This is a genomic window from Streptomyces sp. NPDC045021 (assembly GCF_056432645.1).
Window position 1 is genome coordinate 283963 of record NZ_JBWKIQ010000009.1, and the last position, 104471, is coordinate 388433.

Here is a 104471-nt window from a genome sequence, read left to right on the forward strand (position 1 = left end):
CCCCGGAGCGGCGCACAGGATGCGGGGACTGGTCACGAGGTCACCTGCCGGTGGTCTGGGAGGTCTGGGAGCCGCGGGGGGTCTGCGGGGACGCGCCGCCGGACGGCTTCGTGGTGGGGGTGCTGCCGGCGGTGGGTGCACCGGTCTGCGGCGGGCTGGGCGGTGTGCTGGGCGGCGCCTGGGTGCGGGCGGGCGGCGCGGCCTCGGCCTCGGTGGGGTCGCCGCGTACGATGCCGTCCGGATTCAGGAAGGCGGGATTGCCGCCGGGCACCATGCCCAGCTCGCGGGCGCGGCGGTCGAGCGCGTCGGGCGCCTTGTACCGGTCCACGTCCTGCTGGAGCGCCTGCTCCTCGTCGGTGTAGGTGTCGGTGTCCTTCTGCAGCCGGTTCAGCTCGAAGGAGTCCTGGTTGACGGCGCCGTTCAGCAGCAGCAGCGAGATGAGGCCGCCGGCCAGCAGCGCCACCACCAGCAGGACGAAGGGCGCGCGGGCCGCCGTGGCCGACCGGGCCGCCCTCACAGCGCCTCCTCGCGGATCCGTTCCGCGGCGCGCAGCCGGGCCGGGGCGGCGCGCCGGTTCTCCGCGATCTCCTGCTCGGTCGGCAGCTCCGCGCCGCGGGTGAGCAGCTTCAGCCGGGGCTGGTACTGCTCGGGCACCACGGGCAGGCCGGGCGGGGCGGTGTTGGCCGCGCCGGCCGCGAACGCCTGCTTGACGATGCGGTCCTCCAGCGACTGGTACGACAGCACGGCGATCCGGCCGCCGACGGCGAGGGCGCCGAGCGCGGCGGGGATCGCGGCCTCCACGGCGGCGAGCTCGGCGTTGACCTCGATGCGCAGCGCCTGGAAGGTGCGCTTGGCGGGGTTGCCGCCGGTGCGCTTGGCCGCCTGCGGCAGCACCTCGCGGATGAGCTCGACCAGCCGCGCGCTGTTGGTGAACGGTTCCTTCACCCGCTGCTTGACGACCGCGTCGACGATCTTGCGGGCGAACTTCTCCTCGCCGTAGTTGCGCAGGATCCGCACCAGGTCGCCCGGCGGGTAGGTGTTGAGCACCTCGGCGGCGCTGATGCCCGTCGTCTGGTCCATCCGCATGTCGAGCGGGGCGTCCTGCGCGTAGGCGAAGCCGCGCTCCGCCTCGTCCAGCTGCATGGACGACACGCCGAGGTCGAACAGCACGCCCTGGACCTTGGGGATGCCGAGCCGGGCGACGACGTCCGACAGCTCGTCGTAGACCGCGTGCACCAGCGTGACCCGGTCGCCGAACGGCGCCAGACGCTCGGCGGAGAGCTTGAGCGCGGCGGGGTCGCGGTCGATGGCGACCAGCCGGACCGCCGGGAACGTGGTCAGCAGCGCCTCGCTGTGGCCGCCGAGTCCCAGCGTCGCGTCCACGACCACGGCGCCCGGCTCGGCCAGCGCGGGGGCGAGCAGGTCCAGGCAGCGGCGCAGCATCACGGGGACGTGCTTCGCGGGGGTGGACTCGGTGGTGGCGGGGTCCGCGGGGGCGCCATGGGGCTCGGACTGCGGGGTGGGGACGGCGCTCATGGGGCCCTTCTCGGTTCTTCGACTTCTTCGACTGCTTCGACATATGGCCTGGTCCCCGCCCGCTCGGGAGGGAAGTGGTCCTCTGGCGCCGGGGAAGTAGTGCCAGTGGAGCCGGAGAGCGGGAGGAGGCCGAGCCATACGTACACCGTGGTGACGCTGCGAGTAGGGGCCGGGGTCACAGTAATCCGGTCGGAACCTCCTCCGACAGGGCCGAAAAGGTGTCTTCCTGCGCCGCCAGGTAGCGGTCCCAGGCCTGGGCGGACCACACCTCGACCCGGGTGTTGGCGCCGATGACCGCACAGTCGCGGTCCAGGCCGGCGTACTCCCGCAGCGGCTGCGGGACGGTGATCCGGCCCTGCTTGTCGGGCACCTCGTCGGTGGCTCCGGCGAACAGCACCCGCATGTAGTCCCTTGCGGGCTTGGACGTCAGGGGCGCCCGGCGCAGTTCCTCGGTGACGGCCTGGAATCCGCGCAGCGGCCAGACGTACAGGCAGCGCTCCTGCCCCTTGGTGATCACCAGGCCCTGCGCGAGCTGCTCCCTGAACTTCGCGGGCAGGACGAGGCGGCTCTTGTCGTCGAGGCGCGGCGCGTACGTTCCGAGGAACATCCACACCTCCCGCAGCCGGGCCCGCCGGGACCCTGTCAGAAACCGGACGGGATCCCCGTCGGGAAACAGGGACCCCTGTCACGTGGGCCCCTGCCCCCTACCTGCGGCGGAAACCCCATTTCGCGCCACTTTACTCCACTAAGCCCCACGGTCAACGCAACCAACAGTCCGCGCGCCTCACTCCCAGGAGTGAGGGATGTGAGGCCTGTGGGTTACCTCACACAGCGGTAAATTGACCGGCTTTTTCCTGCCTCTACAGCAGGTGGGACCGGCCCGCGCCCTCTAACGTCAGTCACATGTCGATATCCGCAGCGCAGCCATCCGGACCCGGCTCCCCGTCCGACTCCGAACCCGACTCCGTCATCGACCGGCTCGTCGAGGCCAATGCGCGCTACGCCGTCGCGTTCCACGACCCCGGCATGGATGCCCGGCCGGTCCTGGGCGTCGCCGTCGTCGCGTGCATGGACGCCCGCATCGACCTGCACGCCGCACTCGGCCTCGATCTCGGCGACTGCCACACCATCCGCAACGCGGGCGGTGTCGTCACCGACGACACCATCCGCTCGCTGACCATCAGCCAGCGGGCTCTGGGCACCCGCTCAATCGTTCTCATCCACCACACCAACTGCGGTCTGGAGAGCATCACCGAGGACTTCAGGACCGAGCTGGAGCACGAGGTCGGCCAGCGGCCGACCTGGTCCGTCGAGGCGTTCACCGACATCGACCAGGACGTACGCCAGTCGATGGCGCGGGTGCGTACGTCCCCGTTCCTGGCCTACACGGACGATGTACGCGGGTTTGTCTTCGACGTCCACACCGGTCTGATGCGGGAAATCACGGTCAAGTAACAGCAGGCGAGTGACGCGGGGCGCTGTTCAAGGGAACAATGCAACGTGCGGCACCCCCTCGCCCGTCTCGGCGCGCGGCGGACCGCATTCGGGGAGGGGCCGGTCCGTGGTTGGCCGCGCCCCAATGAACAGGCCGAGGAGAACCGGGTGACGACCTATGACGCGCGAGCCAGCCTCAGCGATCTGACCACGACCGCGGAGCGGGTGCGCCGGTCGGTGGAGAACGTGATCGAGGGCAAGCCCGAGGTCGTACGGCTTTCGCTGACCGTGATGCTGGCAGAGGGGCACCTCCTGATCGAGGACGTGCCGGGGGTCGGGAAGACGATGCTGGCCAAGGCGCTCGCCCGGTCCATCGACTGCTCGGTGCGGCGTATCCAGTTCACGCCCGACCTGCTGCCCTCCGACATCACCGGAGTGAGCGTCTTCGACCAGCAGCGGCGGGACTTCGAGTTCAAGCCGGGGGCGATCTTCGCGCAGATCGTGGTGGGGGACGAGATCAACCGGGCCTCGCCGAAGACCCAGTCGGCGCTGCTGGAGTCGATGGAGGAGCGGCAGGTCACCGTCGACGGCACGACGTACGAGCTGCCCAACCCGTTCATGGTCATCGCCACCCAGAACCCGGTGGAGATGGAGGGCACCTATCCGCTTCCCGAGGCGCAGCGCGACCGCTTCATGGCGCGGGTGTCGATCGGCTACCCGAGCCCGGAGGCCGAGCTGCAGATGCTCGACGTGCACGGCGGTACGCCGCCGCTGGACGATCTGCAGCCGGTGGCGCACGCCCACGAGATCGTGAAGCTGATCGAAGCGGTGCGGACGGTGCATGTGTCGGACCCGGTGCGGCGGTACGCCGTGGCCCTTGTCGGTGCCACCCGCCACCACCCCGACCTGCGGCTCGGCGCCTCGCCGCGCGCGACGCTGCACCTGGTGCGGGCGGCCCGTGCCTCGGCGGCGCTGGACGGACGGGACTTCGTCCTGCCGGACGACGTCCAGACGCTCGCCCCGGCGGTGCTGGCCCACCGGCTGCTGCCGACCGCGCAGGCGCAGCTGAACCGGCGGACGCCCGAGCAGGTCGTCGCGGAGATCCTGCAGCGCACCCCGGTCCCGGACCCCTCCGCTTCCGCGGCCGCGGCCTCGGCCGCACAGCAATGGCGTCAGGCGCAGAGCGCCCAGCCGCCCGGCGTCCGGGGCTTGTGATGTCCACCGACCCGCAGGCCGCGGGAGGTTTCCGTACGGCGCTGTCGGGGCTCACCACGCGCGGACGGTCCTTCTTCGCGGCGGGGGTCGCGGCTGCCATCTGCGCTTATGTGCTGGGGCAGCCGGACCTGCTGCGGGTCGGACTGCTGCTGGCGGTGCTGCCGCTGGTCTGCGTCGGGGTGCTGTACCGCACCCGCTACCGCGTATCGGGCAGCCGGCGGCTCGCGCCGTCGCGGGTGCCCGCGATGTCCGAGGCACGGGTGCACCTGCGGGTGGACAACGTCTCGCGCATCCCCACCGGGCTGCTGATGCTGCAGGACCGGGTGCCGTACGTGCTCGGGCCGCGGCCGCGCTTCGTACTGGACCGGGTGGAGCCGGGCGGCCACCGCGAGGTGTCCTACCGGGTCCGTTCCGACCTGCGCGGGCGCTATCCGCTGGGGCCTTTGCAGCTGCGGCTGACGGACCCCTTCGGCATGTGCGAGCTGACCCGGTCGTTCAGCGCGTACGACACCCTGACCGTGGTGCCCCGGGTGGAGCCGCTGCCCGCGGTCCGGCTCGCCGGCGAGGCGTCCGGCTACGGCGACAGCCGCACCCGCTCACTGTCGCTGGCCGGCGAGGACGACGCCATCCCGCGCGGCTACCGGCACGGCGACGACCTGCGGCGGGTGCACTGGCGCTCCACCGCGAAGTACGGCGAGCTGATGGTGCGCCGCGAGGAGCAGCCGCACAAGGCGCGCTGCACCGTGCTGGTGGACACCCGGCGGCTCGCCTTCTACGGCGCCGGTCCCGACTCCGCTTTCGAATGGGCGGTGTCGGGGGCGGCCTCGGTCTCGACGCACATGCTGGAGCGCGGCTACTCGGTGCGGCTGCTGACCGACACCGGCAGCAGCGTGCCGGGTCCCGAGGGCGGCTTCGGCGGAGACTCCTCCGACACCGCCGGGGTGCTGCTCGACACCCTCGCGGTGGTCGAGCACTCCGACGGCGGCGGGTTCTCCCGGGCCCTGGACGTCCTGCGGGTCGGCAGCGAGGGCCTGCTGGTGGCCTTCCTCGGCGATCTGGACGAGGAGCAGGCGGCGATCGTCGGACGGATGCGGCAGCGGGCCGGCGGCGCGGTGGCGTTCGTCCTGGACAGCTCCGCGTGGGCGTCCCGCGACGCCGTGGACCCGTACCCCGACGCGCCGCCGGCCGGCTCCGGCCAGGACGCCGGCTCCCCCGCCGGTTCGGCCGCGAACGGCGACGACGGGCCGGGGACAGCGACGGAGATCGGTGTGCGACGGGCCGTGCGGATGCTGCGCGAGGCCGGCTGGACGGTACTGCCGGTGCCGCCGGGCGAGGGACTGCCCTCGCTGTGGCAGCTTGCGGACCGGTACCGCTCGCGCGAAGAGGCGGGAGCGAGCTCATGAGCGGACGCGCACGGCTGACGGTCTGCGCCGCGGCGGCGTCGATCATGGCGGCCTGCTCGCTGCTGCCGCTGGCCACCCCGACCGGCTGGATCCTGCAGGCGGCCTTCCTGGTCACGCTCCAGTCCTGCGTCGGCGCGCTGGCCCGGCGGGTGCCGCTGGCCCGGCCGCTGACGGTGCTGGCGCAGGCGCTGGTCACCCTGCTGATACTGACCATGATGTTCGTCTCGAAGCAGGCGGTGGGCGGCATCCTGCCCGGCCCCAAGGCGTTCGTGGCGCTCGGCGATCGGCTCGGCGACGGCCTGCGGGACGTCAGCCAGTTCGCCATCCCCGCCCCGGTGACCCCGGGCATCCGACTGCTGCTGGTCGCCGGCGTGCTGGTGATCGCGCTGGCCGTGGACGCGCTGGCGGTGACGTACGGCAGCGCCGCCCCTGCCGGGCTGCCGCTGCTCGCGCTGTACTCCGTCGCGTCCGGTCTCGCGGGCAGCGGCAGCCGCTGGCTGTGGTTCCTGATCGCGGCGGCCGGCTATCTGCTGCTGCTGCTCGCCGAGGGCCGGGACCGGCTGTCGCGCTGGGGCCGGGTCTTCGGCGGCGGCCCGCCGTCCACCGGCTGGGCGGGCGCCTCCGGTACCCGCTCCGAGGGAACGGTCGTGGCACCGGTCCGCACCGGCCGCCGGATCGGGGCGATGGCCCTGGGCATCGCGCTGATCGCACCCGCCGTGCTGCCCTCGCTGGGCAGCGGGCTGCTCGACCCGGCGGGCAACGGGACGGGCCCCGGCTTCGGTGGTGGCAACACCTCGTCGGTCAACCCGGTGGTGGCGCTGCAGGACAGCCTCAACCAGCCGGACAACCGCGAGGTCCTGACGTATCGCACCAACGCGGCCGGCACGTCGGACATGTATCTGCGGATCGTCGCGCTCGACAAGTTCGACGGGACGCAGTGGCGCTCCTCGGAGCGCCCGCTGACCGGGATCCCCGACGTGTTCCCGGTGCCGGCCGGGCTGGGCCCGGAGGTGAAGGCCACCGAGGTCACCACTTCGGTCGCCGCCGACGAGAACTACGCGCAGAGCTGGCTGCCGCTCCCCTACCCCGCCGAAAAGCTGCAGGTCAACGGTCACTGGCGGTTCGACAAGGAGGGGCGCACGGTCGTCGGCGACCGCAAGCAGACCACCAAGGGCGTGAAGTACCGGGTCACGAGCCTGCTGGTGCAGCCGACGGCGGCGCAGCTGTCCTCGGCCCCCGACCCGGCCGCCGCGTTCAAGGAGGAGTACACCCAGGTCCCGGACACCCTGCCGGACGTGGTCAGGAAGACCGCGCTGGAGGTGACCCGCGGCTCGGCGAACCCGTACGAGCAGGCCGTGGCGCTGCAGAAGTACTTCCACTCCGGGGACTTCCGGTACAGCACGAAGGTCCGGTCGGGCACCGGCGTCGAGGCGATCTCCAACTTCCTCCGGGACAAGCAGGGGTTCTGCGTCCACTACGCCTTCACCATGGCGGCGATGGCCCGCACGCTGCACATCCCGGCCCGCGTCGCGGTCGGCTTCGCGCCGGGCAACGGGCCGCGGTCCGACGGCACCGTCTCGGTGGGACTCCAGGACGCCCACGCCTGGCCCGAGCTGTACTTCGAGGGCGTCGGCTGGACCCGCTTCGAGCCCACGCCGTCCCGCGGCACCGCCCCGAGCTACACGGTGGACCAGGCGCCGACCCCCGGCGGCGGCCCGGTCGTCCCGGAGCCCGGCAGGAGCACGGCGCCGAGCCCCGGCGCCTCGGCCTCGGCCAGCTGCTCGGTCAAGGACCAGCAGATGGGCAACTGCACCCCGCTCGGCCAGGACACGGGCAGCGGACCGACCGACACCGGGATCAGCGTGGGCCGGCTGGCCGGCATCGCCCTGCTGGCGCTGTTGGTGATCGGCGTGCCCCTGCTGCCGCTGCTGTGGCGCCGCCGCGAACGGTCCCGGCGGCTCGGCGGCGGCCAGGGTCCGGCGGAGGGCGCCAGGACGCTCGCCGCCTGGCGGGAGCTGGTCGACACCGCGTGGGACTACGGGATCCTGCCCGACGACTCCGAGACACCGCGCCGGGCCACCGCCCGGCTGGTGCGGGACGGCGGGCTCGACGAGGCGGCGGCGCGGGCCGCCGGCCAGGTCGCGGCCGCCGTGGAGCAGGTGCTGTACTCGCCCCGGCCACGGCCGGCGGCCGGGCTGGCGGCGGATGTGCGCCAGGTGCGCGACGGACTGCACCGGACGGCCGGGCGGCGCGGGCGGCTGCGGGCGGTGCTTCTGCCACGTTCGGCCGCACGGGTGATGTGGCGGCTGTCGGAGCAGTGGTCGGTCGCGACGCGGCGCTGGTCCGCGGTCGTGCGGCGGGCCGCCGACGCGGTCCGGCGACCTTCGCGCCAGGCGTCCTAGGGAGCCCTGGGGGTCCAAGGCGTCCAAGGGCGTCACTGTGTCCTCCTGGACGCCCAAGGTGCGCCTGGGGGCGTTCTGGGCGTTTCTGGGCGTTGTGGGTCGGACATGACGGCGCCGGACATGACGAGGGGCGCGGAACCGATCTCCGGTTCCGCGCCCCTCGTCGTACGTCTAAATCTGTTGAGAACCCTCTGCCTGGGCGGCCGCTAGCTTTCCTGCCCGTCCCTGCGGCGCTGCCAGCGTTCCTCGATCCGGTCCATGACCTTGCCCCTGCGACGGGGGTGGCCTCGGCCGGCGGCTGCGGCGGGCGGCTGCTCACCGGGTTTGCCGGCCTTTCGCCAGCCCGTGACCGCGAGTACGGCACAGGCGAGCATGACGAGGAAGCCGACCACACTGATCCAGGGCTGCTGCTTGATCATTCCAGCCATCAGCAGCGCGATACCCACCAGGAAGCCCGCTACCGCTTGGTAGACGCGCCGCCGGGTATAGGTGCGCAGCCCGCTTCCCTCAAGCGCCGACGCGAACTTGGGATCTTCGGCGTACAGCGCTCGCTCCATCTGCTCGAGCATGCGCTGCTCGTGCTCCGAGAGCGGCACGGAGTCCTCCTACTCGTCGGTCGCGGGGGCGACCGGTCCGACCCTTATTCAAGGATAGGCAGGGATTCGCCCCCGTGAAACCCGCCCCACTACGCCAATCCGACGGGGGCTTCATTCCCCGTCCGCCGTTACGTCATGCCAGCATACGGTCCTGAACGGCCGACCGGGCGGCCTGTGACCGACTACTCCTGGTGCGGTGGCCGGTGGTCCGGTCAGCCGCGGTCGGCGAGTACGTGCAGTTGAGTGGCGATCGAGTGGAAGGCGGGCTGCTCCGCGGCGGCCAGCTCCAGCTTGAGCAGCGCCTCCAGCGCGCCCGGCTCGGTGTCGACCAGCACGCCCGGGACCAGGTCGGCGAAGACCCGTACGCCGTGCACGGCGCCGACCCGCAGGCCGGCGTCGGAGACGAGGCGGGTGAGCTGCTCGGCGGTGAAGCGGCGCGGGAGCGAGTCCCCCACGCCCCATCGGCCGTCCGGGTCGCCCAGGGCGTGCTGGGCCTCGGCGAAGTGCCCGGCGATGGCGCGGGCCAGCACGGCGCCGCCGCGGCCGGCGGCCAGCAGGCTCAGGGCCCCGGCCGGGCGGAGCGCGCCGACGGCGTTGCGCACGCCCTCGGCGGGGTCGTCGACGTACTCCAGGACGCCGTGGCACAGCACGATGTCGTAGCTGCCGGGCTCGACGACATCGAGCAGGCCGTGGGTGTCGCCCTGGACGCCGCGGACCCGGTCGGTCACCCCGGCCTCCGCGGCCCGGCGCTCGAGCGCGAACAGCGCGTCCGGGCTGGGGTCGACGACGGTGACCCGGTGGCCGAGGCGCGCCACGGGCACCGCGAAGTTCCCGGTGCCGCCCCCGGTGTCGAGCACGTCCAGCGCCTCGCCCGCGTCGCGGCCCCCGGCCTTGGCCTGCCGGTCGAGTGCGTCGCGCAGGACCTCCCAGACCACGGCGGTACGGAGGGACGCTCGGGGGCGGATCGGATCCACCACTCCTTCACGGGACATGGCGGGCGGCTCCTCGCGGATGACTGGCTTGAACGAGCGGCTCCACTCTAGGCCCTCCTGCCGATCACGACCGGTCCTCCCCCAGCCTCCGGCCGGGAGGTGCTCCCAAGCCTCCGGCCGGGAGGTGCTCCCAAGCCTCCGGCCGGGAGGTGCTGCAAAGCTCCGGTCGGGAGGTGGCCCCAAGCCTCCGGCCGGGAGGTGGCCCCAAGCCTCCGGCCGGGAGGTGCTGCAAAGCTCCGGTCGGGAGGTGGCCCCAGGCCGTTCCGGCATCCCGCGGCGCTCACCGCGGTGCCGCCTTTGCGGACAGGCGCCTGACGGCCGGTCAATTGGCCTTCTGCTGGGGCAGAGCGGGTGGCAGGTCGGCGCGCAGTTCGGCCGGCAGGGTGGGCTGGAGCACCAGCATCCGTTCCACCAGGCGCAGGAACATCGCGGCGGCGCGCAGCAGATCGTCCGCGTCCCGCCAGGTGGCGGCGCCTTCTATGCCGGCTTCGGCGCGCGCCCTGCGGTGGGCGCCGTACTCGAACATGGCGCTCCATTCGCTGAGCTCCGGAGCGACTTCGGGCAGCACCTCCCAGGCGCTGCGTATCCGCTGCCGCCGTCTGGGGCCCGGCTCGGGACGGCCCCGCACGGCCAGCACGGCGGCGGCGGTGCGCAGTGCGGCGAGATGGGCGGTGGCGTAGCGCTCGTTGGGGGTTTCCAGGACGGCCGCCTCGTCGAGTCCGAGGTGGGCCTGGGTGAGCAGGTCGAGGGCGGCGGGCGGAGCCGCCGCACGGCGCAGCACGGGATGGATGTCGCTTACGTGAGCAGCCATGACGAGCCTCCTGTCTTCGTACGACACATAGTGGGGCACACCACTGACAATCGGCCCTGACCTGCGGAAATGCCATAGCACAGGTGTTCCCCCACCCCCGCGGCGGGTTCACTCCCGCGATGCTGCATAATTCGTTTTTGTACTGACTGGTCAGTTCAAAGAGGAGAGTGACTCGTGATCACCGCGGAGGGGTACGGGCTGCGAGGTCCGCGTGGCCGGGTGTTCGGGGAGGTGTCGTTCGGCGCGCCCGCCGGAACGCTGATCGCGGTCGAGGGCCCGTCGGGCACCGGCCGCACCTGCCTGCTGCTGGCGCTCACCGGGCGCATGAAGGCCACCGAGGGACAGGCGGAGGTCTTCGGGCACCGGCTGCCCAAGCGCATGTCCGCCGTGCGGCGGATCAGCGCCCTCGGTCCCGTCGACGGGATCTCCGCCCTCGAACCGGCCCTCACCGTCGCCGAGCACCTGCGCGAAAGGGTGCTGCTGCAACGCAGGTTCGCCTCCCGCGCCGCACGCGACCGCGCCGATGTGGCGGCGGCTCTGAAGGCCGCGGGACTCGACCTGGACTCGCTGGTCAAGGGTGAGCGGACGGCCGTACGCGATCTGGAACGGCTGGAGGCGCTGCGGCTGGGCGTGGCCCTCGCACTGCTGCCGCGACCGCAGGTGCTCGGGATCGACGACGTCGACCACAAGCTCGGCGACGCCGACCGCGAACTCGCCTGGTCGATGCTGCGCTCCGTGGCCGACGCGGGCACCACCGTCCTCGGCGTCTGCACCAGGGCGCCCGAGGACGCGCTCGTCGTCGCCACCGGCACCGCCCGCCCCACGGCGCCCGCCGACCCCGCCACCCGGCCGACCACGGATCCGACCACCGACCCGACCCCCGACGCGACCGAGGAGGAAGCAGCCGATGCGCACACCGAAGCTCGCCGCGCTTGAGCTGAAGAAGTTCGGCCGGGGCCGGCTGCCGAGGGCGGCCATGGCCGCGCTCCTGCTGCTGCCGCTGCTCTACGGCGCCCTGTACCTGTGGTCCTTCTGGGATCCGTACGGGCGGCTCGACAAGATCCCCGTCGCGCTGGTGAACGCCGACCGCGGTGCGACCGCCGGCGGCAAGAAGATCGCGGCGGGCGACGATCTCGCCGCCAAGCTGCACGACACGGCCACCTTCGACTGGCAGGAGACGGACTCCGCCGACGCCGCCAAGGGCCTGGAGAACGGCTCGTACTACCTGACGCTCACCATCCCCGCCGATTTCAGCGAGCGGATCGCGTCCAGCTCCGGCGCCCACCCGGAGACCGGCGCCCTGCAGGTGCGCACCAACGACTCCAACAACTACATCGTCGGGCAGCTCTCCCGCAGCGTGTTCTCGCAGGTCAGAGCCGCCACCTCGGCCGGCGCCTCGCGCGGCTTCTACGACCGGATCTTCGTGTCGTTCGCCGATCTGCACGACCGGACGCAGCAGGCGGCCCAGGGCGCCTCCGACGTGGCCGGCGGCGCGGGCAGCGCCGAGCAGGGCTCCAAGGAGCTCGGCACCGGTATCCGCAAGGCCGAGCAGGGCGCGGGCCGGCTCGCCGCGGGCCTGAAGGACGCCAAGAAGGGCAGCGGTGACCTGGCCACCGGCCTCGACACGCTCGACTCCGGCGCGGGCCAGGTCGCGTCCGGCACCCAGCGGCTCGTCGACGCGGTGAACGGGGCCTCCGACAAGATCGCGTTCGTGAAGGCCCACACCCGGGAGATCGGTGAGGTCTCCCGGCTGGTCGCCGACGGCTCCCAGGCGATCAAGGACCATCTGGACGCGATCGCCGTGCTGGCGCCGGACGCCGCCAAGGCGTCCAGGACCGCCGCCGATCTCGTGCGGCAGCAGTACACCGAGCAGTGCGCCGGCACCCCCGCGACCGGCGACTGCGTCGCCCTGAAGGGGGCCGCCGACAAGGCGGCCGAGGCCGCGGCGCTGGCCGAGCGGCTCAACACCCAGATCAGCGGCCCCGCGTCGTTCGACCAACTGGCCACCGATCTGGGCACACTGCACGGCTACGCCCAGGAACTGGCCACCGCCGCACCGCACCTGTCCTCCGACATCAACGCCGCCGTGAAGGACCTCAACCGGCTCAACACCGGGGCCCACCAGGTCGCCTCCGGCGCCCACACCGCGGCCGGCGGCGCCCACACCCTCGACAAGGGCGTCGGCACCCTCTCCAACGGCGCCGACACCCTCAGCGGCGGCATGTACCAGCTGGCCACCGGCAGCAACCGGCTCACCACCGGTCTGACGCAGCTCTCCACCGGCAGCGGACAGCTCGCCACCGGCCTGCACGAGGGCGTCGACAAGATCCCGGACTACGACGCCGAGGAGCGCGACGCGCGCACCGCGGTGATGGCCGACCCCGTACAGCTCGCCTCGCACTCCCTGCACCAGGCGTCCAGCTACGGGGAGGGGCTCGCCCCGTACTTCATCCCGCTCTCCCTGTGGGTCGGCGCGATGGTCGGCTACATGCTCTTCCAGCCGATGAACCGCCGGGCGCTCGCCGCCGGGGCCGCGTCCTGGCGGATAGCGCTGGCCGGCTGGCTGCCGGTGGCCGCGGTCGGGGTGGCGCAGGTGCTGGCACTGATGTCGGTGCTGCACTGGGTGGTCGGGCTGCAGATGGCCCGCGCCGCCGGCACGATCGGCTTCCTGCTGCTGGCCGCGGCCTGTTTCGCCGCCATCATCCAGTTCCTGGGCGCCCGGTTCGGCCCGGCGGGACGGGTGCTCACCCTGGCCATGCTGATGCTGCAGCTGACCTCGGCGGGAGGCACCTACCCGGTGCAGACCAGCCCCGGCTTCTTCGGCGCCATCCACCCGTTCCTGCCCATGAGTTACGTCGTCGAGGGGCTCCGTCACCTGATCACCGGCGGCGGGCTCTGGCCGGTCTGGCGGGCCTGTCTGGTGCTCCTGGCCTTCACCGTCGGCGCGCTGGCGCTCACCACCCTGACCGCCCGCCGCAAGCAGGTGTGGACCGTGGACCGGCTCCACCCGGAGCTGACCCTGTGAGACGGGGCCGCCCCGGGCAGGGACAATCGACGCCATGACCACCGCACGTCGTCAGGCCACGCGGCAGAAGCTCTACGAGGCCGCCGTCACACTCATCGCCGAGCAGGGCTTCTCCGCCACCACGGTGGAGGAGATCGCCGAGCGGGCCGGCGTCGCCAAGGGCACCGTCTACTACAACTTCGCCAGCAAGAACGAGCTGTTCGAGCAGCTGCTGCGGCACGGCGTCGGGCTGCTCACCGTCTCGCTGCGGGACGCCGCGGACGAGGTGGCCGCGCGCGGCGGCACCCGGGTCGACGCGCTGGACGCGCAGATCCGGGCCGGGCTGGCGTTCATCGCCCGCTACCCGTCCTTCACCCAGCTGTACGTCGCCGAGTTGTGGCGGACCAACCGCGCCTGGCAGGACACGCTGATGATGGTCCGCCAGGAGGCGGTCGCGGTGGTGGAGAAGGTGCTGCGCGAGGCGGTGGACAACGGGGAGCTCAGCGACGAGATCGACGTACCGCTCACCGCGTCCGCGCTCTTCGGGATGGTGCTGGTCGCCGCCCTGGACTGGCAGGCGTTCCAGTCGCACCGCAGCATCGACGACGTGCACTCCGCCCTGTCCCGGCTGTTGCAGGGCCGGGTCAGCGGCGACTCGCGGCGGACATGAGAGTGCGCTGTTCTGGCATGCCCCGATCCCCCGTCGGACCGTGCCAGAACAGCGCTACCCGTACACCCCCGTTACGGCCGGGCCGCCCCTGCTCCGCCGCCCCGTGTCGGCGGTACCGGCGCCGCGCCCGTCCGTGTCCCCACCTTCTCCCGAACGGGGGCCGCGGCCCATCCGCGCTCCTACTCAAGTCTTCGTCTAGGTACTAGTACTCATAACTGCGTGGATTCGCCCACTCCACCGATGGACGGTTCGCTACGATCCGGATCATGTCGGTGCTTCCACTCGTGTTCACCAGCGGCTGGGCGAGCGGTATCAACGCCTACGCCGTGGTGTTCCTGCTCGGCCTCATGGGGGCGACCGGGGTCACCGACGAGGTACCCGCGTCGCTGGAGCGGCCCGACGTACTGATCGTGGCCGGGGTGCTGTTCCTGTGCGAGGCCGTCGCCGACAAGATCCCGTTGGTGGACTCCACGTGGGACGTGGTGCACACCGTCATCCGCCCGATCGCCGGCGCGGTGGTCGCGGCGCTGCTCGCCGGGCAGAACGGTTCGCTGCCGGAGCTGGCCGCCGCCGCGGTGGGCGGCTCGACGGCGCTCGCCAGCCACCTCGTCAAGGCCGGTACGCGGATAGCGGTCAACACCTCGCCGGAGCCGGCCAGCAACATCGTCCTCAGTCTCGCCGAGGACCTCGGTGTCTCCGCGATCATCGTCTTCGCGCTCTTCCACCCCCCTCGCGGCCGCGATCATCGCGGGCACGATACTGGTGCTCGGCATCATCACGGTCGTCTTCCTGTTCTCCCGGATCCGCCGCTTCCTGCGCCGCCGGAAGGCCCGGCGCCAGGAGAAGCGGCTGGCCGCGCCGACCTGACGCGACCTGGCCGGCGGCGCTGTCGGTACGGCCCGATACAGTCCCTGACATGGCACAAATCGCGGTGATCGGCGCTGGTATGGGGGCAATGGCGACGGCCGCCCGGCTGGCCGTCGGCGGCCATCGGGTGGCGGTCTACGAGCGCTCGGCGACCTACGGCGGGGGCGTCGGAAGGTTCGCCAGAGACGGCTTCACCTTCGACACCGGCCCCGGCCTGCTGCAACTGCCCGCCGTCTACCGCGATCTGTTCGTCAAGACCGGCAAGGAACCGCTGGAGAGCCGCGTCGTCCTGACGCAGGTCGACCCGGCGAGCCGCCACCTCTTCCCGGACGGCACGGACGTGTCGCTGCCGAACGCCACCCGCGCGGGCGTCATCGGCGCGCTGGACGGCGCGTTCGGCGCGGGCGCCGGTGAGCGCTGGAGCGAGCTGGCCGGCCGGGCCCGCGAGGTCTGGGAGGCCACCCGCCGCCCGCTCCTGGAGGACGCCCTGGCGGACGACACCGCCCCGCTGGGCCGCGACCCCTACCCCGCCGTGCGGCGCGGGCTGTTCCGCCGCGGCGCGGTGTCCCTCGCCTCCGTCGCCGAACGCGAGCTGGGCGACCCGCGGGCGGCCGCCCTGCTGACGAGTTACGCCCTCGCGTACGGCTTCGACCCGCGCACCGTTCCGGCGAGCGCCACCGTCCTGCCGTACATGGAGCAGACCTTCGGGGCCTGGTACGTACAAGGCGGCATGCGGGCCCTCGCCGACGCCGTGCACGAGCGGTGCCTGGAGCGCCGGGTCGAGTTCCACTTCGACACCGAGGTCCTCGGCGTCAGGACCACGGCGGACGGCCGGGCCTGCGGTCTGGAACTCGCCGACGGGCAGCGGATCGACGCGGACATGGTGGTCGCGGGAGCACCGCTGCCCGCGCCGGGAGAGCCCCGGCCGCGGCCGGCGGGCAGCGTGCCCGGCAGGTTCGTGGTGTGCCTGGCGCTGCGGGGATCCCGGCCGGAGGGCACCGTGCACCGCACCGTCGTACACGCGGCGGACGGCCGCGCGGAGTGGGAGTCGGTCTTCTCCGGCGCCGGACCGTACGGCTCTCCGACCGTGACGGTGCTGCGCCCCGATGACCCGTCGACGGTCCCTGACGCGTCGCACGAGGCGGTGACGCTCCAGGTCACGGTGGCGACGACGGCCGGCGGGGAGGACTGGGCCGCGCCCGGTGTCGCGGCGGGCTTCGCCGAGCAGGTCATGAAGGCCGCGGAGGCCGCCGTTCCCGGGCTGCGCGAGCGGGAGCTGTGGCGCGAGGTGCGCATCCCCGCCGACACCGAGCGGGAGACCGGCACACCGGGCGGCGCCGTGCCCGGCCCCGCCCTGGCGGGCGCGGGCGGTCTGCATCTGCACCCGGCCAACCGCACCGCCGTCCCCGGGCTGTACTTCGTGGGCGGCTGGGCCCACCCCGGCGGCGGCCTGGCACACGCCGGCATGTCGGGCGCGATCGTCGCCGACCTGATCGCGGGCGGCCCGGGCGGCAGCCGCTGAGCGGCCGGGCGGGCGTCGGCTCTAGTAGCGGTAGGGGTCGTACGGGTCGGCGTACTGCTGCTGCTCGTACTGGGGTTGCTGGGGCTGCTGCGGGATGTATGCCTGCTGCTGCGGGTCCTGGTACGGCTGCTCGCCGGTCTGCTGGTGCGGAACCCAGACACCGCCGGGCGGCGTTTCGTATCCGAACTCGTGGTCGTACTGCGGGGTGTACTGCTGCTGCCCCGGATCCTGGTACGGCGCCGCGTAGGCGGGGTCGTACTCCTGCTGGCCGCCCCAGGCGTAGGCGTCGGCCGACGCGGCCGCGGGCTGCGGCTGCTGCTCTCCGCCGCCCCAGCCCTCGTAGCCCTGGGCGCCGTACCCCTCGTAGCCGCCGCTGGTGTACGGGTCGGGGGTGTAGGAGGACTGGCCGTCGTAGATCCCGTACTCGCCGGTGTCGTCGTGCACCGGCATCGACTGGTAGACCGTCGCCAGCGCGGGACCCTCGGACACCTCTTCGACGGGGCTGACCTCGAGGATGGGCTCGGCCGTCGCGGCGCCCGCACCGCGGGTGCCCTTGCGGCGGCGGCTGGAGCCGGGGCTGCCACCGAGCGCCCAGCCGGTGGAGAAGCCCTGCCGGTAGGAGAGCGTCACGAACGTCTGGCCGGTGCCGAAGGCCACGGCGCCGAGCGCGATGACGATCGCGTTGCGGAGCGAGACACCGCCGACGACGCCCAGGAAACCCGCGAAGGCGAGCAGGCGCCAGCGCAGCCGCGCCTTGTACTGCAGCAGCACCTCACCGAGCAGCCACAGCGCGACCACGCCGAACGCGATGTAGAGCAGCGTGTAGCCCATGTCCGCACTTCCTCACCTTACGAGCGGTCACGACCTCTGGTGCAGACCGAGATTCTCGTAGATTTCCAGCGACGCCGTGGAGTGGTTAAGAGTAATGAAGTGGAGTCCGGGAATGTCCTCGGCCATCAGGCGCCGGCACATCTCGGTGGTGAACTCGATGCCGATCGCCCGCACCGCCGCCGGATCGTCCTTCACCGCGAGGATACGGTCCGCCAGGTCCGGCGGGAAAGGCGCGTTGCCGAGCTGCGCAAAGCGCTCGATCTGCCGCACATTGGTGACCGGCATGACTTCGGGAATGATCGGCGTCTCGCAGCCGGCGGCGGCCACCCGGTCACGCAGCCGGAAGTAGTCGTCCGCGTCGAAGAACATCTGGGTGATCGCGAAGTCGGCCCCGGCACGGCACTTGTCGACGAAGTTCCGGGTGTCGGACTCCCAGTCGGTGGAGCGCGGGTGCATCTCGGTGAACGCCGCGACGCCGACGCAGAAGTCGCCGGACTCCTTGATCAGCCGGACCAGGTCGGCGGCGTACAGCAGCCCCTGGGGGTGCTTGATCCACTCGCCGAGCGGGTCGCCGGGCGGGTCGCCGCGCACCGCGAGGATGTTCCGGATCCCGGCGTCGGCGTACTGGCCGATGATGTTGCGCAGCTCGGCGATCGAGTGGTTGACCGCCGTCAGGTGCGCGACCGGGGTCAGCGTGGTGTCGGAGACGATCCGGTCGGTGGCGCGGACCGTGCCCTCGCGGGACGAGCCGCCGGCACCGTAGGTCACGGACACGAAGGTCGGCCCTACCGCCTCGATGCGGCGGATGGCGTTCCAGAGCGTCCGCTCGCCCTTCTCGGTCTTCGGCGCGGCGAATTCAAACGAATACGACCGCTCGCCGGACGCGAGAAGTTCACGAATGGTGACCGCGTGATCGGTCCGGGTGGAAGCTGTCCCAAGGGCCATACCCGAAGGGTATCCGCGCCTCGCCACCGCCCGTAACCAGGACGGGCGATTTATCCGGTTGCGCCCCACCCTCGTCCATCCCTTGGACACGCGCTGATGACGCGCGGGGCACGGAGTGGACGCCCGGCGGACACCTGGCGTGCGATCAGGACCGGTCGGAGAGTGACCGGCGGTCGGCCGGGGAGCCGTCAGTGGTCGTAGGACCGGACGATCTTCGCGAGTGCGGCCGCCGCGGCGGCCGGATCGTCGGCCTCGGTGATCGCTCGGACGACGACGATCCGCCGGGCACCGGCCGCCAGCACCTGCTCGACGTTGGTCAGATCGATACCGCCGATGGCGAACCAGGGCCGGTCGGTCTCCAGCGAGGCCGCGTACCGCACCAGGTCCAGGCCCGGCGCGTGCCGACCGGGCTTGGTCGGGGTGGGCCAGACCGGTCCGGTGCAGAAGTAGTCCGCGCCCGGTTCCACCGCGGCGGCCGCGGCCTCGGACTCCGCGTGGCAGGACCGCCCGATGATCACGTCCTCGCCCAGGATCGCGCGGGCGGCGGGCACCGGCAGATCGCCCTGTCCCAGGTGCAGAACGTCCGCCCCCGACGCGTGCGCGACGTCCGCCCGGTCGTTCACCGCGAGCAGCTTGCCGTGCCGGCGGCACGCCTCGGCCAGGACCGCGAGCGCGTCCAGCTCGTCGCGGGCCTCGATCCCCTTGGCGCGCAGCTGGATGACGTCGACATCCGAGGCGAGCACCGCGTCCGCGAAGGCGGCCAGGTCGCCCCGGCCGGTCCTGGCGTCGGTGCACAGGTACAGCCGGGCGTCGGCGAACCGCTCGCGGACGGTGTTCGGCGTGGCCATGGTGGTGCTCCCCCTCGGTGAGGTCTACGGCTCTGCTGCTCTACGGATCTACAGGGCGAGCGCCTGGGCGCGGCGCTTCACCTCGGTCCCGCGGTTCTCCTTCAGCGCCTGGATGGGCGTGCCGGGCAGCGTCGGGTCCGCGGTGAACAGCCACTCCAGCGCCTCATCGTCGCTGAATCCGTTGTCCTTGAGGACCGTCAGCAGGCCGGGCAGGCCCTTGACGATGCTTCCCTCGCCGATGAAGTCGGCGGGGACCATCAGGACGCGGTTGTCACCGCGGCGGATGGCGAGGAACAGCTTCTCCTTGATCATCGGGCGGACCCGGGTGATGGGCACACCCAGTCGCTCGGCGACCTCGGGGAGGTTCAGCCAGGAAGGTACGAGGGCATCAATCGTTGCGTCGATCTCGGTCACGGGACAAGCGTGCCATCCCTGACGGGCACCCGCGTACCGGTTCGCCGCCGCTGGGCCTGACGGTTTGACCACATTGGACGCGCGGAGTCGTTTTTGGCCCCATCCCCCGAACCGGGCCGGTTCACGGGGTGGGCTGCACCGCCGTCTTGAGGGGGACGGCCGGGTCGCTGACCAGGCCGGGGTCCAGGTGGGCGGTGCGCTCGATGAGCTTGCGGCCCTGGGCCAGATCGCGCGGGCGGCCGACGGTGAGGAGCGCCGTGAGCACGCCGTCCCGCAGCCAGCACACCGACCAGGCGGGCCCGGCCGGGTCGCCGCGCATCAGCAGGGTGTCGCCGGCCGAGTGGTGGCCCGCGTACTGCACGAAGCGGCCGAACTGCTCGGACCAGAAGTACGGCACCGGGTCGTACACCTCGTCGCCGCCCAGCACGTTGGCGGCGGCGGCGCGCGGCCCCTGGAGGGCGTTGTCCCAGTGGTGGACGAGCAGCCGCTCGCCGAAGCGCGCGGACGGGAAGGACGCGCAGTCCCCCACCGCGAACACATCGGCGACGGAGGTCCGCAGCCGGTCGTCGGCCAGCACCGAGCGGTCGGGGCCCAGCGCGACGCCGGAGCCCGCCAGCCAGCCGGTGGCCGGCCGTGCGCCGATGCCGACGACGACGGCCCCGGCCCGCAGCCGCCTCCCGTCGGCGAGCAGCACCGTGCCCGGCTCGACGGCCGCGACCGCGGTCCCGGTGATCAGTTCGGCGCCGGCGTCCGCATACCAGCCGCGCATGTGGTCGGTGACGGAGCCCGGCAGGACTCCGGCGAGCGGCCGGTCGGCCGCCTCGACGACGGTCACCGCGCAGCCCGCCTGGCGGGCCGCCGTGGCGAACTCCGCGCCGATCCAGCCCGCCCCGACCACGACGACGTCACGCTTCTCGTCGAGCACCGGCCGCAGTTCTGCGGCGTCGTCCAGGGTGCGCAGCATGTAGACGCCGGGGATGCCCTCGCTGCCGGGCAGCGCCACCGGGTGGGCGCCGGTGGCGAGCACCAGCCGGTCGTAGCGGACCACGTCCTCGTCGGTGACCACATGCCGTTCCGCGGGGCGCAGCGCGCCGACGTGCCGGTCGAGCAGCAGCTCGACGCCGAGGCCGTTGAAGTCCACGTCGAAGGGCGAGCCCTCGGCGGTGCCGAGGAGCACGGACTTGGACAGCGGCGGGCGGTCGTACGGCGCGTGCGGCTCGGCGCCGATCAGCGTGATGTCGCCGCGCCACCCCTGCTCCCGCAACGACACAGCAGTCTGCACTCCGGCCATCCCGGCCCCGACGATCACTGCGCGCTCGGCGCTTGGCTGGCTCACACGATCACCGTAACGCTCCATTGATTACCGGCAGGGCACCAGTGCGAAATCCGATCCCCCTGACTCTTCCCTCCCCTCCTCGCGGACCGCTCGTCCCCGGCGACCTGGTCCCTTACCGCGGATCGGGGCCGCGTACTAGGGTGGCGGGGCTAACGCACTCGCGGGAGCCCGGACGTACCGGGCTGAGAGGGCGGCTGACCGGCCGCCGACCGTACGAACCTGATCCGGGTCATGCCGGCGAAGGGAGGAGCGGGACACTCATGCATCCATCTCGCCACCGCTACGACGTACTGGTCGTGGGCGGCGGAATCATCGGACTCGTCACGGCCTGGCGCGCCGCGCAGCGCGGGCTGCGCACCGCGGTCGCCGACCCGGCGCCGGGCGGCGGCGCCGCACATGTCGCGGCCGGCATGCTGGCCGCCGTCACCGAGCTGCAGTACGGCGAGCAGACGCTGCTCGACCTCAATCTCGCGTCGGCCCGCCGCTATCCGTCCTTCGCCGCGGAGCTGGAGGACGTCACCGGGCTGGGCCTGGGCTACCGGCCGTGCGGCACGCTCGCCGTCGCCCTGGACGCCGACGACCGCGCCGACCTGCGCGAGCTGCACGCCTTCCAGACGTCGCTCGGTCTGCAGTCCGAGTGGCTCTCCGGCCGTGAGTGCCGCCGGCTGGAGCCGATGCTGGCACCCGGCGTGCGGGGCGGTCTGCGCGTCGACGGCGACCACCAGGTGGATCCGCGGCGGCTGGCCGCGGCGCTGCTGCGCGCGGCCGAACTCGCGGGCGTGGCCCTGCACCGGCGCTCCGTGGCGCGCGTCGAGACCGTACGGGACCACGCCACCGGCGCGGTGCTCGACGACGGCACGGTGATCGCCGCCGAGCAGACCGTCCTGGCGGCGGGCAGCCGCAGCGGCGGCCTGCCGGGCATCCCCGAGCACGCCCTGCCCCCGGTCCGCCCGGTCAAGGGGCAGATCCTGCGACTGCGCATCCCGCCGGCCCACGCGCCCTTCCTCTCCCGCACCGTGCGGGCCGTGGTGCGCGGCGGCCATGTGTACCTCGTGCCGCGCGCGAACGGTGAGCTCGTCATCGGCGCGACCAGCGAGGAGCTCGGCTGGGACACCACGGTCACCGCGGGCGGCGTCTACGAACTGCTGCGCGACGCCCACGAGCTGGTGCCGGGGCTCACCGAACTGCCGCTGGTCGAGACCCTCGCGGGGCTGCGCCCCGGCTCGCCCGACAACGCCCCGCTGCTCGGCCGCAGCGCGCTGCCCGGTCTGCTGCTGGCCACCGGCCACCACCGCAACGGCGTCCTGCTGACCCCGGTGACCGGCGACATCATGGCCGAGCTGCTCACGACGGGCTCGGTGCCCGAGTCGGCCCGGCCCTTCTCCCCCGCACGCTTCACGCTTCAGGAGCAGCCCGCATGACCGTCTCCGTCAACGGTGAGGCCCGCGAGATCGCCGAGGGCCTGACCCTCGACCGTCTCGTCGCCACCCTGACCGCCGCCCCCTCGGGCGTCGCCGCCGCCGTCAACGAGGCCGTCGTCCCCCGCAGCCGCTGGACCACCACCGCGATCGTCGACGGCGACCGCGTCGAGGTCCTCACCGCCGTCCAGGGAGGCTGATCCCGTGCCGCACCCCGCGCACACTCCGCACACCGCCGACGACACCCTGCGGATCGCCGGCGTCCCCTTCACCTCCCGGCTGATCATGGGCACCGGTGGTGCGCCCAGCCTGGAGATCCTCGAACAGGCGCTGCTCGCCTCCGGTACGGAGCTCACCACGGTCGCGATGCGCCGCCTGGACCCGGCGACGAAGGGCTCGGTGCTCTCCGTTCTGGGCAGGCACGGCATCCGCGTCCTGCCGAACACGGCCGGCTGCTTCACGGCGGGCGAGGCCGTCCTCACCGCGCGGCTGGCCCGCGAGGCGCTGGGGACCGACTGGATCAAGCTGGAGGTCATCGCCGACGAGCGCACCCTGCTGCCCGACACCGTCGAGCTGCTCGACGCCGCCGAGACGCTGGTCGACGACGGATTCACCGTCCTGCCCTACACCAACGACGACCCGGTGCTCGCGCGCAAGCTCGAGGACGTGGGCTGCGCGGCGATCATGCCGCTGGGCTCGCCCATCGGCTCCGGGCTCGGGATCCGCAATCCGCACAACTTCCAGCTGATCACCGAGCGGGCGGGCGTCCCGGTCATCCTCGACGCCGGGGCGGGTACCGCGTCCGACGCGGCGTTCGCCATGGAACTGGGGTGCGCCGCGGTCATGCTGGCGTCGGCGGTGACGCGGGCCCAGCAGCCGGTGCTCATGGCGGGGGCCATGCGGCACGGGGTCGAGGCGGGGCGGCTCGCGTTCCGGGCCGGACGCATCCCCCGCCGGCACTACGCCGCCGCGTCGTCCCCGGTCGAGGGCGTGGCCGCCTTCGATCCCGAACGGCCCGCCTTCAGCGCGACCTCGTCCAGGGCCTGATCCGGGACCTGACCCGTGACCCGATCCGTACCCCGGTCCGGGCCCCGGTCCGCCTCCCACCGGGGCGGACGGTCACGGTTGCGTCCCGGATCGGTACGGGCGGGACACAGTACGGCCGCGTTCGGTGAGACGTGTCGGCGACGGCTCGTAGACTTCCGTGTCGTGGATACGACCCTGCAGGACCCTCTCGTCGGGCAGACGCTCGATGGCCGTTACCGGGTCGAGGCGCGCATCGCCGTCGGCGGTATGGCCACGGTCTACCGGGCTGTGGACACCCGCCTCGACCGCGTGCTCGCGCTGAAGGTGATGCACCCCGGGCTGGCGGCGGACGCCGGTTTCGTCGACCGCTTCATCCGCGAGGCCAAGGCCGTCGCCCGTCTCGCGCACCCGAACGTCGTCGGCGTGTACGACCAGGGCACTGACGGCACGTTCGTGTACCTGGCCATGGAGTACATCGCCGGCTGCACGCTGCGCGACGTGCTGCGCGAGCGCGGCGCCCTGCAGCCGCGTGCCGCGCTGGACATCCTGGAGCCGGTGCTGGCCGCGCTCGGCGCCGCGCACCGGGCCGGGCTGATCCACCGGGACGTGAAGCCGGAGAACGTCCTGATCGGCGACGACGGCCGGGTGAAGGTAGTCGACTTCGGCCTGGTCAGGGCGGTGGACACCAACACCAGCGTGACGACCGGCTCGGTGCTGGGCACGGTCTCGTACCTCGCCCCGGAGCAGATCGAACACGGCACCATAGACCAGCGCACGGACGTGTACGCCTGCGGCGTGCTGCTGTACGAGATGCTGACCGGCGGAAAGCCGCACACCGGCGGTACGCCGATGCAGGTGATCTTCCAGGTGCTGAACGAGGACATCCCCGCGCCGTCGGAGACCGTCCCCGGGCTGGCGCCCGTGCTGGACGCCCTGGTCGGGCGGGCCGCCGCGCGCGACCCGCAGCTGCGTCCCGCCGACGCGGTGGAGCTGCTGGCGCAGCTGCACACCACCCGCCAGGCGCTGAGCCAGGAGCAGCTGGACGTGGTGCCGCCCCGGGCGGCGGAGATCGCTCAGGAGCCGCAGGACGCCGTCCCGGCCACCGGTTGGCAGAAGGACTCGCAGGGTGTGCCGGGCGGCGACGAGGAGCAGACCAGCATCATCTCCCGGCCGGTCCTGCCGCCCGAGGAGGAGCTCAACCGCACGAGTGTCCTGCAGCTGCCGCCACCGCTGCCGCCGGTGCCCGCGGGTCCGTCAGGACCGTCGGGTCCCGCCGGCCACCGGCCCGCCCGCCGAGGTCCGCGGCGCGGTGTGCTCGCGCTGGTCGTGGCGGTGCTGCTGGTCCTCGGGGTCGGGGCCGGCGTCTGGTACATCAGCGACGGCCAGTTCACCAAGGTCCCCGCCGTCCTGGCGCTGTCGCAGGCGGACGCGGAGCAGAAGATCGACCGTGCCGGGCTGCACGCGAAGATCGCCACCGGTTTCAGCCTCACCGTCCCCCGCGGCCAGGTGATCTCCACCGATCCGGGACCGGGCAAGCGCGTCCGCAACAACGCGGAGGTCACGCTGACCGTCTCCAAGGGGCCGCAGGAGGTCCACGTACCCGATGTCACGGGCAAGACGCTGGCCGCGGCGCAGGAGCAGATCAAGGGCGCGGCACTGACCCCGGGCGCGGTGACGCAGGAGTTCACCGAGGACGTGCCCAAGGGCGCTGTGATCTCCACGGACCCGCCGGCCGGTACGAAACGGTCGCCGGACGCCGTCGTGTCGATCGTCGTCAGCAAGGGCGCCGCGGTGGACGTTCCCGACGTGATCGGCGATTCGGTCGCCGACGCCCAGCAGGCGCTGCAGGACGCCGGGCTCACTGTCGTGCTCGCCCCGGAGAAGGTCTTCTCGGACGTGGCCGACAAGGACAAGGTGGCCCTCCAGACTCCGGACAAGGGCGCCCGGGCCGGTGCGGGCGACACCGTCACGATCACGCTCTCCAAGGGCCAGCAGCTCTTCGACGTGCCGGATGTGAAGGGCAGGAGCGCGGGCGAGGCGAAGCAGATCCTCAAGGACGCGGGCTTCGGCATCCGGGTGATGCACGCGTTCTTCGGCGACACCGTGTTCAGCCAGTCGCCGGAGGGGGGCGGGCAGGCGCCCAAGGGCGCCACGATCACCGTGTGGGTCCGATGAGGCGCAATCCCGTCGGCGGACATGTGCACGTGGCCGGCGGCCTCGCGACCGTCGGGCTGGCCAACGCGGAGCGGCTGACGGCCGAGGCAGTCCAGGTCTTCGTGGCCAATCCGCGCGGCTGGGCCACCCCGCCCGGCGATCCGCGGCAGGACGAGCTGTTCCGCGCGGGATGCGCCGCCGGATCGGTGCCGGCGTACGTCCATGCGCCGTATCTGATCAATTTCGGCTCGGACACCGCCGCGACGGTGGAGAAGTCGGTGGAGTCGCTGCGCCACTCGCTGCGCCGGGGCCGGGAGATCGGCGCGCTGGGCGTGGTCGTGCACACCGGGTCCGCGACGGGCGGGCGGCCCCGCTCGGCGGCTCTGGCGCAGGTGCGGGAGCACATGCTGCCGCTGCTCGACGAGCTCACCCACGACGACGACCCGTGGCTGCTGCTGGAGCCGACGGCGGGCCAGGGCGCCTCGCTCTGCTCGCTCGTCGAGGACCTGGGCCCGTACGCCGACGCCCTGGACCGGCATCCGAAACTGGGGGTCTGCCTGGACACCTGCCACGCCTTCGCGGCCGGGCACGACATGGCGGCGCCCGGGGGGATGAAGCTGCTGCTCGACGAGCTGGTGGACACCGTCGGTGAGGGGCGGCTGAAGCTGATCCACGCCAACGACTCCAAGGACGTGAGCGGCGCCCACAAGGACCGGCACGAGAACATCGGCGCCGGCCACATCGGCGCCGAGCCGTTCCGCGAGCTGTTCGGCCATCCCGCCACCGCCGGCGTTCCCCTGATCATCGAGACCCCGGGCGGCCCCGAGGGCCATGCCGCGGACGTCGCGCTCCTGAAGGCCCTGAGGGACGGTCCGCCGGTCTGACAATTCCTTATGGGAATACCCCAGGGGGGTATACGGTTGGCTGCAGAGCAACCAATCGTCGGTTCCCGATGGGGGTGGAACGTCATGCAGCACGACCACGCGACGTACGAGGAGCACGCGCACCACGAACGGCACACCGATCACGCGGGGCACTCCGGACCCGAAGCGCACACCGGGCACGCCGGACACACCGGCCACGCTGCCGCGTCCTGGCGGATGGCGGCGACGGCCACCCTGCACTGCCTCACCGGCTGCGCCATCGGCGAGGTCCTGGGCATGCTGATCGGCACCGCGCTCGGCTGGCACAACGTGCCCACGATGATCCTGGCCATCGTGCTGGCCTTCGCCTTCGGCTACGCGCTCACCATGCGCGGCGTCCTGCGCGCCGGCCTGGATCTGCGCGCCGCGTTCCGGGTCGCGCTCGCCGCCGACACCGTCTCCATCATCTTCATGGAGCTGGCCGACAACGGAACGATCATCGTCTTCCCCGGCGCCATGGACGCGACCCTGTCGGACGCGCTGTTCTGGGTGAGCCTGGCGCTGTCCTTCGTCGTCGCCTTCCTCGTGACCACACCGGTCAACAAGTGGCTGATAGGCCGCGGCAAGGGCCACGCCGTCGTCCACCGGTTCCACTGACCGCCGGCGCGGGCCGCCGGACGATCAGGTCGGGCGGTCAGAGCTCCGGGCCGTCCCCGGGCTCCTCCTGGTAGGAGTAGCGCTGCTCCGTCCAGGGGTCGCCGACGTTGTGATAGCCGCGCTCCTCCCAGAAGCCGCGGCGGTCGGCGGTCATGTACTCCACGCCCCTGACCCACTTGGGGCCCTTCCAGGCGTAAAGGTGCGGGACCACCAGCCGGGCCGGGAAACCGTGCTCCGCGGTGAGCGGTTCGCCGCCCTTGTGGGTGGCGAATATCGACTTGTCGTCGGAGAAGTCCTCGATCCGGAGATTCGAGGAGAAGCCGTACTCGGCCCACACCATCACGTGCGTGACACCGGGCGCGGGGGGTGCGAGCTTCAATATCGTGGCGGCGGAGACACCGCCCCACTCCATGCCGACCATGCTGAACTTGGTCACGCAGTGGAAGTCGGACTTCACGGTCGAGTACGGCAGCGCCGAGAACTCCTCGTGGTTCCAGCAGTGTTTGTCCCCGTCAGCGGTGGCGCCGAAGACCCGGAACTCCCACCGGTCCGGCTTGAAGCGCGGCACGGGACCGTAGTGGGTGACCGGCCAGCCCCGCTGTAGCCGCTGCCCCGGGGGAAGCTCTCCCTCACGGCTTTCGGACTGACCCATGACTCCATGGTGACAGACGGGACGCAGTGCTTCTGACCGGGCTACGCCCGATTCGGGACCGCTGTCGCCACAGGACGTAAGCGTGCACTTACTGGATCAGCCGCTTCCGCAGTGCAAGGATGCGCCCATCTTGTCGATTCCCTTTGGAAGGACGGCGTTGCCATGCAGGGCGACCCCGAGGTCATCGAGTTCCTGAACGAACAGCTGACCGCAGAGCTGACCGCGATCAACCAGTACTTCCTGCACGCGAAGATGCAGGAGAACTTCGGTTGGACGAAGCTCGCGAAATACACCCGCGCCGAATCCTTCGACGAGATGAAGCACGCGGAGCTGCTGACCGACCGCATCCTCTTCCTCGACGGCCTGCCGAACTACCAGCGGCTGTTCCACGTACGGGTGGGCCAGACGGTCACGGAGATGTTCCAAGCCGACCGTCAGGTGGAGGTCGAGGCCATCGACCGCCTCAAGCGCGGTATCGAAGTGATGCGGACCAAGGGCGACATCACCTCGGCGAACATTTTCGAGTCGATCCTCGAGGACGAGGAGCACCACATCGACTATCTCGACACCCAGCTCGAGCTGGTCGAGAAGCTGGGTGAACCGCTCTACATCGCGCAGCTCATCGAACAACCGGAGAGCTGACGCTCAGGCCGCTTCGGCCATCGGCTCTTCCGTGGCGGCCAGCTGCGCAGCAGCCGGCTGGGCCGCGGGCGTCGCCGTCCGGCCGAGCAGTGCCTGGATGCGCTTGACGCACGATCCGCAGTCGGTGCCGGCCTTGCAGGCCGAGGCCAGTTTGCGGGGGCTGCAGGCGCCGGAGTTCGCGTGCTCCTTGACCTGCTGCTCGGTGATGCCGAAGCAAGAGCAGACGTACACGCGGTTCACCCCTCTCGGGCGCCTGGGCTGAGGTTACCCTTACCTTACCCGGCACTTCCGTAGGTGAAAAGCGGCAAGGGGCGCGGATCTGTGTGATCCGCGCCCCTTGTGCCGTCTCCCGGCCGTCCGCCAGGACTACTGGCCCCGGTACATCTCGGCGACCAGGAACGCCAGGTCCAGCGACTGGCTGCGGTTGAGCCGCGGGTCGCAGGCCGTCTCGTACCGCTGGTGCAGATCGTCGACGAAGATCTCGTCGCCGCCGCCCACGCACTCGGTCACATCGTCGCCGGTCAGCTCGACGTGGATGCCGCCCGGGTGGGTCCCGAGGCCCTTGTGGACCTCGAAGAAGCCCTTGACCTCGTCGAGCACGTCGTCGAAGCGCCGCGTCTTGTGGCCGGACGCCGCCTCGTAGGTGTTGCCGTGCATCGGGTCGGTCACCCAGGCCACCTGCGCGCCCGAGGCCGTGACCTTCTCGACCAGCGTCGGGAGCTTGTCACGGACCTTGTCCGCGCCCATGCGGACGATGAACGTCAGCCGGCCCGGCTCACGGTCCGGGTCGAGCCGGTCGATGTACGTCAGCGCCTCTTCCGGCGTCGTCGTCGGGCCGAGCTTGATGCCGATCGGGTTGCGGATCTTCGAGGCGAACTCGATGTGCGCCCCGTCGAGCTGCCGGGTGCGCTCGCCGATCCACACCATGTGGCCCGACGTGTCGTACAGCGAACCGGTCCGCGAGTCGACGCGGGTCAGCGACGACTCGTAGTCCAGCAGCAGCGCCTCGTGCGACGCGTAGAACTCCACGGTCCGGAACTCGGCGGGGTCGGTCCCGCACGCCGCCATGAAGTTCAGCGCGTTGTCGATCTCGCGGGCCAGCGCCTCGTAGCGCTGCCCGGACGGCGAGGACTTCACGAAGTCCTGGTTCCAGGCGTGCACCTGGCGCAGGTCCGCGTAGCCACCGGTGGTGAAAGCCCGCACCAGATTGAGGGTCGAGGCGGACGCGTTGTACATCCGCTTGAGCCGCTCGGGGTCCGGGACCCGCTCCTTCTCGGTGAAGGCGAAGCCGTTGACCGAGTCGCCGCGGTAGGTCGGCAGCGTGACGCCGTCGCGGGTCTCGGTCGGCTTGGAGCGCGGCTTGGAGTACTGGCCGGCGATCCGGCCCACCTTCACGACCGGCACGGAGGCCGCGTACGTCAGCACCGCGCCCATCTGCAGGAGCGTCTTGAGCTTGTTGCGGATCTGGTCCGCGGACACGGCGTCGAAGGCCTCGGCGCAGTCGCCGCCCTGCAACAGGAACGCCTCGCCACGGGCGACAGCCCCCAAGCGGGTACGCAGCTGATCGCACTCGCCGGCGAAGACGAGAGGCGGATACGACTCAAGGTCCGCGAGCACAGTGCGCAACGCCTCGGAGTCGGGGTACTCGGGCTGCTGCGCCGCGGGAAGGGATCGCCAGGTGTTTCCACCGGCTGCGGGGTTAGCGTTCACGGTCACGCAGACCACACTACGGGGTGACGACAGGCGGAATCCGACGCCGCCCAATGGATGAGACGAGATGAGACGAGCCCCACTGCGCCGCCGCCCGTGCGCTAGGGTTCTCAGCATGTTCGCGCAACAGCACACCAACTGGTGGTGGCCCGCTCAACCGGCGGCCCACCTCATCGCGCGTACGTAACGACTCACCGCGAAGGCCGCCCAAGGGGCGGCCTTTTCTGTTTTCCGGCCGCTCCCTCCGTTGTCCGCCCATCGGAAGGACCCGCCGTGCATCCCGTCTCCGGCACCGAAACCACAGCAGCCGACCTCGTCGAGCGGCTGCTCTCCCCCGGCTGCCCACCTTTCGCCCTGCTCCGCCGCCGCACCCCGGGCCGCGACGCCGACCTCGTCGAAGTGCTCCTCGGGCCGGTCACCGAGGCCGAGCGGCTGCGCGACATCACCCTGCCGGACGGCGCACCGGGCGACGGCCCGGCGCTGGACGCGCTCGCGCTGGTGCCGTTCCGGCAGATCCGCGAGCGCGGCTTCGACGCACGGGACGACGGGACGCCGCTGGCCGTGCTGCGGCCCGACGAGTCGTACGAGCTGCCGCTCGCGGACGTCCTGGCCGCGCTCCCGGACCAGGAGGTGACGGTCGACGACGGTGCTTTCGACGTGGACGACGACACCTACGCCGGGATCGTCGAGCGGGTGATCGAGGACGAGATCGGCCGCGGCGAGGGCGCCAACTTCGTGATCCGGCGGACCTTCAGGGGGCAGATCGCGGGGTACGGGCCGCGCTCCGCGCTGGCGCTCTTCCGGAAGCTGCTCAGCGGTGAGCGCGGCGCGTACTGGACGTATGTCGTGCACACCCCGGACCGCACGCTGGTGGGCGCCAGTCCCGAGGTGCATGTGCGGATGGCGGGCGGCACCGTCGTGATGAACCCGATCAGCGGCACGTACCGCTACCCCGTCACCGGACCGGAGACCGAGGGGCTGCTCGCCTTCCTCCACGACGCCAAGGAGGTGGAGGAGCTGACGATGGTGGTCGACGAGGAACTGAAGATGATGTGCACCGTCGGCGACCTCGGGGGCGTGGTGGTCGGCCCGCGGCTCAAGGAGATGGCGCACCTCGCGCACACCGAGTACGAGCTGCGCGGCCGCACCACCATGGACGTACGGGACGTGCTGCGCGAGACGATGTTCGCCGCGACCGTCACCGGCTCCCCGGTGCAGAACGCCTGCCGTGTCATCGGTCGGTACGAACCGGGGGGCCGCGGCTACTACGCCGGCGCGCTGGCGCTGATCGGCCGGGACGCAGCCGGGACGCGGACTCTGGACTCGCCGATCCTGATCAGGACCGCGGACATCGACCCTGCCGGGCAGTTGAAGGTCCCGGTCGGCGCGACGCTGGTCCGGCACTCCGACCCGCGCGGCGAGGTCGCCGAGACGCACGCCAAGGCGGCCGGGGTACTGACCGCGCTCGGTGTGCGGCCGGCCCCGGAGCGCGCGCCCGAGCCCGCGTTCCGGCTGGCCGACGACATCAGGGTGCGGGCCGCGCTGGACGCCCGGCGGGCCGACCTGGCGCCGTTCTGGCTGCGGATGCAGGTCGAGCCGTCGCCGGCCGACCGGCTCGCGCTGTCGGCGCACGCGCTGGTGATCGACGCGGAGGACACCTTCACGGCGATGCTCGCGCATGTGCTGCGCTCGTCCGGCCTGGGCGTGACCGTACGGCGGTACGACGAGCCGGGCCTGCGGGAGGCGGCGCTGTCCCACGACGGTCCGGTCGTGCTCGGCCCCGGCCCCGGAAATCCGGCCGACGCGACCGACCCGAAGATGCGCTTCCTGCGCACTCTCGCCGCCGACCTGGTCAAGGGCCACCGGCAGGGGCTGCTCGGCGTGTGCCTCGGCCAGGAGCTGCTCGCGGCGGAGCTCGGGCTGGACATCGTGCGCAAGGACGTCCCCTTCCAGGGCGCCCAGGAGCGCATCGACTTCTTCGGCCGGCCGGAGACCGTCGGCTTCTACAACACCTTCACGGCGCGCTGCGACGACGCGGCCGCCGAGGAGCTCGCCACCCACCGGGTGGAGCTGAGCCGCGATCCGGCCACCGGCGACGTGCACGCGATGCGCGGGCCGGGCTTCGCCGGCGTGCAGTTCCACCCCGAGTCGGTGCTCACCCTGAACGGCACCGCGATCACGGCGGAGCTGCTGGCCGCCGTCCTCACGCCGTCTCGCTGAACGCCGAGGCGTCCAGCACCGGATCGGCGAGCACCGGGGAGACCAGCACCGGGCCGATCAGCATCATCACCTCGGCGATCATCTGGAACTCGTCGGCGGTGCCGTCGACCACCAGGTCGGCCAGTGCCCGGGAGGGGGCGACATGCGCGGCATGCCGTTCCCTCCCGGTCTCCAGGTAGTTCAGCAGCGACAACCGCGGGTCCTGCCGCTGGACGTCGATCTTGCGGAGGATCTTGCGGGCGAGCCGGATGTCGTCGGGGGTGTCGACGTACACCCGCCATGTCGCACGGCCGGCGACCGACGGCAAGGTGAGGGCGAACAGCCCCTCGACGACGACCAGCCGGTGCCGGCCCGAGGTGGCCGCGGCCTCGATCGCCGCGACCACCGCGAGCTCGTCGATCGAGCCGGGATGGTTCCAGTCCAGGACCTCGGACCCGCTCGCGCTGACCGTGCGGACACCGCGCACGGTGTCGTGCGCGGGCACGTAGAAGTCATCGAGGTGGATCAGACCGATGGTCTCGTGATGGTGCAGCGACAGCGCCTCGGCAAGGGTGGACTTGCCCGAAGCGGTGCCGCCTGCGACCGCCAGTACAGGTGTGCGCCACCTGTTCGTCACACCCGTCATACCGGGCGCTCCTCATGTGCTCAAAGGGGGAAAACGAAGCGGCCGGACAAGCCGGGTGGACGGAGAATAAGGCGCACTGATCGTCTGCTGCAAGCAGCGGAGTTCAAGGTTCAGCCAAAGAAGACCCCGGCCTCCGTGTAGAGCTTCGGATCGACCGTCTTGATCCGGGCGGTGGCCTCCGCGATCGGCACCCGGACGATGTCCGTTCCGCGCAGCGCGACCATCTTCCCGTAGTCCGCGTCGCGCACCGCGTCGATGGCGTGCAGCCCGAAACGGGTGGCCAGCCAGCGGTCGAAAGCGCTGGGCGTCCCACCGCGCTGGACGTGCCCGAGCACCGTGGTCCGGGCCTCCTTGCCGGTGCGCTTCTCAATCTCCTTGGCGAGCCATTCGCCCACGCCGGAGAGGCGTACATGGCCGAAGGAGTCCAGCGTGCCGTCCTTCAGCACCATGTCCCCGTCCTTCGGCATGGCGCCTTCCGCGACGACGACTATGGGTGCGTAACGGATCTTGAACCGGCTCTCCACCCAGCCGCAGACCTGGTCGACGTCGAAGCGCTGTTCCGGGATGAGGATGACGTTGGCCCCGCCGGCCAGCCCCGAGTGCAGGGCGATCCAGCCGGCGTGCCGGCCCATCACCTCGACGACGAGGACACGCATGTGCGATTCGGCAGTCGTGTGCAGCCGGTCGATGGCCTCGGTGGCGATGTTCACCGCCGTGTCGAAGCCGAAGGTGTAGTCGGTGGCGGAGAGATCGTTGTCGATGGTCTTGGGAACGCCGACGCACGGAATGCCGTGCTCGTCGGAGAGGGTCGCGGCCACCCCCAGGGTGTCCTCGCCGCCGATCACGATGAGCGCATCGACCTCGAAGGCGGCCAGGTTCTCCTTGACCCGGCGGATCCCGTTCTCGATCTTGAGCGGATTGGTGCGCGAGGAACCGAGGATGGTGCCACCGCGCGGCAGGATGCCCCGCACGGCGGGGATGTCGAGCGGCACGGTGTCGCCTTCGAGGGGACCCCGCCAGCCGTCCCTGAAGCCGATGAACTCGTAGTCGTAATCCTGGACACCCTTGCGGACGATCGCGCGGATGACCGCATTGAGACCGGGGCAGTCACCACCACCGGTCAGTACTCCGACCCGCATGGACTCTTCCCTTCGCCGGCACTGCGTCGCATTGCCTTACGGAATCCAACTCGGGCAACGCTAGCGTGACTTGGGTCACATGCGGGATGGTGCGAACAGGATCATTCGCCGTCGAGGCCGCGCTCGATCGCATAACGCACCAGTTCCACCCGGTTGTGCAGCTGCAGTTTGCCGAGGGTGTTCTGTACGTGGTTCTGCACGGTGCGGTGCGAGATGACGAGCCGCTCGGCGATCTGCTTGTAACTCAGTCCCTTCGCGACCAGGCGCAGCACTTCGGTCTCGCGGTCCGTCAGCCGCGGCGCCTCGGGCTCGTCGGAGGACGTGGGGGCCGGGTCGGAGGCCAGCCGCCGGTACTCGCCCAGGACCAGTCCGGCCAGTCCCGGGGTGAACACCGGGTCGCCGATCGCCGTCCTGCGGACCGCCTCCACCAGCTCGTCGCGGCCCGCGGACTTCAGCAGATACCCCGTGGCGCCGGACTTCACGGCCTCCAGCACGTCCTCGTGCTCGCCGCTCGCCGACAGCACCAGCACCCGCAGCGCGGGGTTGTCCGCGACCACGTCCTTGCAGACCTGCACTCCGGACATCCCCGGCAGGTTGAGGTCCAGCACGATCACCTCGGGCTTCGCCGCCCTGGCCCTGCGCACGGCTTCCGGCCCGTCGCCCGCCGTCGCCACCACCTGGTAGCCGGCCTCGGACAGGTCCCGGGCGACCGCGTCCCGCCACATGGGGTGGTCGTCGACCACCATCACCTTCACCGTGTGGTCCTGCGCCGGTTGCGTGTCCCCCGCCATGTGACTGCCTCTCGTGCCGCCGAAAATCCCCGTGCCGGAGCAACTCTACAAACGCGGGGGTACCGGGAGCTCAGTGCGTGACACGCGTCTTGGGCAGCCGGAGTTCGACCTCGGCGCCCTGGCCGGGGGTGGTGACGAGGGTGGCGGTGCCGCCGAGGTCGCGCAGCCGGCCGCGGATGGACTGGGCGACGCCGAGGCGGCCCTCCTGTTCGGCGTCGGCGAGCCGGCCGTCCGGGATGCCGGGGCCGTCGTCGCGGACGCTGACGAGGATCTCGTCGGGCTCGTCCTCCAGCAGGATCCAGGCGTGGGCCTGCTCCCCTGCGTGCGTACGGACGTTGTCGAGGGCGGCGCCGACCGCCGCCGCGAGCTCGGCGGCGGCGTGCGCGTCGACCAGGACCGGGGTGCCGGGCGCCGAGATCGTCACCTGCGAGCTGCCGTAGGGCGTGAGCAGGGCCCGTACGTCGCAGGGGCCGAGCGCCGCGTCCGCGGCCTCCTGGTCGGTCTCGGCGGCACCGGTACGCGAGCGCAGCGCCGCGAGCAGCCGGCCGCGGCGGACCGCGGCGGCGTTCTCGGGGTGGCGGGGGTTCGGGACGAAGCCGTCGGAGACCAGTGCCCGCAGCGCCGACTCCTGTTCTCCCGCCATCCGGCCGAGCGCGGCGGCCTCGCCGCCCGCCTCGCTGCCGCGGCGCTGGACCATGGCCAGCACCTGCAGCACGTTGTCGTGGATGTCGCGGGCGAGCCGCTCGCGCTCGCGGGTGGCCGCCTCGATCTGCAGCGCGCGGGCGAGGGTCCGCTCGCTGGCGCGGGCGACCTCGACGACATAGCCGATGGCGATGCTCGCCACCCACACCAGCAGGATGTTGTGCAGGCTGTCGCGGGCGATGAAGCCGCGCTGGACGACGTTGGCGATGCCGACGAGCGTGGAGGCGACCGCGGCCCAGCGCCAGCCGCCCTTGATCGCGAAGGCGAGGACGGAGCCGGCCGTCCAGATGGACGGCAGCGTCGGGGTGCCCTCGACGATCCGCAGGTGCGTGTCGACGACGGGGGTGAGCAGGATCCCGGTGAGCGCGAGGGTGAGGTCGGCGAAGAGGAAGCGCTTGGTGCACCGTTCGGCGGAACGCACCCGGCCGAGGGTGACGAACGTCCAGACGGTCAGCGCCGCCATGTACACGCTGCCGACCAGCGGGTGGCGGTACTCCCCGTACGCGTCGCAGAACAGGGCCAGCGCATAGCCGAGGGTGAGCACGCGGTACGCGGTCAGCGCACGCCACAGCGGCTGCTCGACGGACATCCGGATCGCCTTCGCCGCCACCGCTCCCCCTCCCCCGCCGGCCCCGCTAGGAGCCGGCCGGTCCGCCCTTGTCCTGCGCCGCCTTCTCGGCCGCTTCGCGTTCGGCCTTCTCGGCCTTCTCCAACTCGGCCTGATGCTTGGCCTCCTCCGCGATCTGGCGCTTCGCGGCGGTGGCGTAGATGTCCACGTACTCCTGGCCGGACAGCTTCATGATCTCGTACATGACCTCGTCGGTCACCGAGCGCAGGATGAAGCGGTCGCCCTCCATGCCGCGGTAGCGGCTGAAGTCGAGCGGCTTGCCGATCCGGATTCCGGGACGCACCGAGACCTTGGGCAGCACCTTGCCGGGCGGCTGCACCTTCTCGGTGTCGATCATCGCGACGGGGATCACCGGCGCTCCGGAGGCCAGTGCCACCCGGGCCAGGCCGCCGGGCTTGCCCCGGTAGAGCCGGCCGTCGGGCGAGCGGGTGCCCTCGGGGTAGATGCCGAACAGCTCACCGCGCGCCAGCACCTGGATCCCGCTGTTGATCGCGGCCTCGCCCGCGCCGCGCGCGCCCGAGCGGTCCACCGGGAGCTGGCCGACCCCCTTGAAGAAGGCGGCTGTCAGCTTCCCCTTCACACCCGGGGAGGTGAAGTACTCCGCCTTGGCGATGAACGTGACCGGTCGGTCGAGCATCGCGGGGAGGAAGAAGGAGTCCGAGAAGGAGAGGTGATTGCTGGCAAGGATCGCCGGCCCCTCCTTGGGGATGTTCTCGATGCCTTCCACCCAGGGGCGGAAGGCGAGTTTGAGCGGCGAACCGATCGCGAGCTTCATCGCGCCGTAGAACAACCGAGGACCTCCTGTAGCTGACGCAGAGACCCTACAACCTGAGAGGCGACACAGTTCGGCCGCCGGCACTCCCGACGTCCGCACGGCAGGGCTTACCCGGTGGTATCCGGGCCGCGTACGCTGAACTCCTGCCACCCTCCCCGCGGCGAACAGGAGTCCCACGGTGCCGCTCATGCCCGGAGCCGAGCCGTACAGCCACGACGGTGGCGAGATCGGTGTCCTGCTGTGTCACGGATTCACCGGCACACCGCAGTCCCTGCGCCCCTGGGGCGAGTATCTGGCGGCCCGCGGGCTGACCGTCTCCGTGCCGCTGCTGCCCGGTCACGGCACCCGCTGGCAGGACATGCAGCAGACCGGCTGGCAGGACTGGTACGCCGAGGTCGACCGCGCACTGCGCGAGCTGTCCGCCCGCTGCTCGCAGGTCTTCGTCTGCGGTCTGTCGATGGGTGGCGCCCTGACGCTGCGGCTGGCCGCCCTGCACGGCCACTCGATCAGCGGAATCGTCCTGGTGAATCCTTCCGTCAAGGCCGACAGCCACCAGATCAAGGCGGTTCCGGTGCTGCGCCATCTGGTGCCGTCGGTGCCGGGCATCACCAGCGACATCGCCAAGGAGGGCGGTCTGGAAATCGGCTACGAGCGGACGCCGCTGCACGCCGTCCACTCCCTCAGCCAATTCTGGAAGATCGTCAGAGCCGGGCTGCCGCAGGTCACGCAGCCGTTGCTGCTGCTGCACAGCCGGGTGGACCATGTCGTCCACCCGACGAACTCCGCGATCGTCCTCAGCAAGGTCTCCTCCACGGATGTCACCGAGAGGGTGCTGGAGCGGAGCTACCACGTGGCCACCCTGGACCATGACGCGGAACAGATCTTCGAGGAGTCCTACGGATTCATCCGGCGCCTGGCGCCCGCGGTGGACAAGGAGGTAACGGCCAGTGGCTGAGCGCGAGGAGGACCAGGTTCCTGACGAGACCGCTCCCGACGCCTCCGAACCCGCCGTCGCGGACACCGCCGACGGCGCGGCCCGTCCGCCCCTGGACGAGGACGCCGCCTGGGCCGAGCTGATCGCGGGCTTCGACGACGACCCCGAGCCGGGCACCGGCTCCTGGCCCGACGCCGAGAACCTCTCGCCCGGCCGGTCCGACGACGGTGACAGCGACTCCGACGCGGACGGGAGTTCCGGGCCGCCGACCCGCAGCATCGTCGTGCACCCGGTGATCCACGGCCCGCGCGACTACACGGCCCATGAGGACGAGGACGAGGGCCACTACGTGCCGCCCGAGCCCCCGCCGCTTCCGCAGGCCGACGTCACCACCAAGTTCGCCTGGCTCGCGGTCCTGGGCGGACCGTTGCTGCTGATCGTGTTCATCCTGCTCCAGCAGGAGATCACCTGGTGGGTCATGACGCTGGGCGTCGGCGGCTTCGTCGGCGGCTTCTGCACGCTCGTCACCCGGTTGCGCACCGGCGAGGACGACGACGAACTGCCCGGTGGCGGCGCGGTCGTCTGACCCGGCCGTTTCGGCCGTCACCCCGCGTGGTCAGCCGCCGGAGGTGTCCGACGGAGCCGCCGCCGGGATCCGGAACGCGGCCAGCAGCGGCAGGTGGTCGGTGGCGGCCGACAGGTCCGCCGGATCGACGCCGGGAAGGCCCAGCGGCACCCCGCACCCCAGCACCTCGACGCCGTGCGTCGCGAAGATCGCGTCGATGCGCTGGTAGGGGTTGTCCGGCACCGAGGTGAACTCGCCGCCCCACGGCTTGGTGGCCCAGGCGTCCTGGAGCTCCGCCGACAGCCGGCCGAACGCACGGCCGTCCGGGTGGTCGTTGAGATCGCCGCCGGCCACGGCATGCGGCTCGCCCATCTCCGCCAGCCGTTCCAGGAGCAGCGCCGACTGTCCGTCGCGCTCGGCCGCGCTGAGGCTGAGGTGGTAGCTGAGGACGGAGAGCCGGGCGCCGCCGATCCGTACGACGGCGGTGGCGAAGCCGCGCTGGTGCAGACCGGGGGTACGCGGCAGCAGGATGTCCTCGGTGCGCTCGACATGGGCGCGCAGCGAGGAGAGGATCATCGGTCCCGCGGCGGTGGCGCCGCCGGTGACGGTGACCAGGCCGGACGCGTGGGCGAGCCAGGCGGCGGCCTTGCGCCAGCGGAAGAAGCGCGGCGCTTCCTGGAGGAGGACGAGGTCGGGGGCGCAGGCCCGGATGACCCGGGCGAGCGCCCCCCTGTCGTCCCGCATGGAGCGGATGTTGTAACTGAGCACGCGGACCACCGCCGAGTCACCCGGCTCGGTGGTCGAGGGCGGCAGATCCGCGAGCACGGTCGTCAGCCCTGGCGGGCCAGGTCGGCGGCGCCGACCAGTCCTGCCTTGCCGCCCAGCTGTGCGGCGAGCACCTGGGCATGCGGCCGGTACTGCCCGCCCACCAGCCAGCGGCGGAAGGACTTGCGGATCGGGTCGAGCACCAGCTCGCCCTCGTCCGAGACCCCGCCGCCGACGATGAACGCCGACGGGTCGAAGAGCGAGGCCAGGTCGGCCAGGCCCGCGCCCGCCCAGCGGGCCAGCTCGCGGAACGAGTCGATCGCCACCGCGTCACCGCCCCGCGCGGCCTCGCTGATGTGCTTGCCCTCGATGCTCTCGGGGGTGCCGTCGCCCAGCGAGAGCAGAAGTTCCGCGTTCTCCGGCGTCGCCGCGGCGCGCTGCTTCGCGTAGCGGACGAGAGCGCGCCCGGAGGCGTACTGCTCCCAGCAGCCCTGGCTGCCGCAGCCGCACAGCAGTCCGTCCGGCACCATCCGTACGTGGCCGAACTCGCCCGCCACACCGAACCGGCCGCGGTGCAGCTTGCCGCCGATGATGATGCCGCCGCCGAGGCCGGTGCCGAGGGTGATGCACACGACGTCGTCGTGACCCTGGCCCGCACCGAACCTGTATTCGCCCCACGCCGCCGCGTTCGCGTCGTTCTCGACGATGACGGGGAGGTTGACGCGCTGCTCGACCTTGTCCTTGAGCGCTTCGTGCCGCCAGTTGATGTTCGGGGCGAAGAGCACGGTGGCACGCTTGTCGTCCACGTAACCGGCCGCGCCGATGCCGACCGCGTCGACCTGATGGTCGGTGCTGACGGTGCGCACCGCGTCCGCGATGGCGTCTACGACTGCCTCGGGGGTCGCCGGGGTCGGCACCTTGCACGTCTCAAGAATCGAGCCGTCCTCATCGACTACGCCGGCCGCGATCTTTGTGCCGCCGATGTCGACGCCGATGGTGAGTCCCATGTGTCCCTCAGTTTTCGGTCGATCCCCGCTTCAGCCAACCGTACCGGAGGGGAGGTCAGTCGAGGTCGATGTGCTCACTGGATGAGCCGGTGGTTGAGCCGGGCGCGGAATCGGAAGCACGGCGTCCGGCGGTCGAGTCCCCGGCGGACGTGGCGGTCCACCGGGTCTCGTGTCCCGCGACGACCGAGCGGTAGGCGGCGAGCAGCTCGATGCCGGCCGACGACAGGTGCTCGAAGACCTCGGGATTGCGCTCCCTGATGGGCTCGACGACCGACTTGACCTGCGAGATCACGGTCTGGGCGGCGAGTGTGACCGCCGGGTTGCGGAATTCTGCGAGCTTGTCGGTCACGGCCTCGGCGAGCCGTCGCAGTTCTTCTGCGGCGCTGCCGACACCCTGTCCTGCCTGCTCACGCCGCCGGGCGTTCTCGGCGGCGGTGTCCTCGGCGCTGGCCTTGGCCCACGCGTCGGCGTCGGGCCGGTCGGTGCTCTCGCTCATGACGGTCTCCCTCGCGGCACTCCGGGGTTGTTCTACCGAAGGTACCCGAATGGACGCACTGCGTTCAGCGCGGCCAGAGGTCGGGATCCGGTGCGAACCGGACGTCGAGGGCTCCGTCGCGCAGCGCGGCGCCGTCCACGGTGCAGCGCCGCAGCGCGGAGGGCAGCGGGAGGATCCGGCGGAAACCTTCCGCGTCGACGACGAGTTCGTCACCGCGGCGCACCAGGCCGAGACCCTCGCGGGTGGCCCCGGGCAGCGGCAGCCGCCAGCGGAAGTGGCCCTCGGCGCCGAGCTGGTCGGTCACGCTCCACGGTTCGGCCGCGCGGCCGCCCTCCCCGCCCGGCTCCGCCTCGGGTCCTGGCGGTACGGCGGCGAGCGCGGTGAGGTCGTCGGTGCCGCGCGGTTCTCGTCCCAGGTGCGGCAGTTCGTGGACGGCCGTACCGGTTCCGGCCAATTCGGCGCGCAGCGCGGCGAGTTCCTTGTGCTGGGCGCCGGCCAGGTCGGCGAGCCAGGGGTCGGCGGAGCCGTCCGGCAGCAGTCGGTTGGCGACCACGGCCTCCAGCCGGTGGCCGAAGAGCGCCAGTCCGGTACGGGCGTTCCTGACCGCGCCGGCCGCGGCCGCGCTCGGCTCGACGACCAGCCGTACGGTGGTGCCGGCGGCCTCGATCACGGCCTGCGCGGCGGCGAGTTCCCGGTCGACACGCTCGGCGGCCTCGTACGCCCACTGGGCCGGCATCGGCACGCCCGCGAGCTGGGCGAGCACCGGGCGCAGCGCTCTGGCCGCCTGGCGCTGGACGGGGACGAGCCGCCGCAGGTAGCGGCGCAGCTGTTCGGGCAGGGCGAGGGCGGCGAGCGCCGCGGGGGTGGCCGGCAGGTCGACGACGACCACGTCCCAGCCGGCGGAACCGTCGGCCGATTCGCGCAGTGCGCGCAGCAGGGCGAGCGAGTCCGCGCCGGGCAGTTCGGTGAGTTCCTCGGGGTCCAGGGGCTCGGCGCCCAGCAGGTCCAGCAGGGAGCCGAGCCGGGACTGCACGTCCCGGGCGTCGGCCCGGAACGTCGCCTGGGTGTCTATCCGATGTGTCCGCAGGCCGGGCACGGTGGCCCGGTCCCCGTCGAGTACGGCGTCCAGTGACGCGCCGCGGTCCGTGGACAGCAGCAGGGTGCGGGCACCCTGCCGGGCCGCGCTCACCGCGGTGGCCGCGGCGGCCGTGGTGCGGCCGGCACCGCCGGAGCCGGTGACGAGGACCGTGCGCACGGCGCTCAGCCCTTGTCTGGCGGGCTGTCGAGGGCGCTGTCGGGCGAGCCGGATTCGACGCGCTTCTTCAGACCGGCGAGGGCTCGGTCGATGATGACCTTCTCGGCCTTGCGCTTGATCATGCCGAGCATCGGGATCTTGACATCGACCGTCAGCTGGTACGTGACCTCGGTGCGGACGCCGCCGTCCAGCGGGGCGACCGCGTACGAGCCGTCCAGGGTGCGGAGCATCTGGGACTTGACCAGCGACCAGTGGACCTCGTTGTCGCCGACCCAGCGGTAGGCGAGCGTGTGGTCGTCCTTGATGGCCCCGGCGTCCAGCAGCAGCCGGACCTGCTCGGCGCGGCCCTGGTCGTCGGCGGAGAGGATCTCCGCCTCCTTCACCTCACCGGTCCACTCCGGATAGCGGTTGAAATCGGCGATGACGCCCATGACGTCGGCCGGTGCCGCCTCGATGGTGATGCTCGACTTGGTGTGTTCCGCCATCGCTGTGGCCCCTCCGGGACTTCGCGCCGTATGTCTGGGTCTGCTGGTGCAGGCTACCGCCTGCGGGTCGAACAGCTGTCACCCAGGCACCTACCACTCCAGGGCCCATGGCCTGCGGGTGGCGTTGAAGTGTCCGACGTTGACGCACTCGGTCCTGCCGATCCGCGTCCGCGCGACCAGCGGCTGGTGGACGTGGCCGAAGAGGGCGTACTTGGGGCGGGTGGTGCGGATCGCGTCGAGCAGCGCCTCGCTGCCGCGTTCGAAGCGCCTCGCGACGGTGTCGTAGCAGAGCTCCGGAACGGCGGGCGGGATGTGCGAGCAGAGCACGTCGACCGGGCCCAGCGCGGCGACCTTCTCGGCGTATTCGGCCTCGTCGATCTCGTACGGGGTGCGCATGGCCGTCCGCAGGCCGCCGCCGACGAAGCCGAAGACCAGGCCGCCGATCTCGGCGGTCGAGCCGTCCAGGACGGTGGTGCCCTCGGTGGCATACTCCGACCACAGCGCAGGAATGTCGACATTGCCGTAGGTGGCGTACGTCGGCGCGGGAAAGGCCGCGAAAAGCTCGGCGTACTGCTTCCGGACCGCGGTCTCGATGGCGCTGCGCCGGTCGATGCCCTCCCACAGCTCGCGGTCGAGGGCGCGGGCCTCCTCGAAGCGCTTGGCGGTCCGCAGCGCGACCATGCGCGAGGCGTTCGCCGCGCCGAAGAGATCGGGGAAGATTCCCCGCGAATGATCGGCGTAGTCCAGGAAGAGGACGAGGTCGCCGAGGCAGATCAGCGCGTCCGCGCCGTCTCCGGCCCTGGCCAGAGCCTCCGCCGCGCCGTGCACATCACTCACCACATGGACCCGCATGGCCGTCACCCTATCGCCGGTTACCTGCGGGTTACCGATGCTCTGGACTACTGTTCGCGGAGCGGTTCAGCCGCACCCCTGGGTATGTGATGCATAAAACATCTGTACTGCACCCCTATCGCGAAAGCTTTACCGGTGGGTAACGTCCAGGCCGTCCAACTATCCCTCCGGGTGCGCCGTCGCGCCGATGAGGAGCACCAGCCTTGCGTGAGTTCAGCCTTCCGGCCCTTTACGAGGTCCCCGCGGACGGCAACCTGACGGATCTGATCCGCCGCAACGCCGCTCAGCACCCAGCTGTTCCGGTGATCGCCCGCAAGAACGCGGGCGGCGAATGGCAGGACGTCACCGCCACCGACTTCTTCGCCGAGGTCAGAGCCGCCGCCAAGGGACTGATCGCATCCGGCGTGCAGCCCGGCGACCGGGTCGCCCTGATGTCGCCCACCCGGTACGAATGGACGCTCTTCGACTTCGCGATCTGGAGCGCCGGCGCGGTCGCCGTGCCGGTCTACGAGACGTCCTCGGCCGAACAGGTCGAGTGGATCCTCGGTGACTCGGGCGCGGTCGCCTGCATCGTCGAGTCCGCCGCCCACGAGGCCGCCGTCGCCTCGGTGCACGACCGGCTCCCCGACCTCAAGCACGTCTGGCGCATCGACGCCGGCGCCGTGAAGCACCTGGTGTCCGTCGGCGCCGACATCTCCGAGAAGGTGGTGGACGAACGGGGCGCGACCGCCGTCGCGGACTCCCCCGCCACGATCGTGTACACCTCCGGGACCACCGGCCGCCCCAAGGGCTGCGTGCTGAGCCACCGGGCCTTCTTCGCCGAGTGCGGCAACGTGGTGGAACGCCTCGCCCCGATGTTCAGGACCGGCGAGTCCTCGGTGCTGCTCTTCCTGCCGCTCGCGCACGTCTTCGGCCGGCTGGTCGAGGTGGCGAGCGTGATGGCCCCGATCAAGCTGGGGCACGTCAGCGACATCAAGCACCTCACCGACGAGCTGGCCGCCTTCCGGCCGACGATGATCCTGGGCGTGCCCCGGGTCTTCGAGAAGGTGTACAACTCGGCGCGGGCCAAGGCGCAGGCCGACGGCAAGGGCAAGATCTTCGACAAGGCCGCGGACACCGCGATCGCCTACAGCCGGGCGCTGGACTCCGCGGGCGGCCCGTCGGTCGGCCTGAAGTTCAAGCACAAGGTCTTCGACCGGCTGGTCTACAGCAAGCTGCGCGCCGTGCTCGGCGGCCGCGCCACGCACGCCATCTCGGGCGGCGCGCCGCTGGGCGAGCGGCTCGGGCACTTCTACCGGGGCATCGGCTTCACCGTCCTGGAGGGGTACGGCCTCACCGAGTCCTGTGCGGCCACCGCGTTCAACCCCTGGGACCGTACGAAGATCGGCACGGTCGGCCAGCCGCTGCCCGGCTCGACGGTACGGATCGCCGACGACGGCGAGGTGCTGCTGCACGGCGAGCACCTGTTCTCCGGCTACTGGAACAACGAGGCGGCCACCGCCGACGCGGTCTCCGACGGCTGGTTCCACACCGGTGACCTGGGCACGGTCGACGAGGACGGCTATCTGTCCATCACCGGCCGCAAGAAGGAGATCATCGTCACGGCCGGCGGCAAGAACGTCGCCCCCGCCGTGATCGAGGACCGGATCCGGGCCGACGCCCTGATCGCCGAGTGCATGGTCGTCGGCGACGGCAAGCCGTTCATCGCCGCTCTCGTCACCCTGGACGAGGAGTTCCTGCCCCGCTGGGCGGAGCAGCACGGCAAGGCCGGCCACAGCGTGGCCGAACTGGCCGAGGACCCCGAGCTGTTGGCCGCCGTGCAACACGCGGTGGACCAGGGCAACGCGGCCGTCTCCAAGGCCGAGTCGGTACGCAAGTTCCAGATCCTGCCGAACCAGTTCACCGAGGAGTCCGGTCACGTGACGCCGTCGCTGAAGCTGAAGCGCAACGTGGTCATGAAGGACTTCGCGGGCGAGATCGAAGCGCTCTACCAGCGCTGAGCACGCGCACGCGCACGAAAACAGGCTCCCCCGGACGGCGTCCGGGGGAGCCTGTTCGTGTGCCCTTTACAGCAACGACTTCAGACGTTCCGCCAGCAGATCCCAGCGCCACGCCTCCTCGACCCAGCGCCGGCCGCGCTCGCCCATGCGCTGCCGTAGCTCGGGGTCGCCGAGAAGGGTGACGATCCGGTCCGCCGCCTGACCGGGCGAACCACCGGGCACCACCCAGCCGGTCTCGCCGTCCAGCACCGCGTCCGGGGCGCCGCCCGAATCGCCGGCCACCACCGGCAGTCCGGTCGCCGAGGCCTCCAGGTAGACGATCCCCAGGCCCTCGACATCCAGCCCGCCGCGGCGGGTCCTGCACGGCATCGCGAAGACGTCGCCCGCGCCGAAGTGGGCGGGCAGCTCCTCCCAGGGCACCGGTCCGGTGAAGCGCACGGCGTCGGCGACGCCGGTCCGCGCCGCGAGTTCGGCCAGCTCCTTGGCGTACGGTCCGCCGCCGACCACCAGCAGCACCGCGTCCGGCACGGCGGCCAGGATCCGCGGCATCGCGAGGATCAGCGTGTCCTGCCCCTTGCGCGGCACCAGCCGCGAGACGCACACCACCACCGGCCGGTCCGCGAGCCCGAGCCTGGCCCGTACCGCGGCGCCGCCCGAGGCCGGGTGGAAGGTCTTCTCGTCGACGCCGGGCGGCAGTTGCACCATCCGCGCCGCCGCCGCGGGCGTGAGCGCCTTCGCGATCCGCGACCGCGTGTACTCACCGAGATAGGTGATCGTGTCCGTGCCCTCGCCGATCCGGCGCAGCAACTGCCGGCTCGCGGGCAGCTGCGCCCATCCCGCCTCGTGGCCGTGCGTGGTGGCGACCAGCCTGCGCGCGCCCGCCCGGCGCAGCGCGGGGGCCATCAGCCCCAGCGGCGCGGCCGCTCCGAACCACACCGATGTGCAGCCGTGCTCGCGCAGCAGTCCAGCCGCGCGGCGGGTCACGCCGGGGGTGGGCAGCAGCATCGTCGTCCGGTCACGGATCACCGGGAACGGCTGCTCGGTGTCGAAGCGCTCGACCTCACCGCCGTCCGGGCCCTTCCACGTCGAGGCGTACACGACCACCTGTCCGGGATCCAGCCGCAGCGCCATGCTGTGCACGAAGGCCTGGATGCCGCCGGGACGCGGCGGGAAGTCATTGGTGACGATCAAGGTCTTGTCCATCGCCGCCGAGAGTAGCCGACCGGGGCCCGGCGGACCCAGGGCCCCGGTTCGGCGCCGGCGGCGCCGGCGGCATCAGTGCGTCAGGTGGCTCAGATGCGTCAGGTGCGTCAGGAGCGGACTTCCGGCTCCTTCACCGGCACGCTGTCCTTGCCCGGCACATGCGCTCCGGGTACCGGTCGGGTGGGGTCGGCCCGGTGCAGCAGGATGACGCCGTCCTTGGCCCACACGAACGTGTAGCCGTTGTCGAGCAGCAGCCGGACGCGCTCGCGCTGCTCGTCCACCGTCGCGAAGGGGAAGACCTTCTGCACCGTCTGGATCAGGACGTACTCGGCGTCGCGCGGCGTCGCGTCCGCTATGACGACCTGGGTGCGTTTGCTCAGCCGGGGGGCGGCGTTGTTGTCCGCCTCGACGGTGGCCCCGGTCGGCACCAGGTGCACCGCCTCCCCGAGCGCCTGTTCCGAGGGGTTCGGCGTCCAGGCGTCGGGAAGCAGCAGATTGCCCAGACCGGACGGGACCGAGATCAGCAGCGAGCAGGCCACCGCCCCCAGCGTCCAGCGCCCGACCGGCCACTCGACGCGCCTGCGGTGCAGCCGGGCCGCCGTCTCCAGAGCGGCCACCAGAAGGATCGGCCACACGAAGGCGTCGTAGTGGTGGGTGGTCGCCCAATGGCTGGGGTTGTCGGAGAAGAGACGCTCGGCGAGGAGCGGGACCGCGCACCACAAGGTGGCGGACCCGAGCGGCAGCAGCAGCAGCGACCCCAGGAGCCACAGCAGCAGCGCCACCTTCTCCGGATGGTCCATGCTCACCGCGAGCGCCGTGATCGGATCCGTCAGGAACCGCATCGCCGCGGACCCCATGTCCGGACCGAGGGCGCTGTAGTTCCAGTAGTAGCCGGACACGCCGCCCATCGCGGGGATCAGCACCCGGATCGCGAGCAGCGCCGCCATCGGCCCCAGCACGAACAGCGCGAGCCCGGTACGCACCGCCGGCCGGTCCCCCGACCGCCTGCCGCGGCCGACGAGGACGGCCCCGTACGCCGCCGCGAGCAGCCCCAGGTCCTCCTTGGTGCAGCACAGCAGGACGGCGCAGGTCAGCACCGCGCCGTACCGCCGGGCCAGGCCGCGCTCCAGCATCAGCAGGGTCAGCGGGACGGCGAAGGCGACCTCGTGGAAGCCGACCCCCGAAGCGCGCAGCAGCGGCCAGCCCAGCCCGTAGACCAGGCAGCTCAGATCGGCGGCCCTGCGGACGGTGGCGGGCGGCGCCTGCGCGAAGCAGTGCCCGGCGATCCGCCGCACGATCGGCACGCCCGCCGCGAAGAGCGCCGCCTGGGCGCCGATCAGCATCCGGGGGTCGTCCCACACCCAGTACAGCGGGGCGAGAAGGGCGAGGATCGGCGAGAAGTGGTCACCGAGCAGGGAGAAGCCGGGCGGGAACTCGTGGTGGTAGTTCTTGATGGTCGAGCGCGGCAGATGGAAGTGCGAGTACTCGCGGACCGCCTGGTCGAATATCCCCAGGTCGAAGCCGCCGATCCGGACGGTCGCCCACTGCTGCAGCCCGACGCCCAGCACGGCGCCGAAGCAGAGCACGGTCAGGGCGACCGTACGTATTCGGTCCTGCTGCCGCGCGGCCGGCGCGGCTGCCGCGCTCTCCCGCGCGGACTGCGATACGACGAGCTGTGCCAACGTTCGACGCCTCCCCCTCGTGAACGAGCCTTCACCCTACTGGGCGCCGCCGCCGCGTCGCGGGCCCCCTCCGCCCGCTCCGGCAGCATGATGCACCCGTGAGCACCGCACACGTCAGCAGCAGGAACCTCGCCGTTCTCGCGTGGGCGGCGACCCGCGGCGTGCTGCTGCTGTGCGTCTTCCACGTCGTCACGCTTCCAGGCCCCGATGTCACGACCGACGTGTCCGTGATCTACCAGGGCTGGTACCAGATCCTGCGCACCGGCACCTTCCCGCTGGACGACGTGACCTGGCAGTATCCGCCGGCCGCCGCGCTCGTCGTGCTCTCCCCGGCGCTGCTGCCGTTCCTGGGCTATACGGCGGCCTTCTGCTGCCTGGTGTGCGTCGCCGACGCCGCCGTGTTCGCGGCCCTGCTGCGGGCCGGCCGGGGCGCGGGGCGGCGGCTCACCGGGGCCTGGGTCTGGGTGGCAGGGGTGGCGCTGCTGGGGCCGACGGCGTACGCGCGCTACGACCTGGTCGTCTCGGCGGTGGCGGTGGCGTCGATGCTGGCGCTGGCCCGCCGCCCCCGGGCGGCGGGGGTGCTCGCCGGGCTCGGCGCGATGCTCAAGGTGTGGCCGCTGCTGCTGCTGATCGGTGCCCCGACCGGCCGGACCACCCGGCGGGCGGCGACCGCCGCCGTGTCCGCCGCCGCCCTCACCGCGCTGCTGTTCGTCGCGACGATGCCGGGCGCGTTCGCCTTCCTGACCTTCCAGCGCGAGCGCGGCACCGAGGTCGAGTCGCTCGGCGCGCTCCCCTTCCATCTGGCCCGGCACTTCGGCTGGCAGGGCCAGGTGCTGCTCAACTTCGGCTCGGTGGAGTTCCTCGGCCCGTTCGTCGGCGTGGCCGGCGCCGCCGCGCTGGCGCTCACCGGCGCCGCGCTCTGCTGGCTGCTGCTGTGGCGGCTGCGGGCCCGGTGCTTCACGGCCGCGACACCGTACGACGCGGCCTTCACCGCGGTGCTGCTGTTCATCACGACCAGCCGGGTCATCAGTCCGCAGTACCTGCTCTGGCTGGTCGCGACGGCCGCGCTGTGCATGACGCTGCGGGCCAGCGTGCAGCGGGTACCGGCCGTCCTGGTGCTGGTCGCGACCGGTCTCACCCTCGTCGAGTTCCCGCTCCTGTTCTCCCATGTGGTCGCCAGCGACTGGCTCGGCATCACCCTGCTCGTGCTGCGCAACGGCACGCTGGCCGTCGCCTCGCTGACGGCCTGCCGCCGGCTGTGGACGTCCGCCGTCCGCGATCCGCTCCCCCGTCAGCGCACCGCCGCACTCCTCACCCCCGCGGTCACCTCCCGCTGACGCCCCAGCCGCAGGAACAACCCCGCCACCGCCGCGCACTGCAGCGCGGCGCTCACCCCCATCGCCAGGCAGATCCCGGGCAGCCCCAGCCCCGACAGCGCGTACGCGAGCGGCAGTTGGCACGCGACCCCGACCAGCGTGACCCGCACCAGCAGCCGGCTCCCGCCGCTGCCCTGGAACACCCCGCCGAGCGCGATGAAGCACGCCAGCAGGACCAGGTACGGCCCCAGGCACCGCAGGAACAACGCCCCGGCGGCCGCCACCTCCCCCTCCGCGCCGAACGCCCGCATCACCCAGGGCGCCGCCACGAGCAGCACCGACGCCGCGCCCACCCCGAGCGCGCCGCCCACCAGCACCGCCTGCCGCCCGATCGCGACCCGCCGGTCACGCCCGCCGCCCAGCGAGTGTGCCGTGTGGATCGAAGCGGCCTGGCGCACCGCGTAGAACGCCATCGTCGCCACGTACATCGCCTTGGTGGCGATCCCGTAGGCGGCCACCGAACTCACCCCGAGCCGGGCCACGATCGCCACCATCGCCAGCGAACCGGCCATCCTGACCAGGAAGTCGCCCGACATCGGCAGCCCGGTGGCCGCGGTACGGCGCAGCGCCGCGGCCGTCCCGTGCGCCGGATCCGCCTGCGCGGCCTCCCGTAGCAGCCTGTTGCGCCGCAGCGCGGCGACCCCGACGGCCAGCGCGACGGCCCGGCCGGCGACGGTGGCCAGCGCGGCGCCCTGGACCCCCAGCGCGGGCAGGCCCAACAGACCGTGGATGAGCAGCGGATCGAGCACCAGGATCAGCCCGTTGCCCAGGAAGCTCAACCGCATGGGTGTGCGGGTGTCGCCGGCCCCTTTCAGAATGCCGTCGAGGACGTTCTGCGCGAAGAAGACCGCGACGCCGGGCAGCGAGACCGCGAAGTACCCGACGGTCAGCCCCAACACGGTCCCGTCGTGCCCGCCGAGCACCAGCCGGGCGAGCGGCTCCCTGAACAGCCAACCGCCGATCGTGACGACCGGCGTGATCAGCGCGAACAGCGCCCACCCGCCGCGGACCGCCGACCGTACCGCGCCCGGGTCGCGGGCTCCCGCCGCGTGGGCGACCAGCACCGTCGTCCCGGACGCCGCCATCATGATCACGCCGAGCAGCACGTTCTCCGCACTGGTCGCGACCGCCACCGCCGCGACCGCCGCCCCACCGAGCCGGGCCACCCAGAGCATGTCGATGATCCCCGCGACGACCCCGGCCAGCAGCTCGAAGTAGACCGGGACAGCAAGCGAGACCAACCGACCGCGTGTCATACGAGCCCCCTTCGCCAGTACCTCGATTCGAGGTATCTCGATTAGAGGTATCATGGAAGAACGAGACGCCGCAAGGACGGAACAAGACGGTGCTGGAACTGACGATCCTGGGCTTCCTCCACGAGGAGCCGCTGCACGGCTACGAGCTCAAGGAGCGCATCACCGGCCTGAGCGGCCATGTCCGCCCGGTCAGCGACGGCGCTCTCTATCCCGCCATCAACCGCCTCACGGCGGCGGGCCTGCTCGACCAGCACACCGAACCCGGCACGGGCGCCGCCCCGCGCCGTGTGCTCTCCCTTACCCCCGCCGGGCGCGACCGCCTGCGCGCCCGTCTCCGCGACCCCAAACAGGTCGAGATCACCGACTCGACCCGCTTCAACACCTTCCTCGCCTTCCTCCGCCACCTCGAGGACCCCGCGGCCCAGGCCGCTGTCCTCCAACGGCGTCTGGACTTCCTCCAGCAACCCGCCAGCTTCTTCTACGCCGACGGCAAGCCGGTGCGGGCGGAGGAGGCGGGTGACATCTTCCGCCGCGGGATGCTCACCGTCGCCCGCGCCACCGGCACCGCCGAGAAGGCCTGGCTGGCGGCAGCCATCGGGGAACTCACGTCGTGAGCCGCGCGGCGGCGATCCGTTCGGCCGACGTCGGATGCGTTCCGAACAGCACATGGAGCAGGCGCGGCGGTTCGGGGTCCGCGATGTTCGCGACCGCCAGCCGGCGCTGCATCGCGATGAAGCCCGCCGGATCCCCGGTGAGACGCAGCGCGTGCGCGTCGGCGCGGCGCTCCACCCGCCGGCTCAGCGCGCACCCGAACGGTCCCGCCACCGTCGACCCCACCGCAGCCACCGCCGCGAGCAGCATCATCGACCGCGGGTCGGAGAAACGGGGCACGCCCGCGAGGTCGAGAAGCGACTGCCGGCTCAGCAGGGCGGCCAGCGCGCAGACGCCGACCGCCGCCCCCACCGCGCCGAGCACCGTGCCCCGCGCCACGTCCCGGTGCTTCACATGGCCCAGCTCGTGTGCCACCACGAGCTCCACCTCGCGCGGCTCGGCGGTCGTCAGGAGCGTGTCGTAGGCGACGATCCGCCGCGTCCGGCCGAAGCCGGAGACGTACGCGTTGAGCGCGGTGGTGCGCCGGGAGGCGTCGGCGACCAGGACGTCGCGGACGGCGATCCCGTCGCGTGCCGCCAGATCGAGGAGCGCGTCGCGCAGCGAACCCGGCTCCATCGGGGTGAAGCGGTTGAAGAGCGGTTCGAAGACGACCGGGGCCAGCCACGAGAGCGCGACGGTGACGGCGGCCGCGCCGAGCGCCGTCCAGATCCACCACCGGGAGGTGGTCCCGGCGAGCGCGTAGACGGCGAAGAGCGCGCCGAGCGCGAGCGGTACGGAGACGAGCAGCCCACGCAGCACGTCCACCGCCCAGCCGCCCCAGCCCTGGGTGACGAGCCCGAACCGGGCCCGTACGATCCGCACCCGGGCGGCGAAGGGCAGCGCGACGAGCTGCCGCAGCAGCACCAGGGCGAGCCCGCCACCGACGATCCGCGCGGCCCAGGAGTCGCCGAACAGACCGACGAGGCCGGCGCCGGCCGGGGTCAGGCCGAGGGCGAGCAGGAGCAGCAGGGAGGCCAGCCGGCCGGCGAGGGCGGGCGGCCACTGCCCGCGGCGCAGCGCCCGTCCCCGCTCGACCTCCGCAGGGGTGAAGTCCGCATCGTCCGACCCGTCATCCCCACCCATCTCACCCATCTCACCCATCTCATCCGTCTCACCCGTCCCGCCCGTCGTCATGCCAACTCCCGCTGTACATAGGCGCGCCAGCGCGCGGTGAAGTCGTCGAGGCCGGTCCCGAGCACCGCGCGCAGCCGCGTGTCGAGGGAGCCGCCGGTGGCGACGGCCCGGTACAGCGCGGTGAGTTTCGCGTCGCCCCATTCACCGGCGATCAGCCGGCACGCGAGCCAGGCTCCTTCGTACGCCTGCGCCAGACCGCTGGTCATCGTGCCGAAGTCGGCATCGGACGGCAGATTCCGCGGTACCTTCCCCGCGGCCACGTCGCGGCTCAGTTCGGGTGCGTCCTGGCGGGCGGTGCGGCCGGTGCCGCGGTAGCCGACCCAGTCGGCGAAGCCCTCGGAGAGCCACAGCGGGGTGGCCGCGGTGGTGGCGGCGCGGGTCGCGACATGGGTCGTCTCGTGGGTGAGGACGACCTGGCGGCCGAAGGCGGAAAGCTCCCCGAACGCCTCGGGGTTGATGATCACGCGGTCGGCCGGGGCACCGGAGGAACCGCCGAGCTCGCCGGTGGTGACGGCGGCGATACCGCGGTAGGTCGCGGGTGCCGCGTGCAGCAGCGCGGCCATCCGCGCCAGCGAGGACGGCACTTCGACGACGACGCGGCCGCTCCAGCCGGTCCCCCAGGCCCGCCGTACCGCGGGCACCGCGCGGTCGGCGCCGTCGGCGTAGGCCCGCAGCACCGCGGGGCCGTCCGTCCCGAGCACGAGGCTGTGCGCTCCGCGCACCACCCGCACCGGGCCCTGGTCCCACAGCTGCTGGACGTCGTGCCGGTCTCCAGCCACGTACCAGCGGCCGCCGCGCCGCAGGAGCGTCAGATCGGCGTCCGAGGTCACCTCGGCGGTGTCGTACCCGGTCAACCGGTAGCCCACCCGGACCGTCGCCCGCGCCCGGTCCTGGCCGCCGCCGGCGTCGACGCTCACCACCCGGTACGACCACGCGTCGAGCGGCACCTGCGCCAGGTTCCGGAACACCTGCCGCTGCCGTTCCCGGAAACCCGGATCGACGGCCGGGGCGTCCGCGACATCCGCCAGGAACGCCGTCTCGTCATGGTGCAGCACAGCCGCCGCGTGCCGGTCGAGCAGGGACTGGACGGCGGGAACGCCGGGACCGGCGGGGACGACCTCGGCGCCGGTCCTGCCACCCCCGCATCCCGTGAGCAGCGCCAGCACAGTCAGCACGGCGAGAACCGCCGCGCACCAGGGCGCGGCGGTCCCGGGTCGCGTGCGCGCTGCCGCCATACGCCCGATCGTACGGGCGCCGCCCCGGACGCCGGATCAGCCCGGCAGCGGGGCCGGCCCGGTCAGGGCCGCGTGACCGCGGAGATCGGCATCATGTCGACCGGGTCGTACCGCACCCGCGCGCCCGGGTACGGCGCGTGCACCACCCGGCCGCCGCCGACGTACATCCCCACATGGCTCGCGTTGTCCCGGTAGATCACCAGGTCGCCGGGGCGGGCCTGGTCCAGCGGGACCCGGTGTCCGGCGTGCTTCTGCTCCTGCGAGGTCCGCGGCAGCGACACCCCCGCCTTCCGGTAGGCGTACTGCATGAGGCCGGAGCAGTCGAAGGACGACGGCCCGGTGCTGCCCCACACATAGGGCGAGCCGATCGCCGCGCGGGCGGCGGCGACGGCGATCGCGGCGCGGGACGAGGAGGCCGGCAGATCCGGCATGTCGGGTGCGGCACGGCCGGAGCGCGAGGCCCGGTCGTCCAGACCGCGGACGAACCCGGCGCGCTGGGCGGCCGGCAGTTCGTTGAGCAGCCGCTGCGCCGCGCCGAGTTTGCCCTGCACGCTGCGCTTGCGATCCTTCATCGTGGACCTGGCGTGTTCCAGGTCGGCGAGCTTCGCCGCCGCCAACGACCGCTTCTGCTCCAACGACCGCTGTGCTTCCTGCAGTTGCGCCAGGGCGGCGGCCTGGTGGGCGGTGATCCGGTCCAGCGCCTCGGCCCGGTCGAGGTAGCTGTCGGGGTCGGAGGAGAGCATGAGGGCCATCGTCGGATCGATGCCGCCGCTGCGGTACTGGGCTCCGGCGATCGCGCCGAGATCGTCCCGCATCCGGTTGACGCGCTCCTGGCCCCGGGCGGCCTGGTCCTGCAGGGTTTCCACCTCGTGCCGCAGCCGGGTGGCGCGCTCCTGCGCCGCGTTGTACTGCTCGGTGGCCTGCTCGGCCTGCTGGTAGAGCCGGTCCACCCGGGAGGACGTGTCGGTCGCGGTACCCGCCGGGTCGGCTGCCGCGACCTGCGCCGCCGCGCCCCCGGAGAGCGCCGCCGCGGCGGCCGCCGCGGAGAGCACGGTGACGCGGGAGGTGCGGGTGAAGCCGGGCTGCGGGGACCGCCGATGTGTTGCCACGGCTGTGACAGTAGTCAGACGATCACGCCGAGTTCAAAAACGGTGCGGCCGCGGCGGACGGGCGTCCTTCTCGATGCCCAGGTCACTGCCGCTCGGCCGTCAGCGGTCACCCTCCGATATCACCCGAATGAACCACGGCACCGGCCGCCGAACCCACTCGGACCGGTACGCCGGACCGGACCGCGAAGGGTCCGGACCGGATTCCGAACCGGATCAGATCCGTACGCCGAACTGGAACGGCATGTTGCCGATCGCCTCGTAGCGCACGTACGCACCCGGCTTGGGAGCGTGCAGCACCATGCCGTTGCCGGCGTAGAAGCCGACGTGGTGGTGGTCGCCGAAGAAGATGACCAGGTCGCCGGGGGCCAGCTGGCTCATCGTCAGGCGGGTGCCGTAGTTGGCCTGGTCCTGGGACATCCGGGGTATGTTGACGCCGGCCTGCGCGTAGGACCACATGGTGAGGCCGGAGCAGTCGAAGCTGTTGGGGCCGGTCGCGGACCAGCTGTACGGCTTGCCGATCTTGCTCTGCGCGGCGGCGAACGCGGCGGCGGCCCGCTGCGAGGGCGGGGGGACGTCACCCAGGTTGGGCCGCTCGTTGGAGCGGTTCGCGCGGGAGTCCTGGTCCGCGAGGGCGGCACGCTGCTGCGCGGTCAGCGAGTTGAGCAGCTTCTGGGCCGCGGCGAGCTTGCTCTTGGTCGCGTCCTTCTGCTTGCCGAGCTCGGTGCGGGCGCTCTCCAGCTCGGCCATCTTGGTGGTCGCCTGGGCGCGCTGCTGGTCCAGGATGCGCTTGGCTTCCTGGATCTCCTTGAGCGCGCCGGCCTGCTGGGAGCTCACCTGGTCCATCGTGGACGCCTTGGACAGGTAGGTGTCCGGGTCCGTCGACAGGAAGAGCTGGAGCGTCGGGTCGATGCCGCCGGTGCGGTACTGGGCGCTGGCCATCGCGCCGAGACCCTCGCGGAGGGTGTTGAGCGTGCCCTGCTCGCGCGCCACCTGGTCCTGGAGGTCGCCGACCTCCTTCTGCAGCTTGGTCTGCTGCGCCTGGGCACCGTTGTACTTCTCGGTGGCCTGCTCCGCCTCGTCGTACAACTTGTCGACCTGGGACTTGACGTCCTTGATGTCGGGCTTGGCGGGGGCGGCGTTCGCGGCCTGGGACGTGAGGGCGACGGCTGCGGCAGCGGTTGCGGTGAGGACGGTCACCCGCATGCGGCTTGTCGGCTTGGGACGACGGTGGGACGCCACGAAGGCGAGCTCCTTCTTCCTTCAGCCGCCTACCCGGTTGGTCGGCGGTCCCCCCTGCGCCGGATCGTTCGGCCGCTGGTTCCACGGAGTTCGCGGTGCGGCTTGATCAACGGCGCGGAGGTTCGAGCCCCGACCTTAGTGACCTTCCTGTGATCGGTTCAAATCCTTGTAGGTAAAACTTCGATCGCAACATGTTTTCTTTACGACCACCGAACGTGCAGTAGTGGCCGTCTGACGCTGAGTTGAGGACAAACGCCCATAACGGCACACCGAAGCACCAAAGCCACGACCGGGCTCGACCACGATGCTCCGGACACATCGGACCGTGCCGCCCCGGCAGGGCTCAGCCGCGCGCGAGCCGCTTGAGGAGCAGCGTCGAAGCGACGGGCCGCGCACCGGCCTTGGCGACTCCGTCGGCCACCTCACGGTCCGCGGAGACCACCACGACGACCCGCCCCGGCGGCTCCGCCCGCACCAGGCGCCGGATCAATTCGTCAGCGGTCTCCCCCGCCTTGCTGAACATCACCCGCACTCCGCGCGGCGGCGCCAGCAGCACCGGGGCGTCCAGGTCGGCCCCGTCGAAGACGCAGGTGACCTCGGCGCCGCTCTGCGCGGCCAGCACCGCGAGGCCGCCGAGCAGCCGCAGCCGCTGCTTCTCCAACGGCAGGGACGGATAACCGGTCTTGGTGACGTTGTAGCCGTCGATCACCAGGTGCGCCTGCGGGAGGGCCAGCAACTGGTCGAGCAGGGCAGGGTCGTTCTCGGACAGGGCGCGTTGCGCGATGTCCTTGGGACTGATCGTGCCGGGGGCCACCGCTTCCACGGTGTCGGCCGGCCGGACGCCCATGGTGTCGCGCGGCGGCAGCGCCAGCTCACGGCGGAGCCCGGTGGCCGCGTCCAGCACGGTGTCCAGCAGCAGCCGCAGCCGAACACCCTCGGCGCTGCGGCCCTCGCGCACGGACCTGCGGCCCGCCTCGACGGCGGCCTCGGCCTCGGTGACCCGGGTCTTCAGCCGGCGCGCCTCGTTGTCGGCGGCGGCCTTGTCCGCGGCGGCCGCTGCCCGGACGTCCTCCAGCTCGGCCTCCACCTTGCGCAGCGCCGCCTCGGCACGCTTCATGTCGCTGATCGCGCTGCGCAGCCTGCGCTGCGTCGAGTCGATCTCCTTGCGGGCCGCCTCCAGCTCGCCGCGGCCGCGGGCGGCCTCGTCCCGGGCCTGGAGCTGGAATTCGGCCAGCTCGTCCCTGAGCTGCTGCAGTTCGCGGGTGGTCTCGCCGTCGGCCCGTTCGGCCAGGGCGCGCTGCGCCTCCTCGCCTGCGGTCGCGACGATCTTGGCCCAGCCGGCCGGGCGCAGCAGATAGGCGGCCGCGGCCACGTCGAGCGGGTCCGCGGCGGGCGGCGGGGTGCCCGCCTCCAGCGCCTCGGCCAGTTCCGGCTGGGACTCGCGCAGCCGGGCGGCGATCTTCTGCCGGAAGGCGGGATCGGTCTCCAGGGCGGTCGCCAGAGCGGTCGCCGCGAACTTGGCGCGCCGCGACGGGGTGAACCGAGCGTAGGGCCGCAGCGGGGAGGGCAGTTCGGCGAGCGTGAGGCCGCCGAAGGCATCAGCGGCTATCGTCACGACCCGGTGCCGCACACCTTCGGGCAGCGGTCGGTCCAGGGCCGGCTCGGCGGCCTCGTCGGCGCCGCTGCTCTCGGCCTGCGGGTGCCCGCCGGTCCCATCCACCAGTCACTCCCGTCCAGTGCTGTCGGCGCCTCCCCGGCCCCCTTCGATCCCTCTGGCCGCCGCCGTACAAGTCCATTGTCGCCGTACAGGGTCAACCCTGCGTCGAGTCCGCTTCCGCTGCGGCGGCCGCCTCGGCCCCGGCACTGGGCCGGTCGACCAGCTCCACCTGGTCCGCCGCGTTGCACCAGCGGCAGCGCACCGACTCCACGGTCTCGCTGAGCACCTCGGTCTCCTCGACCTTCGCCTCACCGGCGAGGTCGAGGTGGATGTACTCGACGACCTTCGTCGATCGCGTGACATCGAACCGGGTCAGGTTGCCGCACAGCGTGCAGCGCCACCGGGTCGTCGCGGTCGGCAGGGGAACCGGCATCGGACGGACACCTCTTTCAGGACTTTCGGGGTCGGCACGTGGCGTACGCGCGCGTTCCGGTTACCCTACGGCCTCCACGGCGGCCGGCGCTGCGGCGAGGCACCCCCTGACCGATACACCCGTTCCGTCATGATCGGTACATGGTCATCCCGGTCTACGACAAGAACCCGGTCCGCCGCACTCCCGTGGTGACGTACTCCCTGATCGCGCTCTGCGTCGTGGTGTTCCTGCTCGGCCCGATCTCGGGGTTCAACCCCTCCTACGGCTCGGGTGACCAGCTCCGGTGTGCCCAGGCGGTCTATTTCGACCGCTGGGGAGTCATCCCCGCCGAGCTGTTCCACGGGCAGCTGCCGCTGGACCGGCTGGGCCTTCCCGCCGGCTGCCCGACACCGCGCGCCTTCACCAAAACGCCGTTTCTGTCGGTGCTCACCGCGATGTTCGTCCATGGAAGTTGGCTGCATTTGATCGGCAACATGCTGTTTTTGTACGTCTTCGGCGACAACGTCGAGAGCCGCATGGGCCGCTTCCGGTATCTGCTGTTCTTTCTGGCCGCCGGATACCTCGCCACGTACGGCTTCGCGCTCGCCCACACCGACTCCCCGCAGACACTGGTCGGCGCCTCCGGCGCGATCTCCGGGGCGCTCGGCGCGTATCTCTGGCTCTATCCCAGGGCGCGGGTGACGAGCCTGTTCCCGTTCCTCTTCTTCGTCCCGCTGCGCTTCCCGGCCTGGATGGTCCTCGGCTTCTGGTTCGCGCTGCAGTGGCTGGCCGCCCGGACCAGCCAGTCGGGGCCGGGGGTCGCCTATCTGGCCCATGTGGTCGGCTTCGTCTTCGGCTTCCTGGCCACCTGGGTGTGCTTCCGGCGAAGCCCTAAGCTGGAGACCGCAGCCAGGGCGACCCAAGGAGACCTACAGCCGTGATCACCGCGATCGTGCTCATCAAGACCAGCGTCGACCGGATCCCCGAGATCGCCGAGGCGATCGCCGCCCTGGACAGCGTCAGCGAGGTCTACTCGGTGACCGGGACGTACGACCTGGTCGCCATGGTCCGGGTCTCCCGGCACGACGACCTCGCGGACGTCATCCCGGGCCGGATCAGCAAGATCCCCGGCGTCGAGGCCACCGACACCCACGTCGCGTTCCGCACGTACTCCCAGCACGACCTGGAGGCGGCCTTCGCGATCGGCCTCGAAGGCTGACGCGACCGGCCGGGCGTCCGCTGGGCCCGGCCCTGTTCCCGCGACCGCTCAGTCGCGGGCGGGCACGCAGCGCCCGTCCTCGGTGCGGTAGTTCCACTTGGCGCCGTCCCTGACGAGTTCGGTGACGGCGCTCAGGAAGCGCTCCACGTGCTCGTCGGGCGTACCCGCCCCGAAGCTCACACGAATCGCGTTGAGCGACTTCTCCCCCGGCTCGGTCTCCGGGGATCCGCACTCGCCCGGCTCGGTGGGCTCGCTGCCCAGCAGCGTGCGGACCAGCGGGTGGGCGCAGAAGAGGCCGTCGCGCACCCCGATGCCGTACTCGGCGGACAGCGCGGCGGCGAAGTGCGAGCTGTTCCAGCCGTCCACGACGAACGAGATGACGCCGACCCGGGGGGCGTCGTCGCCGAACAGCGACAACACCCTGACCTGCGGCACCTCGGCCAGTCCCGCGCGGACCCGGGTGACCAGGCCCTGCTCCCGCTCGACGAGCGAGTCGAAGCCCGCCTCGGACAGCGCCCGGCAGGCCGAGGCGATCGAGTACACGCCGATGACGTTGGGCGATCCGGCCTCGTGCCGGGCCGCGGTCGAGTGCCACTCGACGTCCACCCCGCCGTCGGCCCGCCGTGCGACCTTGCGGCTCGCGCCGCCGCCCGCCAGGTACGGTTCGGCCTCCCGCAGCCAGTCCGCCCGGCCGGCCAGCACGCCGGAGCCGAACGGGGCGTAGAGCTTGTGCCCGGAGAACGCCACCCAGTCCACGTCGAGTTCGGCGATGTCCACCGGGTGGTGCGGGGCGAGCTGCGCGGCGTCGAGCACGATCCGGGCGCCGTGCGCGTGCGCCGCGTCGGCCAGCTCGCGGACCGGCCAGATCTCGCCGGTGACGTTCGAGGCGCCGGTCACGCAGACCAGCGCGGGGCCGTTGGGGTCGCGGTGCGCGAGCGCCGCCTCCAGCGAGGCGACGGCCTGCTCGGGGGTGCGGGGCGCGCTCAGGTACGTGACCTGCGCGTCTCGCCACGGCAGCAGCGACGCGTGGTGCTCGGTCTCGAAGACGAAGACCTGGGTACCGGCCGGGAGCACCGAGGCCAGCAGGTTGAGGGAGTCGGTCGTCGAGCGGGTGAAGACCACCTGGTCGCCGTCCCGGCAGCCCAGGAAGTCGGCCACGGTCGCCCGGCTCTGCTCGAACAGGTCGGTGGAGAGCTGGGAGAGGTACCCGGCGCCGCGGTGCACGCTGCCGTAGTACGGCGCGTACGCGGCCACGTCGTCCCACACCCGCTGCAGCGCGGGCGCGCTGGCCGCGTAGTCCAGGGCGGCGTAGGTGACCTCGCCGCCGGTCACCAGCGGGACCAGGACGTCACGGCCGAGCACCTCGAGGGGAGCGGTGGCCACGGAACCGGGGGCGCAGGGGGAAACGGGGTGCACGGACATGACGGAGCTCCTCAGGGACCAGGACCCCGGAAGCAGTCGCGAAGGGGCCCGCGCTTGCCGCAGACACCTCGCCTACGGCCCGGTCATCACCTGGGGCACCCCGCCACGGACGGAGGGTTGCCGGACAGCAAGCCAGGGCCAAATCGCTGTCACTCGTGACCTGACGAGAAGTATGCCAGTTGTCCGCCCGACGGCAAGGCGGATTCCGCAATGCGGACGCCCGTACGGGTCGTCCTCCGGACGGGCCGGAGGGGAAATCCGCCACCAGGACCGGCCCGCCTCGTCCCGGTCCCGCGGAGAATCACCGGTCGAGCGGCGGGCAGGGATCGGCCGGACGGGTGCCGGGGCCCGTCCGGCCAACCATGGGCGTCCGGGCGCCGTCCGCTGCGTGAGGTCCCCCCCGGCCGGAGGCCGGGGGGGGAGCCTCGGCACGGCTCCCCCCCGCCGAAGGCCGGGAAGGAGCCGTTCATGATCCGCCGGAAGGGCGTTACGCGTTGCTCGCCGCGACCCAGCGTTCCAGCGCGATCCTGGCCGCGCCCGAGTCCACGGCCTCGGCGGCGCGGTTGATGCCCTCGGCGATCTGGACCTCCAGGGTGGCGGAGCCGGGTTCGAGGGCCACCAGGGCGGCGGCGGCGTTGAGGAGGACCGCGTCGCGGACCGGGCCGCGCTCGCCGGCCAGCAGCCGGCGGGCGACCTCGGCGTTGTACGAGGCGTCGGCGCCGCGCAGGGCCTCGACGGGGACCAGCGGGATCCCGACGTCCCGCGGGTCGAACGCGACCTGGTCGACCTTGCCGTCCCGGACCACCCACACCTGGGAGGTCGCGGTGGTGGTCAGCTCGTCCAACCCGTCGTCACCGCGGAACACCAGCGCGGACGAGCCGCGCTCGGCCAGCACGCCCGCCATGATCGGCGCCATCCGCGCGTCGGCGACCCCGGTGGCCTGGGCCCGTACCCGGGCCGGATTGGTGAGCGGGCCGAGGAAGTTGAACGTGGTCTGGGCGCCGAGCTCCCTGCGGGCCTTGGCCGCGTACCGCAGCGCGGGGTGGAACTTCACCGCGAAGCAGAACGTGATGCCCGCTTCCTCGGCGACCTCCGCGACCCGCTGCGGGGTGAGTTCGAGATTGACGCCGAGCTTCTCCAGCACGTCGGACGAGCCGCTCTGGGACGACGCGGCGCGGTTGCCGTGCTTGACGACCTTGGCGCCGGTGCCCGCCACGACCAGCGCCGACATGGTGGAGATGTTCACGGTCTTCGCGAGGTCGCCGCCGGTGCCGACGATGTCCACCGTGGCGCCCGGCACCTCGATGATGTTGGCGTGCGCGTACATCGACCGGACCAGGCCCGACACCTCGTCGATGGTCTCGCCCTTGGCGCGCAGCGCGACGGCGAAACCGGCGATCTGGGCGTCGGTGGCCTCACCGCTCATGATCTGGTCCATCGCCCAGGCGGTGTCGTCGGCCGTAAGGTCATGGCCGCGCAGCAGCGGGTTGAGTACGCCCGGCCACGAGTTGGCCGCCGAGCTGTCGCCGCCTGCCGGGGTCACAACGCTCATGGTCCACACTCCTGGTGGTCGGGTAGCTACTGCGTCCCCAGCCTATCGGGGGCCGGGCACGGCGAAGGGCCACGTCCATGTCATGGACGGGGCCCTTCGCCGTTGCCTTCAGCCCGCGCGGGGGGTCAGGCGGGGATCAGTGGTGGCCGTGGCCGCTGGTGATCTCCGCATGCTCCTCGACGGTCGGCTTGGGAATCTGGCTGCCCTCGCCGTAGAAGCCCTGCGACAGCTTGGTGCGCAGCTTCGTGATCGCGCCGACCTTGCGCTCCACACCGTTCTCGTCGACCTCGGGGCCGGTTTCGAGCGGCTTCGGCTGGTCGTGAGCGGTGAGCGTGTGCAGCGCCTCCTGGGAGAGCGGTTCGTGCACCTCGATGAACTCACCGTGCGGCAGCCGCTTGATCGTGCCGGTCTCGCGACCGTGCAGGACCTTGTCGCGGTCGCGGCGCTGGAGGCCGAGGCAGATCCGCTTGGTCGCGATGAACACGAGCACGGGGAGCACGAAGAACCCGATGCGCACGACCCAGGTGATCTGGTTGAGCGACAGGTGGAAGTGCGTCGCCCAGAGGTCGTTGCCGCCGCCGACGAGCAGGATGCCGTACCAGCTCAGCCAGGCCGCACCGAAGCCGGTGCGGACCGGGTGGTTGCGCGGCCGGTCCAGCAGGTGGTGCTCCCGCTTGTCCCCGGTGACCCAGGACTCGACGAACGGGTAGACCGCGATCGCGACGAGCACCAGCGGGAAGATCATCAGCGGGATGAACACACCCAGGGCCAGGGTGTGGCCCCACGCGTTGATCTCCCAGCCCGGCATGACACGGATCAGGCCCTCGGAGAAGCCCATGTACCAGTCGGGCTGCGCGCCGGTGGACACCTGGTCCGGCCGGTAGGGGCCCATCGCCCAGATCGGGTTGATCGACGCGAGCGAGGAGACCGCCGCGATGACGCCGAAGACCAGGAAGAAGAAGCCGCCCGCCTTCGCCATGTACACCGGCAGCAACGGCATGCCGACGACGTTCTTCTCCGTCTTGCCCGCACCCGGGAACTGGGTGTGCTTGTGGTAGAAGACCAGGATCAGGTGGGCCACCAGCAGGCCGGCCATGATGCCCGGCAGCAGCAGGATGTGCACCGAGTAGAAGCGCGGGACGAAGTCGGTGCCGGGGAACTGCCCGCCGAACATGAAGAACGACAGGTACGTGCCCACGACCGGCATGGAGAGCACCGCGCCGTCCATGAACCGGACACCGGTACCCGACAGCAGGTCGTCCGGCAGCGAGTAGCCGGTGAACCCGGTGAACATGCCGAGGACCAGCAGCAGGAAGCCGAAGACCCAGTTGACCTCGCGGGGCTTGCGGAACGCGCCCGTGAAGAACACGCGCATCATGTGCACGAGCATCGCGGCCACGAAGATCAGCGCGGACCAGTGGTGGATCTGGCGGACCAGCAGCCCGCCGCGCACCTCGAAGCTGATGTGCATCGTCGAGGCGAACGCCTCGGACATGCGCTGGCCCTGCAACGGGGCGTAGGGGCCCTCGTAGACGACCTCGTTCATGCTCGGGTGGAAGAACAGCGTCAGATACACACCCGTGAGGATGAGGATGATGAAGGTGTAGAGGCAGATCTCCCCGAGCATGAAGGACCAGTGGTCCGGGAAGATCTTGCGCATGTTCGCCTTGGCCAGGCCGTAGATGCCCAAACGGCCATCGGCCCAGTCCGCGACCCGCTCGCCGGCGGGTGCTTTGCCCCGGCGCTGCGGGTTTTCAGCAGTGGTACTCATCCGCGCTCCCAGAAGCTCGGGCCGACGGGCTCCGCGAAGTCTCCGAGGGCGATGAGGTTGCCCTCCTCGTTCACGCTGATCCGCAGCTGCGGAAGAGCGTGGCCGGCAGGACCGAAAATGACCCGGGCGCCGTCGGACAGGTCGAACGTCGACTGGTGGCATGGGCACAGTACGTGGTGCGTCTGCTGCTCGTACAGGCTGATCGGGCAGCCGACGTGCGTGCAGATCTTGGAGAACGCGACGATGCCCTCATGGCCCCAGTCGCGCTCCTGCTTGTCCTTGATGTCCTCGGGCTCGAGCCGGACGATCATCAGGGCAGCCTTGGCGATCTCCCTCTGGAAGCGCGCCTGATCCTCTTCCAGTCCCTCGGGAAGGGCGAAGGTGAGCGAGCCTACGACGACGTCCTCGGGCCGGAGCGGCTTGTTGGTGTTCTGGTTGACCAGCACCTTGCCCTTGGACCACAGGGTGTGGCGGAGCTTGTCCCCCGGCAGCGGTCCCAGATCGCGCAGGAGCACCACGCCCGACAGCGGCACCAGGGCCAGCGCGCCGAACATCGTGTTGCGGATCAGCTTCCGACGGCCGAAGCCGCTCTCCTTCGCACCCTGTGCGAAGTCGGCCAGCACCTGTGCCTTGACCTCGGGCTCGGCCTCGATCGGGTGCCGCTCCGAGGCGCTCTCCTCGTCGGACATCAGCGTGCGGGCCCAGTGGACCGCGCCGGCGCCGATGCAGAAGAGGGCGAGGCCCAGAGTCAGGCCGAGCGAGAAGTTCAGCGCACTGACGTGACCGAACGGCCAAACGTAGATGATCTTGTCGACGGGGAAGACCACGAAACAGGCGATGAAGCCGATCGTGGACAGCATCGACAGGAGGAAGAGGAACGCGATGGTGCGTTCCGAGCTCTTCGCGGCACGCTCGTCGATGTCCTGACGGCGGTGCTCGTGGGGCGGCAGACCGGGGTCGGCGAAGGCGTTCTCTCCGCGGACGACCGGCTCATGGCCCCCGTGAGCCGGTGACAGCTCACTCGGCAGGTTCTCTTCTGACTCTGACATGTCCTGACTCATGACTTCTTGGCCTTCGTGGTCCGGGCCGCAACCCAGATGGCGACAGCGATCATGGCTCCGAGGCCGAAGATCCAGGCGAACAGACCCTCCGACACCGGTCCGATGCCTCCGAGCTCAAGGCCACCGGGGCTGGGGGTGTCTTCGCCGTTCACCGCTTCGAGGTAGGCGATGATGTCCGCCTTCGCGTCCGACGGCATGGTGCCGTCGGGGAACGACGGCATGCTCTGCGGGCCGGTCTGCATGGCCTCGTAGATGTGCTTGGGGTCCACGTTCTCCAGGCTGGGCGCGTACTTGCCGTTCGTCAACGCACCGCCCTTGCCTGTGAAGTTGTGGCACTGCGCGCAGTTCGTCCGGAACAGCTCCCCGCCCCTGGCGGCGTCCGCGCCGTCCGGGCTGTACTGCTCCTTGGTGGGCACCGAAGGACCCGGGCCGAGCGAAGCGATGTACGCGGCGAGCTGGTCGATCTGGGCCTGCGTGTAGATGACCTTCTTCTTCGGGATCTGCGATCCCGGCTGCTGGGCCGGCATACGGCCGGTGCCCAACTGGAAGTCGACGGCTGCGGCGCCGACGCCCACCAGGCTCGGGCCGTCGTTCTTACTTCCCTGGCCGGACGTGCCGTGGCAGCTGGAGCAGCCGACGGCGTACAGCTTCTTGCCCTCTTCGATCGCGAGGGACTGCGCTGTGTCGTCGGCCTGCGCCTTCTGCGCCGGCGCGAACGCGGCGTAGAGCCCCCCGGTGGCCGCGAGCGCGAGGAGTAGGACGACAAGCGCCGCCAGCGGATGGCGCCGTCGTGCGGAGAGCTTTTTCACGGATTACCCCGGTCAGGATCTGTGTCGATGCTTCTGGCTGTGTCTGTCTGAGCGTCGTTCCGGCCCGTGGCCGGGCCGCCGGTTACTTGATCAGGTAGATCGTGGCGAAGAGGCCGATCCAGACGACATCGACGAAGTGCCAGTAGTAGGACACGACGATGGCCGCCGTGGCCTGCTCGTGAGTGAACCTCTTGGCCGCGTACGTTCTGCCCAGGACCAGCAGGAACGCGATCAGACCACCTGTCACGTGCATCCCGTGGAAGCCGGTCGTGAGGTAGAACACCGATCCGTACGGGTCGGACGACAGCGAGAGGCCGTCGTCCCTGACCAGTGCGGTGTACTCGAAGATCTGGCCGCCGATGAAGATCGCGCCCATCACGAACGTGAGCATGAACCACGCGCGGAGCTTCTTCACGTCGCCGCGCTCGGCGGCGAACACGCCGAGCTGGCAGGTGAGGGAGGAGAGCACGAGGATCGTGGTGTTCGTCGCCGAGAACGGAACGTTCAACGCCGACGCGTGTTCCTTCCAGAACTCGGCACCCGTCACCGAGCGAAGGGTGAAGTACATCGCGAAGAGGGCCGCGAAGAACATCAGCTCGGAACTCAGCCAGATGATGGTTCCGACGCTGGTGAGGTTCGGCCGGTTGACCGACGGGTGCGCGTGCCCGGTATCTACTGCTGTTGCTGTCGCCACGTCCGACATTATGTCGGTCCCTTATCTCGCGCTCACTCCGGGGGGTGCCATTCGGTGTGTCCGGCCCTGCAGGAGACCCGCGTGGCCTACCGAAGCCGTCCCTCGAAGGAGGGATGACGGAGCATCGGACGGATCTTGTCCTGGTCCGAAGGCTCCTCGCGGAGCTGTTCACGGGAGTAGCATCCGAGCCACTTGACGACGGACTCGACGACGAATCCTCGACGATCAGGAGGCACGATGCGGGCGACTGCCACGGTGCTGGTCTACAGCGACGACGCGAACACCCGGGAGCAGGTCCGGCTCGCCGTCGGGCGCAGGCCGGCGCCCGACCTGCCGCCGGTCGAATTCCTGGAGTGCGCGACACTGCCGGCCGTCCTCACGGAGTTGGAACGGGGCGGTATCGACGCCTGCGTCTTCGACGGTGAGACGGCTCCCGCGGGGGGCATGGGGGTGTGCCGGCAGGTCAAGGACGAGATCTTCCAGGCTCCGCCGGTACTGGTGCTGATCGGGCGGCCGCAGGACGCCTGGCTGGCCACCTGGAGCCGGGCGGACGCGGCGGTGACCCACCCCGTCGACCCGGTGGCGCTCGCGCAGGCTCTGGCCGGGCTGCTGCGCAAGCGCCTCGCGGCGACCGCGTCCGCGTAGGAAGGCCCTGTCCGGCCCCGGCCCGCGCGGCAGCCCGATCCCGGTGGCTACACCTCGGGACGGAGCCGGGCCGGGGCGGCGGTGTTCTGCACCGCCGCCGCCTTGCCCGCGCTGCCCAGCGCGCTGCCCTTCTTCCAGTCGGTCCACTTCAGGTTCCAGTCGCCGAAGCCGTTGTCGAACGGAGTCATGGTCGCGCCCGCGCTGTTGACGACCTGGACGACGTCGCCCTTGCGCACCTGGTCGAAGAACCAGTGGGCGTTCTCGGTGCTCATCCCGGTGCAGCCGTGGCTGACGTTGTCGGCGCCCTGTGAGCCCACCGACCAGGGCGCGGCGTGCACGTACTCGCCGCTCCATGTCACCCGCGTGGCCCAGTACACGGGCAGGTCGTACCCCTCGGAGCTGCCGGCGGCTATGCCTATGCTCTCGCTCTGCATCCGGACGAACTCCTCCTTGCCCAGGACGACCTTGACGCCGTTGCGGGTGGAGAAGCCGGGCTTGCCGGTGGTGACGGGTATGGTCCGGACGACGCTGCCGTTGCGCTTGAACGTCATCTCGTGCGAGCCGGAGTCCGTTATCGCCTCGACGCGGTCGCCGGTCGTCAGAGACAGCGGCTTGGAGGCCCCGCCGTAGAGGCTGTCCTTGATGCGCACGCCGTCCAGGGTGCTGCGGACCTCGATCTTCGCGTGGGCGGGCCAGAAGGTCTCCGGGCGGTAGTGCAGGGTGCGGTCGTCCACCCAGTACCAGGAGCCTGCGGCGGCCTCAGGAGTGGCGGTGACCTGCAGGTTCTGCTCGACCTTGGCGCGCGCGGCGGGGTCCTTGACGGGCAGGGTCAGCTCGGCGGTCACGGGTTGGCCGACACCGTAGGTGCCGGCGTCGGGGCCGAAGCTGACCCGCAGCAGCTTGTCGGCGGCCGTCGTGTCGAAGCCGATGGTCTTACGGCCGGGACGCCCGTCCTCGTCCTCGGTGCTCACCCGCACCGTGTAGTGGGCTCCTGCGGCCAGCGGGGCGGTGCTGTGCCAACGTATGCCGTCCGGGGCGAGTTCACCCCGCACGTAGCGTCCTGCGGCGTCCGTCGCCGTGACGTCGGTTATCCGGCTGCCCTCCTTGGCGGTGACCTCCAGGGGCTTGTTCGGATCGACCTTGCCGCCGTCGTCGAGGCTGTACGAGACCTCGCCGCTCGCGTCGTAGGGAGGGGCGGCCAGCGGGTCCCCGCCGTCACCGCCACAGGAGCTCAGCCCCACCGCCAGGGGGGTCACGAGAAGTGCGTATCGCATCGCCGTCCGGCGTCGGGAAGAGTGACTCATGGTCACAAGGTATGAAGAATCGCCCGAATCGGCGCGTTGAGCGCATGCGAACGGGCTGGGCCCGGACACCGTGACGGTGTCCGGGCCCAGCCCGTGTACTTCCGGCGGTCTCCCCCGGGGTCCTACTGCGTCTGGTTCTCACCGCGGTAGTACTCGAACACCCAGCCGTACAGGCCGACGAAGAGCACCGGGAGGGAGCAGTACAGCAGCCACCAGCCGAAGATCACACCGAGGAACGCCAGCGCGCCACCGACGGCGAGCGAGAGCGGCTGCCAGCTGTGCGGGCTGAAGAAGCCCACCTCGCCGGCGTCGTCCGCCACCTCCGCGTTCTCGTTGTCCTGGGCTCCGGTGTCCGCCCGGCGGGCGGTGAAGGCCAGGTAGAACCCGATCATCACGCTGAGGCCGAAGGCCAGGAACAGGGCCGTGGTGCCCGCGGGTTCCCTGGACCAGTAGCCGTAGACGATGGCCGAGGCGAGGATGAAGACCGCCAGGCCGAGGAACATCTTGCCTTGGACCCTCACAGCTGCTCCTCCTTGTGGTCGTCGCCGCCGACGAGGGCGCCGCGGTCACTGCTGAGGCTGTGCTCCAGCTCCAGAGCGGCGATCTCCGGGTGGTGCAGGTCGAACGCCGGCGACTCGGACCGGATACGCGGCAGCGTGAGGAAATTGTGCCGCGGCGGCGGGCAGGAGGTCGCCCATTCGAGGGAACGGCCGTAGCCCCACGGGTCGTCGACCTCGATCTTCTTGCCGTACTTCGCGGTCTTCCACACGTTGTAGAAGAACGGCAGCATCGACAGTCCGAGCAGGAACGAACTGATGGTGGAGATGGTGTTCAGCGTGGTGAATCCGTCGGCCGCCAGATAGTCCGCGTAACGGCGCGGCATGCCCTCGACGCCCAGCCAGTGCTGGATCAGGAACGTGCCGTGGAAGCCGAAGAAGAGCGTCCAGAAGGTGATCTTGCCGAGTCGCTCGTCCAGCATCTTGCCGGTGAACTTCGGCCACCAGAAGTGGAAGCCGGAGAACATCGCGAAGACCACGGTGCCGAAGATCACGTAGTGGAAGTGCGCCACCACGAAGTACGAGTCCGAGACGTGGAAGTCCAGCGGCGGCGCCGCCAGGATCACACCGGTCAGACCACCGAAGGCGAAGGTGATCAGGAAGCCGACGGCCCACAGCATCGGGGTCTCGAAACTCAGTGACCCCTTCCACATCGTGCCGATCCAGTTGAAGAACTTCACACCGGTCGGGACCGCGATGAGGAACGTCATGAACGAGAAGAACGGCAGCAGCACACCGCCGGTGACGTACATGTGGTGCGCCCAGACGGTGACCGACAGGCCGGCGATGGAGATCGTCGCGCCGATCAGGCCGACGTAGCCGAACATCGGCTTGCGGCTGAACACCGGGATCACTTCGCTGATGATGCCGAAGAACGGCAACGCGATGATGTACACCTCTGGATGGCCGAAGAACCAGAAGAGGTGTTGCCACAGCAACGCCCCGCCGTTCGCGGAATCGAAGACGTGCGCCCCGAACTTCCGGTCGGCCTCCAGGGCGAACAGCGCGGCGGCCAGCACCGGGAAGGCCAGCAGGACCAGAACACCGGTCAGCAGGACGTTCCAGACGAAGATCGGCATGCGGAACATCGTCATGCCGGGTGCGCGCATGCAGATGATCGTGGTGATGAAGTTGACCGAACCGAGGATCGTGCCGAAGCCGGAGAAGGCCAGACCCATGATCCACATGTCGGCGCCGACACCCGGCGAGCGGACGGCGTCCGACAGCGGGGAGTACGCGAACCAGCCGAAGTCGGCCGCGCCCGCCGGCGTCAGGAAGCCGGCCACCGCGATCAGCGAGCCGAACAGGTAGAGCCAGTAGGCGAACATGTTCAGCCGCGGGAACGCCACGTCGGGCGCGCCGATCTGCAGCGGCATGATCCAGTTCGCGAAGCCCGCGAAGAGCGGCGTCGCGAACATCAGCAGCATCACGGTGCCGTGCATCGTGAACGCCTGGTTGAACTGCTCGTTCGACATGATCTGGGTGCCCGGGCGAGCCAGTTCGGCGCGCATGAGCAGCGCCATGATGCCGCCGAGGATGAAGAAGAAGAACGAGGTGATCAGGTACATCGTCCCGATCGTCTTGTGGTCGGTGGTGGTGAGCCACTTGATGACCACGGCGCCGGGCTGTGCCCGCTTCACCGGCAACTCGTCCTCGTACGACTCGCCGATGGCGGCCGTGCCCTGGTGGGGGTCGTTGAGAATGCTCATGTGGTCTTGGGCTCCGCATTCTTGGCGTTGCCCGTGGTGGCAATGCCCGCCGGGAGGTAACCGGTCTGGCCCTTCTTCGCCAGATCCTGCAAGTGCTGCTTGTACTGCTCCGGGGAGACGACCTTCACGTTGAAGAGCATCCGGGAGTGGTCCATGCCGCACAGTTCCGCGCACTTGCCCAGGAAGGTGCCCTCCTTGCTCGGGGTCACCTCGAAGACGTTGGTGTGGCCGGGGATGACGTCCATCTTCATGAGGAACGGCACCACCCAGAACGAGTGGATGACGTCGCGCGAGGTGAGGACGAACCGCACCGTCTCGCCCTTCGGCAGCCAGAGCGTCGGGCCGGGGTTGCCGGTGTCCTGGTTCTTCGACGCGGGAGTGCCGAAGTCGTAGACGCCGTTGGCGCCCACCGGGAACAGCAGCTTGTCGGCGGGGATCGAGGCCAGCTCCGGGGGAGCCACCGCGGGGGTGGTCCCGTTGCCGTTCACGTCCTCGACGTAATTGAACGCCCAGCTCCACTGCATGCCGACCACGTTCACCACGTGGTCCGGCTTTGCGGAGGTCGCCAGAATCTTGGATTCGTCACGCGCGGTGAAGTAGAAGAACACCGCGATGATGATGATCGGGACCACGGTGTACAGCGCCTCGATGGGCATGTTGTACCGGGTCTGCGGAGGAACCTCGACCTTCGTCCGGCTTCGCCGGTGGAAGATCACACTCCAGATGATCAAACCCCAGACGAGCACACCGGTCGCCAGCGCGGCGGCCCAGGAGCCCTGCCAGAGCGCCAGGATCCGGGGTGCTTGTTCCGTAGCGGGGCTGGGCATGCCAAGGCGGGGGTATTCACAACCGGTGGCGGTCACAAGGACCAGCGCCGCGGCCAGCGCCTGCGGCAGCTTCCGCCGCACCGGGCGCCGCGACGAGCGGTCGGAGCCGTTGGGACTCACGTAGCGCCTTCCCGAGAGTCTCGCCCACGCGTCCGGGTGCCCGGCCGTCAGCTGGTCGGTCGGCCCTGGCGCGGGCAGATAGGTGTGGATGTTTATGCGGACCAAACCCTACTGGACGCTATTTGGGGTCGCGCGGGGAGGGGGTCCAACGCGCCGGGGCACTTCGCGAAGGGATGGACCGGCATGCTCCGCATGCCGCCTGACGGCCCGCCGGGCGACAGGCGTAGCGTGCCGGGCGTGTCCTATTTCGATGCGGCTTCCGCCGCTCCTCTGCACCCCGTGGCGCGTCAGGCGCTGGTAGCCGCACTGGACGAGGGGTGGGCGGATCCGGCCCGCCTCTACCGCGAGGGCCGGCGCGCCCGGCTGCTGTTGGACGCCTCCCGGGAGGCCGCCGCCGAGGCGGTGGGATGCCGGCCCGACGAACTTGTTTTCACTCCTTCGGGAACCCGTGCCGTTCACACGGGCGTGTCCGGAGCCATGGCGGGGCGGCGGCGGACGGGGCGTCACCTCGTGGTGTCGGCCGTCGAGCACTCGTCGGTACTCCATGCGGCCGAGGCGTACGAAGCCACCGAGGTCGGGGTGGACCGTACGGGGCTGGTCGACGCCGCCGCGTTCGCCGCGGCGCTGCGGCCGGACACCGCGCTGGCCTGCCTGCAGTCCGCCAACCACGAGGTGGGCACGGTCCAGCCGGTCGCCGAGGCAGCGGAGCTGTGCCGGGAGGCGGGGGTGCCGCTGCTGGTGGACGCGGCGCAGTCGCTGGCCTGGGGGCCGGTGGAGGGCGGCTGGTCGCTGCTCACCGCCAGTGCCCACAAATGGGGCGGGCCGCCCGGAGTCGGACTTCTCGCGGTCCGCAAGGGCGTGCGCTTCGCGTCGCAGGGCCCCACGGACGAACGGGAGTCGGGGCGCTCCCCCGGCTTCGAGAACCTGCCGGCCATCGTGGCCGCGGCGGCGTCGCTGCGCGCGGTACGTGAGGAGGCCGCGGCCGAACGCGTGCGGCTGTCGGAGCTGGTCGACCGGATCCGCTCCCGGGTGCCCGCGCTTGTCCCCGATGTGGAGGTCGTCGGCCATCCCGTCCTGCGGCTCCCGCACCTCGTGACGTTCTCCTGTCTCTACGTCGACGGGGAAGCGCTCCTCGGCGAGCTGGACCGCGCCGGCTTCTCCGTCTCCTCCGGGTCGTCCTGCACCTCCAGCACACTGACCCCGAGCCATGTACTGCGCGCGATGGGCGTCCTGTCGGAGGGCAACGTCCGGGTGTCACTGCCGCCGGGCACGCCGAGGGAGGACGTCGAACGGTTTCTCGAAGTGCTGCCGGGTGTGGTCCGTTCGGTCCGCGACCGGCTCGGCGCCCCCGGCTCCCCCGCGACGGAGTCCGCCGCCGGGCAGGGGGACGTCACCGGCTCGCCCGAGGTGCCCGCGCTGACGGTCGACTCGCTCGGCAAGCGGTGCCCGATCCCGGTCATCGAGCTCGCCAAGGTCATCGGCGATGTGCCGGTGGGCGCGGTGATCGCCGTACTGTCCGACGACGAGGCGGCGCGGCTGGACATCCCCGCGTGGTGCCAGATGCGGGACCAGGAGTACGTCGGAGAGCACGCGGCGGAGCGGGGCACGGCGTACCTGGTGCGGCGCAGGACCTGAGAAAGACGGCCTCCATGGTCGGCCGGGCTGAAGGAATCAGCCCGGCCGACCATGGAGGCCACGAAGGGGTCAGGCCAGGTGGCTCTTGACCTCGGCGGCGGCCTCGTGGCCGTAGGCCTTGGTGAAGCGGTCCATGAAGTGGCCGCGGCGCAGCTCGTACTCCTGGGTGCCGAGCGTCTCGATGACGAGGGTCGCCAGCATGCAGCCGAGCTGGGCGGAGCGCTCCAGCGACAGGTCCCAGTCCAGGCCCGCGAGGAAACCGGCGCGGAACGCGTCGCCGACGCCGGTCGGGTCGACCTTCGCCTCTTCCTCGGCGCAGCCGACCTCGATCACGGGCTGGCCGACGCGCTCGATGCGGACGCCCTGCGCGCCGAGGGTGGTGATGCGGGTGCCGACCTTGGCGAGGATCTCTTCGCCGGTCCAGCCCGTCTTCGACTCGATGAGCGCCTTCTCGTACTCATTGGTGAAGAGGTAGGTGGCGCCCTCCACGAGGAGGCGGATGTCCTCGCCGTCCATGCGGGCGAGCTGCTGCGAGGGGTCGGCCGCGAACGGGATGCCGCGGCTGCGGCACTCCTGGGTGTGCCGGATCATCGCCTCGGGGTCGTCCGCGCCGATGAGGACCAGGTCCAGGCCGCCCACCCGGTCGGCGATCGGCTGCAGCTCGATCTGCCGGGCCTCGCTCATCGCGCCGGTGTAGAAGGACGCGATCTGGTTGTGGTCGGTGTCCGTGGTGCAGACGAAGCGCGCGGTGTGCAGCACCTCGGAGATACGGACCGACGTGGTGTCGACGCCGTGCCGGTCCAGCCAGGCGCGGTACTCGGCGAAGTCGGAGCCCGCCGCGCCCACGAGGACCGGCCGGAGGCCGAGCACGCCCATGCCGAAGCAGATGTTGGGAGCGACTCCGCCGCGCCGGACGTCGAGGTTGTCGACGAGGAAGGAGAGCGAGACCGTGTGCAGCTGGTCCGCGACCAGCTGGTCGGCGAAGCGACCGGGGAAGGTCATCAGGTGATCGGTGGCGATGGATCCGGTGACAGCGATACGCACGACTGAATGCTCCTGCGGGGCGGCGGCGAAGGTCGGCAAGGGCCGGAAGAAGCCCTGGGCAACACGGAAAAGGCACAGCCATCGTATGGGGTGCACCGCCGGGCGCGGGACCCGGCCATGGGACACGGAGAAACTACCCGATAGTAGGGCTTACCCGTACCTGATCAAGTGCCTAGGGTCGGATACATGGCTTCTACTTCGTCCCCACTGCCCCCCGTCGTCGAACCTGAATCCAGCGCCGAGTCGCTGGCCGAGCTGCTCGGCGACTGCCGCCGGATGGCCCCGCACTGGACGGTTCCCGCCCATGCGGCGCCGTCGGTGGTCGCTCCGTCGAGCCTGCACGGCATCACCGTGCCGCTCGCGTCCGCGCACGTCGTGGACGGTATGGCCGAGTACGGCGCCTGACCCCGGCCGCTCGCGGTCCGCGCGGTGGGAACCGCGCGGGCCCCGGCTCCGTCACAGCTGCATCTGACGGTACGGAGCCGAGGGAGCAGCACGGTGAGCACCGAACGCAACGAAGACACGACGGAGCATCCCGTCCCCCGCCGCCGCTTCAGGTCGCCACTGGCCGTGGCGGCGATGGCCGCGGCGGTCCTGGTGGCTGGCGGCGGCGGGGCCTACTGGGCGACGGCGAACGCGGGCAGCGGAGCCCCCCACAAGAGCCGGAGCGGGCCACCCGCGCCACTGGCGCTGGACAACGCCAGGAAGGGTCTGGCGGCCGGCACGGACAGCGGCGCCGCATCCCCCACGGGCGCGGAGTACCGGACCACGGGACCGCTGCCGACCGGCCCGAAGTCGGCGCCGGTCTACCGGCCGCACGGGCAGGTGACGCAGCAGGTCGCCGAGAAGCTGGCGAAGGCGCTGGACGTACCCGGCCCCGTCAAGCTCGACCACGACTTCTGGCGGGCGGGCGGCACCCCGGACGGCAGCGGGCCCTTCCTGCAGATCAACCGGTCGGGCGAGGGCAACTGGTCGTACTCGCGGCTCGGCCCGATCGCCAAGTGCTACAACATCACTCCGATGAAGCCTGGGGTGCCGAGCGCTCCGAGCGCCGGCGGTCCCGACTCCCCGGTCTGCTCCGGCCCCCCGGTCGACTCGGCCGACGGGGCGAGCGGGAGCTCGACGTCGTCCTCCGGGCCGTCCGGCGCGGGTGGGAGTGCGGTCTCCGAGGACCGGGCGAAGCAGGTCGCCGCACCGGTCCTGGCCGCGCTGTCGCTGACCGACGCCGCGGTGGACGCGAGCGAGACCGCCGGCTCGGTGCGCATGGTGAACGCCGACCCCGAGGTGGACGGCCTGCCGACGCACGGCTGGCGGACCACATTGCGGATCGGCGCTGACGGGCAACTGAGCGGCGGCTACGGTCTGCTGGCAGGGCTCGACAAGGGCGACCAGTACCCGGTGATCGACGCGCCCCAGGCTTTGAAGCAGCTGGAGGCGCCCGGAGCCGGCGGCTCGGACCACGGCGTCGGCGGCAGTTGCCCGTCCGCGCTGCCGAAGCAGCCGACGGCGCCGAGCGACGACAAGACGCTGCCGCAGACCATGCCGTGCGTGCCGGGCGCCCAGCAGAAGCTGGAGGTGCGCGGTGCCAGGTTCGGGCTCTCCGCGCAGTTCGTGTCGGGCGCGCGGGCGCTGGTGCCCTCCTGGCTGTTCGACGTGGCGCAGGCCGGCGTGGTGAAGGCGCACACCGTGGCGCAGCCGGCCGTGGAGGCGCGGTACATCCAGCAGGGTGCGCCGGGTACGACGCTGCCCGGCGGCCCGGGTGCGACGACCGGGCCGACCCAGCCCGCCGACCCGGGGATGCCGGCCGATCCCCAGGCGCCGCGCAAGGTGAAGGCGGTCTCGTACAGCCTGCGGGGCAACGTCCTGGAACTGCACTTCTGGGCCGGGGTCTGCCCCACGTACGCGGCGTCCGCCGAGGAGTCCGCCGCGGCGGTGACCGTGCGGATCATGGAGACTCCCGATCCGTCCCACCGGATGTGCGTCATGCTCGCGAAGGACACGACCCGGACGGTTCAGCTGGCCAAGCCGCTCGGTGACCGCAAGGTCGTGGACCTGTCCGACGGCGCCGTAGTGCCGCTGCGGAAGTAGCCGGCCGGACAGGCCTTGAGCGGTCGGCGGAACGACGAAGGCGGCGGTCACCCAATCGGGTGGCCGCCGCCTTCGTGTGTGAGATCAGTGGAACGAGTCGCCGCAGGCGCAGGAGCCGGTCGCGTTCGGGTTGTCGATCGTGAAGCCCTGCTTCTCGATCGTGTCCACGAAGTCGATGGAGGCACCGCCGAGGTACGGGGCGCTCATGCGGTCGGTGACGACCTTCACACCGTCGAAGTCCTTCACGACATCGCCGTCGAGCGAACGCTCGTCGAAGAAGAGCTGGTAGCGCAGGCCGGAGCAGCCGCCGGGCTGAACGGCGACGCGCAGTGCAAGGTCCTCGCGGCCTTCCTGCTCGAGCAAACCCTTGACCTTGGCCGCGGCGGAATCCGACAGGAGAAGTCCGTCGTTCGCGGTGGTCTCGTCCTGAACCGTCATCTGCTTCACTCCCGGGTTGTTCGGACTGCTGCCACCGACAGATAACCGATGGCCCCCCGGATTCATTCCGGGTCCGATACGTCTTTCCGGCATCAATGCTCGCACACCGGAGGCCGGGAACGGAATGCGTCACATTGACGCGACCCCCATCGTCAATCTGACACGAACGGGCTATCATAGATAACGTCAGGTAGACGAAAAGGCTGTGCTGCACAGAAAGGGCTCCGGGCCCGTGACCACCACAGAACCGCTGGATGTGCTGGATGTTCAGCCCACGCCGCTCGCCCTGCTGCTGCTCGGGCGGGAGTCCGATCCCCGTAGCGAGCGCGGAGTTGACTGTCCCGGCGACCTGCCGGCCGCTTCCGACCCCGACCTGGTCGAGCGCGCCCGCGCCGCCAAGGCGAAGCTCGGGAGCAAGGTCTTCATCCTGGGCCACCACTACCAGCGCGACGAGGTCATCGAGTTCGCCGATGTGACCGGTGACTCGTTCAAACTCGCGCGGGACGCCGCCGCCCGCCCGGAGGCCGAGTACATCGTCTTCTGCGGTGTGCACTTCATGGCCGAGTCCGCGGACATCCTCACGTCCGGCAAGCAGGCGGTGATCCTCCCGGACCTGGCGGCCGGCTGCTCGATGGCCGACATGGCCACCGCCGAGCAGGTCGCCGAGTGCTGGGACGTGCTGACCGAGGCGGGCGTGGCCGAGGCCACCGTCCCGGTCTCCTACATGAACTCGTCCGCCGACATCAAGGCCTTCACCGGCCGGCACGGCGGCACCATCTGCACCTCCTCCAACGCCGAGCGCGCGCTGGAGTGGGCGTTCTCACAGGGCGAGAAGGTGCTCTTCCTTCCCGACCAGCACCTGGGCCGCAACACCGCGGTGCGCGACCTGGGCCTGTCGCTCGACGACTGCGTCCTCTACAACCCGCACAAGCCGAACGGCGGCCTGACCGTCCAGCAGCTGCGCGACGCCAAGATGATCCTGTGGCGCGGCCACTGCTCCGTGCACGGCCGCTTCTCGATCGACTCGGTCGAGGACGTCCGCGCCCGGATACCCGGTGTGAACGTCCTGGTGCACCCCGAGTGCAAGCACGAGGTGGTCTCCGCCGCCGATTACGTCGGCTCGACGGAGTACATCATCAAGGCGCTGGACGCGGCCCCGGCCGGCTCCGCGTGGGCGATCGGCACCGAGCTGAACCTCGTCCGCCGGCTCGCCAAGGCGCACCCGGACAAGCAGATCGTCTTCCTCGACAAGACCGTCTGCTTCTGCTCGACGATGAACCGCATCGACCTGCCGCACCTGGTGTGGACGCTGGAGTCGCTGGCGGACGGCAAGCTCGTCAACCGCATCCAGGTCGACGAGGAGACCGAGCGCTTCGCCAAGCTGGCCCTGGAGCAGATGCTCGCCCTGCCGTAAGGCCTGGAACGCAGAACGGGCGGGCCGGGACCCTGAGGTCCCGGCCCGCCCGTTCATGAGCGGTACGAGGTGCGAGGTGCGGTGGCGCGGCTCAGCCCGGGATGAGCCCGTCGTCGCCGAGCATCTCCCGGACCTCCGTGAGGGAGGCGTCGGGAGACGGAAGGATCAGCTCCGACGGCTCCAGGGAGGCGTCGGGCAGCGGTTCGCCCAGTTTGCGGACGGCGTCGAGCAGGGCGCCGAGAGTCCCCCGGAAGCCCTCCTCGTCACCGCGCTCCACCTCGGCGAGCAGCTTGTCGTCCAGCTTGTTCAGGCCGGCGAAGTGGCTGTCGTCCAACTTCAGCTGCCCCTCCCCCATGATCCGTACGATCATGACGGCGCCTCCTTGGTCGGTCTACTGCTTGTCCATCCGCGGCTTGTCCTCGGGCTGCTTTCCGCCCTCGATGGCCTGCTGCGGGGTGCCGCCGGCCAGCTCGGCCTTCATACGGGCCAGCTCCAGCTCGACGTCCGTGCCACCGGACAGCCGGTCCAGCTCGGCCTGGATGTCGTCCTTCTGCAGGCCGCTCTGGTCGTCCAGGGCGCCGGACGCCATCAGCTCGTCCAGGGCACCGGCCCGCGCGCGCAGCTGCTCCGTCTTGTCCTCGGCACGCTGGATCGCCATGCCGACGTCGCCCATCTCCTCGGAGATGCCGGAGAACGCCTCGCCGATCTTGGTCTGTGCCTGGGCCGCCGTGTACGTGGCCTTGATGGTCTCCTTCTTGGTACGGAAGGCGTCCACCTTGGCCTGCAGTCGCTGCGACGCGAGGGTGAGCTTCTCCTCCTCGCCCTGCAACGTCTGGTGCTGCGTCTCCAGGTCCGTGACCTGCTGCTGCAGCGCGGCCCGGCGCGACAGCGCCTCACGGGCCAGATCCTCACGACCCAGCGCCAGCGCCTTGCGGCCCTGGTCCTCGTAGGTCGACGACTTCTTCTGCAGCTCGTTCAGCTGCAGCTCCAGGCGCTTGCGCGAGGTGGCGACATCGGCCACACCTCGACGTACCTTCTGCAGCAGTTCCAGCTGCTTCTGGTACGAGTAGTCAAGCGTCTCGCGCGGGTCCTCGGCCCTGTCCAGGGCCTTGTTGGCCTTCGCGCGGAAAATCAATCCCATCCGCTTCATGACACCGCTCATGGGCCTCGCGCGCCCCCTTCTCGGACTACAGCTCCAGCACCTCTACAGACCCCACAGTACGGGCCCTGGTTCCATTACCGCACTGTTCCGCGACGGATGCGCTCCTCCCTAGGGACGATCACGGTTCGGTGACCTAAGGCCCAAGGAGTAGGTGAGGGCTGGGGTTCCCGCTCCGGGGCACGTAACCTGGAGTCGTGTTCCGACGTCGTTCCCCAGATGAGCAGGACTCAACCACCACGGTGCTTGAGGACCAGCCCCGCGACCCGCAGGCTCCCAAGGGTCGCCCCACGCCCAAGCGCAACGAGGCCCAGGGCCAGCGCCGCACCCGTGCCACCGTGCCGACCGACCGCAAGGCGGCCGGCAAGCAGGCACGGGAAGCACGCCGTGCCGAGATGGCCAAGCAGCGCGAAGCGCTGGCCGGTGGCGACGAGCGCTACCTGCCCGCCCGAGACAAGGGACCGGTGCGCAAGTTCGTCCGGGACTATGTCGACTCGCGCTACCGCGTCGCGGAGTTCTTCCTTCCGCTCGCGGTGGTCATCCTCGTCCTGAGCATGATCCAGAACACTCAGCTGCGGAACCTCTCGCTGCTGCTGTGGATGGTCGTGATCGTCCTGATCCTGGTCGACTCCGTCATCACCACGATCCTGCTGCGCAAGCAGCTGCGCACCCGCTTCCCCGACAAGAACCTGCGCGGCGCTGTTGCGTACGCCCTGATGCGGACGCTCCAGATGCGCCGGCTGCGGCTGCCGAAGCCGATGGTCAAGCGCGGCGTGAAGCTCTGAGCACCGGCAGATCCGGGTTCGAGGGCGGCGCTGCCGCTTGGCTGGACGGGCTCGGCGGGCTGCGCAACATCGTCCGCCAGGAACTGGTGGCGCGGCAGCTCGACGAGCAGATAACGGCCCGCTTCGCCGTGGGCCGCCGGCTGCGGGTGCTCGACGTCGGCCCCGGCCAGGGCACCCAGGCGCTGCGCCTGGCACGCGCCGGGCACCAGGTCACCGGCCTGGAGTCCGACCCGGCGATGCTCGACGCCCTGCGCACCGCGCTGGCCGTCGAGCCGGAGGGCATACGCGAGCGGGTCTCCCTGATAGCGGGCGACGGCCGCGAGACCGGCCGCCACTTCGGCCCCGGCAGCTTCGACCTCGTGCTGTGCCACGGCGTGCTGATGTACATGCCCGAGCCCGATCCGATGCTGGCGGCGCTGGCCCGGGTGCTCGCGCCCGGCGGCCTGCTGTCGCTGCTCGTACGCAACGCCGACGCGCTGGCCATGCGGCCGGGGCTGCTCGGTGACTGGCCCGGCGCGCTGGCGGCCTTCGGCAGCCAGACGTACACCAACCGGATCGGCCTCGAGGTGCGTGCCGACCGCCGGGAGGCGGTGACCGCGACCCTGAACGGGCTGGGCACTCCGGTGCAGGCCTGGTACGGGGTGCGGGTCCTCACCGACACCGCACCGAACGACGCGCCGGTACCCGCGGACCTCGAACCGCTGCTGGCCGCGGAGGAACTGGCCGGGCGGACCGACCCGTACCGCGCCGTGGCAGCGCTGCTGCACCTGTGCGGTGTACGCGCCTAGGCCCGATCAGCCGCCAGATCATCCCTTTTGTCTCGCATAAAAGGGACACTTCGGTCATGAGTGGATCCATGACACGCTCCCTGGCCAACCGCTGGGCGCGCCCCTGCGCCGCCGCCGTCTGCGCGGCGGCGCTGCTGGTGGGATGCACCTCCGGTTCGGACAAGCCGTCCGCCACCACGCCGGCCCCGTCCGCCCCGACCTCGTCCGCCGCGGCACCCACCTCGTCCGACCAGCTGCAGGCCGAGTACCAGAGCGTCGTGAAGAACGTCCTTCCGTCCGTCGTCCAGATCACCACGGACGCGGACCTGGGCTCTGGCATCGTCTACGACGACCAGGGCCACATCGTCACCAACGCGCACGTCGTCGGCGACGCCCAGAAATTCAGCGTCACCCTTGTCACCGGCGGGAACCCGCTGGACGCCGTGCTGGTCTCCTCGTACCCGGCGGAGGACCTCGCGGTGATCAAACTCAGCAGCCCCCCGAAGGATCTGAAGCCCGCGAAGTTCGCCGACTCCGCGAAGGTGGAGGTGGGCCAGATCGTGCTGGCCATGGGCAATCCGCTGGGGCTGTCGGGCAGCGTCACCCAGGGCATCGTCTCGGCGGTGGGCCGGACCGTCAGCGAGGGCGACAGCAGTAACGGCGGCACCGGCGCCACCATCGCGAACATGGTGCAGACCTCGGCCGCGATCAACCCCGGCAACAGCGGCGGCGCCCTCGTCAACCTCGACAACGAGGTCATCGGCATCCCGACCCTGGCCGCCAGCGATCCGCAGATGGGCGCGGGAGCGGCGCCGGGCATCGGCTTCGCGATCCCGGCCTCGACCGTCACCACCGTCGCCGGCCAGATCATCAAGAACGGCCGGGTCACCGACTCCGGCCGCGCCGCCCTCGGCATCACCGCCCGCACCGTGATCGGCGACGACCTCCAGCCGTCCGGCGTCGCCGTGATCTCGGTGGTCGACGGCGGAGCCGCCGCCAAGGCGGGCCTGAAGGCTGGCGACGTGATCACCAAGATCGACACGACCGAGATCTCGACGCTCCAGTCCCTGACCGAAACCCTGGCCTCCCACAAACCGGGCGACAAGATCCAACTGACCTACACCCGAGCAGGCGCCACGCACACGACCGAGGCCACCCTGGGCTCGATCTGACCACCCGCGCGCCCCTGCTCCCACAACCGGCACGGGCTCCTTCGGGAGCGGAGGGCCCGACTCAGACGCGAGGGCCCGGCATCGGACGCGAGGGCCCGGGATCGGTTCGGACGCGAGGGCTCGGATCGGACGCGATGCTCGGGCTCGGATCGGACGCGAGCGGCCGGGATCGGACGCGAGGCTCCGGCTGGGCTCGGACGCGAGGGGCCGGGATCGCAGGCGTGGGGGTCCGAAATGCTGCCGAGCTATTTGTGAGCCGCCAGGCTCGTAAATAGTCGATTTCGGACCCCCGCGCCGGAGAGCCCGGCCCCGACCCCGCACCGGCCCGCACAGACCGCCCGCACAGACCCGGCACCGGCCGAGCCCGGCCCGACCCCGCGCGCCCCGCCGCTATTCCTCGGTACCGTGCAGGCTCATCGGGCCGTAGATCTTGGTTTCCCCGTCGAAGAGCACGACCTGGTCCGCCCCACCCTCAGCCAGATCCTTCCAGAGCTCGCCGATCCACGACTCGGCATCACCCTGCGTCGTGAACTCCTCCGGCTGCACCGCAGGCGCAACCTCGGTGCCGTCGGCCTTCTCGAACCGCCACGTCCACGCCATGTATTTCTCCTCGGTCCTCGGTCCACAGCTGCTGCTGTCCGTCGTGTGCCTGTCCCGCAGGGTAACCGCATGGCGGACCTGGCGAGCCCGCCGTACGCGGACGCGAGACGATCGGGGGGTGGAACTGACACTGCTCGGCACCGGAGGCCCCGAGGGCCTGCCGCTGCCCGACTGCCCCTGCGCCGCCTGTGCGAGCGCCATCGGCGACCGCGACGGGCCGCGCGCCGCGACCGCCGTGCTCGTGGACGGCGTGCTGCTGGTCGACCTCACCCCCGGTCTGGCCTTCGCCGCCGCCCGCTCCGGGCACTCCCTCGGCGGCGTGCGGCAGACACTGCTGTCGCACCCGCACGACGGGCCCGCGGTGGAGATCCCCGTCGGCCTGCCGGCGCCCGGCCGCGTCCCCGACGGGCAGGAGCTGACGCTGCTGACCGGGCACCGGGTGCGCGCGGTCGCAACGGACGCGCCCGGCACCGGCTACGCGATTGAGGGGCCGGACGGGATGCGCGCGCTCTACCTGCCGCCGGGCTGCGCCCCGGCCGGGGTCCAGGAGGCCACCACGCCGTACGACGTGGTGCTGTTCGACGCGGTCTCCCGGCCCGACGCGCTGGCGCGGCTGCGCGCCGCCGCGGCCGTGGGCCCGACGACCGACGTCGTCGCGGTGCACCTCGACCACAGCGTGCCGCCCGGGGCCGAGCTGCGGCGGCGGCTCGCCGCGCTGGGCGCGCGCGCCGTCCCCGACGGCACGACGCTGGTGGCCGGCGACTACCACGACGTACCGGACGTGCCCCGCCGCACCCTGGTGCTCGGTGGCGCCCGCTCCGGCAAGTCCGTCGAGGCCGAGCGGCGGCTCGCCGCGTTCGCCGACGTCCTGTACGTGGCCACCGGCGGCAGCCGCGAGGGCGACGAGGAGTGGGCGCACCGCGTCGCGCAGCACCGCGAGCGCCGGCCGGGAACGTGGGCGACCCAGGAGACGTGCGACCTGGTGCCGCTGCTCGCCGCGGACGGGCCGCCACTGCTCATCGACTGCCTCGCGCTGTGGCTGACGTCCGCGATGGACTCCGTCGGCGCGTGGGACGACGAGAAGTGGTCGTCGGCCGGCGAACGCGAACTGCACGCCCGGGTCGCCGAGTTGACGGCGGCCTGGCGGGGGACGCGGCGAACGGTGGTGGCGGTGAGCAACGAGGTGGGTTCGGGGGTGGTCCCGGCGACGGCTTCGGGGCGCCGGTTCAGGGACGAGTTGGGGCGGCTTAATGCCGCCGTGGCGGGCGAGTCGGAGCATGTGCTTCTTGTGGTTGCGGGTCAGGCGGTTTCGCTGCGCGGCTGATGGGTTTTCGTACGGGCGGGGCCGGGCTCTCCGGCGTGGGGGTCCGAAATCGACTATTTAGGGCCTGGCGGCCCACAAATAGATCGGCAGCATTTCGGACCCCCACGCCTGCGATCCCGTCCCCTCACGTTCGAGCCCCGGTGGGGGGTGGGTGACGGGCCCGCGCCACCTGCGGGTTGAGGGTGGAACTCCGGGCCGCGGCCGGCCCGCGCCCGTCCCCTCGCGTTCGAGCCCCGGTGGAGGGTGAGTGACGGGCCCGCGCCACGTGCGCGTTGAGGGTGGAACTCCGGGCCGCGGCCGGTCCGATCCCGTCCCCTCGCGTTCGAGCCCCGGTGGGGGGTGAGTGACGGGCCCGCGCCACCTGCGGGTTGAGGGTGGAACTCCGGGCCGCGGCTGGTCCGATCCCGGCCCCTCGCGTAGCGCGAGCTTTCGGCCCCCGCGGGCTGCACGGTGGTGAGCAGTGCCGGCACGGCTCGGGAGGCTGGTGGCGAGCCGTCGCCGGACACGGTGTGCTCCACCCCTCACGCCCGCGCCGGTAGGCGCACCGGCCGGAGGCCGGCCCCCGCACGCGCGGCCCGCGCCGGCAGGCGCCCACTTCCCCTGGCCCGAGGCGCAGCCGGTACTGTGCGGCGAATGAGCGGCCTGAATCTCGATGACTTCGGCTCCCTGGTGGAGCGTCCCGACGCCGGCGTGCGCCGTGACGCGCAAGACCGGTGGCAGCGTCTGGTGAGCCCTCCGGGGGCTCTCGGCAAGCCTGCGGAGCTGGCCGAGTGGTTGTCCGCCGCCCAGGGGCTGGTTCCGGCGCGGCCGATCGCGCGGCCCCGGGTGCTGCTGTTCGCCGGGGATCACGGCGTGGCCGGCCTGCGCGTCTCGGCGCACGAGGCCGGGACCGCCGTGGCGCTGGTGCGGACGGTGCTCGACGGCGGGGCGGCGGTGAACGTGCTGGCCCGCCAGTTCGGGGCCCAGGTCCGCGTGATCGACATGGCCCTGGACTGCGATCCGGCGGAGCTCCCCGCCGAAGTCACCGCGTACCGCGTGCGCCGCGGCTCCGGGCGCGTCGACGTCGAGGACGCGCTCACCGTCGAGGAGGCCGAAGTGGCCTTCCGCGCCGGCATGGCCATCGCCGACGAGGAGGCCGACTCCGGCACCGACCTCGTACTCCTCGGCGACATCAGCGTCGGTGGCACCACGGCCGCCGGCATCCTCGTGGCGGCGCTCTGCGGTACGGACGCCTCCGTGGTGACCGGCCGCGGCTCCGGCATCGACGACCTGGCGTGGATGCGCAAGTGCGCGGCGATCCGCGACGGGCTGCGCCGGGCCCGCCCGGTCCTCGGCGACCAGCTCGAACTGCTGGCCGCGAGCGGCGGCGCGGATCTCGCCGCGATGACCGGCTTCCTGCTGCAGGCCGCCGTACGCAAACTGCCCGTCGTCCTCGACGGAGTCGTCACCGCGGCCTGCGCGCTGGTCGCGCAGCGCGTGGCGTTCCGGGCGCCCGACTGGTGGCTCGCGGGCCAGGCCAGCGGTGAGCCGGGCCAGGCCAAGGCCCTGGACCGGCTCTCCATCGAGCCGCTGCTCGATCACGGCGTGCGGCTCGGCCAGGGCACCGGCGCGCTGCTCGCGCTGCCGCTGCTGCAGGCCGCGGCGGCGCTGGCGGCGGAGTTGCCGGACGTGTCCGGAGAGCCGGTCGAGGAGCGGACCCCGGAACCCGTCGCGGAGCCCGTCGCCGTCACGTCCGACGAGCCGCCCGCGGACCCGCCCCGCGACGCGATCGACACCCCGTAGGACGACCTTCCGCCCGCCCTCCGGGTGGGCGGAACGCGGTCGCCGCGGGCGTAGCCGGATCCGGCCACCACCCCTGCGACGAGGATCCGGACATTCCGTCATAAGATCCACAACTATGGGAATGGGCAGCACGGCACCGGGTCGCACACCGCAGGACGGGGAGGGCCGTCCGCACGTCTGGGGGCAGCGCTGCGCCGCCTACGCCGTCTGGTATCTGCGGGCTGTCGCCTTCCTCAACTTCCTCGGGGCGGTGTGGGTCTCCTTCGGCGCCGACATCCGGCGGCACAACATCGAGGACCTCTTCACCCCGTATCTGCTGACCGCGGGCTTCACCACGGGTGTGTTCGCGCTCTTCTTCGCGATCACCATGCGGCGGCGCAAGCGGGCCGCGTGGGTGCTCAATCTCGTGCTGAGCGCGCTGGTCCTGGTGGTGCTGGCGCTGGCGATGGGCTTCCCCGAGTACCGGGACCACGTCCAGAACTGGATCACCCTGGCCCTGACCGGCTCCTTCGTCGCCGCCCTGCTGGTCGGCCGCCGCGAGTTCCGGGCCAAGGGCGACCGCTCCAATCCGAAGCACGCGATCCTGGTCGCCGTCGGCGGCCTCATCGTGGGCGCGCTGATCAGCGCGCTGCTGGTCACCGCCACCAACAGCGAGCACGGCTCGAACTTCGGTGCCGCCTTCCGGTACGCGATCATGCGCATGATCGCGCTCGACCCGAATGACGACAATTACGCCAACATCTCAACGCCCGGGTGGGTGGATGTCGTCATCAACGTCATGAGTGCGTTGCTCTTCCTGCTCGTGCTGTACGTGGCGTTCCGCTCGCCGCGCGGCCGGGCACTGCTCGGCCCGCAGGACGAGGCCAAGTTGCGCGGGCTCCTGGACCGCTACGGCGACCGGGACTCGCTCGGTTATTTCGCGCTGCGCCGCGACAAGAGCGTCATCTGGTCGCCGAGCGAGAAGTCCGCCATCGCCTACCGAGTCGTCGGAGAGGTGTCGCTGGCCTCCGGCGACCCGATCGGCGACCCCGAGGCGTGGCCCGGTGCCATCGACGCCTGGCTCGCCGAGGCCCGCGAGCACGCCTGGGTGCCCGCGGTGATGGGGGCGAGCGAGGAAGCCGGCGTGATCTACGCCCGGCACGGCCTGGACGCCCTGGAGATCGGGGACGAGGCGATCGTCGAGACCGCCGAGTTCACCCTCGACGGCCGCGCGATGCGCACCGTGCGGCAGGCGTACAACCGCGTCAAGCGGACCGGCTACACCGTCCGGATCCGGCGGCACGACGACATCCCCGCCGACGAGATGGACGGGATGCTGGAGCAGGCCGACGCCTGGCGTGACGGTGAGACGGAGCGCGGTTTCTCGATGGCGCTCGGCCGGCTCGGCGACCCCGCCGACGGGCGCTGCGTCATGGTCGAGTGCCATGACGGCGAGGGCGTGCCGCGGGCGCTGCTGAGTTTTGTGCCGTGGGGCCCGCAGGGGCTGTCGTTGGACCTGATGCGGCGTGACCGGGATTCCGACAACGGGTTGATCGAGTTCATGGTCATCGAGCTGATCCAGCGCGCCGCCGAGGTGGGCGTGCGGCAGATCTCGCTGAATTTCGCGATGTTCCGCTCGGTGTTCGAACGCGGCTCGAAGCTCGGCGCCGGGCCGGTGCTGCGGTTCTGGCGCTCCCTGCTGACGTTCTTCTCGCGCTGGTGGCAGATCGAGTCGCTGTACCGGGCCAACGCCAAGTACCGGCCCATCTGGGAGCCGCGCTACCTGCTGTTCGGCAAGAGCAGCGAGCTGCCGCGCATCGGTATCGCCAGCGCCCGCGCCGAGGGCTTCCTCGAAGCGCCGCGGCTGCCGTCCCCGCTGCGCAGACGTGACCGGGATCGGATCGCCGCCCGGTGAGCCCATTCAGCAAGCGCCTCCGCGACTTCGCATACGTCGAGTGGGGCGGGATCTACCGGGACGTCCTGTTCAAGCTGCGCACGAAGAAGCTGCGCGCGATCCCGCTGACCCTCTCCGCGTGTCTGTCCATCCTGACCCTGCAGGTGATCCAGCACTCCGGGACCACCGGAACGGCGTGGGTCAACCGGCTCGGCGGCGTCTACGCGACGCTCCCGTGGTGGAAGGCGCTGCTCCGCACGCCCCTGTCGCTCTTCGTCCCGGACCCGTCCCTGCCGGTGTGGGGGCTGATCGCCCAGGTCGTCTTCATGTTCGGCATCGCCGAGATGACGGTCGGCAAGCGGCACACCCTCGGCATCGGACTCCTCGCGACGCTGGCCGGCACGTCCTTCGCCCGCTACTCGCTCGCCGTCGGTCCCGACGGCTTCCTCGGGCTCCCGGTCTCCACCCTCGTCGTGCGCGACACCGGCCCCTCGGCGGCGGTCGTCGCCCTCGGTGTCTACGTGGCCTGCCGGTACCGCTCCTGGTTGACGGGGAGCGTCCTGATCCTCGCCATGCTCGTCGAGGTCGTCTTCATCGTGAACCTCGCGGGGTTCGAGCATCTGACGGCGATCGTGGCGACGCTGCTGCTGTGCGGCCTGGAGGGCCACCTCCGGCGGCGCCGGGAGGCGGCGGAGAGTCTGCCGCCCCTGTAGCGGGGCCGGGTTCCGCGGGGCCGGATTCCGCGGGCCGGGTTCCGCGGGGCCGGGTTCGGGCCCCGGGGTAGCCTCACGCGGTGACCGACTCCGACGAGCCCTCCACCGCCGAACCCGCGCCCGCCGCCTCCCCCGCTTCCCGTGAGGACGCGCTCCGCTTCGCCTTCGGCACCCTCACCGCGCTGCCGGTGACCGTCACCCGCTGGGACCGGTCCGCCGCGCGCGGCGGGATGCTCTGCGCGCCGGTCGTCGGCGCGGTGGTGGGGCTGGTCGCCGCCGCGGTCGGCGGGCTGCTGCTGTTCCTGGACGCCTCCCCGCTGCTCGCCGCCGTCGCCACCGCGGCCGTACCCGCCGCCCTCACCCGCGGCCTGCACCTGGACGGCCTGGCCGACACCGCCGACGGGCTCGGCAGCGCCAAGCCCGCCGAGGACGCCCTGCGGATCATGAAGCAGTCGGACATCGGACCCTTCGGCGTACTGACGCTGCTCTTCGTCCTTCTCGCCCAGGTTGCCTGCCTCGCCGCCCTGTACGCCGACAGCTGGTCCCACGGCGCCGCCGCGGCCGCCGTCTCCGCCGTCGTGGCCCGCACCGCCATGACGCTGGCCTGCCGCGACGGCGTCCCGCCGGCCCGGCCCGGTGGCCTGGGCGCCGCCGTGGCCGGTACCGTCCCGCTCCGCGCGGCCGCCCTCACCGCCGTCGCCGTTCTCGTCGTCGCGGCGGCGGCCGGAGCCCTCTTCGGTCTCTCCGCCGCCCTCCACTTCACCGTCGCCGCCGTCCTCGCCCTCGCCACCGCCGAACTCCTTCTGCGCCACTGCCGCCGCCGCTTCGGCGGCATCACCGGCGACGTCTTCGGCGCCCTGTCCGAGACAGCGGCGACGGCGGCCCTGGTCGTCCTGTCCCTCGGCTGACAGCCGACGCCATGGGCTTGTGCATTGCTCGACACCTTCCGTCGTATATACACTAGAAGCCTGTCATCTATATGGGAGGCGTCATGTCCAAGCTGCTCCTCGAAGTCGACGACGACGCTCTCGCCAAGGCCGCCGAGCTGCTCGGCACCTCGACCAAGAAGGACACGGTCAACACCGCGCTCCAGGAGATCGTCAAGCACCGCAGCCGCGCGATAGCGCTGGCCGAACTGCGTGAGATGGGCGCCCAGGGGGACTTCGACATCCTTCTCGACAAAGGAAACTTCCGACGGTGACGACGGTCTCCTACCTCGCCGACACCTCGGCCGCCGCCCGGCTGTTGATCAGCGACAAATTCGACGAACAGTGGGGGCTCGCGCTCAACAACGGGCTCATCGCCCTCTGCGACCTCACCGAACTGGAGATCCTGTTCTCCGCCCGGTCACGATCCGACCGCGTGGCGAAGCAGGAACGCCTGCACCAGATCTTCAACTGGGCCCCCACACCGGACGGCATCTTTCAACGGGCCCGCGAGGTCCAGGAGCTCCTCACCGGGCACGGCGAGCATCGCTCGGCCGGTCCTGTGGACCTCGTGGTGGCCGCCGTGGCGGAGCTCTCGGATTTGACGCTGCTGCACTACGACGCGGACTTCGAGACCATCGCCAGACACACGCACCAGCGCACGCGTTGGCTTGCCGAACCGGGCACGGCCTGAGCCACCCGGCAGGCCGCATCTGACCGGAAAGGGTGGTCCGATCCCTTTCCGTGCACCGCAGGATGGCAAGAGCTGAACAGTTCCGGGGTCACGGGGGGAAACGGACGATGCAGCAACTGGCGTGTCCTGAGGGCCGCTGGGAGGTGGCGACGGCGCTGCCGCACGCCCGGCTGCGACCGGGGGTGCAGAGCTATCGCGGGTTCCGGCTGGACCTGGGCCTGCCGCGCCAGCGGCTGGAGGTTCCGGACGGCGCGGTGACGCTGCTGTTCTCCTTCGACCACGAAGTGCGGGTGACGGAGGCCCTGACGCCGTCGGCCCCCGGCAGCGCCCACCGCTCGATGCTGGTCGGGCTGCGCACCACCGCCGGTCTCGGGCGGCACAGCGGCCGGCTGTACGGCCTGGAGGTCATCCTCTCCCCGTGGAAGGCGTTCTCGCTGTTCGGGATAGCGATGCACGAGCTGGCCGACACGATCGCCGACCCCGTCGACCTGCTCGGCCCCCGCTGCCGCGACCTCACCGACGCCCTCGCCTGCGCCCCCGGCTGGGGCCGGCGCTTCGAGCTGCTGGACGCCGCCTTCCTGCGCTGGTCCGTGGACGCGCTCCCCGCCTCGGACCGCGTCCGGTACGCCTGGCGGGAGCTCGCCAGGACCTCCGGCGCCCTGCCCATCGGCGAGCTCGTCACCGCCACCGGCTGGGGCTGGCGGCAGTTGGAGAACCGCTTCCGCGAGGAGATCGGGCTGACGCCGAAAGGCGCGGCGCGCGTCATGCGGCTGCGCAAGGTGCTGCGGCTGATGGCGGCGGACCTGCCGGTGGCCGATATCGCCGCCGAGTGCGGGTTCAGCGATCAGGCGCATCTGAACCGCGAGTTCAAGGCGATGATCGGCCGCACCCCCCGCCAGTTCCGGCACGCGCGCGGCCTGGACTTCGCGGGCCCACCGACCGTGGACCGGGTGGACGGCCAGGTCACCAGCGTCATCCTGACCTGACCTCGGCCGACCGCACCGAGTGCGAATTTCTTCAATACCGGGCGACCCCCGCTCTGCGAGCCTGCCGTGGTGTACGACATCAGAACGGCCCCGTCCGCCCCGGCGGCATTACGGCGCTACCACGAACTGCTCGCGGACCAGAACCGGTTGCTCGCCGAACAGAACGCCCTGCTGGAGCGGATCCAGGCGTTCACCGCCCTGGCCACCGTGCCGGCACCCACCGCGCCCGCCGCCTCCCGCCGTGATCCACCCGTACCGCCCCCGACGCTCGTCCAGCGCAACATCCTGCTCCTCCTCGCGGACGGCACCAAGGACAGTGCCATCGCCCGCCGGCTGGGCGTCAGCGAACGATCTGTCCGCCGCCACGTCGGCTCCCTCGCCGAACGGGCCGGAGCCAGCAACAGGTTCACCCTGGCACTGGCCGCGGCCCGCCTCGGCTGGTTACCGGCCGACGACCGGTAGCCCGTCTAGTACCAACCGGTACACACAGTGGTGCCGTTGAACCCGCACGCACGCATGACGTAACCCGCGTCGTTGTAGGCCGGTGTGTGGGTGTCGCTGCCCGACTGCTGGGTCGTCATCCCCATCGGCCCGGTCCAGGTGGATCCGCCGTTGCTCGACCGGTCGACCCACACCTTGTTGCCCACGTTGGAACTGCTGATCCGTCCCCACGCGCACCGGCTGGACGTGCTGTACCGCAGCTCGATGTACATGCTCCCGTTGTGCGCGGCCTTCTTGCTCACCGCGTTGCTCGTACTGCACGCCGCAGGCGCGCTGGGCGCCGCGCTCGCGACGGGGGCAAGGGTGACGAGACCCGCCGCGACGATGGCGGTACTTCCGATTCCTGCGGCGATCCGGCGCTTGAGCGAAGACATCTGCGATTCCCTTCGACTGGCTGCTGGGACCTCCCGATTGCATCAGCCGAAGCCCACCCGGACGAGGGCGAACAGGACAAGCGTCCCCTTCCGGACACCGGCGGTCACCGAGCCGGTCGGCCTGCCGCCAACTCGAACCACATCAGCTTGCCGCAGAGCCCGAACGGCTCCTCTCCCAGCGCGTATCCGCCGCACCGGTCCGAGAACAGGTCCAGCAGGAAGAGCCCGCGCCCGCCGTCCGCGTCCGGCTCCGGCGTCAGCGCCGCCGGCAGCTCCGGGTTGCTGTCCCGGACCGTCACCCGCAGCCGACGGGGCTCCCAGTTGACCCGCAGCGAAGCCGGGCCCTCCGCGTAGCGGTACGCGTTCGTGGCCAGCTCCGACGTCAACAGCGCCGCCGTGTCGACGAGTTCACGTAAGCCGTGCGCCACGAGCACGGCCCGGACGGTCGACCGCGCGATCCCGGGCGCCCGCGGATCGTGCGGCAGTTGAAGGCAGTACTCCCACTGCGCCGGTTCGCGCGGGGTGGGTTCGGGACACGACGGTTGCACGGCGTACATGTTGCCCTCCGGGCCGGGTTTAGTGGCGTGGGTCACATCGTAGAGGCTTGTGCACACAGTTGTTACCGTTCGCGGGAAACTGGTGTGCACATCGGGCCGTGGACCCGTCCCCGCAGGCCCGGCACACTGTGTGCCAGCGAAGAGAGAAGGCACATGGCACCGAGGACTACGCCCACAGCACGCCAGCAGCGCTTCGGCGTTGAGGTGCGCAGGATGCGCGAGCACGCCGGGCTGACCACCGCTCAGGCGGCGGAACTGCTGGGCACGGACCGGGCGATGATCTCCAACATCGAGGCGGGCCGGGTCGGCGTCAGCGAGGAGCGACTGCGGCACCTCGCGCTGCACTACGAGTGCCCCAACGAGGCGTTCATCAACGCGCTGGCCGAGATGACCGGCGGGCGCAAGAAGGGGTGGTGGGAGGAGTACCGGAGCAGTCTGCCTGCCGGATTCCTCGACGTGGCCGAGCTTGAGCACTACGCGGTACGGCTGCGCACCGCCCAGACCGTGCACCTGCCGGGGCTGCTGCAGACCGAAGACCACGCGCGATCGCTATTCGACGTGGTTGTCCCGCCGCTGCCCCGACTGGAGGTCGAACTGCGCGTGGCTCACCGGCTCAATCGGCAAGCCATCCTCGAAGGGGATGCCCCGACCCCGTACACCGGGATCATCCACGAGGCGGCCCTGCGCATGCAGTTCGGCGGCTCCGCGACGGCCCGCGCGCAACTCCAGCACCTGCTGGCCGCGACCGACCGGACCAACGTCACTCTCCTCGTGATCCCCTTCGCCGCAGGCGGGTTTCCCGGAGCCGATCAGTCGATCCTCTACGCCGAAGCGATCGTCCCCGAACTCGACACCGTCCAGATCGACACGTCGCACGGGCCGGAGTTCATCGACGCCCAGACGCAGCTGGTCAACTACAGACGCCGGCTGGACCTGATGGAGCAGAAGGCTCTGCCCGCCAGCGAGTCCCAAGAGTTCATCGGCGCCATCGTGCGCGACCTGTGAGAGGCACCCCAGTGACTGACTGGCAGAAGTCGTCCTTCAGCGGCGAGGGTGGCAACAACTGCATACAGCTCGCCGTCGCCGGTCCCCGCGTAGCCATACGCGAAAGCACAGAACCCGGGGTGATCGTGACCACCACCCCCGCCCGGCTCAGGTCGTTCCTCGACGAGGTCAAGACAGGGGCCCTCGACGCGCCGCGTCAGGCGTAGGCTCGACCGCGGCACAGGCGGCGCAGCCCTGGCGTGCCGCCCCGCGGGCGTGGCGGAATACGATGCGAGGGGCGCGGCCGGCCCACCCCTTGGCCGACAACTTTCGACGGAACAGGACCACCCTCACCGTGACTGTACTGACACTCAGCACTTCCTCCGGCGCAGCGTTGCGCGCGGATGCCGTCGTCATCGGCGTGACCAAGGGCGCCAAGGGCCCCGAGGTCGCCGCCGGTGCGGAGGCCGTGGACGCGGCGTTCGACGGCAAGCTCGCCGCGACGCTGGAACTCCTCGGCGCCTCCGGTGGCGAGGGCGAGGTGACGAAGCTCCCGGCTCCGTCCGGCGTCAAGTCGGCGGTGGTCCTCGCTGTGGGTCTGGGTGAGACGCCCACCGACGGTGCCGGTTACGACGCCGAGGCGCTGCGCAGGGCGGCCGGTGCCGCGGCGCGTGCGCTGAGCGGGACGAAGAAGGCGGCGTTCTCGCTTCCGGCCACGGACGCGGCGGGCGTGGAGGCGGTGGCGACCGGCGCACTGCTGGGCGCGTACTCCTACACCGCGTACCGGGTGGACAGCGCCGGTGGCAAGGGTCCGCTGGGCGAGGTCGCCCTGGTGGGCGCCAAGCCGCGCGACAAGGCGCACAAGGCCGCGGCCGAGCGGGCGACCGCGGTGGCCGAGGAGGTCAACCGGGCGCGTGACCTGATCAACATGCCGCCGAACGACCTGAACCCGAAGGCGTTCGCGACCGCGGTCCAGGCCGCGGGCAAGGAGCACGGCCTCAAGGTCGAGGTGCTCGACGAGAAGGCGCTGCTCAAGGGCGGCTACGGCGGCATCATGGGCGTCGGCCAGGGCTCGGCGACCCCGCCCAGGCTGGTGAAGGTGGCGTACACCCACCCGAAGGCGAAGAAGACCGTCGCGCTCGTCGGCAAGGGCATCACGTACGACTCGGGCGGCATCTCGCTGAAGCCCCCGGGCCACAACGAGACGATGAAGTGCGACATGAGCGGTGCGGCCGCCGTGTTCGCGACCGTCGTGGCCGCGTCCAAGCTGGGCCTGCAGGTCAATGTGACCGGCTGGCTGGCGCTGGCGGAGAACATGCCGGGCGGCAACGCGACGCGTCCCGGCGATGTGCTGAAGATGTACTCGGGCAAGACCGTCGAGGTGCTGAACACGGACGCCGAGGGCCGGCTGGTCCTGGCGGACGCGCTGGCGCGCGCCTCGCAGGACAACCCGGACGCGATCGTGGACGTGGCGACGCTGACCGGCGCGATGGTGCTGGCGCTCGGCAACCGTACGTTCGCGATCATGTCGAACGACGACGGCTTCCGTACCGCGCTGCACGAGACGGCGACGGAGTCGGGCGAGCAGGCGTGGCCGATGCCGATGCCGCCGGAGCTGCTCAAGGCGATGGACTCCCCGGTCGCGGACATCGCGAACATGGGCGAGCGGGCGGGCGGCGGCCTGGTGGCCGGCCTCTTCCTGCAGGAGTTCGTGGGCGAGGGCATCACCTGGGCGCACCTGGACATCGCGGGCCCGGCGTTCAACGAGGGCGCGCCGTTCGGCTACACCCCCAAGGGCGGCGCCGGCACGGCGGTCCGCACGCTGGTCCGGCTGGTCGAGAAGGCCGCCGCGGGCGACGTGCTCTAGCGCGCTGACCGTGCCGGCTGCGGTGCGGTCACCACACTGGTTCGCCGGGTCCGCCCTGCGACCGAACGCGTCCCCGAGGGCCGGGCGGGCCACCAGCGGCCCGCCCGGCCCTCGGGCAGCGCGGCAGAACGACCCGTCACCCGGTGCACTCTGCCGGTCACGGCACTAGCACGCCCGGGGCCGTACGCGCGACCGGGCAGGTGTTCGCCCTGAGCGAGATTCCGCCGCCCGGAGTGCCCCTTACGGGCCGGTAGCCTCCCAGGATGAGGCTTAAGTCCGTCTCAGACCCCGGCCCGGTGGCCCGTCCGCCGCGAACAAGTGCGAAGATGTTGGTCGGCACGACAGGGCCCAGTTTTCAAAGTTTTTAGACATAGCGGCCGAATAACAGCCGCCGCCCGGTCACCACAGACCGGCTCCGGCGTACCCCTGCATGGAGGACGTGACGTGGCGAACGACGCCAGCACCGTTTTCGACCTAGTGATCCTCGGCGGCGGCAGTGGCGGTTACGCCGCGGCGCTGCGCGCGGCGCAGCTGGGCCTGGACGTCGCCCTGATCGAGAAGAACAAGCTCGGTGGCACGTGTCTGCACAACGGCTGCATCCCCACAAAGGCTCTGCTGCACGCGGGCGAGATCGCCGACCAGGCTCGCGAGAGCGAGCAGTTCGGTGTCAAGACCACCTTCGACGGCATCGACATGGCCGGTGTCCACAAGTACAAGGACGACGTGATCGCAGGCCTGTACAAGGGCCTGCAGGGGCTGGTCGCCAGCCGCAAGGTCACCTACGTCGCGGGTGAGGGCCGGGTGTCCTCCCCCACCACCGTCGATGTGAACGGCGAGCGCTACACCGGCCGCCACCTCCTGCTGGCGACCGGCTCCGTGCCGAAGTCGCTTCCGGGCCTGAACATCGACGGCGACCGCATCATCTCCTCGGACCACGCGCTGGTCCTGGACCGCGTCCCGAAGTCCGCGATCGTGCTGGGCGGCGGCGTCATCGGCGTCGAGTTCGCCTCCGCGTGGAAGTCCTTCGGCGCGGACATCACGATCATCGAGGGCCTGCCGCACCTGGCCCCGCTGGAGGACGAGAACAGCTCCAAGATCCTGGAGCGCGCGTTCCGCAAGCGCGGCATCAAGTTCAACCTCGGCACCTTCTTCCAGAAGGCCGAGTACACGGCCGACGGTGTGAAGGTGACCCTCGCCGACGGCAAGGAGTTCGAGGCCGAGCTGCTGCTCGTCGCCGTCGGCCGCGGCCCGGTCTCGCAGGGCCTGGGGTACGAGGAGGCCGGCGTCGCGATGGACCGCGGCTACGTCCTCGTCGACGAGTACATGCAGACCAACGTGGCGACCATCTCGGCCGTCGGTGACCTCGTCCCGACGCTCCAGCTCGCGCACGTCGGCTTCGCCGAGGGCATCCTGGTAGCTGAGCGGCTGGCCGGTCTCAAGGCCGTGCCGATCGACTACGACGGCGTTCCGCGCGTCACGTACTGCCACCCGGAGGTCGCCTCCGTCGGTATCACCGAGGCGAAGGCCAAAGAGCTGTACGGCGCCGACAAGGTCGTCACCCTGAAGTACAACCTCGCGGGCAACGGCAAGAGCAAGATCCTCAAGACCGCAGGCGAGATCAAGCTCGTCCAGGTCAGGGATGGTGCCGTCGTCGGCGTCCACATGGTCGGTGACCGTATGGGCGAGCAGGTCGGCGAAGCCCAGCTGATCTACAACTGGGAAGCGCTGCCGGCCGAGGTCGCACAGCTCATCCACGCGCACCCGACCCAGAGCGAGGCGCTCGGCGAGGCCCACCTGGCCCTCGCGGGCAAGCCGCTGCACTCGCACGACTAAGCCCCTCACCACGCACCCCATCCGCACAGATCGTTAGGAGCAACCGCAACCATGGCGGTTTCCGTAACCCTTCCGGCGCTCGGCGAGAGCGTGACCGAGGGCACCGTCACCCGTTGGCTCAAGGCCGAGGGTGAACGCGTCGAGGCAGACGAGCCGCTGCTCGAGGTGTCGACCGACAAGGTCGACACCGAGATCCCGTCGCCCGCTTCCGGCATTCTGGCCTCCATCAAGGTGGCCGAGGACGAGACCGTCGAGGTCGGCGCCGAGCTGGCCATCATCGACGACGGCTCGGGCGCGCCCGCCGCTGCCCCGGCCGCTGCCGAGGCTCCGGCCCCGGCTCCCGTCCAGGCCGCGGCCCCCGCCGCGCCGGCTCCGGCCGCCGAGGCCCCCGCGGCCCCGGCTCCCGCCGCCGCGCCCGCCGGCTCCGCCGAGGGCACCCCGGTCCTGCTGCCCGCCCTGGGCGAGTCGGTCACCGAGGGCACCGTCACCCGTTGGCTCAAGGCGGTCGGCGAGACCGTCGCGGCCGACGAGCCGCTGCTCGAGGTCTCCACCGACAAGGTCGACACCGAGATCCCGGCCCCGACCGGTGGTGTCCTCCTGGAGATCCTCATCAACGAGGACGAGACCGCCGAGGTCGGCGCCAAGCTCGCCGTCATCGGCGCCGCGGGTGCCGCTCCGGCCGCCGCCCCGGCTCCCGCGGCTCCGGCTCCGGCCGCCGCCCCGGCACCGGTCGCCGCACCGGCTCCTGCCCCGGCCCCGGCCGCTCCGGCTCCGGCCGCTGCCCCGGCCCCCCAGGCCCCGGCACCGGCTCCGGTCGCGCCCGCCGCCCCGGCTCCGGCACCCGCCGCTCCCGCCCAGGCCCCGGCCGCCGCTCCGGCACCGGCCGCCTCGGGTGACGACGGCGCCTACGTGACCCCCCTGGTCCGTAAGCTCGCCTCCGAGAACGGCGTGAACCTGTCCTCGGTCAAGGGCACCGGCGTCGGTGGCCGTATCCGCAAGCAGGACGTCCTCGCCGCCGCGGAGGCCGCCAAGGCCGCCGCCGTCGCCGCCCCGGCCGCTTCCGCGCCCGCCCCGAAGGCCGCCCTCGTGGCGTCCCCGCTGCGCGGCCAGACGGTCAAGATGACCCGCATGCGCAAGGTCATCGGCGACAACATGATGAAGGCGCTGCACAGCCAGGCGCAGCTCACCAGCGTGGTCGAGGTGGACATCACCAAGATCATGCAGATGCGCAACAAGGCCAAGGACGCGTTCGCGCAGCGCGAGGGCGTCAAGCTCTCGCCGATGCCGTTCTTCGTCAAGGCCGCGGCCCAGGCGCTGAAGGCCCACCCGGTCGTCAACGCCCGGATCAACGAGGACGAGGGCACCATCACCTACTTCGACTCCGAGAACATCGGTATCGCGGTGGACTCCGAGAAGGGTCTGATGACTCCGGTCATCAAGGGTGCGGGCGACCTCAACATCGCGGGTATCTCCAAGCGGACCGCGGAGCTGGCCGGCAAGGTCCGGGCGAGCAAGATCAGCCCGGACGAGCTCTCCGGCGCCACGTTCACGATCAGCAACACCGGCTCGCGCGGTGCGCTGTTCGACACGGTGATCGTGCCCCCGAACCAGGCCGCCATCCTGGGCATCGGCGCGACCGTCAAGCGTCCGGTGGTCATCGAGACCGCCGAGGGCACCGTCATCGGCGTCCGCGACATGACGTACCTGGCGCTCTCCTACGACCACCGCCTGGTGGACGGTGCCGACGCGGCCCGTTACCTGACGGCCGTCAAGGAGCTCCTGGAAGCCGCGGAGTTCGAGGCCGAGCTCGGTCTCTGAGACTCCGGCCGCGTCCCTGACGCGGCGAGGCAATCGCAGTGCGGCGCCCCCGACCCGGTACTCCGGGCCGGGGGCGCCGGCGTTCCGGCGGACAGGAGAACGGCTGCCGGCTGACATGCCGAGGCCCGTACGGCGCCGCGGGTGGCTCCGGCGACCAGGGTCGCTTTGCCACCGAGCCGCTGATTGATCCCCCTTGAGCCCGTCATGTCATCCCGCTTGTCGGCCATGCCGGACCTCCTGTAGTGCTACGTACTGCATGACCGTCGCAGCCATACCCGGCACCCTGTGCCAGGTTTCCTCCGGAGGCATCTTGCCGCTTCACATAGATCTGCTGACCGAACCCACCGGCGCGCAGCTCCACGACTGGCACCAGGTGCTCACCGCCGCCCTCGGCCATGACCTGCCCGGTGATCCGGTGCCCTCGGCCGACGATGTGTCCGCCCGGCTCACGACCCCGAACGCCTACAGCCGCAAGCGGCTGTGGCTGGCGCGGAACACCGCCGGTGCGCCGGTGGGAACCGCCGCGCTGCGGCTCTTCGACGAGCCGGGACGTTCGCACCTCGCCTCGCTGGAGCTGTACTCGCACCCCGCCCACCGGCGGCTCGGCGCCGGCTCCGCGCTGCTGGCCACCGCCGTGGACGAGGCCCGCGGCGACGGTCGCCGCAATCTGATCACCAGAACGACCGTCGGCACCCCCGGCGACCGGTTCCTGGCCACCCGCGCCTTCACCCCGGTGCTGAAGCTCACCTGGCGGCGGCTGCGGTTCGACACCATGGACGCCGCAGCGATCGGCTCCCTCGCCGGCAGCCGGCACCCCGGCTACCGGCTGGAGGCCTGGGAGGGCGTCGCCCCCGGCGGTCTGATCGACGCGTTCGCGCGGGCCAAGCAGGCCATGGACGACATGCCGACCGGCGGGATCGACCTCGGCCACGTGCCGTGGGACGCCGAACGGGTCCGGTCCGTCTCCGAGGTCTTCGCCAAGCGCGGCGAGCAGCTGATCACCGTGGCCGCGGTCAGCGAGGCGGACGGCGCCGTGGCCGGGTACACCGAGCTGGTCGTACCGGCGGACGGCGCCGGGCGCGCGCTGCAGTACGACACGGCCGTCGTCACCGGGCACCGCGGGCACGGGCTGGGGCGCTGGATGAAGGCGACGATGATCCAGCGGATCGCGGCCGAGCTGCCCGGAGTGACGGAGATCGAGACCGACAACGCCGACGAGAACCGGCACATGGTCGCGATCAACGTGGGCCTCGGCTTCGTGCCCGTCCGGCAGACGGTGGAGTACCAGCTGACCCTGGTGGAATGATTTCCTCCGATCCATCCCGCGACCACCGCGGGGCGCCCTGCGACGTCATCCGGCCATTGAGGCCAAACGTGCGTAACGACACGGGCGCATACGGGGCACTCCGCGTGCGTCCGGCCCCGGCAACCGGGAAGCTGGACGCGTGATGGACGAGACGGAGTTCTGGGAGATCATCGACAGCACCCGCGCGGCCGCGGACGGTGATCCGGAGGAACAGGCCGATCTGCTGATCGAGCGGCTCGCGCTGCTCGATCCGGACTCGGTCACGGACTTCGCGCGGCACTTCGAGACCCGCTTCGCGCGGGCCTTCCGCTGGGACGTGTGGAGCGCGGCGGACATCATGTTGGGCGGCGCCGACGACGAGGCGTTCGACTTCTTCCGCTGCTGGCTGATCGGGCAGGGCCGGCACGTCTTCGAGGGCGCCCTGCACAGCCCCGACGACCTGGCCTTCCTCGTCGCCGACTTCGACCCGGAGGTCGACGGCGACGCCGAGGAGCTGGGTTACGCGGCGGACGAGGCGTACGAGCAGCTCACCGGGGTGCGGCTGCCCGATCTGGAGTTGCCGCCGGTCGGCGAGCCGGAGGGCGAGCAACTGGACATGGACGACACGGACCTCATGGCGGACCGCTTCCCCAAACTGTGGGCCCGCTTCAGCTGACCCGCCCGGCCCGGCTGCGCGGCGCGGCCATGCGACCTGGCTGCGCGGCCCGGCTGCCCGGACCGACTATGCGACCCGGCTACGCGGCGCGGCAGCCCGGCGCGGCTACGCGCTCGCGAAGTCCAGCGACCGACCCATGAGCACGTCGTCCACATACGCGCCCTCCAGCAGGAACTCGCCAGGCAGCACGCCCTCGACCGCGAACCCCAACGACTCGTAGAGCCGCCGCGCCGGAGCGTTGTGGCCCAGCACCCGCAGGGTCATCCGGATCGCGCCCTGCCGGCCCGCCTCGTGCAGGGCCTCGTCCATCAGCCTGCGGGCGATACCCCGGCCGCGGGCCCAGGTGTCCACGGCGAGCCCCTGTATCTGGCGGACGTGCGCGTTGCACGGCAGCGGGGTGGGCGGCACGATCCGCACATAACCGGCCACCCGCCCGCCGACCTCGGCGACGAGGAAGTCGTCCGGCGGGTGCCGCTCGTCGTAGAACGGCTTGCCGGGGTCTGGCGGCGGCTGCACCGCGTGCAGCGACGACCAGGTGCGGACATCGATGCCGACGAGGTCGGCCTCGTCGGCGAAGGTCGCCGGACGGACAATCACATCTGACATGCCGGCAACTCTGCCATGCGGGTCTCCCGGCCCCCATAGCGCCCCGCTGGGCCCCACCGCGGGCAGAATGGGGCCATGCGTATCGCAGTCACCGGAGCGTCAGGTCTGATCGGCTCCGCCCTCGTCCACTCCCTCGGCACGGACGGGCACGAGGTCGTCCGCCTGGTGCGGCGCGAGCCCGCGGGCCCCGACGAGGTCCGCTGGGACCCCGCGCGCCAGTACGTGGACACCAAGGGGCTGACGGGCTGCGACGCGGTCGTCCACCTCGCCGGGGCGGGCGTCGGCGACCACCGCTGGACCGCCGCGTACAAGAAGGAGATCCGCGACAGCCGGGTCCTCGGCACCGCCGCGATCGCCAAGGCCGTCGCGTCCCTCGACACCCCGCCCCAGGTCCTCGTCTGCGGCACCGCGGTCGGCTACTACGGCGACACCGGCGACCGCCCCGTTGACGAGGACGCCCCGGCCGGCGAAGGGTTCCTCGCCGGTGTCGTGCAGGACTGGGAAGCAGCAGCGGAACCCGCGGCCGCCGCCGGCATCAGGACAGCTTTCGCCCGCACCGGGCTCGTCGTCTCCCGCGAAGGCGGCGCCTGGGGACGGCTGTTCCCGATCTTCAAGGCCGGTCTCGGCGGCCGGCTCGGCAACGGGCGCCAGTACTGGAGCTTCATCTCCCTGCACGACGAGATCGCCGCGTTCCGCCACATCATCGACACCGGGACCCTCTCGGGACCGGTGAACCTGACCGCGCCGGAGCCCCTCACCAACCGCGAGGTGACCGCCGCGATGGGCCGCGTACTGCACCGGCCCACCCTCGCCGCCGTCCCCGAGTTCGCCCTGCGCATCGCGCTCGGCGAGTTCGCCGAGGACGTCCTGAGCAGCCAGCGGGTACTGCCGCGGCGGCTGCTCGACTCGGGCTTCTCGTTCGCGTTCCCGGGCATCGAGGAGAGCATCCGGGCCGCGCTCGGGCACTGAGTGCCGAAAGGCTGAATCGCACCGTGCACCCGGTGCATCAGCCACGTGTGATGAGGGCATGACCCCTACCAGCTACCAGCGCCAGCTGACGCGAGCGGGGAACGAAGCCAACCTCCGGGAGGGGCATCGTGCTCTCAACAGCACGGCAAGCGGACGTCGTCGTGGTCGGGGCAGGGCTCTCGGGCCTCGCCGCGGCGCATCATCTGATCAGTGCGGGGCTGACCGTCACCGTGCTGGAAGCAGGAGCCCGGGTGGGGGGCCGGATGGCCACCGACACCGTGGACGGCTTCCGGCTCGATCACGGTCCACAGCTGCTCAACACCTCGAACCCCGAACTCCGGCGCACCCCGGGGCTCCAGGGGCTGCGGCTGCGCCCGTTCGCGCCCGGCGCCCTGGTGCGGGCCGGCGGCCGCGGCTACCGCGTCGGCGACGCCCGCGGCACCCGGGCCCGCGCCGTGCTCTCCGCCGCGAGGGCCCCGCTCGGCGACACCCTCGACCGGGCGGGGCTCGGCACCGCGCTCAACCGGCTGGCCGCCACCTCCACAGCCCGGCTCCTCGCCCGGCCCGAGACCACGACGGCGGCCGCGCTCGCCGCCCGCGGCTTCGCCCCCCGCCTCCTCGACGGCTTCGTGCGCCCGCTCCTCAACGCGCTGCTCTGCGACCCGGAACTGGCCACGTCCAGCCGGTGCGCCGACCTCGTGCTGCGCGGCTTCGCCCGCGGCGGAACGTGCCTGCCCGCCTCCGGCGCCGCCACCGTCCCACAACGCCTCGCCGCCGCCCTGCCACCGGGCACGGTACGGCTCGGCGTCCGCGCCACCGCCGTCTCCGTCAACGCCGTCGCCACCGAGGGCCGCGGGAGCGGCGAACTGCCCTGCCGCGCCGTCGTGGTGGCCACCGGCGCCCGCGCGGCCGGCGAACTCCTCCCCGGGCTGCGGGTGCCCGACTTCCACGCCGTGACTGTCGTCCACCACGCCGCGCCGCACTCCCCGCTGCGCGAGCCCCTCCTGGTCATCGACGCCGACCGCCACGGGCCCGTCTCGCACACCATCCCGGCCAGCGAACTCGACCCCTCCCGCGCCCCGTCCGGCCGCGCGCTGGTCACCTCCGTCCTCCTCGGCCCCCCGGAGGACGGCCACACCGACGACATCGCCGTCCGCAAACACCTCGCCGAGCTGTACGAGACCTCGACGGACGACTGGGAACCCCTGGCCACCCACCACAACCCCGAAGCGGTCCCCGTCATGACCGCACCCCACGACCTGCGCCGCCCCGTCCGGCTCTTGTGCGGCCTCTACGTCTGCGGCGACCACCGCGACACCAGCACCGTCCAAGGCGCCCTCCTCTCCGGCCGCCGCGCCGCCACCCACCTCCTCGCCGACTTCGGCCTCCGCCCAGCAGTAACGTTCTCCCCCCACCACACCGAGGAGGCGGCCTAACGCCACACGCCTCCGGCGGGGTTGGAGGTACGTCCCGCCTGCGGCGGGCTTTTCCCCACCCACCCCCAATCTTCGGCCGGGGGTGCCCCCTCGCCCTTTCACCCCAGCGGTGGGGTGAATCACCGTCACTGGTGGGGTGGACGGGCGTCGGGCGCCCGCGGCGTCGGCTTGCCTGCGGCGGGCGTGCTGCCCCCCACCCACCCGCGGGCGGGAAACGACAGGAGGGTCGGGGGTCGGGGCCGGAGGGGTGGGGGTTCGAAATGCTGCCGAGCTATTTGAGGGCCGCCAGGCCCTAAATAGTCGATTTCGAACCCCCACCCCGCAGGACCCGGCC

At 71.4% G+C, this 104471-nt stretch carries 101 protein-coding genes, 1 pseudogene and 2 riboswitches; of the genes and pseudogenes, 50 read left to right on the top strand and 52 right to left on the bottom strand.

The annotated features are described in order from the left end of the window. Window positions 1–40 precede the first annotated feature (40 nt). The 3 genes from ftsL to mraZ all read right to left on the bottom strand — a co-directional run bounded on the left by ftsL (window position 41) and on the right by mraZ (window position 2143). Window positions 41–517 (bottom strand): cell division protein FtsL, encoded by a 477-nt coding sequence (gene ftsL, locus AC07DC_RS26730; protein WP_478917021.1) that lies wholly within the window; start codon window positions 515–517, stop codon window positions 41–43. Beyond that, on the bottom strand, window positions 514–1443 hold the full coding sequence (gene rsmH / locus AC07DC_RS26735) for a 16S rRNA (cytosine(1402)-N(4))-methyltransferase RsmH (RefSeq protein ID WP_478917133.1): 930 nt from the start codon (window positions 1441–1443) through the stop codon (window positions 514–516). Before rsmH ends, ftsL begins: the two co-directional genes overlap by 4 nt. A 268-nt stretch (window positions 1444–1711) precedes the next feature. Continuing rightward, window positions 1712–2143, bottom strand: a complete 432-nt coding sequence (gene mraZ / locus AC07DC_RS26740) for a division/cell wall cluster transcriptional repressor MraZ (RefSeq protein ID WP_138356148.1) — start codon at window positions 2141–2143, stop codon at window positions 1712–1714. Window positions 2144–2439: 296 nt separating this feature from the next. Between mraZ and AC07DC_RS26745 the strand changes: the two genes are divergently transcribed. From AC07DC_RS26745 to AC07DC_RS26760, 4 genes are all read left to right on the top strand, one after another. Next, complete coding sequence (locus AC07DC_RS26745; RefSeq protein ID WP_478917022.1) at window positions 2440–2991, top strand: beta-class carbonic anhydrase; 552 nt, start codon at window positions 2440–2442, stop codon at window positions 2989–2991. 147 nt (window positions 2992–3138) lie between these two features. Next, window positions 3139–4185, top strand: coding sequence for an AAA family ATPase (locus AC07DC_RS26750; RefSeq protein ID WP_478917023.1), 1047 nt, complete (start codon window positions 3139–3141; stop codon window positions 4183–4185). Next, entirely contained in the window at window positions 4185–5588 is a 1404-nt protein-coding gene (locus AC07DC_RS26755) for a DUF58 domain-containing protein (RefSeq protein ID WP_478917024.1), read from the top strand. The genes AC07DC_RS26750 and AC07DC_RS26755 overlap by 1 nt, the downstream gene beginning before the upstream one ends. After that, a complete protein-coding gene (locus AC07DC_RS26760; RefSeq protein WP_478917025.1) occupies window positions 5585–7990 on the top strand; it encodes a transglutaminase TgpA family protein in 2406 nt (801 codons plus the stop codon). Before AC07DC_RS26755 ends, AC07DC_RS26760 begins: the two co-directional genes overlap by 4 nt. Before the next feature lie 206 nt (window positions 7991–8196). On the opposite strand, the gene AC07DC_RS26765 is transcribed toward AC07DC_RS26760, so the two are convergent. The 3 genes from AC07DC_RS26765 to AC07DC_RS26775 all read right to left on the bottom strand — a co-directional run bounded on the left by AC07DC_RS26765 (window position 8197) and on the right by AC07DC_RS26775 (window position 10389). After that, complete coding sequence (locus AC07DC_RS26765; protein ID WP_478917026.1) at window positions 8197–8586, bottom strand: DUF3040 domain-containing protein; 390 nt, start codon at window positions 8584–8586, stop codon at window positions 8197–8199. 212 nt (window positions 8587–8798) lie between these two features. Further along, complete coding sequence (locus AC07DC_RS26770) at window positions 8799–9563, bottom strand: methyltransferase (protein ID WP_478917134.1); 765 nt, start codon at window positions 9561–9563, stop codon at window positions 8799–8801. A gap of 337 nt (window positions 9564–9900) precedes the next feature. Then, window positions 9901–10389, bottom strand: a complete 489-nt coding sequence (locus tag AC07DC_RS26775; protein ID WP_478917027.1) for an SAV_6107 family HEPN domain-containing protein — start codon at window positions 10387–10389, stop codon at window positions 9901–9903. A 174-nt stretch (window positions 10390–10563) separates the two neighbouring features. Between AC07DC_RS26775 and AC07DC_RS26780 the strand changes: the two genes are divergently transcribed. The 5 genes and pseudogenes from AC07DC_RS26780 (at window position 10564) to AC07DC_RS26800 (ending at window position 16452) form a co-directional block, all read left to right on the top strand. Continuing rightward, on the top strand, window positions 10564–11325 hold the full coding sequence (locus tag AC07DC_RS26780; protein WP_478917028.1) for an ATP-binding cassette domain-containing protein: 762 nt from the start codon (window positions 10564–10566) through the stop codon (window positions 11323–11325). Beyond that, window positions 11297–13414: a YhgE/Pip family protein gene (locus AC07DC_RS26785; protein WP_478917029.1), complete on the top strand. Its 2118-nt coding sequence runs from the start codon at window positions 11297–11299 to the stop codon at window positions 13412–13414. Before AC07DC_RS26780 ends, AC07DC_RS26785 begins: the two co-directional genes overlap by 29 nt. A 34-nt stretch (window positions 13415–13448) precedes the next feature. Next, window positions 13449–14063: a TetR/AcrR family transcriptional regulator gene (locus AC07DC_RS26790; RefSeq protein ID WP_478917030.1), complete on the top strand. Its 615-nt coding sequence runs from the start codon at window positions 13449–13451 to the stop codon at window positions 14061–14063. 266 nt (window positions 14064–14329) lie between these two features. Next, window positions 14330–14930 (top strand): annotated as a pseudogene (locus AC07DC_RS26795) (DUF4126 domain-containing protein). A 49-nt stretch (window positions 14931–14979) separates the two neighbouring features. Next, window positions 14980–16452 (top strand): phytoene desaturase family protein, encoded by a 1473-nt coding sequence (locus tag AC07DC_RS26800; RefSeq protein WP_478917031.1) that lies wholly within the window; start codon window positions 14980–14982, stop codon window positions 16450–16452. A gap of 21 nt (window positions 16453–16473) precedes the next feature. Here the strand turns inward: AC07DC_RS26800 and AC07DC_RS26805 are convergent, their stop codons facing one another. The 5 genes from AC07DC_RS26805 to AC07DC_RS26825 form a co-directional block, all read right to left on the bottom strand. Next, window positions 16474–17283, bottom strand: coding sequence for a hypothetical protein (locus AC07DC_RS26805; protein ID WP_478917032.1), 810 nt, complete (start codon window positions 17281–17283; stop codon window positions 16474–16476). A 27-nt stretch (window positions 17284–17310) separates the two neighbouring features. After that, a complete protein-coding gene (gene metF / locus AC07DC_RS26810; protein WP_478917033.1) occupies window positions 17311–18228 on the bottom strand; it encodes a methylenetetrahydrofolate reductase [NAD(P)H] in 918 nt (305 codons plus the stop codon). Window positions 18229–18416: 188 nt separating this feature from the next. After that, complete coding sequence (gene thiE / locus AC07DC_RS26815) at window positions 18417–19076, bottom strand: thiamine phosphate synthase (RefSeq protein WP_478917034.1); 660 nt, start codon at window positions 19074–19076, stop codon at window positions 18417–18419. A 48-nt stretch (window positions 19077–19124) separates the two neighbouring features. Beyond that, window positions 19125–19490, bottom strand: a complete 366-nt coding sequence (locus tag AC07DC_RS26820) for an Rv2175c family DNA-binding protein (RefSeq protein WP_478917035.1) — start codon at window positions 19488–19490, stop codon at window positions 19125–19127. Window positions 19491–19611: 121 nt separating this feature from the next. Beyond that, window positions 19612–20847, bottom strand: a complete 1236-nt coding sequence (locus AC07DC_RS26825; protein ID WP_478917036.1) for an NAD(P)/FAD-dependent oxidoreductase — start codon at window positions 20845–20847, stop codon at window positions 19612–19614. Window positions 20848–20976: 129 nt separating this feature from the next. Next, window positions 20977–21090, top strand: a riboswitch (TPP riboswitch). Here AC07DC_RS26825 and thiO point away from each other — a divergent pair. The 6 genes from thiO to AC07DC_RS26855 all read left to right on the top strand — a co-directional run bounded on the left by thiO (window position 21087) and on the right by AC07DC_RS26855 (window position 26944). Continuing rightward, complete coding sequence (thiO, locus tag AC07DC_RS26830) at window positions 21087–22247, top strand: glycine oxidase ThiO (protein ID WP_478917037.1); 1161 nt, start codon at window positions 21087–21089, stop codon at window positions 22245–22247. Its footprint overlaps the riboswitch before it by 4 nt. After that, window positions 22244–22444, top strand: coding sequence for a sulfur carrier protein ThiS (gene thiS, locus AC07DC_RS26835; protein WP_478917038.1), 201 nt, complete (start codon window positions 22244–22246; stop codon window positions 22442–22444). The genes thiO and thiS overlap by 4 nt, the downstream gene beginning before the upstream one ends. A 4-nt stretch (window positions 22445–22448) precedes the next feature. Then, window positions 22449–23291 (top strand): thiazole synthase, encoded by an 843-nt coding sequence (locus tag AC07DC_RS26840; protein WP_478917039.1) that lies wholly within the window; start codon window positions 22449–22451, stop codon window positions 23289–23291. 162 nt (window positions 23292–23453) lie between these two features. Beyond that, window positions 23454–25445 (top strand): Stk1 family PASTA domain-containing Ser/Thr kinase, encoded by a 1992-nt coding sequence (gene pknB, locus AC07DC_RS26845; protein WP_478917040.1) that lies wholly within the window; start codon window positions 23454–23456, stop codon window positions 25443–25445. Then, window positions 25442–26308, top strand: a complete 867-nt coding sequence (locus AC07DC_RS26850) for a deoxyribonuclease IV (protein ID WP_478917135.1) — start codon at window positions 25442–25444, stop codon at window positions 26306–26308. Before pknB ends, AC07DC_RS26850 begins: the two co-directional genes overlap by 4 nt. An 84-nt stretch (window positions 26309–26392) precedes the next feature. Next, complete coding sequence (locus AC07DC_RS26855) at window positions 26393–26944, top strand: DUF4396 domain-containing protein (protein WP_478917041.1); 552 nt, start codon at window positions 26393–26395, stop codon at window positions 26942–26944. A 37-nt stretch (window positions 26945–26981) separates the two neighbouring features. On the opposite strand, the gene AC07DC_RS26860 is transcribed toward AC07DC_RS26855, so the two are convergent. Further along, window positions 26982–27596: a sulfite oxidase-like oxidoreductase gene (locus AC07DC_RS26860; protein WP_478917042.1), complete on the bottom strand. Its 615-nt coding sequence runs from the start codon at window positions 27594–27596 to the stop codon at window positions 26982–26984. Window positions 27597–27758: 162 nt separating this feature from the next. Between AC07DC_RS26860 and bfr the strand changes: the two genes are divergently transcribed. Then, entirely contained in the window at window positions 27759–28238 is a 480-nt protein-coding gene (gene bfr / locus AC07DC_RS26865; RefSeq protein WP_478917043.1) for a bacterioferritin, read from the top strand. A gap of 3 nt (window positions 28239–28241) precedes the next feature. Here bfr and AC07DC_RS26870 read toward each other — a convergent pair whose 3' ends face one another. Both AC07DC_RS26870 and AC07DC_RS26875 read right to left on the bottom strand, forming a co-directional pair. After that, a complete protein-coding gene (locus tag AC07DC_RS26870; RefSeq protein ID WP_478917044.1) occupies window positions 28242–28478 on the bottom strand; it encodes a (2Fe-2S)-binding protein in 237 nt (78 codons plus the stop codon). Between the two features lie 126 nt (window positions 28479–28604). Beyond that, window positions 28605–29954, bottom strand: a complete 1350-nt coding sequence (locus tag AC07DC_RS26875) for a class II 3-deoxy-7-phosphoheptulonate synthase (RefSeq protein ID WP_478917045.1) — start codon at window positions 29952–29954, stop codon at window positions 28605–28607. Window positions 29955–30221: 267 nt separating this feature from the next. Between AC07DC_RS26875 and AC07DC_RS26880 the strand changes: the two genes are divergently transcribed. Next, window positions 30222–32168 carry an anthranilate synthase family protein gene (locus tag AC07DC_RS26880; protein WP_478917046.1) on the top strand — a complete coding sequence of 649 codons (1947 nt, stop codon included), beginning with the start codon at window positions 30222–30224 and terminating at the stop codon, window positions 32166–32168. On the opposite strand, the gene AC07DC_RS26885 is transcribed toward AC07DC_RS26880, so the two are convergent. From AC07DC_RS26885 to AC07DC_RS26905, 5 genes are all read right to left on the bottom strand, one after another. Further along, window positions 32152–32793 (bottom strand): uridine kinase family protein, encoded by a 642-nt coding sequence (locus AC07DC_RS26885; RefSeq protein WP_478917047.1) that lies wholly within the window; start codon window positions 32791–32793, stop codon window positions 32152–32154. The two genes, AC07DC_RS26880 and AC07DC_RS26885, sit on opposite strands and share 17 nt — an antisense overlap. Before the next feature lie 110 nt (window positions 32794–32903). After that, window positions 32904–33932: a 6-phosphofructokinase gene (locus AC07DC_RS26890; RefSeq protein ID WP_478917048.1), complete on the bottom strand. Its 1029-nt coding sequence runs from the start codon at window positions 33930–33932 to the stop codon at window positions 32904–32906. 101 nt (window positions 33933–34033) lie between these two features. Beyond that, on the bottom strand, window positions 34034–34723 hold the full coding sequence (locus tag AC07DC_RS26895; protein ID WP_478917049.1) for a response regulator: 690 nt from the start codon (window positions 34721–34723) through the stop codon (window positions 34034–34036). A 70-nt stretch (window positions 34724–34793) separates the two neighbouring features. Next, on the bottom strand, window positions 34794–36014 hold the full coding sequence (macS, locus tag AC07DC_RS26900; protein WP_478917050.1) for a MacS family sensor histidine kinase: 1221 nt from the start codon (window positions 36012–36014) through the stop codon (window positions 34794–34796). A gap of 46 nt (window positions 36015–36060) precedes the next feature. Then, window positions 36061–36843, bottom strand: a complete 783-nt coding sequence (locus AC07DC_RS26905) for a lysophospholipid acyltransferase family protein (protein ID WP_478917051.1) — start codon at window positions 36841–36843, stop codon at window positions 36061–36063. A gap of 163 nt (window positions 36844–37006) precedes the next feature. Between AC07DC_RS26905 and AC07DC_RS26910 the strand changes: the two genes are divergently transcribed. Together AC07DC_RS26910 and AC07DC_RS26915 are read left to right on the top strand one after the other, a co-directional pair. Next, a complete protein-coding gene (locus AC07DC_RS26910; protein ID WP_478917052.1) occupies window positions 37007–37783 on the top strand; it encodes an alpha/beta hydrolase in 777 nt (258 codons plus the stop codon). Then, the gene (locus AC07DC_RS26915) at window positions 37776–38348 is read left to right on the top strand and encodes a hypothetical protein (protein WP_478917053.1); all 573 of its coding nucleotides are present in this window, start codon (window positions 37776–37778) and stop codon (window positions 38346–38348) included. The genes AC07DC_RS26910 and AC07DC_RS26915 overlap by 8 nt, the downstream gene beginning before the upstream one ends. A 30-nt stretch (window positions 38349–38378) precedes the next feature. On the opposite strand, the gene AC07DC_RS26920 is transcribed toward AC07DC_RS26915, so the two are convergent. The 6 genes from AC07DC_RS26920 to AC07DC_RS26945 all read right to left on the bottom strand — a co-directional run bounded on the left by AC07DC_RS26920 (window position 38379) and on the right by AC07DC_RS26945 (window position 43187). Then, window positions 38379–39152, bottom strand: coding sequence for an endonuclease/exonuclease/phosphatase family protein (locus AC07DC_RS26920; protein WP_478917054.1), 774 nt, complete (start codon window positions 39150–39152; stop codon window positions 38379–38381). Window positions 39153–39157: 5 nt separating this feature from the next. Then, complete coding sequence (locus tag AC07DC_RS26925; RefSeq protein WP_478917055.1) at window positions 39158–40099, bottom strand: ROK family glucokinase; 942 nt, start codon at window positions 40097–40099, stop codon at window positions 39158–39160. Window positions 40100–40154: 55 nt separating this feature from the next. Further along, a complete protein-coding gene (locus AC07DC_RS26930) occupies window positions 40155–40595 on the bottom strand; it encodes a DUF5304 domain-containing protein (protein WP_478917056.1) in 441 nt (146 codons plus the stop codon). A 64-nt stretch (window positions 40596–40659) separates the two neighbouring features. Continuing rightward, window positions 40660–41850 (bottom strand): ArsA family ATPase, encoded by a 1191-nt coding sequence (locus AC07DC_RS26935; RefSeq protein ID WP_478917057.1) that lies wholly within the window; start codon window positions 41848–41850, stop codon window positions 40660–40662. Between the two features lie 5 nt (window positions 41851–41855). Continuing rightward, a complete protein-coding gene (locus AC07DC_RS26940) occupies window positions 41856–42335 on the bottom strand; it encodes an SRPBCC family protein (protein ID WP_478917058.1) in 480 nt (159 codons plus the stop codon). A 90-nt stretch (window positions 42336–42425) separates the two neighbouring features. Then, a complete protein-coding gene (locus AC07DC_RS26945; protein WP_478917059.1) occupies window positions 42426–43187 on the bottom strand; it encodes a metallophosphoesterase family protein in 762 nt (253 codons plus the stop codon). A 203-nt stretch (window positions 43188–43390) separates the two neighbouring features. Between AC07DC_RS26945 and AC07DC_RS26950 the strand changes: the two genes are divergently transcribed. Next, window positions 43391–45187, top strand: coding sequence for an AMP-dependent synthetase/ligase (locus tag AC07DC_RS26950; RefSeq protein WP_478917060.1), 1797 nt, complete (start codon window positions 43391–43393; stop codon window positions 45185–45187). 66 nt (window positions 45188–45253) lie between these two features. On the opposite strand, the gene AC07DC_RS26955 is transcribed toward AC07DC_RS26950, so the two are convergent. Beyond that, entirely contained in the window at window positions 45254–46390 is a 1137-nt protein-coding gene (locus tag AC07DC_RS26955) for a glycosyltransferase family 4 protein (RefSeq protein ID WP_478917061.1), read from the bottom strand. A 107-nt stretch (window positions 46391–46497) separates the two neighbouring features. Beyond that, window positions 46498–48072, bottom strand: a complete 1575-nt coding sequence (locus AC07DC_RS26960) for a DUF2079 domain-containing protein (protein ID WP_478917062.1) — start codon at window positions 48070–48072, stop codon at window positions 46498–46500. Window positions 48073–48170: 98 nt separating this feature from the next. On the opposite strand from AC07DC_RS26960, the gene AC07DC_RS26965 reads away from it, so the two are divergent. Next, window positions 48171–49409 carry a glycosyltransferase 87 family protein gene (locus AC07DC_RS26965; RefSeq protein WP_478917063.1) on the top strand — a complete coding sequence of 413 codons (1239 nt, stop codon included), beginning with the start codon at window positions 48171–48173 and terminating at the stop codon, window positions 49407–49409. Here AC07DC_RS26965 and AC07DC_RS26970 read toward each other — a convergent pair. Continuing rightward, window positions 49364–50704 carry an MATE family efflux transporter gene (locus AC07DC_RS26970; protein ID WP_478917064.1) on the bottom strand — a complete coding sequence of 447 codons (1341 nt, stop codon included), beginning with the start codon at window positions 50702–50704 and terminating at the stop codon, window positions 49364–49366. The genes AC07DC_RS26965 and AC07DC_RS26970 overlap by 46 nt on opposite strands. Before the next feature lie 89 nt (window positions 50705–50793). Between AC07DC_RS26970 and AC07DC_RS26975 the strand changes: the two genes are divergently transcribed. Next, entirely contained in the window at window positions 50794–51318 is a 525-nt protein-coding gene (locus tag AC07DC_RS26975) for a PadR family transcriptional regulator (protein ID WP_478917065.1), read from the top strand. Here the strand turns inward: AC07DC_RS26975 and AC07DC_RS26980 are convergent. The 6 genes from AC07DC_RS26980 to AC07DC_RS27005 form a co-directional block, all read right to left on the bottom strand. Then, window positions 51308–52489 carry a M48 family metallopeptidase gene (locus tag AC07DC_RS26980; RefSeq protein WP_478917066.1) on the bottom strand — a complete coding sequence of 394 codons (1182 nt, stop codon included), beginning with the start codon at window positions 52487–52489 and terminating at the stop codon, window positions 51308–51310. The two genes, AC07DC_RS26975 and AC07DC_RS26980, sit on opposite strands and share 11 nt — an antisense overlap. Next, entirely contained in the window at window positions 52486–53724 is a 1239-nt protein-coding gene (locus tag AC07DC_RS26985) for a hypothetical protein (protein ID WP_478917067.1), read from the bottom strand. Before AC07DC_RS26985 ends, AC07DC_RS26980 begins: the two co-directional genes overlap by 4 nt. Window positions 53725–53786: 62 nt before the next feature. After that, window positions 53787–54833, bottom strand: a complete 1047-nt coding sequence (locus AC07DC_RS26990) for a C40 family peptidase (protein ID WP_478917068.1) — start codon at window positions 54831–54833, stop codon at window positions 53787–53789. Window positions 54834–55046: 213 nt separating this feature from the next. Continuing rightward, window positions 55047–56072 (bottom strand): NlpC/P60 family protein, encoded by a 1026-nt coding sequence (locus AC07DC_RS26995; protein ID WP_478917069.1) that lies wholly within the window; start codon window positions 56070–56072, stop codon window positions 55047–55049. Between the two features lie 343 nt (window positions 56073–56415). After that, complete coding sequence (locus AC07DC_RS27000) at window positions 56416–57792, bottom strand: NYN domain-containing protein (RefSeq protein WP_478917070.1); 1377 nt, start codon at window positions 57790–57792, stop codon at window positions 56416–56418. A 91-nt stretch (window positions 57793–57883) separates the two neighbouring features. Continuing rightward, a complete protein-coding gene (locus tag AC07DC_RS27005) occupies window positions 57884–58162 on the bottom strand; it encodes a hypothetical protein (protein WP_478917071.1) in 279 nt (92 codons plus the stop codon). Window positions 58163–58302: 140 nt separating this feature from the next. Here AC07DC_RS27005 and AC07DC_RS27010 point away from each other — a divergent pair, with 140 nt between their 5' ends. Next, window positions 58303–59082 carry a rhomboid family intramembrane serine protease gene (locus AC07DC_RS27010; RefSeq protein ID WP_478917072.1) on the top strand — a complete coding sequence of 260 codons (780 nt, stop codon included), beginning with the start codon at window positions 58303–58305 and terminating at the stop codon, window positions 59080–59082. Then, window positions 59079–59360, top strand: a complete 282-nt coding sequence (locus AC07DC_RS27015) for an Lrp/AsnC family transcriptional regulator (RefSeq protein ID WP_250975476.1) — start codon at window positions 59079–59081, stop codon at window positions 59358–59360. The genes AC07DC_RS27010 and AC07DC_RS27015 overlap by 4 nt, the downstream gene beginning before the upstream one ends. 48 nt (window positions 59361–59408) lie before the next feature. Here the strand turns inward: AC07DC_RS27015 and AC07DC_RS27020 are convergent, their stop codons facing one another. From AC07DC_RS27020 to ctaE, 6 genes are all read right to left on the bottom strand, one after another. Further along, window positions 59409–60782: an aminotransferase class V-fold PLP-dependent enzyme gene (locus AC07DC_RS27020; protein ID WP_478917073.1), complete on the bottom strand. Its 1374-nt coding sequence runs from the start codon at window positions 60780–60782 to the stop codon at window positions 59409–59411. A 45-nt stretch (window positions 60783–60827) separates the two neighbouring features. Beyond that, window positions 60828–60943, bottom strand: a riboswitch (SAM riboswitch). Window positions 60944–61269: 326 nt separating this feature from the next. Further along, window positions 61270–62334: an anthranilate phosphoribosyltransferase gene (gene trpD, locus AC07DC_RS27025; protein ID WP_478917074.1), complete on the bottom strand. Its 1065-nt coding sequence runs from the start codon at window positions 62332–62334 to the stop codon at window positions 61270–61272. A gap of 136 nt (window positions 62335–62470) precedes the next feature. Beyond that, window positions 62471–64105: a cytochrome bc1 complex cytochrome b subunit gene (gene qcrB / locus AC07DC_RS27030; protein ID WP_478917075.1), complete on the bottom strand. Its 1635-nt coding sequence runs from the start codon at window positions 64103–64105 to the stop codon at window positions 62471–62473. Beyond that, window positions 64102–65154, bottom strand: coding sequence for a cytochrome bc1 complex Rieske iron-sulfur subunit (gene qcrA, locus AC07DC_RS27035; RefSeq protein ID WP_478917076.1), 1053 nt, complete (start codon window positions 65152–65154; stop codon window positions 64102–64104). Before qcrA ends, qcrB begins: the two co-directional genes overlap by 4 nt. An 8-nt stretch (window positions 65155–65162) precedes the next feature. Further along, a complete protein-coding gene (gene qcrC, locus AC07DC_RS27040; protein WP_478917077.1) occupies window positions 65163–65975 on the bottom strand; it encodes a cytochrome bc1 complex diheme cytochrome c subunit in 813 nt (270 codons plus the stop codon). Window positions 65976–66057: 82 nt separating this feature from the next. After that, the gene (gene ctaE / locus AC07DC_RS27045) at window positions 66058–66678 is read right to left on the bottom strand and encodes an aa3-type cytochrome oxidase subunit III (RefSeq protein ID WP_478917078.1); all 621 of its coding nucleotides are present in this window, start codon (window positions 66676–66678) and stop codon (window positions 66058–66060) included. 228 nt (window positions 66679–66906) lie between these two features. On the opposite strand from ctaE, the gene AC07DC_RS27050 reads away from it, so the two are divergent. Next, on the top strand, window positions 66907–67314 hold the full coding sequence (locus AC07DC_RS27050) for a hypothetical protein (protein WP_478917079.1): 408 nt from the start codon (window positions 66907–66909) through the stop codon (window positions 67312–67314). A gap of 47 nt (window positions 67315–67361) precedes the next feature. Here AC07DC_RS27050 and AC07DC_RS27055 read toward each other — a convergent pair whose 3' ends face one another. The 4 genes from AC07DC_RS27055 to ctaC all read right to left on the bottom strand — a co-directional run bounded on the left by AC07DC_RS27055 (window position 67362) and on the right by ctaC (window position 71831). Next, entirely contained in the window at window positions 67362–68618 is a 1257-nt protein-coding gene (locus AC07DC_RS27055; RefSeq protein WP_478917080.1) for a L,D-transpeptidase, read from the bottom strand. Window positions 68619–68740: 122 nt separating this feature from the next. Then, window positions 68741–69139, bottom strand: a complete 399-nt coding sequence (locus AC07DC_RS27060; RefSeq protein WP_478917081.1) for a cytochrome c oxidase subunit 4 — start codon at window positions 69137–69139, stop codon at window positions 68741–68743. After that, window positions 69136–70884, bottom strand: a complete 1749-nt coding sequence (gene ctaD / locus AC07DC_RS27065; protein WP_478917082.1) for an aa3-type cytochrome oxidase subunit I — start codon at window positions 70882–70884, stop codon at window positions 69136–69138. Before ctaD ends, AC07DC_RS27060 begins: the two co-directional genes overlap by 4 nt. Further along, a complete protein-coding gene (gene ctaC, locus AC07DC_RS27070) occupies window positions 70881–71831 on the bottom strand; it encodes an aa3-type cytochrome oxidase subunit II (protein ID WP_478917136.1) in 951 nt (316 codons plus the stop codon). Before ctaC ends, ctaD begins: the two co-directional genes overlap by 4 nt. Before the next feature lie 237 nt (window positions 71832–72068). On the opposite strand from ctaC, the gene AC07DC_RS27075 reads away from it, so the two are divergent. Then, window positions 72069–73466 (top strand): aminotransferase class V-fold PLP-dependent enzyme, encoded by a 1398-nt coding sequence (locus tag AC07DC_RS27075; protein WP_478917083.1) that lies wholly within the window; start codon window positions 72069–72071, stop codon window positions 73464–73466. 69 nt (window positions 73467–73535) lie between these two features. On the opposite strand, the gene AC07DC_RS27080 is transcribed toward AC07DC_RS27075, so the two are convergent. After that, window positions 73536–74510: a carbohydrate kinase family protein gene (locus AC07DC_RS27080; RefSeq protein WP_478917084.1), complete on the bottom strand. Its 975-nt coding sequence runs from the start codon at window positions 74508–74510 to the stop codon at window positions 73536–73538. Window positions 74511–74696: 186 nt separating this feature from the next. Here AC07DC_RS27080 and AC07DC_RS27085 point away from each other — a divergent pair, with 186 nt between their 5' ends. Next, window positions 74697–74915 carry a hypothetical protein gene (locus AC07DC_RS27085; RefSeq protein ID WP_478917085.1) on the top strand — a complete coding sequence of 73 codons (219 nt, stop codon included), beginning with the start codon at window positions 74697–74699 and terminating at the stop codon, window positions 74913–74915. Between the two features lie 93 nt (window positions 74916–75008). Then, window positions 75009–76598, top strand: coding sequence for a hypothetical protein (locus AC07DC_RS27090; protein WP_478917086.1), 1590 nt, complete (start codon window positions 75009–75011; stop codon window positions 76596–76598). A gap of 84 nt (window positions 76599–76682) precedes the next feature. Here the strand turns inward: AC07DC_RS27090 and AC07DC_RS27095 are convergent, their stop codons facing one another. Beyond that, window positions 76683–77036, bottom strand: a complete 354-nt coding sequence (locus tag AC07DC_RS27095) for a HesB/IscA family protein (RefSeq protein ID WP_138356207.1) — start codon at window positions 77034–77036, stop codon at window positions 76683–76685. A 232-nt stretch (window positions 77037–77268) separates the two neighbouring features. Between AC07DC_RS27095 and nadA the strand changes: the two genes are divergently transcribed. Then, window positions 77269–78450 carry a quinolinate synthase NadA gene (nadA, locus tag AC07DC_RS27100; RefSeq protein WP_478917087.1) on the top strand — a complete coding sequence of 394 codons (1182 nt, stop codon included), beginning with the start codon at window positions 77269–77271 and terminating at the stop codon, window positions 78448–78450. Between the two features lie 91 nt (window positions 78451–78541). Here nadA and pspAA read toward each other — a convergent pair whose 3' ends face one another. Together pspAA and AC07DC_RS27110 are read right to left on the bottom strand one after the other, a co-directional pair. After that, window positions 78542–78820, bottom strand: coding sequence for a PspA-associated protein PspAA (gene pspAA / locus AC07DC_RS27105; protein WP_478917088.1), 279 nt, complete (start codon window positions 78818–78820; stop codon window positions 78542–78544). A gap of 21 nt (window positions 78821–78841) precedes the next feature. Then, window positions 78842–79612 carry a PspA/IM30 family protein gene (locus AC07DC_RS27110; protein WP_138356210.1) on the bottom strand — a complete coding sequence of 257 codons (771 nt, stop codon included), beginning with the start codon at window positions 79610–79612 and terminating at the stop codon, window positions 78842–78844. A 194-nt stretch (window positions 79613–79806) separates the two neighbouring features. On the opposite strand from AC07DC_RS27110, the gene AC07DC_RS27115 reads away from it, so the two are divergent. From AC07DC_RS27115 to AC07DC_RS27125, 3 genes are all read left to right on the top strand, one after another. After that, a complete protein-coding gene (locus tag AC07DC_RS27115; RefSeq protein ID WP_478917089.1) occupies window positions 79807–80394 on the top strand; it encodes a DUF3043 domain-containing protein in 588 nt (195 codons plus the stop codon). Window positions 80395–80480: 86 nt separating this feature from the next. Beyond that, window positions 80481–81182 (top strand): class I SAM-dependent methyltransferase, encoded by a 702-nt coding sequence (locus AC07DC_RS27120; protein ID WP_478917090.1) that lies wholly within the window; start codon window positions 80481–80483, stop codon window positions 81180–81182. 56 nt (window positions 81183–81238) lie between these two features. Continuing rightward, window positions 81239–82333: a S1C family serine protease gene (locus AC07DC_RS27125; RefSeq protein WP_478917091.1), complete on the top strand. Its 1095-nt coding sequence runs from the start codon at window positions 81239–81241 to the stop codon at window positions 82331–82333. 390 nt (window positions 82334–82723) lie between these two features. Here AC07DC_RS27125 and AC07DC_RS27130 read toward each other — a convergent pair whose 3' ends face one another. Beyond that, window positions 82724–82933, bottom strand: a complete 210-nt coding sequence (locus AC07DC_RS27130; protein ID WP_478917092.1) for a hypothetical protein — start codon at window positions 82931–82933, stop codon at window positions 82724–82726. A 118-nt stretch (window positions 82934–83051) separates the two neighbouring features. On the opposite strand from AC07DC_RS27130, the gene AC07DC_RS27135 reads away from it, so the two are divergent. From AC07DC_RS27135 to AC07DC_RS27175, 9 genes are all read left to right on the top strand, one after another. Continuing rightward, window positions 83052–84257 (top strand): bifunctional adenosylcobinamide kinase/adenosylcobinamide-phosphate guanylyltransferase, encoded by a 1206-nt coding sequence (locus AC07DC_RS27135; RefSeq protein ID WP_478917093.1) that lies wholly within the window; start codon window positions 83052–83054, stop codon window positions 84255–84257. Window positions 84258–84890: 633 nt separating this feature from the next. Next, complete coding sequence (cobT, locus tag AC07DC_RS27140) at window positions 84891–86039, top strand: nicotinate-nucleotide--dimethylbenzimidazole phosphoribosyltransferase (RefSeq protein ID WP_478917094.1); 1149 nt, start codon at window positions 84891–84893, stop codon at window positions 86037–86039. Between the two features lie 115 nt (window positions 86040–86154). After that, window positions 86155–87933, top strand: a complete 1779-nt coding sequence (locus tag AC07DC_RS27145) for a phosphatidylglycerol lysyltransferase domain-containing protein (protein ID WP_478917095.1) — start codon at window positions 86155–86157, stop codon at window positions 87931–87933. After that, the gene (locus tag AC07DC_RS27150) at window positions 87930–88625 is read left to right on the top strand and encodes a hypothetical protein (RefSeq protein WP_478917096.1); all 696 of its coding nucleotides are present in this window, start codon (window positions 87930–87932) and stop codon (window positions 88623–88625) included. The genes AC07DC_RS27145 and AC07DC_RS27150 overlap by 4 nt, the downstream gene beginning before the upstream one ends. 182 nt (window positions 88626–88807) lie before the next feature. Further along, entirely contained in the window at window positions 88808–89533 is a 726-nt protein-coding gene (locus AC07DC_RS27155) for an adenosylcobinamide-GDP ribazoletransferase (protein WP_478917137.1), read from the top strand. A gap of 83 nt (window positions 89534–89616) precedes the next feature. Next, a complete protein-coding gene (locus AC07DC_RS27160) occupies window positions 89617–89826 on the top strand; it encodes a type II toxin-antitoxin system VapB family antitoxin (RefSeq protein WP_277437830.1) in 210 nt (69 codons plus the stop codon). Further along, entirely contained in the window at window positions 89823–90245 is a 423-nt protein-coding gene (locus tag AC07DC_RS27165) for a PIN domain-containing protein (protein ID WP_478917097.1), read from the top strand. Before AC07DC_RS27160 ends, AC07DC_RS27165 begins: the two co-directional genes overlap by 4 nt. A gap of 107 nt (window positions 90246–90352) precedes the next feature. Continuing rightward, window positions 90353–91231, top strand: a complete 879-nt coding sequence (locus AC07DC_RS27170; RefSeq protein ID WP_478917098.1) for an AraC family transcriptional regulator — start codon at window positions 90353–90355, stop codon at window positions 91229–91231. Between the two features lie 69 nt (window positions 91232–91300). Then, complete coding sequence (locus tag AC07DC_RS27175; RefSeq protein WP_478917099.1) at window positions 91301–91693, top strand: helix-turn-helix transcriptional regulator; 393 nt, start codon at window positions 91301–91303, stop codon at window positions 91691–91693. Between the two features lie 5 nt (window positions 91694–91698). Here the strand turns inward: AC07DC_RS27175 and AC07DC_RS27180 are convergent, their stop codons facing one another. Next, window positions 91699–92106 carry a DUF2690 domain-containing protein gene (locus tag AC07DC_RS27180; protein WP_478917100.1) on the bottom strand — a complete coding sequence of 136 codons (408 nt, stop codon included), beginning with the start codon at window positions 92104–92106 and terminating at the stop codon, window positions 91699–91701. Window positions 92107–92210: 104 nt separating this feature from the next. After that, the gene (locus AC07DC_RS27185; protein WP_478917101.1) at window positions 92211–92699 is read right to left on the bottom strand and encodes an ATP-binding protein; all 489 of its coding nucleotides are present in this window, start codon (window positions 92697–92699) and stop codon (window positions 92211–92213) included. A 117-nt stretch (window positions 92700–92816) separates the two neighbouring features. On the opposite strand from AC07DC_RS27185, the gene AC07DC_RS27190 reads away from it, so the two are divergent. The 7 genes from AC07DC_RS27190 to AC07DC_RS27220 all read left to right on the top strand — a co-directional run bounded on the left by AC07DC_RS27190 (window position 92817) and on the right by AC07DC_RS27220 (window position 101126). Beyond that, the gene (locus AC07DC_RS27190) at window positions 92817–93668 is read left to right on the top strand and encodes a helix-turn-helix domain-containing protein (protein WP_478917102.1); all 852 of its coding nucleotides are present in this window, start codon (window positions 92817–92819) and stop codon (window positions 93666–93668) included. An 11-nt stretch (window positions 93669–93679) separates the two neighbouring features. After that, window positions 93680–93874, top strand: coding sequence for a DUF397 domain-containing protein (locus tag AC07DC_RS27195; RefSeq protein ID WP_478917103.1), 195 nt, complete (start codon window positions 93680–93682; stop codon window positions 93872–93874). A gap of 128 nt (window positions 93875–94002) precedes the next feature. Further along, entirely contained in the window at window positions 94003–95514 is a 1512-nt protein-coding gene (locus AC07DC_RS27200) for a leucyl aminopeptidase (RefSeq protein WP_478917104.1), read from the top strand. 444 nt (window positions 95515–95958) lie between these two features. Next, window positions 95959–97347 (top strand): dihydrolipoyl dehydrogenase, encoded by a 1389-nt coding sequence (lpdA, locus tag AC07DC_RS27205; RefSeq protein WP_478917105.1) that lies wholly within the window; start codon window positions 95959–95961, stop codon window positions 97345–97347. 51 nt (window positions 97348–97398) lie between these two features. Then, window positions 97399–99165 carry a 2-oxoglutarate dehydrogenase, E2 component, dihydrolipoamide succinyltransferase gene (gene sucB / locus AC07DC_RS27210; RefSeq protein ID WP_478917106.1) on the top strand — a complete coding sequence of 589 codons (1767 nt, stop codon included), beginning with the start codon at window positions 97399–97401 and terminating at the stop codon, window positions 99163–99165. A gap of 310 nt (window positions 99166–99475) precedes the next feature. Beyond that, window positions 99476–100471 (top strand): GNAT family N-acetyltransferase, encoded by a 996-nt coding sequence (locus AC07DC_RS27215; protein ID WP_478917107.1) that lies wholly within the window; start codon window positions 99476–99478, stop codon window positions 100469–100471. A gap of 142 nt (window positions 100472–100613) precedes the next feature. Beyond that, window positions 100614–101126 (top strand): DUF4240 domain-containing protein, encoded by a 513-nt coding sequence (locus AC07DC_RS27220; protein ID WP_478917138.1) that lies wholly within the window; start codon window positions 100614–100616, stop codon window positions 101124–101126. A gap of 105 nt (window positions 101127–101231) precedes the next feature. Here AC07DC_RS27220 and AC07DC_RS27225 read toward each other — a convergent pair whose 3' ends face one another. Further along, complete coding sequence (locus AC07DC_RS27225; RefSeq protein WP_478917108.1) at window positions 101232–101732, bottom strand: N-acetyltransferase family protein; 501 nt, start codon at window positions 101730–101732, stop codon at window positions 101232–101234. Window positions 101733–101807: 75 nt separating this feature from the next. On the opposite strand from AC07DC_RS27225, the gene AC07DC_RS27230 reads away from it, so the two are divergent. Both AC07DC_RS27230 and AC07DC_RS27235 read left to right on the top strand, forming a co-directional pair. After that, a complete protein-coding gene (locus AC07DC_RS27230) occupies window positions 101808–102701 on the top strand; it encodes a TIGR01777 family oxidoreductase (protein ID WP_478917109.1) in 894 nt (297 codons plus the stop codon). Window positions 102702–102829: 128 nt separating this feature from the next. After that, on the top strand, window positions 102830–104137 hold the full coding sequence (locus AC07DC_RS27235; RefSeq protein WP_478917110.1) for an NAD(P)/FAD-dependent oxidoreductase: 1308 nt from the start codon (window positions 102830–102832) through the stop codon (window positions 104135–104137). The last annotated feature ends 334 nt before the right edge of the window (window positions 104138–104471 follow it).

Bases quoted from the DNA above. Each gene is read 5' to 3' on its own strand.
- rsmH (WP_478917133.1), bottom strand. From the start codon at position 1,443: ATGCTGCGCCGCTGCCTGGACCTGCTCGCCCCCGCGCTGGCCGAGCCG.
- mraZ (WP_138356148.1), bottom strand. From the start codon at position 2,143: ATGTTCCTCGGAACGTACGCGCCGCGCCTCGACGACAAGAGCCGCCTC.
- AC07DC_RS26745 (WP_478917022.1), top strand. From the start codon at position 2,440: ATGTCGATATCCGCAGCGCAGCCATCCGGACCCGGCTCCCCGTCCGAC.
- AC07DC_RS26755 (WP_478917024.1), top strand. From the start codon at position 4,185: ATGTCCACCGACCCGCAGGCCGCGGGAGGTTTCCGTACGGCGCTGTCG.
- AC07DC_RS26760 (WP_478917025.1), top strand. From the start codon at position 5,585: ATGAGCGGACGCGCACGGCTGACGGTCTGCGCCGCGGCGGCGTCGATC.
- AC07DC_RS26775 (WP_478917027.1), bottom strand. From the start codon at position 10,389: ATGGCTGCTCACGTAAGCGACATCCATCCCGTGCTGCGCCGTGCGGCG.
- AC07DC_RS26785 (WP_478917029.1), top strand. From the start codon at position 11,297: ATGCGCACACCGAAGCTCGCCGCGCTTGAGCTGAAGAAGTTCGGCCGG.
- AC07DC_RS26790 (WP_478917030.1), top strand. From the start codon at position 13,449: ATGACCACCGCACGTCGTCAGGCCACGCGGCAGAAGCTCTACGAGGCC.
- AC07DC_RS26800 (WP_478917031.1), top strand. From the start codon at position 14,980: ATGGCACAAATCGCGGTGATCGGCGCTGGTATGGGGGCAATGGCGACG.
- AC07DC_RS26805 (WP_478917032.1), bottom strand. From the start codon at position 17,283: ATGGGCTACACGCTGCTCTACATCGCGTTCGGCGTGGTCGCGCTGTGG.
- metF (WP_478917033.1), bottom strand. From the start codon at position 18,228: ATGGCCCTTGGGACAGCTTCCACCCGGACCGATCACGCGGTCACCATT.
- thiE (WP_478917034.1), bottom strand. From the start codon at position 19,076: ATGGCCACGCCGAACACCGTCCGCGAGCGGTTCGCCGACGCCCGGCTG.
- AC07DC_RS26825 (WP_478917036.1), bottom strand. From the start codon at position 20,847: ATGGAGCGTTACGGTGATCGTGTGAGCCAGCCAAGCGCCGAGCGCGCA.
- thiO (WP_478917037.1), top strand. From the start codon at position 21,087: ATGCATCCATCTCGCCACCGCTACGACGTACTGGTCGTGGGCGGCGGA.
- thiS (WP_478917038.1), top strand. From the start codon at position 22,244: ATGACCGTCTCCGTCAACGGTGAGGCCCGCGAGATCGCCGAGGGCCTG.
- AC07DC_RS26850 (WP_478917135.1), top strand. From the start codon at position 25,442: ATGAGGCGCAATCCCGTCGGCGGACATGTGCACGTGGCCGGCGGCCTC.
- AC07DC_RS26855 (WP_478917041.1), top strand. From the start codon at position 26,393: ATGCAGCACGACCACGCGACGTACGAGGAGCACGCGCACCACGAACGG.
- AC07DC_RS26860 (WP_478917042.1), bottom strand. From the start codon at position 27,596: ATGGGTCAGTCCGAAAGCCGTGAGGGAGAGCTTCCCCCGGGGCAGCGG.
- bfr (WP_478917043.1), top strand. From the start codon at position 27,759: ATGCAGGGCGACCCCGAGGTCATCGAGTTCCTGAACGAACAGCTGACC.
- AC07DC_RS26885 (WP_478917047.1), bottom strand. From the start codon at position 32,793: ATGACGGGTGTGACGAACAGGTGGCGCACACCTGTACTGGCGGTCGCA.
- AC07DC_RS26890 (WP_478917048.1), bottom strand. From the start codon at position 33,932: ATGCGGGTCGGAGTACTGACCGGTGGTGGTGACTGCCCCGGTCTCAAT.
- AC07DC_RS26895 (WP_478917049.1), bottom strand. From the start codon at position 34,723: ATGGCGGGGGACACGCAACCGGCGCAGGACCACACGGTGAAGGTGATG.
- macS (WP_478917050.1), bottom strand. From the start codon at position 36,014: ATGTCCGTCGAGCAGCCGCTGTGGCGTGCGCTGACCGCGTACCGCGTG.
- AC07DC_RS26925 (WP_478917055.1), bottom strand. From the start codon at position 40,099: ATGGGACTCACCATCGGCGTCGACATCGGCGGCACAAAGATCGCGGCC.
- AC07DC_RS26930 (WP_478917056.1), bottom strand. From the start codon at position 40,595: ATGAGCGAGAGCACCGACCGGCCCGACGCCGACGCGTGGGCCAAGGCC.
- AC07DC_RS26940 (WP_478917058.1), bottom strand. From the start codon at position 42,335: ATGGCGGAACACACCAAGTCGAGCATCACCATCGAGGCGGCACCGGCC.
- AC07DC_RS26945 (WP_478917059.1), bottom strand. From the start codon at position 43,187: ATGCGGGTCCATGTGGTGAGTGATGTGCACGGCGCGGCGGAGGCTCTG.
- AC07DC_RS26955 (WP_478917061.1), bottom strand. From the start codon at position 46,390: ATGGACAAGACCTTGATCGTCACCAATGACTTCCCGCCGCGTCCCGGC.
- AC07DC_RS26970 (WP_478917064.1), bottom strand. From the start codon at position 50,704: ATGACACGCGGTCGGTTGGTCTCGCTTGCTGTCCCGGTCTACTTCGAG.
- AC07DC_RS26980 (WP_478917066.1), bottom strand. From the start codon at position 52,489: ATGACGACGGGCGGGACGGGTGAGACGGATGAGATGGGTGAGATGGGT.
- AC07DC_RS26985 (WP_478917067.1), bottom strand. From the start codon at position 53,724: ATGGCGGCAGCGCGCACGCGACCCGGGACCGCCGCGCCCTGGTGCGCG.
- AC07DC_RS27005 (WP_478917071.1), bottom strand. From the start codon at position 58,162: ATGCCGGTTCCCCTGCCGACCGCGACGACCCGGTGGCGCTGCACGCTG.
- AC07DC_RS27010 (WP_478917072.1), top strand. From the start codon at position 58,303: ATGGTCATCCCGGTCTACGACAAGAACCCGGTCCGCCGCACTCCCGTG.
- AC07DC_RS27020 (WP_478917073.1), bottom strand. From the start codon at position 60,782: ATGTCCGTGCACCCCGTTTCCCCCTGCGCCCCCGGTTCCGTGGCCACC.
- trpD (WP_478917074.1), bottom strand. From the start codon at position 62,334: ATGAGCGTTGTGACCCCGGCAGGCGGCGACAGCTCGGCGGCCAACTCG.
- qcrB (WP_478917075.1), bottom strand. From the start codon at position 64,105: ATGAGTACCACTGCTGAAAACCCGCAGCGCCGGGGCAAAGCACCCGCC.
- qcrA (WP_478917076.1), bottom strand. From the start codon at position 65,154: ATGTCAGAGTCAGAAGAGAACCTGCCGAGTGAGCTGTCACCGGCTCAC.
- ctaE (WP_478917078.1), bottom strand. From the start codon at position 66,678: ATGTCGGACGTGGCGACAGCAACAGCAGTAGATACCGGGCACGCGCAC.
- AC07DC_RS27050 (WP_478917079.1), top strand. From the start codon at position 66,907: ATGCGGGCGACTGCCACGGTGCTGGTCTACAGCGACGACGCGAACACC.
- AC07DC_RS27055 (WP_478917080.1), bottom strand. From the start codon at position 68,618: ATGAGTCACTCTTCCCGACGCCGGACGGCGATGCGATACGCACTTCTC.
- ctaD (WP_478917082.1), bottom strand. From the start codon at position 70,884: ATGAGCATTCTCAACGACCCCCACCAGGGCACGGCCGCCATCGGCGAG.
- AC07DC_RS27085 (WP_478917085.1), top strand. From the start codon at position 74,697: ATGGCTTCTACTTCGTCCCCACTGCCCCCCGTCGTCGAACCTGAATCC.
- AC07DC_RS27095 (WP_138356207.1), bottom strand. From the start codon at position 77,036: ATGACGGTTCAGGACGAGACCACCGCGAACGACGGACTTCTCCTGTCG.
- pspAA (WP_478917088.1), bottom strand. From the start codon at position 78,820: ATGATCGTACGGATCATGGGGGAGGGGCAGCTGAAGTTGGACGACAGC.
- AC07DC_RS27110 (WP_138356210.1), bottom strand. From the start codon at position 79,612: ATGAGCGGTGTCATGAAGCGGATGGGATTGATTTTCCGCGCGAAGGCC.
- AC07DC_RS27125 (WP_478917091.1), top strand. From the start codon at position 81,239: ATGAGTGGATCCATGACACGCTCCCTGGCCAACCGCTGGGCGCGCCCC.
- AC07DC_RS27130 (WP_478917092.1), bottom strand. From the start codon at position 82,933: ATGGCGTGGACGTGGCGGTTCGAGAAGGCCGACGGCACCGAGGTTGCG.
- cobT (WP_478917094.1), top strand. From the start codon at position 84,891: ATGAGCGGCCTGAATCTCGATGACTTCGGCTCCCTGGTGGAGCGTCCC.
- AC07DC_RS27145 (WP_478917095.1), top strand. From the start codon at position 86,155: ATGGGAATGGGCAGCACGGCACCGGGTCGCACACCGCAGGACGGGGAG.
- AC07DC_RS27160 (WP_277437830.1), top strand. From the start codon at position 89,617: ATGTCCAAGCTGCTCCTCGAAGTCGACGACGACGCTCTCGCCAAGGCC.
- AC07DC_RS27170 (WP_478917098.1), top strand. From the start codon at position 90,353: ATGCAGCAACTGGCGTGTCCTGAGGGCCGCTGGGAGGTGGCGACGGCG.
- AC07DC_RS27180 (WP_478917100.1), bottom strand. From the start codon at position 92,106: ATGTCTTCGCTCAAGCGCCGGATCGCCGCAGGAATCGGAAGTACCGCC.
- AC07DC_RS27190 (WP_478917102.1), top strand. From the start codon at position 92,817: ATGGCACCGAGGACTACGCCCACAGCACGCCAGCAGCGCTTCGGCGTT.
- sucB (WP_478917106.1), top strand. From the start codon at position 97,399: ATGGCGGTTTCCGTAACCCTTCCGGCGCTCGGCGAGAGCGTGACCGAG.
- AC07DC_RS27220 (WP_478917138.1), top strand. From the start codon at position 100,614: ATGGACGAGACGGAGTTCTGGGAGATCATCGACAGCACCCGCGCGGCC.
- AC07DC_RS27225 (WP_478917108.1), bottom strand. From the start codon at position 101,732: ATGTCAGATGTGATTGTCCGTCCGGCGACCTTCGCCGACGAGGCCGAC.
- AC07DC_RS27230 (WP_478917109.1), top strand. From the start codon at position 101,808: ATGCGTATCGCAGTCACCGGAGCGTCAGGTCTGATCGGCTCCGCCCTC.